Below are 115,343 nucleotides of genomic sequence, written 5' to 3' on the forward strand. Positions count from 1 at the left end.
GAGCATCTATAGCATTTTTAACTGGATTATCGTCTTCCATTTTATCATTACCACTAGGAATATTAGCAAGTATTTTAATATACGTCTCACATGGTTTTGGAAAAGCCCTCTTGTTCATGAGCGCTGGTGCTTCAATAACGGAATTGAACGAAAGAAATATAGAAAAGCTAGGTGGTTTATATCTATCTTCTCCTCTTCATTCTACATTAGCATTTATAGGAATTTTAAATCTTCTGGGACTGCCACCTACTATAGGCCTAGTTAGTGAGGCATTGTTAATATTTTCTGTTGGCACATTACTAAGTAAAATAGGCTTAACGGGATTTGTTGCAATAATAGCGTTTATCATGATAGCAATAGGTATTTCATCTGCTTATGCAGGTTACTTGTTTAAACTTGTTTATGCGGGTAAAAAGGAGATTAAAAGCATAGATAACGTGTTGGAGTACTCTATACCTATGGCATTGGTAGGTATATTTAGCATAGTGTTCTTCTTTATTCCTCAATATGTTACTCCCTCTTTATCATTTACGATACTATTCTCTAATGCCGTAATCTTGCCTATAATAGCATTTCTACCAGTTTTAGGTTCTTTAATAGCGCTAATTACTCCTAAATCTCTTAATCAAGATATAAGAGGTGCAATTGTAGTCTTAACAATAGGGGTCTCTGTGGTTTTATCAAGTTTACTTTTGATAAATAACCTAGGTCAACCATTATTTGGCCATCCTCAGTTTTCATACTCATTTGGTTATTTACAATTTAGCGCAAATCTGCTTCAGTCAATTTTAGCTCTCTTTGTCTCCTCTTTATCCTTCTTTATAGCTTTATACAGTATAGGATATATGAGAGAAGATAACGTTTTAAGGAGATATTGGGGATTCTTTGGACTATTTGTTTCATCAATGCTTTCTGTCGTTTTGGCTAATAATGCTTTATTGTTTATAGCTGGATGGGAAGGCACCAGTTTAGCATCATATGGATTAATTAGTTATTGGTTAGATGATAATGAAAGAAATGTAGTAGGAGACTTTGGAAGAAAGATATTTGGGATAGAAAACGTATCTAAGCCAACAACTAGCGGAATAAGAGCCTTAATATTTACCAGGATTGGCGATGTAGGTTTATTAGCAGTTTTAGGGTATTTAATTTCATTAGCGGGCTATAATTACATACTATATCCTATCGCTAATATCTCTTCGACGGTCTTTTCATCCTTACATGAGATCTCATCTTATCCATATGGTTGGCTTCTATTACTAATACTCTTTCTAGGCGGTTTAGCTAAAAGCGCTCAATTTCCGTTTACACAATGGCTTTTGACTGCTATGACTGGCCCTACTCCAGTTAGTGCATTAATACATGCAGCAACTATGGTCAATTTGGGTGCTATTCTTACATTTCTAACATATCCATTTATACAGATCAATTCCAATACATATTTATTCTTTGAAATAATGGTAGGTTTAACGTTATTTACTGCAATATACACTAGTATAAATGCATTAGCTTCGAATGAGCAAAAAGTAATTTTGGCCTATTCGACTGCTGATCAAATATCTCTTATGATGTTCTCATCCTCTTTAGGTGCTTTATTAGGTAATGTCACCTTAGGAATCATAATAGGGCTTATTCAGATGTTTGCTCATGGACTCTATAAAGCATCATTATTCATGAATGCAGGATCAGTAATACATTATACCGAAAGTAGGTACATAGCTTCAAAGCCATTGTTGTATAAGGAAATTCCTTATGTATTTGTGTTACAATTAATTGCCGCATTAAACTTAGCTAACTTACCACCACTTATCGGATTCTGGGCTCATAATTCTATAGGTAATTTAGTGAGCAACTTTTCCTCCTCTATTTTCTATACATATGTAATTCTAGAGTTTCTTGGATCAATATACATACTGAGGTATATATCAAGAACGTTCTTATGGAAAGGTGAATCAAATGAAACCCATGAAAAAGGACATCTAAGTGCCTTGATGATAATAACTCCGGGGATATTAGTTTTAGCCTCGATTATAATTGGCGCACTTTACTTTAACTTGGCCTCATTTTTCAATATAATAGCATATTCAGAAATAGATTATCTTAGTTTAGGTTTGTCAATATTAGGATGGATTATAGCGTTTGCTATCTATACTAGGTACTTGAATTTAAGATCAATAAAACCATTAATAGACTTCGCCTATTATGGATGGTATGTCAATCCTAGTTTCGATAAATTTGGATATTTATTCAAAGGTTTCTCTAATAGCTTATTTGCAGGATTTGAGAGAGGAGTTATTGATCTTGGATTAAATGAGAAATTGCCTAAATCTATAATAAATCTAGGTTCACGAATTTATAATGTGGTTGAAGATCACATTCTTGGAGACTACATAATGTTATACGCTTGGGGCGTATTTTTGTTCTTAATCATAGTTTTAATTGTATTTGGGGTGATAAGGTAATGAGTATAGATTATTATTTACCAATCTTAATACCATCAATCTTAATTTTATTTTCATCAATCTTAATTTTATTTATGGATAATGGTATTAGTACTAATAGATTTAAAAATTCAGTATTGCTTTCATCTATTTCAGTTGGTATTAGTCTAATAATTTTAATATACTTCTGGGCAGCAGGTTTCGTAAAATATACGTTGTTTTCCAACTCTTTACTTATAGACGTGCCGGGTTATTTCTTTTCAATTACAGCATTTAGTATCGGTATCCTTGCTATCCTATTAAGTAAAGATCATTTAGAGAGTTGGAGAAATCGTTCATCAATGTTATCATTAATGCTCCTAACTCTCCTAGGTTTGCTATACATGTCGTTTGCTGATAGCATAGTAATAATTCTTACAACATGGGCTATTTCATCTGCTGCTAGCTATGCAATAACAATGCTTAGAAAAGATTATATGTCAGTAGATGCGGGTGTCAAGTATCTTATTATGGGGCTTGTATCGAGTTCAATCATGATAATAGGTTTCGCATCGTATTTAATTTCTACAGATTCATTAGTATTTACTACATCTGTAATATATCCTAATCTCTTCTTCTTTGCTATTTCCTTTATTTCTATAGCCTTTTTATTTAAGATGGGCGCATTCCCATTTCAAGCGTGGTTACCAGACGTTTACACATATGCTGATAGAATATCAGTGGCTTTCATTTCAAGTGTTGGGAAATTAGTAGGGATTATTCCTCTATTTAGAGTTGTATATTTATCAGATCCAAACGTTGTAGAACTAACAATATTCATAATAGTTTCAATTGCAAGTATGATTGTCGGAAATATAACTGCTTTCTCTAGGAGGGACATTGCAGCAATACTCTCCTTTAGCTCAATAACACAGATTGGATATATTTTGATAGGTTTTGCTATGTTTACAATATCACCGGCTATAGCAATAGTAGGTATACTTGTACAATCTCTTGCATATGGAATAGCACAAGTAGGTCTTTTCGGTATTGTAAGTCATGTAGAAAAAATAACGGGAACCTCCGATATTTCAGCTTTAAGAGGTATATCATCCCAAGATAAACTTCTAGCGTTTGCAATAGTTATTTTAATACTAAGTCTACTTGGAATTCCACCGATATTTGGATTTTGGGGTAAATTATTCCTCTTTGAGAGCTCATTTACCTATCCTTGGCTAACCATAATAGCGGTTCTTAATAGTGCGATATCTGCTGGATATTATGTACCAATAGTAAGAGAAGTATTCAGAGAAGGAGAGTTTGCGCTTTCTAAAAGTTCTGAGAGGGATATAGCTATAGTCTCGGCAATTTTAAGTATATTATTAGGTATAGTTATCCCACTTATATTCCAGATTTTGGTGAGCCAGGTTGGTTAGAGTTGCATTGATAGGAATAGGTAATGTAGCTGCTGCGTTTGTTCAAGCCATTGAATTTGCCAAAACTGGTAAGGAAATATACGGAATACTTAACTTGCCAATAAAACCTAATAATATAGAAATCGTAGCAGCGTTTGACATAGATAAAAGGAAAGTTGGCAAAAGGTTAAGAGAAGCAATATTTACTAAGCCTAATGTGGTCGATAAGTATATTGATATAAAAAGTAATGATATTATCGTAATGAGAGGTCCTACTCTTGATGGAAAAGTAGGTATTTTATCAAGTATAATCGAGGAATCTGAAGAAAAACCAGTTGATGTTGTTAGTATTTTAAAGAGAGAGCATGTAGATGTTGTTATAAACTTATTACCAACTGGAGCTATTAAAGCGAGTGCTTTCTACGCAATGGCGTCGTTAGAAGCTGGTGTATCGTTTATAAACTCTACACCTTCTCCAGTGGCTAAAGAATTTGGAGATAAGTTCAGAGATAGAAATCTTCCAGTCTTTGGTGATGATTTGTTAAGTCAGATAGGGGGTACTATTACGCATGCAGGGATTATAGAATTTTTAAAAAGTAGGGGAGTTAAAGTTCTGAGATCTTATCAAATAGATATTGCAGGTTCGACTGAGGCTTTAGTAACGCTTGAGGATTGGCGGAAAGACCTAAAAAAAGGGATTAAGTCGACTTTCATCTCTTCATATACGAATGGAGCCGAAATAGTAGCGGGAACCTCTGATTATGTGGAGTTCTTAAAAGATAGAAGAGTTAGTTACATGGTAATTGAAGGTATGTATGGCATAGGGGTTCCTATAAGGATTGATATTTCATTAAAGACGTACGACTCGATTAATGCTGTAAGTCCTCTAATAGATTTAGTAAGACTTTCAAAACTTTTAATGGAAAAGGGAATAGGAGGAGCTATAAAAGAAGTATGCTATTACTATTTTAAAGATCCTCCAGAAAGAGCTAAAAGCATCATGGAAGCAAAGAAAGGTTTCGAGTTGCTTTTAAGTAATCTTTTATAAATCTTTTAGGAACATATATCTAAAAATGATGTTTGAACCCCGGACTGATTTGTGATGTACGCGTGTGAGGGCTGATTATATTTCTATGAATTCTGAATTTTCAAGAATCTTGTCATAGTCTAAGTTAACTTTTTCTTCTTGTTGTAATATTTCATTTAGCTCCACAGAAGTTCTAGCTTTTGTTGAGATTGCACAATATTCAGGAAGTTTTATTGAATATTCGTAAGTACCTATTTTCCTAGCTACTTCTACGATCTCCTCCTTATCAAATCCTATTAAAGGTCTAAATATCGGGAACTTTATTCCATACTCAGTTACGTACAAGTTAACCATAGTTTGTGAGGAAACTTGTGATAATGATTCACCAGTAGTTATTGACTTAGCTGAAACTCTTTCTGATAATCTTTCAGCTACTCTATACATTATTCGTTTAAGCATGACTACTCTATTTCCTCTGTCGATTTGTGATAGTTTGATTAATACATCTGTGCCTTTTACAATGAACACTTTGATTTTATGTCCACCACTCCACTTTTTAATGACGTTAAGTTCATTAACCACTAACTCCTTATGCACATTGCCTCCTAAGTTAAAGTTCAAAATTATCGGTATCGCACCTCTTTTCATCATCATCCACGTTGCTACCGGCGAATCAATACCACCTGAAAATAATACTACTGTTTTCCCTGCAATTCCTACTGGTAATCCTTTAGGTCCTTTAAAGTTTTCATGATAGAAGTAAGCTAAGTTATTTCTTATTTCTATGAATATCTCTATTTCTGGATTCTCTAAATCTACTCCTTTTGAAAAAGGAAATAATGCCTCACCTACTTTTCTCTGTACCTCTAAACTAGTAAAGTTGTGATAACCTACCCTTTTAGCTCTTACAGCGAAAATTTTCCCCCTTACTATATCACTGAAAATTTGTTTAGCTCTATCTATAATATCTTGTAAATTACTAAATTCTGTTACTATTACTGGTGAAAATGAGGCTATGCCAAAGATCTTGCTAAGTTTCTGCGCGAGATCATTAATATTATCGTTATTGATTTCCAAGAAAATTAATCCTTGAGATCTCCACAGTTTTCCCTCTCCTATTATATTTCTTATATTAGTAATTAATGTATACTCAAAATTTCTCCTAGATCTTGGAGACTTTAGAGCGATTTCACCTGAGGGTCTTATCATGATTAGCATTACTTCTCACCCTCATATAGTGCAGATATAATTGAACTGCGTGCCTGCAAAACTTCTCTCCACATTCGCATTCAGATTCTATAATTTTAAATCCGTCAATCCTTATTTTTACGTGATAACTTCCAGTTGCACATCTAGCATCTACGAATCCTTCTATAGAATTGCTATTAATGGAAATTATTCTTATCACAATGTAAAAGATAGAAGCTAAAAAAGAAAAATTTACCTTTTAACTTTCATGCCCAATAGGGAGTAGGTGTAGAGGACGTCGTTGTAGAGGTGGATCCACTCATAGATGTACTAGTTGAAGAAGATGAAATTTCGGGGGCAGTTAATATCCATGGTACAGGTTTGAAGAATGTTAAGTTTACAACTACACCGTTTCCGATTATTATAGGATCTTCAAACATATACCCTTTAGGTCCCCATGTCCACATTGTTACGTTCTGACTTGGTGTTAAGATTAAGGTTATGAATGGATTAGCTAGGCCAGTAACGGAGTTTATAGTTGAGTAACTAAAGGTTACGTTTCCATTTATTGCATATGCAAAGGCTAGTATTGGGACTTGACCATTAGGCGCAGCACCAGCATTAGCTGGGTTATAGAATACCACTGAGAAGTTGAAAACGGTTAAGTTTCCAGAAGGTGTAACTATTTTTGTATTAGGTTGTATCACTACTATCATGTTTCCTGCTACTGCTACTCCTCCTTGAGTTCCATTTATCTCGTAACTATATACATTCACTGGGGTTAGCCCATATGCAGGACCAACACTCACTTGAACTGGCTTAGGCGTAGATGCAATTGGAGTCTGTGCAGACTCGAAAATCCATATGACTGGCTTAAAGAATTGCACATTTACCATTATTCCATTTCCATATAACCAATGATCTAAGAATTTATAGCCTCCACCGATATATGCTGTGCCATTGTAAGTTCCGCCAAACCAAGTCCATGAAGTCCATGTATTTGGAGCCCATACTATTGTTATTGGAGCTTGAGCTTCAACTTTGCCATTGACTGTTGTAACAAGTGATATAGTTGGTGTTATTTGGTTATTTACTGCGAAGGCAAATGCGTACAATGGCGTAAGATTAGGTGTAGCTGGTGGTGAATAAATTGCCTCTAAACTAAATGTTACTAGTGAGAAGTTATAAACAGATAACATTGTTCCATTAGCTAATTCTGCATAAGTGTGTGGTTTCACTATAACCATTATATTACCTACTTGTAAAGTATATCCTTGGTTACTGCTAGCATTTACAGTCACTGTGGCTTCTCCATTAACCTTCATTATTGGTTCATTTAAGTTATAATATATAGTATCCGATAGAGCATTAACCTCAGTGGAATTCCATACTTCTTTAGTTATTTGCCAGCTGGCAGTTGTTGTGTTATATGTTAGATACGCAGTAATGTCTACGTGAATATCGTATATCATTGGGAAATTGGGTTGACCTTGGTTTACAAATCCAAAGAATACTGTATCATTAGCTATTACTTCCGCTGTGGCATTTGACGGAGATAGATAAACTTTCACTGTTGGTGGTATTGCAGTACCATTAGGTAATAGGTTTTGTGCATAGGTTAATGCGAAAACGAAGTACGAGTCCCAACTATTAAATACGCTTTCTATTTGAGACGTTCCATTATAGGTGCCTACTTTAAATACAGTAGGTAGTTGACCCATTAATATTAATTGTCCATTAGGGGCAAAGTTCTGAGCTATTACGGAGGCTGGGAATTCTGCACCTAGCGCATTTATTTGTGATAGAAATTCTTCAAGAACTTGGTTAGCCTGCATTGAGTGTTGTGATGGATAACCAGCAATTACGGTAGAAGGTGATACCTCATTACCTTTCCATAGTAGTTCAGTGATTTCTGGCACACCATGTATGTACTGTACAATTATCGTGTTGCTTGCATTGAAGACTTGTAGATAAACTGGGTCTGCAGTAGGTGCTACGAAATATTGTACTACATCAGTGATGTTAAAGGTATTTCCATTAATTTGGGTTACTGTAGGCAAAGCGGTAGTATAGAAGTACACAGTTTCGTATGTCCCAAAGAAGTTAGCAAGCCATGTATTATTAAATGTAGTTAAGTTATAAGTTCCTGCAAATGGTTCACCGATAATATTAGCGGTAAAATTGGAAGCTAAGAATGGAACCACGTCAGCAGGAGATTCTATTGCAATACCGTCATAGAATTGCATTACCACTGATAATGCTGCACCTGGTTTATATCCAGAAACGTTCAGTTTGCTTATTTGTTGTAGCATCTGTTCATATAATGTTTTATAATAAGTGTAGTTAGATTCTGCTTGTTGGTACAGTGTATAGTTACCCTTTGCTTCTGCTAGAAGTGCATTGTACATACCTTCTAGAACCTTATATTCGGAAGCTAACTGTGAGTATGTTTGATTCAATTTGGTATAATTACCTTGTAGTGCAGTATACTGCTCATTTAAAGATTGATAATTACTATTTACACTAATGTATTTAGAGTTTACTACGGAATACTCATAAAAACCTATTGCTGCTATTATAACTAAAATTATAGCTACAATAGCGAACCCTATCGTTTTCATATCCGCCATTTTAGATCGTGAAGTTAATTGAAGCATTTATAAAAAGTTTTTACCCAAATCTAGAATCTAGTTACATGAATCAAAAAACCGAAAGAGTAATTTCACCAAGTTTTTCTAATATTCATTTGCATTTTTGATTGATTTAGATAATATTATCAACCCTAAGGTTACTGATGTCAGTAGTGTCAATAGTGCAGAATTTGCTTGAATATTCCCTATACTAACTAAGGAGGGTATTAGGAATCCACTTAGTGACGCTAAATTCATACTAGGTCCTATCTTTCTAACTTCAATACCCATAAGTCTTACAATAATAGGCAGAAGAGAGTTAAACCCTAGTCCAAATACTGTGAAGGGAATAAATATCCATGTCTTTAGTGTGATAAATGCCAAGAAGCCAGTTATGCTTATTATTATTGAGCTTACTAATGAAATGACTCTAATATTCTTAATAGCTGGCAACGCTAAATAAGCTATGAATGAGATCGAATACGCAATTATCGTCTCTTTTATAGCTAATTCTTCTCCTAATAATGATGGGACTATTTGCAATATATATGCAGGTTCAAATCCTAATAGGAATATTAATAATGCCTCCCAAGAAAATGCAATCCTATTTTCTCTAGCATTTATTGGTAATCTTAAATTAGCATTAGAGTTTTTGCTGAATAAGAGAAATATGATTGAAAATGAACTCGCTATTAGAGTGTACTTTCCTATAGCGAATGTAATAAAAGCTGCTAATAGCCATCCTAATGCCCAACCTCCCATAGTCATCCCAATTATTATTTTACTTTTGCTTTGGGTTGCAATTTCTACAGCTGCTGACGTAGATAAGCCGAACAAAACCCCAGTTAGTATTCTTAAGAGCAATAACAGAATAGAGCTATTAGTAAAATATTCTATAATATCAATAACTCCCATGCTTCCCAATGAATAGTAGACCACTCTATTGATACTCATTCTGGTTACCAGAAGTGGATAAGTTAAAGGAGTTAGAGCTCTACCTATAAATGGCGCACCAATTAGCAAGAACTCTAGTAAAGTGGAGTATTTGAAGTATTGTAAGTAAAATACAAAGTTGACAAGATAGTAGGAGGATAGGGTGAAACTTAGAATTGGTAATATTGTAACGTTCTTCAGCGATATTTTTGTACCTAACATTTCAATCTAGATATATACTTTTCAATTTAAATTTAAAGTTATGTGCAAGTTATGTATAAATTGCTTAAACACTACTATGTTAATAATTATTTTATATTAACACGATATTATCATTATGAGATGCTTAAATTCTATCTAAAGCTAAAATCAATCTCCATTGATAATAATGTACGGACCCGGCGGGATTCGAACCCGCGACCACCGGCTCTCTTCCTTAAATAAGTTAGGAGGCCGGCGCTCCATCCTGGCTGAGCTACGGGTCCAATCAAGATATTAAATTATCATTTAACCATTAAAGTTTTTCCTCTTAGTTAATGACCCAAGGTCCCTTAAAGATTTTAAAATAATTTTCTAGAAACATGTTATTTAATACATTAGAAATTTTTTGCGATTTATATAAAATTAAAAAATCATTACTATATACAGCTTTACTAGATATGATGATTTCCTTATCGGCTTTTGTAACAGTTCTTGCGTTGATATTCTTTTTCTTTAGTATAGATATTATATTACCACTTTTGCTTAGTTGACTATCCAAGATGATCTCGCAATTTATTCTTAATTTTTCACAATATTCCGTAATCAAAAGTAATACGTCAGTTATCATATCACTATCTTTATATTTTCCTAGACCCAAATCTCTAAAGAAACCATCATCACATAAAAATATATCTTCACCATTTATCGCAGAAATCAATGTTAAAGCTAAATTATATCCATCTACTACTATTTCTTTCTCATTAACTATCTTATGTTTAATAATTCTGATTTCTTCATCAGAATGAACACAACGATATAATAAGAGTCTTTTCGCTTGGGACAAGTTATATCTTGCTGTTATAGCATCTAAGGCAATTTTTCTGGGATAACCTCTATTCAAAAAATACTTGTAATCTATGTAGGCTTCTTTTAAAGAATCTATTTCATCCATAATACTCTCTTACAAAACTTTTCTTAAGATTTCCAATACCTCTTCCTTGCTCTTTTTATTTTCCATCATGATATTAGCGAAAGTACCTCTTCCTCCTCCTCTTCCTCCTATCTTTCTTAGCTCTTCTACGATTTTGTCAACCTTTAGATTTTCTGCTGTAGCTATTTGAATCCTATTCCCAGATATTGATAATGCAATGGTACTTTGAGGAATAGTCAATCTTCTCATTATCTCTTTAATTTCCTCCTCGTCATCAACTCCTTCAACTATATATACTTTTATTCCATTTATCTCATAGGGCTTAAGATTACTTATTATGATGTTTTCGAACATTTTCCTATATTGTGCTAGTAATCTCTCATTTTCTTCCTTTTCATTAATTACCCTTTTTAATCTACTAGATAATTGACTTGGAGAAGCACCTATTATCTTTGATGCCTCATTTAGCATTCGCTCTGTTTCTCTAATGTAGTCTATTAGTGCTGATCCCGCTACGTACTCAAGTCTAATTACGCCATCTTGAATTTTTTCTACATTAGTTATTTTTACCGCACCTATCTCACTTGTATTACTTACATGAGTTCCGCCACAACTTTCTATGTCCCAGTCTTTTATTTCCAATAATCTAATTGTTGCAGAATTGGGAACCCCACCCTCATATATGGAGACTCCATATTTCATTTCAGCTTCCATTCTATTGATTTCTATGGCTCTAACTGGTCTTCTATCTGCTATTATCTTATTTGCATTGTCTTCTATTAGTTTAATTTCCTCCTCACTTAATGGCTTATGATGTGTAATATCTAACCTTCCTTTCTCCGGGGTTTTCTCTGCACCAGCTTGCCATACGTGATCTCCTAATACTTTCTTAGCTGAGGCGAGTATTATATGCGTAACTGTATGATGTCTCATTAAACGATATCTCCTTTCCCAATTAATCTCTCCTTTTACTACATCTCCAATATCTATCGTTGGTTGTTCCTTCAAGACGTGAACTACAACATCATTTACCTTTTGCGTGTCTATTACCTCATATTTTTTATTCCTTTTCTCATCTATGATGAAGCCAGTATCACCTAATTGACCTCCTCCTTCCGGATAGAATGCAGTTCTATCTAAGACCAAATAGTTTTTGTGTACGCCTATCACTCTTCCTTCAAATGATCTCATATACTGGTCTTTATAGTATAATTTTTCAGTGGGTTGTAGTTTCATAGCGTAATCTATTACGTCTTTAGGTAGTTTAGCCTTCTCAGTTTTATCCTTGATTCTCGAAGTCTGATGCCTTTTTGCAACTAATGCATAAAAGTTACGAGGTACCTCAATCTTAACGCCTCTTTTGTTAAGTTCGTCCTCTAATAGATCGGGAGGTATCCCATTAGAATCATATATCTGTACTAGATCTTCTACTGAGATCTCCTTCTTCTTTGACAAACTAGACGCAATAGATGGAATTTTATCTAATATAGTTTCAAATCTCTGTTGCTCTAATTCTACTGCATCCAAAATGTAATCTTTATTTTTTAAGACTTGTGGGAAATCTTCTTTCCAGAAATCTATCTGCTCCTTCAATAGTTCATACAATCTTACATCTGATTTAAGTAGCTTCAAGACTCTCAGAGCTCTTCTTATAACTAGCCTACCTAGATATCCCTCACCTGAATTAGAAGGTACCAGACCATCAGCAAGCATAAGCATAATTGTCTTAGTGTGATCAAGAACTTGAAACACTTTAGCAGCTCTATCTAATTCTTCGTCGACCCTTTTTAGTTCAATTCCAAGTTTCTCGCTAACCATTTTTCGATGCAATTTTATAGTTTCTGGATTATCTGGGTCAATTCTTCCAGCTAATCTGGATGCTATCTTTAATAGTTCCTCATCTACATAAGGTACACCTATTTTATCAAAGAATTTGTAAACCAGATTACCATATATCGCATGAAATGCTGAAGGTGTTTTTTGAGTTATCCAAGCTATTCTTTCTACACCATATCCAGTATCTACAATTTTCAATTTTAATGGAGTATAAGTACCATTTTCCTCAATTTTGTACTGCATGAATACTAAAGTAGCTAATTCTAATCCACCAACAGTAACTTCTAAACACGGTCCAGCATTTCCTCCTCCTTCCCACCATGACTCTTTAAAATTTAACTCTTCCTCTGGAATTCCTAATTCTTTTGTAAAGAATTCTGTAGCATAAGATGTAGTTTCATCCTTCCAGTATACGTATTTGTCTGGATAGTTGAAAGCGTGGTGTGCTGCCATTTCGAAAGTTGTTAAGTGCCTTCCAAATGTTATTCCTACATTATCTATATCCTCTAATCTTATAGAAGGCTGAGAAACCACTAATGGATTTGCAGGAGGGGGAACTAAACCACTGGTGACATGTGGTTGAAAATCAACAATACTCGCTATCGTTAAATATAGATCTTCTCTCCACCTAGCTAATACTGGTTTAGGTGGTATTACGGTATGTCCTCTTTTTTCAAAGAATGATAGAAATTTTTCTCTTGCCTCTTTTACGGTCAATGGTGAACTTTTTATATCTATATCAAAGAAATAATAGTCCGTACAAGGAATATCCGCACAATATTCTCTTTTTTCATCTTTAGTCCAAAATGGAGTCTTACACGATTTGCATATTTTTCGCTTAAAATCATTCTTTAAAAAGAAATTTAATCTATATTCCTCTTCTCCAGACTTCATGTGATAAAAGAAAAGTAGTTGAAGCTTAAAAAGTAAAGTCTTAACCAAATAGTGATGATAGTCCGCTTGCTATTTCTTCTTCGCTTGGTCCTTTCTTTTCTTCTTCCTTCTTCTCTTCTTTCTTTTCTTCTGCAGGTTTTGCTTGAGTAGCTTGTGGTTGCGCTGCTACAGCTACTGGCATTGCTGCTGCATTCTTTAATACTTCATCTATGTTTACCTCTTTTAGTGCCGCTACTACAGCTTTTAGTCTAACTTCATCCACGGTTATTCCAGCTGCTGTTAATACGTTCTTTAAACTATCTTCATTTATTTCTTTTTTAGCTGAATGTAATAGGAGACTTGCATATATGTACTCCATTCTTTTTCACACTCCACATTTTTGTCTTAAGTTAATAAATTTTTATCATCCAAATAGTGATGATAGTCCGCTTGCTATTTCTTCTTCGCTTGGTCCTTTCTTTTCTTCTTCCTTCTTCTCTTCTTTCTTTTCTTCTGCAGGTTTTGCTTGAGTAGCTTGTGGTTGCGCTGATGGTAGTTGTACTCCTAAATCTACTTTTCCACTAATAGCCGAAGCTATAGCATACGCTCTTGATACCGCCTTAGATATTACAAATTGTGCAGATTCCGGTGTAATATAGCCTATTTCAGATGCTATGGAGATAGCATTTCTGAATGACTTGCTAATTGTAAATCTTAGCACTTCTGGTTCAGGATAAGCTATTTCCACTGCAAGGCTAAACGCATTTCTATAAGCTTCTGCTACATTATTTCTATAACCCTCTAAATCAAGCTTTAGTTCTTCTGCAGGAATTACGAGATTTTCGTGATAAGCAGCTTTTATTTTTAATTTGACAAATACTGGCATTATTCCGAGTTTTTGCAGGATTGGCAATGCATCAGCAGGAATTACGTCCCCTGGTTTAGCTATTGTCGTATCTTTTACTACGTGAACTTTACCATCTTGCACTCTAGTTTGTACTTTTAATTTTCCGAATACGCTTAGTATAGGACCAGCTGGCATTCCAGTATCTCCAGCTGGAATTACAACTTCTTCTTCTGCCTTATCACCTGGCATTGCGTATCTTCTCAGTTTATAATTTTCGAAAAACATACTTATCGAGAATGGGTTATCTTTAGTGAATATGAAGACGTTAGGCCCCGTTAGATATTCTTTTAGCTTTTCTACATTTATCCCCGCGTTCTTAGCTGCTATTTCAAATAAAGTATTTTTAGTTACTTTTATCACTGCTCTTCCTCTCAATTTTTTCCTTATTTCGTGTAATTTGTCTGCAGGGAAACCTTCAAGGCTCCCAATTAATATTGTATTGTTATTTTTAATTAACTCAGTAAGCTCCTTTACTTCTTCTACTTTCCAGCTAGCAACTTTTCTGTGTTTTAGTACTAGTGCCAATTTTATTCACCCTAATTCTACTTTAACTACTTTACCCATAGTTGTTTTTACGTATATATTCCTTACTTTCTGTGCTAGTCCCTTAGTTTCTATTGTATTTAGTACTGAAAGTGCGTTCTCAGCTAAGTCTCCTATTTGCTGATCTTCAGTACCTATAAATACTTGTGTCTGTGGTTGATCTTTAGTTTTAACTATAGTCGACCTCTTAAATCTTAATATATATTCGGTTATATCTGCAGTATTTGGTAATGGAGTTGGGAACTTTCCTCTGGGTCCTAAAGCTGGACCTAAAATTCTACCTACTAATGACATTGAATCAGGGGCTATTAGGAACCAATCATTTTGACGTGCAAGTTTTTTAGTTGCTCTTTTGTTTCCCTGTAGCTTTTGAAGTTCCTCTTTAGTTAATATCACATTAGGTTCAGCTTTTTTGGCGTACTCTAATTGTTGGATAGTAGGTACAACTAACACTTTCTTTGATTTAGATGGTGGTTTAGGTAATACCACAATCTCCCTTAATTTCAATTCTCCCTTTTTCACGTCTACTTCCTTAAAAGTTATTATTAATTCTACGCTCTGCAAGAAATTTCTTTTAGGATTATTTTCCGGAGATAAGGCTAGTTTAAGTGAAGCTTCTAAGTTATTTCTGTCAACGATTGGCATTTTATTCCTTCACCTCATTCCATTCGTTCTCAAATTTGGCTAATAAATCATCATATTTACCTTCTTCCACTTCTTTTACCAAATCATGGGGATCTCTATTTTCCACAGTTAGTCCTATAGATTTAGCGGTACCTAATATACTCTTAACTGCTGCTTTCAGTGACTTTGCGGTTAATCCTGGTTTTTTCATTATCGCTACCTTAATCACTTGTTCTAGCGTGAGATTTCCTATTTTCTTATGCGCAGGATCTCCAGAAGGTTCATTTGCACCAGCTTCTTTTAGTAATAATGCAGTTGTAGTGGGTATGCCAACTTTTATTTCATATTTCTTAGTATTAGTATCAACTTCTATTGTTACTGGTACTGACATTCCTTTAAAGCTAGCAGTTGCTTCATTTAATTTCTTTACAACTTCACCAACATTCAATCCTAATTGTGAAAGTGTTGGGGCTAATGGCGGTCCTGGTTTTACATTACCTCCTTCTACCATTATCTTTATTGTTTTTGAGGGCATATTCTATTCACCTTTTTGACACCTTAATTTGATCCAGAGGAACTGTGACTTGTAATGGAAATGCAGATTCTAAAATATTTAACACTACCTCTCCTTTAGCCTCTTCTACTCTTACTACTTGTGCTTGTGTGCCCCTAAATGGGCCAGAAACCACTTCAACAATATCCCCCGGTTTTACTATGGGACCTACTGTCTTTCTCGATACGATTTTTAATATTTCATCTCTAGGTAGTAAACCTTGTGCCAATCCCCTAGCGTTTCTTATTCCAGAAATCAAAGTTTTAACAACATGCAAGCCTTCTGCTTCTAATATCACATACCCTTTCAAATTAGGTGGTACAATTATTGCATATACTCCCTTAATATTATTAGTCTTTATTCTCTCTTCTAACATTAGCGCTACGTTTATTTCTTGTCCTCCAATAACCTTGACAGCATAATAATTTCGCATATTTGGTTTTTCCACAAACTCACACCCCAATTAGTGTTAACGCAAGCTGAATTATGTAGGCTAATACACCTATTACGACAAGTACAAGTAAAGTAACTTTGAGATTAAGTGTAAAGAAATTCCTATCTGGTTTCCTGGCTACTGTAATTATCCTATTCCAATCCTCTCTGAGTCGTCTAAACCATCCTATTATCTTATTTGAGCTCACACTAATTTATATTTAGTTTAAGGTATTTAAGTTAACCGAATAGCCTTTTAATAAACCATTCCGCGTCAAATGGGATTAAGTCATCGTAACTTTGACCTACTCCCAAGTATCCTACTGGCTTATTAAGTTCATAAGCTAGAGATAGCACTACACCTCCTTTCACGTCAGCATCAACTTTGGTTAGTATCACCAGATCAAAGCCCACACTATTTTCAAAATACTTAGCCTGCTCTAATGCATCATTGCCACCTAAAGAATCAAGGACCAGTATTCTTATATTTGGTTTGGCAATTTTTAAAATTCGTTTCAATTCATTAATTAAATCAGCATCTGTATGCATTCTACCAGCAGTATCTATTAGAACTACATCTATATTTCTACTTTTAGCTGCTTGGATTGCATCAAAGGCTACTGATGCAGGATCAGCTCCGTACTTACCTCTAACCATAGGTATTTCTAAGTTTTTTGCGTGTATAGCTAGTTGTTCCTGAGCTGCTGCTCTAAAGGTGTCTGAAGCTGAGATTATAGAAGAAATCCCGTTCTTTTTTAGCATATACGCGAATTTTGCAATTGTAGTAGTTTTACCTACACCGTTTATTCCAAAGAATACTATTACGTAAGGTTTTGGTGATTTTTTGATCTCTTCTAATACGTCAATGGACCTATTTTTTGTTAATACTTCTTCTATAGATTTTTTTAAGGATTCCGTAACTATTTTTTCCAAATCTTCGCTTCTTCTAATTTTCTTACCTATCAGATTCGTTTTTAGGTCTTCAAGAATTTTTTCAGTGACTTCATACGAGACATCACTTTCCAGTAATTGGTATCTTAGCTCCTCTATTAGTTCTTCTACATCCTTTTCTTTAATCTCCTTATACTTAAAGATATCGAATATACTTCCACTACTTTTCTTTTCAGTGATCTCTTCATTCTCTTTTTTCATCTGTTCAGCTTGTTGTGGTGGTAAAGCATTGTTATTTTGCTGAGAGACACTAGTAGATGCTTCAGAAGGAGAAGGTTTTTGTTCGTTTAAAGGTTTTTCTTCTTGTTCGCCTTTTAGTTTATCTATAAAATTAGAAAAAGCTTTTTTTAACTTATCAAAACAAATTATTCACCTTGTTGTTCTCGTCTTGCAGCAGCTTGTTGTATTTGATTTAAGATATCAACAATTTGATTATATGCACTCGCAGCTTTTTGTAATTCATTATTTAGGCTTTGCGCTGCTTTATTCATTTCATCTTTTCTCTTATCCAATATTTTGATGGCAGTATCTAAATCGACTTCCGCATAGTATGATAACCCCAAATGTATAGTAACCTTGTCCCCTACAATTCCTCCTACTCTAGCTAAAAGATAGCCTTTCCTATCTATAAAAACTAACATTTCCTTACTCCCGCTTTTTATTGTCTCGATGGCTTGTTTTGCAGCATCTATCGAACTAATTGACTCTAATAATTCTAACTGTGTCTTCTGTAGGGAATCTATATATCTTTTCAAGTAGTCTGCTTGTGCTATTAAATCTTCTAACGTTATACCTCCTTGACCCTGACTCATGTGTATCACACTATAATCTTATCAATTTTACCTAATTCTCTTAATCTTCTATCAGGTATTTCATCTTCCTTTATTTCGCTAATTTGTTCTATTTTTATGTTATATCGTTTTATTTTGTTCTTACTGCCTAAATACGAATAAACATATTCTATAGCCTGTTTTTCATTCATAGCTCTAACTATCTTTACAAACTTCCTTCTTTCTGGATAGTGTGATTCTCCGAATAGCGCAGTTCCTTTAACAACGTAAATTTTTATCTCACTCATCTCACTCACCTAATGCTTTTTGAATTCTTAAAATCTCTGGACCCGTAGTAGACGATCCAACTAACGCTCCTTTATCGTTCGCTACTAAGCCACTCCTTATAAAAACACTGCCAAAATTTACAGTACCAATATCTATCTTAACTCCAAATAATTTTTCTAATTCTTTTAATTCATTCTCGCTAGTATCGACATGAACTAAGCCACCCTTATTTGTCACTACTCCTACAGAGCCTACTGTTACCATTTGAGCTATTTTTCCTCTTCTAACTTCCTCTACACCTAACGTCTCCTTTATTATCTTTTCTTCGATATCATTAAATTCAGGGTAAATAAGAGCTGCTTTATCATTAGCAAGTATGGTATTTCCCAGTGCTGTTACCTTCGAGTTTAGTACCTCAACTCTACAATCTTTAAGGTTATCCTTTAGGAACTTTACTTCATCATCGGTAGTGGACTTGGGTAGTAATATTCCATTGTCATTACCACTTATGAAAATACCTAGTAGAAAACTTCTAGAAACTTCAGCTTCTATAAGTTCAGTACCTAATATTTGTACTATATTTTCCTTAGTTACAGTATCTAATCCTTTAGGGATTATCGTATATCTATTATTGGTATAAATATAGACTCCAATATTATCTGTCCCAAAAACTGATAGCCTTTGTAGATTCATTTACTTTTAATAGCGAGTCTTACAAGATATATTTTTTCTCCTATCTTACTAACTACTACTCTAACCTTACCTACTATCTTGTCATCTCCATTTTTTGATATTGATCTAGTCAAAAGTGGGTCTATGACAACTTTTTCTGCATTAAAATGTCTTAATACAATTTTCCTGATAAATTTTATCGCCCTTTTACTTCTTCCCGTTCTTTTGCCAGTCTTAATTTTTCTTAAATTAATTACCATTTCAAAATTATCCTTCTCCTTCATTCATCACACCTTTAAATCATTTCTTCTCCAATTTCTTCTTAAGGGATTAAATCTAACTCTTCCATTAGTCTTTAATACTACCCATATGGGTATTGGCGAATTCGCTTTCAGAGCCTTACCTAATCTATACTTTTTCGCTACTGGCTTATTTCTACTCATTTCCATCCCCTTTCTTTTATTTGTATTCTGAAATCACGTCTATTTTGTTGCGAGATTTGCTCTAATATTTGCTTTAGTTCATCATCAGTTATTGGTACTTTAATTCTACCAGATTGTGCCAATGCGATTAATTGATTCTCTAAGGATTCTGCAAATTCTGGTTTAACTAATTTTATGTTAGTCAACCTTTGTCGGGCCTCAGGCGTTAATATTACCCTTAAGATTGACTCTTTTTGTGCTTCAAGCTCGGCTTTCCTTCTTTTTTCTTCTTCTAATCTTTTCTGTTCTTGTGCAGCTTTCCTTCTTAACAATTCTTCTAGTTCTTCATCATCATATGAATTTGGGGCGGACACATTTAACACCTCTTTATTCTAAATACACTTTCAAAGAAGTATTACTCTCAGCCAGCTCTTTAAATATTTCTAGTGCTAGTTTATCTAATAGTGATCTTCCTTTAGGGCTTAAAATTCTTCCCTTGTTTTTTATCTTCTGAACTAATCCGGCTTTTTCTAATTGCTGAAATATTAATCTGTTGGCATGACCAGGAGCCTTTACAAATTTTTCTGGCCTAGTTCCCCTTCTTTTTCTCCCTCCATAAATTATCCTAGTCTTTTCCACGCCTATGGTCGAGTTTACATATAATTTTCTAAGCAGCGAGGCAGCTCTTATGTACCACCAATCATCTACATTATCTGGAACTCTCTCTTTAAAACTGGCCGTTTTAGCTAATAATGCCCAATCTGGTGGGACAACAGTCTTTACATTCTCCTTTAAATACATTGCTAGTCTCTTTATCAAAACGTCTGGAGGTACCATTTCTGCTGTTATCATTATAAGACTCCATTAGAATCGTGGTATATAAGGTTTAAAATTTATCCTTTTTATTAACATATGATCTTGTATGGAATTTTACATAGCCGATTTCAGACAGATCAAAGAAGGTAAAATTACAGACGTGTACTTTGAGAGGACATTAAAAACATTAGAGCATCTAGGTATTAAGGATGCTAAAGTTAGAATGGAAATACACTCTTACGGATTACCTAAAGGATATGAATGGGCTGTTTTCACGGGTTTAGAAGAGGTCCTTCATTTACTAGAGGGAGTTCCAGTTAACGTATATGCCATGCCGGAAGGTACATTATTTAAGGAAATAGAACCAGTGATGATAATAGAAGGTAATTATTTGGATTTCGGTATTTATGAAACAGCATTCTTAGGTATACTAAGACATTATTCTAGTATATCAACTAAGGCTGCTAGACTTAAGAGTTTAGCAATGGACAAAACATTATTTTTCTTTGGTTTAAGATCTCTTCACCCAGCATTAGCCCCAATGGCAGATAGAGCAGCATACATAGGGGGTATGGACGGTGTTTCTGGTTCAATGAGTAAAGAGTATTTGGGGATTGAGCCTTCTGGTACCATGCCTCACGCTTTAATGCTTATTGTTGGTGATAATGTTAAGGCTTGGAAGGCTTTTGATGAAGCAATGGGACCAGAAGTTCTCAGAATAGCATTAGTTGACACATTCGAGGATGAGAGAACTGAGGCATTAAAGGCAGCAACTCTTCTAGGAAAGAAATTATACGGTGTGAGGCTAGACACCCCATCAAGTAGAAGAGGGAACTTTAGAAAAATTATCCAAGAAGTTAGATGGACACTAAAAATACATGGCTACGATCATGTTAAAATATTTGCAAGTGGAGGAATAGACGAGGATGACATAATTGCTCTTAAAGATGTAGTGGACGGATTTGGAGTTGGGACTAGCGTTGCCTTTCCTCCTAGTGTGGATTTCAGTGCAGACATTGTTGAAAAATATATTGATGGGAAATGGGTGCCTTTTACGAAGAGAGGAAAATGGCCTGGAGCTAAACAAGTATACAGATGTGGAAAGCTAAATGACACTATTACCTTATTTGATCGTGAACCTCCTTCTTCAGAATGTAAACCATTACTTCAAAAATATCTCGAAAATGGCAAGATTATAAAGCCATTACCTTCTCCAAAAGAGATAAGGGAATATGTAATAAAACAATTAACTGAACTATCCTCCTAACCGTTTATTATGACTTCTTTTTGATTTTCTATACTTCTATTGAATGCTATTTCGGTTATAGGTTCCATTCTTCTTATTGCGTTATATAGCCTTAAGTTAAATGCTCTTAACACGGCTAATAAGCTGGGCGACTTGACCTCTCTTAGCATCTCTTCCGATATTATTGCCTCAGTGATTAAAACCCTTCTTAAGGTTCTTAATTCTTCCATAACTTCGTTTATCAGAATAGTATCTTCTTTAGCTAGGACCTTTACTGCATGATCTATTACTGAAGAAGTTTGTTCTATATACATATTTATTCTATTCCACAGTTTCTTTATTTCCTCTAGATCTGAAGGATGTAAGGATAACAGATCTAATGCTATTTCACTTATTTCATCAGCAGCCTCCTCTATGGCTTTTATTAATATTCTATTTCCTACAATCTGTATCCTCTTAACTCCTATCATATACGCTAAGCTTCTGTTCATTTGAGCCAATAATAATTGCCTTAAGGCAAGATAATAGAGTCTATCTATTTCTTTTTCTAACTCTACTACTTCTTGTAGGAATGTTCTACTCGACTCTTTTATTCCAAGATCTAGATAATGAAGCATTTGTTTTATAGAATTAGATAACCTATTTATCAAGTTGTTCATCGTATATTTAGTTGGATCTAAGAAAGATTGAATTTGAATCGAATCTGTTGTTTGTGAAACAATTTCTAATCCAATTAGGTTTCTAATGGTATCTTTAACCTTTCTTAAAATATCTTCCGTAAAGATTCCATTCTTACTCTCTATATCTATTCTATCATAACCTAAAATGTAAAGTGAATATAGTACTCTGCTTACTAATTCTCCTTGAACTGTTTCATTTTGTACAATGACCTTCATCTCCTTTGATTTGCTTTCTGCCTTTAGGTTAGGCGGATATACTTTGAGACTTCCATCCTCATCAACTTCAAGATATACACTTTCTCCCGGGCTTAGTCCTACTTCTTTAACCCATTCTGCAGGTAAAGAAACCATTAGTGTGGATTTGCCAAATTTTTGAACTCTTCTAACTTCCATTGAATACTACCTCCACTTGTATCATACAGTTCAAAGTTTATAAAAGTAGTTTTATACTATACTATACTATTTTTACCTCGGGTATTTCTCCAAACATCTTAGTTAATACTGGGCTTCCATTAGTTGGTATCATCCTTACACCGTATGGTTTTCGTTTTGTATATTGAATATAGTATATCGATTTCAATATATTTTCAAATGTAAGTAAATCTGAATGTATTCCTACCATATCAATACCTGCTACGCAAACATAACTCATTAGTAACAGATCCTTTAAAGTCAAGCTTCCCTCCTTCACTCTTTCCTTTAGCAGATTGTCCTCAGCAACTGGCAACATAAGTTCTGAAAAACCTATTGGAGTTATCCTATTTCTCCATACTCCTTCAAATATTTCTCTGTTAATTTCTGCTATAGTCCATAAATTGGAAATGCTGAATATTTTATTACTTCTACTTTCTATGATCTCCCCTACACTATCTTCCATCCATGGGGATAAAGAGGCATCTATACCCAAGTATTTTATACCCAGTTTTCTCTCTAATTGCCTGCCTATCGCATCTGCTTTAGATAGGGCTTCATCTATTTTTTTCTCCTTGAATTCCTTGACATATAATAAAGATATTGCAAATGAGACATATAATGTGTTGGCTGAAGATGTCGGAAAATATGGGGTTGTTAAAAAATCTTGATTAAATAGTAATGCAAACCTCGATGCTTCTTCAGGTTCTAGGCTAATTAATAATTTTGACAATTCCCTTAAATTTTCAGTAGTTTTTACTAATACGTGAGCATATATTCTGTTGTCAGTTTTTAAAATATCTTTAATCTCTCCTATTCTTTTATCTTTTTCTTGAAGACTGACCAAACTAAAAATTATATCTTTGTTTTTAGATGGTAAAAACTCAATTAATTTACTTAGGCTTAAGTCCTTAGGAGTCGGTGGTAGGGAGAGTCTTTTACTCCAAATATAGTTTTCATTTAATTTACTTAGCTTATCGGTATTTTCATCAATTTTTAGATAGTCATTGACAAATATTGTTATAGCTCTTATCATCATTCTGATTACACGTTTATAATCTTTGCAGAAGTTTAAATCATTGATGAATAAGATTACTATTTTACTTGCAGATAACAGTATGGATAAGCTTTATCATGGTCTTGTAATAGCTTTAGGTGCTAAGGCACTAGGTTGGAGTGTGAAATTTTTTGTAACGTCACAAGCAGTAGTTCTCTTTACGAAATCAAAAAAGGGAAAGGCAAGGCTTGATTTACCCTTTTTTGCAAGATTTTTCGTTAAGATGCAAATGAGAAGGCTTAATATCCCTGACGTGGAGAAATTAATTTTTGAAGCTATTACTCAAGGTGTGGAATTTTACGTCGATGAGGCCGGTTTAAGGCTTGTAAATGCAAAAAGAGAAGATCTATTGGACAAAGTTAAATTGTCTGGCAGTATATCATTTTTATTGGAAGCTAGAGATTCTGATGTGGTGATTACACTTTGAAAATTATTAAGTCAGATGATATATGTCCAGTAATTCTAACTAATGTACTTAAAGAATGGACATCGTTGAAAAACGGTGAAGAGGAGGAATTAGTCATAATTACTAGTTGGGAAGCAGTTGGACAAGAATTAGAGAAATGGTGCAAGGAGACTAACAATATATTTCTTGGAGTATCAAAGAGAGACGATAAGTTTGAAGTAAGACTTAAGCTCATTAAAAATAAATAATAGTTCCTCATAACTAGAAATTCGGTAGATCTATATTGTGTCAAATCACCTAAACGTATTCTCAAATGAGCAAGAACTATTAGAGGGTATGTGGCCTACTCCTCTACTAAGACTAAGAATAGGAAATGACGTATGGGCAAAATTAGAATACTATAATCCTTTTAGTAGAAGCGTAAAAGATAGAACTGCGTGGTTTCTATTTAAACAAGCTTTATTGAATAATGCAAAGCATATAGTTGAGGCTACTTCTGGAAATACCGGGATAGCATTAGCGTCACTATCAGCAATCTATGGAGTGCAATTTACCATGTTCCTTCCAGTTGTATCACCAAAAGTATACAAGGTTTTTGTTAAGTTATTAGGTGGCAATCTTGTTGAAGCAGGAAATTCCACTAACGATATAATACCTTTAGTGAAGAGATTTGCTCAAATAAGCGGGGCACTAAATCTAGATCAGTTCAATAATCCCATAAATGTAATAGCCCATTACGAAACCACTGCAAAAGAAATAGACGAACAATTGAAATCAATAGGAAAGAAACCTGCACGTATAATAGCTACAATGGGCACAGGTGGTCACTTGGCTGGAATAGCTAAGTATTTTAAAGAGAAATACGGTAATGAAGTTGAAATAGTAGGAGTTCAACCAGCTGAAAATTCTAGAATACCCGGTATAAAAAGGCAGAATGGGTCTAATAGTTTGCTTAGAGATGTTAAAATAGATCGCGTGATCGACGTTACTTTAGAAGAGGCAGTAAATGGTGTAGTAAGTATTGCAAGATCATCTGGAATTTTAATAGGCATAAGTGCAGGTGCTACAGTATCAGCGTATAAGAAGATAGGAGATATATCTTCCACTACGGTACTCATATTTCCAGACGACGCTTTTAAATACGTTGATATACTAGAGCAAACTTTAAAAGAGATTTAGTAATAAGCAAATAACTGTGCCAGAAGTAATAGTTATAATGAACAAGAAAGGAGATATTTTGGATTTTTCTCCCAGAAGCCTAGATATATCAAAATTTTTATCAAAAGAACCTAATGAGATCTATGATGACGGAGAATTAATAAGGCTAAGAATAAATATAGCAAACGATGTTTAAAAGTTCATACAGCCAGTCAAGAATTATAAAGAAGGATGATGGACTATATGTTCAAAAATGCTATATGACAATCTTTGGAATAAAATGGTATTTTATCTCTACTTTCTTTTGGAATTACCCTTATGTCGCAGATCCGAAGGAAAGATTTACTAGAGAACTCGATTTCTTCTTAGATAAGTGGAAGGATATAGTAGTTGTACCTAAATTAATTGACATAGATGCTAAAGAGCTTTGTATAACTAGAGAATATATTGATGGAGACGAAATAGGTGAAGAGAATATAGAGATCGTTGCAAAAGGTTTAAGAGAGATTCATGACACGGGATATGTATTAGGAGATACTAAGATAAGTAATTTCGTGATAGTTAATAAAAGTAAGTTTGCAGTTATAGATGCTGAACAGTCTTTCAGATCCAATAATTCATATTATAAAGCTTGGGATTTAGTGGTATTATTTTTGTTTCTAAGTTATAAAATAACAAATCCAAATCATTTTCAAGAAGTCTCTAAAAGATTCCTAAATGAATATAATCCAGATAAAAACATTGTAAAAGAGTTTTTCAATATAAAGAACATAAGCCTAATGGGGTTATATCCTCCAACTCATATTTATATATTAAAAAACCTAATGAGTAATTTTTATTAAAATACTGCTTGTATCTTTTATAGTCTCTATGCTAGAGTCCAAAATTCTTGAACCACAAACTGGGCATCTATAATAATATCTTATTACCTTTCTTGTACCATCAGTACTTTCAGATTCTGCTATGAAGTCCATCTTTATTTTGCATTTTGGGCAAATTACTGCATTCATACATGTGTTTATAATCTTTTGAGGTAAAAAAGCTATTAATGATTGACAGATTTGGTAGACCACTAGAGGATCTTAGAATAACACTGACTCATGTATGTAATTTCCAATGTTTCTTCTGCCATATGGAAGGAGAGGAAGGGATGGAAAATGGATTGAATAAAGATGAGATACTACTTGTCGCTAAAGTTGCTAAAAAATTTGGTATAAATTCAGTGAAACTGACTGGTGGAGAACCTACATTGAGAAGAGATTTAGCTGAAATAATACAAGGACTGAAACAATTAGGGTATAAAGATGTGTCAATGACTACCAACGGATTTCTTTTGAAAGATCTAGCACCTAAACTAAAACTAGCTGGATTAGATAGGATAAACATTAGTCTTCATGCAGTCTCGAGAGAAACTTTCAAGAAAATAACGGGAGTAGATGCCTTTGACAAGGTAATTGAAGGTATAAAAGAAGCGATAGATGAAGGTTTAAGGCCAGTTAAATTAAATTTCGTAGTAAATAAACGAAACTTAGCCGAGGCTTTTAAATTTATTGAATTAGCGCAAGACTTAGGTGTTGATGAAATACATCTTATAGAACTCCATCCAGTGGGATTAGGCAAAACTGCCTTTAATGAACATGATGATTTAACTAAAATAGAAGAGTATATTTCAAAGATAGCAATTAAAAAGCAGATTAGAAAGAAGCACTTTAGGCCACGTTATATTCTATCTTCTGGTCTAGTTGTTGAAGTAGTCAAGCCTTATGCAAATCCCATATTCTGCGCTGGATGTAATAGGATTAGATTATCTGTTGATGGTAAACTGAAAACATGCTTATACAGAGAGGATAACATAATAGACATTTTAGATATCTTGAAAGCAAATTATCCTAAAGACGTTAAAGAAGAACTATTAGAAAGGGCTTTTATGATAGCAATAGCTATTAGAGAACCCAATTTCAAATATAAGATATGAATAAACTAAGAAAACTTCAAACAATCCTTGAAGATAAAAAAGAAGCTTGCGCTGTAATAATAGGCTCTCCAAATTTATTCTATTTTCTAGAATATAGTGGAGTTGGAGCTTTAATCTATTGTGACGCTCGTTTTACTTTGCTTGCTCCCGCTTTAGATATGTACAGAGCTAGTAATGTGAAGGATGTTGATGTGCTAATTTACTACCCATCTAAAATAGCTGAAAACGTAATAGAAGGGAATATGTTCAAGGCTATTGAAAAAGTTATCAATGAAAAGAGTAATATATTGTTGGATGTCAATTGGGTTGATGCAAATACATATAAAACTTTATCAGAAAAATACAAGATAAGTGATATTTCCAATGATATAATAAAATTAAGAGAAATTAAAGATGAAGATGAGATAGAAAAAATAAGAAAAGCTGGCGAAATTACTTCTACAGCGATGAAAATTGGTATGGAGAGATTAACTGAAGAAGTTAGTGAAAAACAAATTGCAGGTATTATAGATATGACTATGAAATCTGCCGGAGCCGAAGATTATGCCTTTCCCTCTATAGTTGCCTTTGGTGAGAATACCGCATATCCCCATCATATTCCTACAGATCGTGTATTAATGAATAATGATATTGCACTTTTTGATATAGGTGCGAAGTATAATGGTTATTGCTTTGACAGCACTAGAACTTTCGTTTTTAAGAACAATGAGGCAAAGAAAATTTATGAAATAGTTTTGCAAGCGCAATTAGAGGCCATAGATGCGGTTAGAGACGGAGTTACAGCATCAGAGATAGATAACATTGCTAGAAAGGTTATTGAAAAAGCTGGCTATGGCAAGTATTTTATGCATTCAACTGGTCATGGTGTTGGTGTAGAAATCCATGAAAGTCCAGCTATTTCTATGAATTCTAAGCAAGTACTAAAGGAAAATATGGTTATCACTGTAGAACCCGGAATATATCTTAAGGGCAGGTTTGGAATACGTATAGAAGATACGCTTATCGTAACTAAAGGTAAACCAATAGTGTTAGAGACAACTTATAAACTATTGTAGAAGTTTTTTAACAAAATAGTTATAATTGATTTCTTCACCAAACTATAAATGGTATGCAGAAGACAGAATTGGATAATCAAAATCTAGTGGAAGAGATAGCGAGAAGAATAAGAGAAATTTTAGAACTATTGGGAGAAAACCCAGAAAGAGAAGGACTAAGAGAAACTCCAGAAAGGGTAGCAAGAGCTTTGTTAGAAATGACTTCAGGGTTAAGAACACCACCCCCGAAAATTAAGGTTTTTAGCTTGGGCGCTGATGGAGGAGTATATGAAGAAAATCAAATAGTGTTAGTAAGAGATGTTAATTTTTCATCGCTTTGTGAGCATCATATGTTGCCAATAATTGGAAAAATTCATGTAGCATATATAGTTGGTAATGGCGGTAAGGTAGCGGGGTTTAGCAAAATCATCAGAATTGTGAATTATTATGCGTCACGTCTTCAGATTCAAGAAAGATTAGTGGAACAAATTGCCGATGCAATAATGAATAGTGAAATAAAACCTAAGGGCGTTATGGTAATTGGCAATGCTATACATATGTGCTCGTATGTTAGAGGCGTTAAGGATAAGGAAGCGAAGTTAGTTTCGGTTGCATATAGGGGATTATTTAAGAATAATAAGGCATTACAAAATCACGTCTTCAGATTACTAGATAATACAAATAAGGTAAACTTATTATAGAGTTTTTTAAAATAACTACTTGTTAATGAACAGTAAAGATAAAGTTGTATCTATTTTGAAGGAGAAAGGTCCAATACCGCAAACAGAACTAATAAAACTCGCTGGTTTGTCTAAAAGTAGATTATCTGAAGTTCTATCTGAATTAGAAAAAGAAGGTATAATAAGAAGAAGGAGAATTCTAGGTAAAAATTTAGAAGTAAGCTTATCACAAGAGAGATTTTTAAGATTAGGTATTATAAGAGCTGCGGAGTATCCCTTTATAATTCCCTTTATAAAAAATCTAGAAAGAAAGGGATATATAGTATCTGTCAAAATTTATGACAATGGCATAGATGTAACCAGAGATCTAGTTGAAGGCAAATTAGATTTAGGCTTGTCTCCAATTATTACGCAATTAACGTTTTCTGCAATATTTGGGAATATAAGAATTATTGCGGGCGGAGCTAAGGGAGGAGGTGGAATTGTAGGTAAAGCGTGCAATAGGATAGCATCAACTGTAATGTCAAGCATGGAAATATGGGCTTTTAATGAATTTAAGAACGTTGATATAGTTCCATCTTATAGCCCATATCAAATGATTGAATATCTCGAAAAAGGGACAGTAAACGGCATAGCTATTTGGGAACCATTTCTTACCTTTCTAGAAAGAAAAGGACATAGAGTTCATCGATTTGCGCCATTACATTGTTGCACATTGGCAGTTAAAGAGGGATTAGATTGGGAGAAGATTAAGAAAATATATGAAGAGTCCTTTAGTTGGTTTAAATCATCAATGGATAGATGGATTTCAGATTATTCAAATCTATTAGATGTAGATTATAACATTTTAAAAGAAGCTTCAAAAAATTACGAATTTGATCCTTATCTTGATTTAAGTGAATTTAGAAATACATTAAAAAAGTCAGGTATTTTCGTACCCATTTAGGAATCTAAGTAATAGTATAATTCCATTGGGTGTGGATAGCCTTGTAGGTTTCTTGCTTCCTCTCTCTTAAGATCTATGTAAGTATCTAGTAGTGATGAATTGAATACTGGCTTTAAGAATTCTTTATCACTCTCTAACTCATCTAGCGCTTCATCTAGTGATCTAGGTAATTCCTTAATTCCTAATTGTTTCCTTTTCTCTGGAGTTAGATGGTATATGTTTTCGTCCACTGGATCACCTGGATCTATTTTCTTATTTACACCATCTAATGCTGCCATTAACAACGCAGCAAAGGTCAAATAGGGATTAGAGGATGGATCTGGTGGTCTATACTCTACTCTTTTAGCCTTCTCCATACCCTTATAATATGCTGGTACTCTAACTACAGCACTCCTATTTGATTTACTCCAAGCAATATAAACTGGTGCTTCAAAGCCTGGTATTAATCTTCTATAGCTATTCACGCTGGGTGATACTATTGCTGACAATGCCCTAGCATGTGCTAGAAGACCTCCAATTACATACCTTCCGAACTGACTTATTTCGGCATATTCGTCATTTGGATCATACATTAAATTCTTCTTTCCATCTTTTGTCCACAAGCTAAGATGGGTGTGCATACCAGTTCCATTATCACCATATATAGGTTTTGGCATGAATGTAGCTACCATTCCATGTTTTGCAGCTATGTTCTTTGCTACATACTTTAATGTTTGAACTTTATCTGCAGTATCTACTAATGTGGAAAATCTGAAGTCTATTTCTCCTTGACCTGCAGTAGCTACTTCGTGATGAGTAGCCTCTATTATATAACCAAAGTATCTAACTAACGTATCAACGATCTCAACTCTTACGTCCATTAATTGATCAATAGGAGGTGCAGGATAATATCCCTCTTTGAACCTTATAACGAAGGTTCCACTATCACTCCATGGTGCTTCTCTAGCGTAAATCTTATATCCAGTTCCGGACTGTGGTGTACTAACATCCAATTTTACCTTATCAAATATGAAGAATTCTAATTCTGGACCATAGTAAGAGACATACCCTTGATCTGACTGAAACCTTTCAGCCTCTTCAGCAATAAATCTAGGATCTCTTTCGAATCTTCCTTTTCCTCCTCCCCAAAAAACTTTACATATTACTCTAGCTACGCCTGGAGACCAAGGAACTAGAGTCATGGTCTCTGGTACTGGTAATAGAACCATATCACTCTCATAGATGCTGGTAAATCCTCTTATACTACTGCCATCCAGTTTACCGAAACCAGTCTTTAGAGATTCCATGTCGAAATCGCTAGCTGGTATTGTTATGTGGTGTAGTCTGCCAGGGACGTCGGTGAATTGTAAATCCACCCATTTTATATTATTTTCTTTAAGGAATTTGAGTACTTCTTCTGCTGTACTTGGCATGTATGTGGCTACTCATATATAGTTTAAAAATATTGCTAGATATTATCATAGAAAGTTTTCACTTTCTTATGTAGGATTTCATGTGAGATTTCTCAAAATCTTTCACTTCACTTATAAAGCTTTTAAAAAACTTTATGAAGAGATCCATTATTCATAACGTAATGATGATCAGAAAACTTAGTGTCATTAATATCTTGAGTAACATATATAAGTTCTATTTCATTTTTTTTACATAAATCCGTATAAATAGCAATAAAATGATCCTTATCAGTTATGTTACTAAAAGCCTCGTCAACTAATATTAGATTTGGTTTAGCTAAGATGGCTGTTGCTAAAGATACTTTTTCCTTATTACCTAAGCTTAGATTACCTACTTTTTTATTCTCAAACGGAATTTTAAGAAGTTCAGTTATCTCTATTATATCTTTCTCATTTACCTTTTTACCTTTTAATTTAGCTCCCCATACTAAATGTTTCTTTAAATATAATGTAGGGATATAACTCTCCGGAGTTACTAGTACAATATTTCTTTTATTAATAGGAACAGTAGTAATGTCTTTCTCATTTAGCCTTATATAGCCCTCATCTGGTTTCAAAATACCTGCGATTATGTTGAGCAACGTGGTTTTCCCGCTACCATTTTTACCAGTGATTGCTATGATACCTTTATCAGAAAAATTAACGTCTAGAGAAAAAGATTGTAGTTTCTTTTTTACCTTAACCTCTATCATTGTAAGTATTTATTTATAGTACTCTCTAAAGTATCTTCATCAACAGCTCCAACCAAGGAATCCACTAATTGGCCATTAACGAAGATTAGTGTTGTTGGTATATTAAGCACGCTATATTTATCTGCTATCTTTTGATTTTCATCTACGTTAAGTCTTCCAAATACTGCTTTGCCCTTATATTTTTCCGCTACCTTCTTATATATAGGCTCATATAGATGGCATGGAGCGCACCACTCCGCCCAACAATCTACTAAAACCACCTTATTATTCTTAATAACTTCATCAAAATTTTCTTCAGTTAAGACTATAGTAACATCGTCTTTCTTTTTTCCGAATTCTTCAGCTTTTTTCTGTAGCCTTTCCGCAACTTCTTTTATTAGTGAGTCAATATCGCTCAAGCTTGTCTACCACATATACTTTTTTCAACCTCTTATAAAAAGCTACCTTAGAATTTACATAGTTAAGTAATTCATCTTCTATTCCAGCTCTCTTTTCCTTTACCTTAACTAAGGCAATTGGCTCTTGGCCTAAACTCCCCGCATCCTCTCCTATAACTTTTACATCCTCCACGATTGGATGTGTTTTCAATATTTCCTCTAAATCTCTCGGAAATATTGGATAACCTTTGAATTTTATCATTCTCTTTTTCACGCCTCTAAAATATAATAACCCTTTATCATCAATTCTCACTAGGTCTCCAGTCTTTAACCAGCCATCACTAAATGCTTTCATAGTTTCTTGTGGATCCTTATATCCTAGCATAATCCATGGAGCTTTAACCCAAAGTTCCCCCTCTTTACTCTCTTTTCCATCTTCTCCTACTATTTTAATCTCGACATTAGGCAACGGTTTCCCTATCGTAATTATACCGGCTAATTCTTTAGGCTGAAACGTTAAAATCAAACCTTCAGTAAAACCATATTGCTGTATGATATCTTTTCCATATTTACTCTTGAAGGTGCTTACGGTTAAGGGAGATAAAGGAGCCGCAGAGCTCACGCACAATTCCAAGCTATCTAATTTTCCTTTTCCTTCATTATTTAAGTAATCATATACTGTGGGAACTGTTGAGAGGTAGTTTATGTTATACTTGTTTATGGCATCGATGGCTTCTCCTACAGTAAACTTTCCCATTATATATAACGTTCCACCAGCCTCTAAGGTTACCCCTAGTATGCTATTTCCCAATACGTGTGCTATTGGAACTGTTAGTATGCTCCTAATTTCCTTAAGTCCAATTGCATGGTAAAGAGTAACTGAGTTAAGTTCAACTCTGTTAGCGCTGTGTAATACTTGCATAGTCCTTCCAGCAATACCAGCATAATAGTAAATTAACCCAACCTCTTCTTCTCTATAATCATATGGTTTAGTGAATACTTCTTTTCCCGATTTACCTATAATGGTCTTATATGACCTAAGGACTTCATTTTCCCTCTTATAGATCTCTTCATCTGTAATTATCAAATCCGGGTTTGAGTCTTCTAAGATAAATTTCAAATCTTCAGCTGAAGTTAACGGATCCACAGCCACTACTTTACCGCCTGCCCAATATATTGCTAAATAATTAATTATTGACTGAATGGAATTAAACATTATATGGACAACTGTATCACCGGGTGAAATATTAGAGGCGATATATGCAACTTGTGACGCTGTTTGTTCAAAAGTAAGTGAGGTATTTTTATCAATTAAAAATGTTCTTGATGGTCTCTCTTTATACCATTTATACAGTAATGTTGCTAGACTCATCGTTTCCTTTTTTATTATTCAATCTTATTAATCCTTATGATAAAGATTATTGGCCTTTCTCGCATTCATATAACGCTATTTGACCTTGAGGGAAAATATGGCAGGATTGATGGAGGAGTAGGCGTTGCCTTAAAATATCCTAGAATAGTGATTAGAACGGGAGATTGTTTCACACCAACAGTATCTTTACCATTTAAAGTTCCTCAAGTTTGTATAGAAGAAGATTACGAGCCTCATATAGGATTAGGACATACTACGCAATATCTGCTTGCAGTGGCTAAACTTGCATCAGAATATAATTTTAAGAGACTTAATTCATACGAATTGGCAAAGTTAGTAAAAAGAGGAGGTACTTCGGGAATCGGCGTTTACGCTTTCGAGTATGGCGGTTTTATAGTTGATGGGGGACATTCCACGAAAATAAAGAAAGAATTGTTACCATCAGATTTTTCCTCAGCTCCTCCTCCCCCTCTCATAACTAGATTAAATTTCCCTTGGTATATTTACGTTAATGTACCTAAAAACGGGAAAAGAATATTTGGAAGTGATGAGATTAATGCATTTAAAGAGGCTAAATTGGAAGGTTTAGATACTTTAGCGAGAGTTGTCTTAATGGAGTTAATTCCATCAGTTGCTGAAAACGATTTAGAAGGAGCGTTAAATGCTATCTCGCTTATACAAAATTTAGGTTTTAAGAAGATTGAGGTCTCATTGCAATCAGATGAGGTGAAAGCGATAATGGCAAAAATGAATAAGTTAGGATTCCCAGCCGGACTTTCCTCATTTGGTCCTACAATCTATACCTTTATTAGTTCTAGAAAAGAAGGCGAAGAGTTAATTTCAAGATTTGGTGGTTTTATAAGTGAACCAAATAATGAGGGTGCAAAGGTATTCTGGAGTACGATGAATTCGTAATGAGCGATTTGAAGGAAGTTTATGGTCAGTACTTAAATGAATTCTTAGAGGCGGTTAAGAAACCAAATCCTAGACTGTACGTTAGAGTAAATACTTTAAAAACAAGTGTAGAAAGAATATTAGAAAAATTCCCATATTTCAAGCGAGATTACGATTTTAACGAGGCAGTTTATGCTGAGGTTAAAGGTCCAAATGAAATTAGAATTTATGAAAACAAGGTTATAGTAGATAAAAAGACTGCTGAAAGCGTAATGTTAGGTGCTAACGTGTATAAGCCCGGTTTAAAGAGCATTGTAATTAATGATTCTAAGAATAAGATGGTTACGGTATATAGTGAAAATGGAATACCAATAGCTGAAGGTAAGTATTATGGAATTAATACAAGTTTAGTGGTTGAGGTTACCAATTCTATTTACTCCTCACCTAAATTAGCTGATTTAGAGGAGTTGAAAAATGGTGAAATATATGCTCAAGGTAAAGCGTCAATGTATGTTGCGCATCTATTAGATCCTCAGCCTAATGAGACTATTATAGATATGACAGCTTATCCTGGCGGGAAGCTTACTCATATTTACCAATTACAACCAAAGGCTAGAGTAATTGGTTTCGATCACACTGAAAAGAAAGTCGAGAAACTGAGAGAGATAGTAAGTAAAATGGGGATGAAGATAGAGGTATATAAGGCTGATTCTCGATATCTTTTTGAGGATTTTAACGTTAAAGACGTGGATAAGGTTATAATTGATCCTCCATGCTCAGCATTAGGCGTAAGACCTAAATTATATGATAAGAAAAGTAAACAAGATATACTTAATTTCCATAACTATCAGAGACAATTTTTAAATTCTGCATATAAAATTTTAAAGAAAAATGGTGTTGTAATTTATTCTACCTGCACTGTGACTACTTGGGAAAATGAAAAGATAGTTGAAGATCCAAGGTTTTCAGTAGAATATGAAGTTAGATTTCATCCCAATGTTCATGAAACTACTGGTTTTTTCATAGCTAAGCTAATAAAGAGAGGGTAAGAATTCTAATATATGCCCATAGAAGAATATTTGGGTAAAGTTCCAAAAATTTCTCAAAGGGCATACATACATCCTACTGCTTATGTTATAGGTGATGTGGAGATAGGAGATCTGACTAGTATATGGCATTACGTGGTAATTAGAGCGGATAATGACACTATAAGGATTGGCAGGGAATCTAATGTTCAAGAGAATACCACAATTCACACTGATTACGGTTATCCAGTAGAAATAGGAGATAAGGTAACTATTGGCCATAATGCAGTAATTCATGGGGCTAAGATCTCATCTCATGTTATTGTAGGAATGGGAGCTATATTACTTAATGGTTCTCAAATTGGTGAATACTCGATTATAGGAGCTGGGTCTGTAGTTACCCAAGGTACCGTAATTCCGCCTTACAGTATAGCTGTAGGTGTACCTGCAAAGGTCATCAGAAAACTAAAGGATGACGAAACTAAGTTAATAGATGAGAATGCTGAAGAATACTTAAAACACACTAGGAGGTTATTGAAGTTATGAATAAGGATTTAAAGGCTATAAGATGGTTTTTCGTTACGCAAATCCTTAAGGATCCTTTTAATCCTGCATACGCTACGTTTAAGGTTACTTCTAGATGTAATCTAAGATGTACCTTCTGCTCTCCCTCTTACTATTCTGGAGAATTAGGTGAAGCAAGTACTGAAAGGGTGAAGAAAATAATAGACAATTTGAGGAATTCTTCAATTGTAGTATTATCGTTTGAAGGTGGTGAACCAACCACCAGACCAGATATTTTGGAGCTTTTAGAATATGCTCATGATGGTTCTTTCTATATTATGTTAACAACTAATGGTTATAGACTTAAGGATGATAATTTCCTCTCTAAGTTAGGAGATAAGATAGATTTCTTGCATTATTCTATAGATGAATATCACTGGAATGTAAAAGAATTGGACAACTTGTGCAGATTTAGACAATATGGTCTTAAGGTTAATGTTCAAACTGTAGTGACTAGATACAATCTGCATAAACTAGAAGAAAAAGTGAGAAAAGTTAAAGAATGTGGGTATAAGATTCTCGCTATGCCTGCAGTAGATTACCCCAATTCTAAAGTTAAATTAGCTCCAGATCCGTACGAATTCTATAAAGTTCTATCTGATCTCAAACGAAAATATGGTTCAACATTAAATAATTCATGGGGCTTTATAAATGCAATAATAGGTAAAGTTCCAAAAAGAATAGTAAGCTACGCTATAACTATATATCCTAATGGCGATTTACCCTATCCAGACGATATAAATGGAGAGATAGTAGGTAATGTTGCTGAAGAGCCTTTAGAAAAAATCCTAGAATCTAGAAAAGTAAAGGAACTACAACAAAAAATGTTAGAGAATCAGGCTAAATTTGAATATCTACACTTGCAAACAGCATCTTTCAATAGTATAAGAGATTTAGCCTCATATGTCAGCGAGATGTTAAAGTGGCGTTTTACTGGAAGGGCATAATTACCTATTTAGCTGACATTACCTTGAGATATTCATTTCTTAAGTCCTCTAATACTAGGTGCGTATACATTTGTGTCGTTTTGATATCCTTATGACCTAATAACTTCTGCAGAGTTATTACGTTCATTCCTCTTTTTAGGGATAGTGTAGCAAATGTATGCCTCAGAATGTGTGGCCTTAGATCTATCCCTATTCTTTTCCCTAGCCTCTTTAACTTCCTATAAAGCGCATCATATGTCATGTTAAATAATTTATCATCCGGATTCCTCCCCTTGATGTACTTCTTTAGCATCTGTTTAGTTTCATCAGTGAAGAAGACCACTCTCTCCTCTCCATTCTTAGTATTTCTTACTCTAATCATATTATTATTTATGTCTACGTCTCTTACTAATACTGAAAGTAATTCATTTGCTCGTAGTCCAGTGTCGACTAGTAACCTTATGATTAACTTATCCTTTATTCTTTTGCATGCTTCAAGTATTTTCAGGACTTGAGTCTCGTCAAGAGCTTTTACTTCTCTTCTCTTTATTTTAGGTATGGGTGGTTTTACAGGGACGTTGATCCATTTAAGGAATCTTCTCACTGCTATTATATAATACCTAACTGTAACGCTCTTGGCTCTTCTTCTCTCTACTTCATCTCCTCGGATCTTACTTTCTCTATTGAGTAAACTTGAAATCCATTTATTTAGATCCTCACTAGTAACTTTGCGTGGATCCTTCCTTATGAAGTCTAAAAAGTCCTTTACTGCACTAGAATAAAGCTTTATAGTTCCACTACCAGCCCCTGCTATTATTAGAGCATTTATAAAAGCCTCATACAAATCTCCAGATTCCGGAGGGGATCCTAATTCCAATTTCACATATTATAATGTTCATCAGAATTCAGATAAGGATAGACTCTCGATATTATGGTATTACCAAATGTTAGTTCAATACTATGATTATGTAAGAATATTGATATTATAATTAATTCTGTAATAGATTAAACTACTCATATATACACACACTTTTTATTGAAAATATAATTCAGTTCATACATATTATATGTGGAATTTTACTCGTATTATACGACTTCTAATACTAAGAAGATCCTGTAGATTCAAAAGAGAATTAGGGTAAATTTCCAAGGATATACGCGGTTTGAGGAGAGCGGTTCTTCGTTTAGTCATTAAAGTATAAAATCGTTTCTGTATCTTTTGAATTTATTTTGGCTCTTTATCCCATATCAAATCTTATCTTTTAATCTCTATATAGAGATCATCAATACCTTAAATTCTTAATCTTGACGACAATATGAGTGATTTCACAAATTTATATTTTAAGTTCGAAATCTCTAATTTTTAATCTCTCTTGAGCTTTAAATATTATGGCTGTTTGGTATACTGGAACTGGAGATAAGGGAAAAACAAAATTACCGTCAGTTGGTGAAATATGGAAAGACGACGATATAATAAATGCTTTAGGAGATCTAGACGAATTAAACGCTACTTTAGGGGTTGTATCCTCGTTTTATCCTCAGCTTCGTGAAACTATCACTACTATTCAATCAGATGTTTTTACAATATCCTCAGAAGTAGCTGGTTTTGATCTAAGTTTTAATGAAGAGAGGATAAGGTGGCTAGAAGACCAAATTAAAGAATACTCTAAATCTTTACCAGAATTACGTAATTTCATACTACCTGGAGGTCATATCGCATCTTCCTTTCTTCATCTAGCAAGGACAGTTTGTAGAAGGAGTGAGAGGAGTATGGTTAAGATATTAAAAAAGTATAAGGCTAAAGAGACTCACATTAAATATCTTAATCGCCTATCTTCATTACTTTTCGTTCTAGCTTTATATGTTAACAAGCAGGAAAACTTTAAGGAAATTATATGGAAACGTTAATTCCAATTCCCTTTTTTATTGCTTCTTGATATGCGACATATGCAGTTATATTGTCTTCTGCTGAGATTCCTACAGTTTTAAATATAGAAGGTCTCTCAACCTCTAATCCCTTATCTATTATCTCCCCTATCTCCTTTATGACCTTATTTTTTAGTAATCCCTTCTGGCTAGGGATGATGTAATCACCAGATTCTTTAGATACGGCTTCTAAGGAATCTACCAGGTAACTCCTTATTTTAACTATTGTTTCGTCATCAATTTCTCTAGCGTCTGGAGTATGGGCTCCTATACTAGCCACATGGAATGTATCCTTTAAGTATCTTCCTAACACGACTGGAGTTGATGAAGATGTTGTTGAAAAAATTACGTCTGAATTTTTTAGCAACGTATCCAAATCTACAGCTTCTCCTCCCATACTTTTAGCCAGTTCAAAATGTGACTTTCTTGCTGAGACTAACAATTTCTGAATCTTAAAGTACTCAAGGGAAAGTTTTGCATGATAGTAAGCCTCCGTACCAGCTCCTATTATTCCTAAATTACCTATACTTCTAGTCTTCATCACAATTTCTGTCGAGAGAATACTTGCTGCCGCTGTCCTTATTGCGGTTAGGGTAGTACCATCCATTATAGCTAAAGGCTCACCAGTATCGGGTGACATTAAAATTACAATACCTTGAACAGAGGGAAGTCCTTTATCCTTATTCTTAGGTATAACGTTAACTATCTTAGTTACGAATGAGTAATCAGTTGATGAAGGCATTAGACCCCACCAATTTCCTTTAATAGTCATAACTAGACGTTGAGGTTGGAGTATCTTTTTCTGGTAATGGAGTTTGAAGGCTTCTTTCACAGCACTAACTGCAATCTCTGCCTTAAGCAATTCATTTAGGTCCTTTGACGATAACCCTATCATCAATTAGAAATGCCTGCGATTCCATATAAACTTTGATATTCATTTTGAGATTATTTTCAAATTTGTTGAAATTTGACGAGATTCAAATGCAGTAAATCTTAAAAACGTTTTTAAGGTTATGTGAGGCATAGTTTAATGAATGCCTAAGTCTACCGATCTATAACTTTTAAGGCAATATAATACATAAAACACTTTCTCTTATAATACCACTTAGCAAAAAGTTTATTTGCAACTACGTTTTGCATAATGTGATGTCAAGAAATTTAATAAAAGCAACTATAATTGGCTTAATATTTGTAGTGTTTCTTTTAATACTTTCCATTCCAACATCTTTCTCACAATCGTCTCAAACAATAGGCAATATAGTACTTGCACCAACGGGAACATTTGTCATACCTACTACTTCATCATCAGCTACTTTCACAGCATATGTCATAAATAATAATCCTACAACAGAAACAGTTACAGTTTACTTAAACGGTAATGCATATAGTACACTATCCATTCCACCTTATTCCTATACTCCGGTTTCTTTATCCCTACAATTAGGTAAAAACATCATAATCGTAGATGGCCAAACTTTGACAGTTATCGTAAACAAGGTAAATAGTTCAGTGAGTGGGAAGATCTTACTAAACGGTAGTATAGGCTCCATATATATTAAAGGTGCTCCTGGAAAATCTTATACGGTTAATTTATCTGTTATAAATATAAATAATTGGAATGCTTCTGCAGAATCATATATATCCTCTTCAATATTCTATACCAATATGTATCGTATATACAACTTTCCAGTAAACTTACAGACACCTATTCAAAATTCAACATTTCTATTATTTCAAGTTCCATTATATATTCCACAAGGTCTATATTACTTCTTCAACTACTTACTGTTTTATAATACCAGCAATTACCAGCAAGTTCTCGGATATATCCCATATTTCGTTTTCATTAATGTTAGCTATGGCCTAAATGGTAGTTTAGTTACTTCTAATACGTATACGCTAAATAACATAACGGTATCATTTGCAACTGTAGGTAATTACACTTACATCCTATCAAAGTATCCATTTAATTTGAATGACAAAGTAATAGTGGAGGTTCTACCGCAATCTCCTTCGTTAAAACCATTTACTACGATTTTGAAAAATTACAGCATTACTATATCAGCGTTTTCTCAAACGTTTAACGAGACATATTATGGTAGTAATAACGCATCGTTTGCCTATGGTAACTCTTGGATAGAAGTTAAAATACCCGTACAATATACTGGAACTCAGTATCAATTAAATATCACCTACGTTACTCCTACCGGTATCATAAGCACTGGGCTAACACCAACAGTAACTAGTACCACTACCACTTCAACGACTTCGTCTACTACAACTTCGTCTTCAACGACTTCCACCACGACGTCAACCACGTCTTCAACAACCAGCACTAGTACAACCACAACTACTACCTCTACCACGACCACATCAACTACTACCTCCACTACCACTTCAACGACTTCGTCTACTACAACTTCGTCTTCAACGACTTCCACCACGACGTCAACCACGTCTTCAACAACCAGCACTAGTACAACCACAACTACCACGCCATCTATCTCAACGCCTCTAATAATAGGCATAGTGATAATAATCTTAGTGATAGTAATAGTCGCAGTAGTACTTTTAAGAAGAAGATAAACTAGAATAGAAAAAGGATAGTTTAAGTATTTATTTTTTCGCTTTAAACTCTAGATTTTTGTTCCAACTTCTAATACTGTACCGTGTTTTATTGTTTCCTCTGGTGAGATTAGAGCGCCTAATTTATTAAATCTTGGCCTATTTAATGACTTTGATGGATAACTTGCAGTTATAACTGAAGCTCCTAATCTGGCCCGCTTTCCCACGATTGAATATGTTAAATAAGATTTCGATCCTACCTCAGCTAGAGGTTCGATTAATGAATGTGCAACCTCACAATAAGCTCCTATTTTTGAACCTTCTTCTATTGAAGAGTAATCTCTAACTAATGAATACGAGCCTATATATACATTTTTACCTATATATGCTGGTCCTTTAATTATAGCATAATCTTCAATCACTGCGTAATCTTCTATTATTACCCCTTTTCCTATTATCGCAGTTTTTGAAACTTCAGCTTTATCTGAAATTACGCTCTCCTTTCCCTTTAGTAACACTTCTAACGCAAATAATAAATCTTCTGGATAACCTATATCAACCCAGCTCTCTGACCAAATGAAGTAATGAAGTTTATTCTGGCTTGATAATAAGTCAATGTATTCTAGTAATGAACTAAAATCACCTTTTGGTATTATATAAGCTCCACCTAACGCTAATGTTGAACTTTCCTTAACTACTCTTAATCTTTCGTTAATTTTAACTAAACCATATGTTTGCATACCTTCGCTTATAGGTATTAATGGCACTACTGCAGGTCCGCCAGTCATTATATACGTATCCATAAGACTTTTGTAGAATTCCGGAGGTGCTACAATATCTCCAAACGCAAGAGCGAACAAATCATCGTCGATTTTTTCCATACCATCTTTTATTGCGCCATCTATTCCTTGCCTTCTTTGCCTTACCATCTCAAAAGATACGTCAATTTTTTCTAACTCTTCCTCTATTTGATTACTCTTCTCGTTAACGACTATCACAAATTCTTTAACTCCCGCCCTCTTTAAACCCTCAACGCTATACGCAATTATGGGTTTACCAACTATTGTAATAGCCTCTTTTTGAACTTTCTCAGTATAAGGTAGTAATCCTTCTCCTTTTCCCGCTGCTAATATTACCGCTTTCATTTTATTCCACCGTAACAGTTTTAGCTAGATTTCTAGGTTTATCTGGATCATATCCTCTCCTAACCGCTGCGTAGTAGGCTATTAGCTGTACGATTGGAGCTATAATGATTTCAGCAAGTCTTCCGTCAGATTTGATCACAATTTCATTATCTGAAAAATTAAGTCTCTCGTTAACATTAATGGAATATGTTGTAGCCCCTCTTGCCTTCATCTCTTGCAAATTCTTTTCTAGCTCATCTACTAGCTCTCCAGTGTTAATGAAAATTACTGGAAATCCCTTTTCAATTAACGCTATAGGACCGTGTTTGCTCTCTCCTGCAGGATAAGCTTCCGCGTGAATATAAGCTATTTCTTTTATTTTTAAAGCGCCCTCCATAGCTAATGGCACTCCTAACCCTCTTCCTAAATAATAAATGTTATTTTTATTTGCCAATTCCTCACCTATCTTCTTTGCAAATCCCTCTGTTTCAGTTATTACATTTCTAACTATTTCGTGAGCTTTCTCTAAATAATCTAAGCTCTCTCTCTCTACTACGGAATGTAAGAATTTAAGGGAAACCAATTCTGACGTAAAAGTCTTAGTTGCAGCTACGCCTATTTCTGGTCCTGCTCTCATATACAATTTATAGTCACTTTCTCTAGCTATATCACTTTCAATGACGTTAGTTAAGGCTATAATTTTAGCACCCTCTTCCTTAAATTTCCTAATGCCCATCTTCACGTCTAAAGTCTCCCCACTCTGACTAATTGCTAAAACTATGTCGCCTTTTTTTGCCCTCACGCTATGATACTCAGATGCAACTAATGGCATAACGGTGTATCCTCTTCTTGCCAATAGTAAAGAGAAATAAAGACCAGCATGATAACTGGTACCAGCAGCGGTAACTATTATCCTCTCAGCATTTCTTATCTCTTCAGCTATCTCCTTAACTCTATCAATATCGTTTAATAATCCAGAAATTGTGTCCTTTATAGCTATAGGGTTTTCGTGTATTTCCTTTAACATAAAATGAGGGTATCCTTCTTTAGATGCTGAGGAAGCATCCCAGTCAATTATCTTTATCCTGCTTATTACATCTACTGGATTTCCATTTTCGTCCTCTATATAAACATTATTCGGTGTAACATATCCAATTTCTCCATCAGCTATCACTATAACCTTTCTAGTATAAGGTAAGAAGGATGGTATATCACTGGCTATGAACGTCTTATCATCTCCTAATCCTATTACCAACGGATTATCTCTCTTGGCGAAGAAAATTCTCCTTTCACCTTTAATTATAGCTAACACTGCATAACTGCCTTGAATCGTTCTAATCGCACTCTTAAATGCTTGAAAAGACTCCATACCCCTTTTCATGTACTCCTCTATTAAATGAGGAATTACCTCAGTATCGGTCTCGCTCTTGAATTTATGGCCTAAAGTCTGTAATTCGTCCTTTAATTCCTTAAAGTTCCTTATTGTTCCATTATGGATTACCGCTATTGAATTTCCACAATCTGTATGGGGATGGGCATTGTAATCAGTTGGCGGACCATGTGTAGCCCATCTAGTATGTCCTAAAAAAGCGTAACCTGACATTTCCTTAATGTTTTTCTTTTTGATTACCTCCTCAACTGTACCCTTAGCTTTTCTAACCTCTAAAACAGTATCCGATAATGAGGCAACGCCAACACTATCATAACCTCTATACTCTAATCTATTAAGACATGATACTACTAACTCAGCTAGCCTTTTACTTTCTCTGGTAGATATGATCCCTATTATTCCGCACACAATAATCTGTACATAATTAGAAGTAAATTAGACTTTTCCCTATATTTCATAAAAACTTTTCATCTAGTTAGAATTGTTACACCTTCAGTGGTTAACGATGAGTTAACAATTTTAGCGTTATAACTTCTCAGAAGTACCTCAGCCTCAGTAGATTTTATACATACAATAGAACCTCCAGCGCCTCCCCCACTAATCTTACATCCCCTTATTCCCAGTTGCTTAGCTCTTGATACAATTTCATCAACTTCTGGTGAAGTTATCCCTAAGGAGAATAACAATCCGTGGTTAACGTACATCAAAAGACCAAGTTCATCATAATTTCGTTCAATTATTAGCGATTTAGCCCTATCAGTTACTTTGCCGATAACATCTAATATGTGATCGAAGATTTCCCTATTTGAATCCTTAAGCTTTCTTACGCGCCACAATATATCGGCAGTGCTCATGCTCCTTCTAATGTAACCAGAAGTTAACTCAATGTTGGTATCAATTTTTTCAAATCCTTTTCCACCAGCTGGAAAGTAAATTAAACCCCCATACGTTTCAGTATAAGTATCCATCCTACTCGCAATTCCTTGGACTCTTAATTCTATTTCATGAGATATCTTAGCGATCTCATCTTTACTTAATTCTATCCCCAAATATCTAGAATATGAAGCTACCGTGCCCACAATTACAGCAGCACTTGTACCCAATCCAACAGAGGGTTCCACTGTAGAATCTATCTCTATCTTTACATTTTTCTTTACCCCAAAATAATTCAACACTTCTAATATGTACTTCAGAACCTTTTTAGCTTCCTCGCTCTCAATTTTCATCTCGTTTAAATCCAATTTTACTCCTTTAATATTAAGAGAGGGGGAAATTATCATGGATTTGTCGCTTTCACTTACTCTTACTCTTAAACTTTCCGATATAGTCATAGCAATTGCGGGCTTATCATAAACTACCGCATGTTCACCAAATAAGGTAAGTTTTAGTGGGACATTAGCCTCTATTATCATATGGGGAATTTCAAGTTTAGGATAAAAAACCCTTCTTACTTCCGCCTTTTAGAATAGTAAAGCGGTAGATTTTGCTTTTCTCTCACTTCATCTTTTATTTCTTTAATCAGTTCTTCAACGCTCATGCTTCTCTGTTCATTTTTTGCCCTAATTTTCACTGTTAGAGAATTAGTTTTAACTTCTCTCTCCCCTATAATCGCAACATAAGGTATCCATTCAGTTCCTGCTCTTCTTATTTTATTTCCTAATCCGTCATCTAGATCATCAATATCGACCCTTATTCCTCCTTCACTTAATTTTTCAGCAACTTTAATTGAAAATTCAAGAAAATCCTTCTTTACTGGTAACAATCTAACTTGTATTGGGTTAAGCCAATCTGGCAAGGTAGGTGGTTGAGTTTTATTAATTGAGTCTAAAATCAGATGGTAAATTAATCTTCCAATATCAATATAAGTCCTATTCTTTTCTGTAACCCACCATATTCTAATCTTATTTTTACTATCATTAATTTCTTTAGGCAAGTTTAGATCTCTAACACCACCGAATATAACTAACGTTTTTGGATTCTCATTGATACATGGAAGGGTTCTTCCACCTTCAACGTACTGATGAACAATACTCATTTCACCCTCACTCACATTTTCGTTATTCTCAGTCTCGAAAGATGGTTGAAGCGTTCTCCTTAAATAACCTATTACAGCCCTTCTCATAAACGCACTTTCTGGAGAAGTGGGAAAACCAAACTTTTCACAATATTTTAATTCCTCACTTTTCTCTAATTCCTCAACTTTTCTAATTCTTCTTGACAATTCACTTAAAGGATGACCATAACAGTTTATGGAAAAAGCCTTGTACCATCCAAAAGGTGCTCTATAAACCTTTATCTTATCCTTTAACAAGTTCTCAATTTCCTCCAAGATTTTCACAGCAAGTTCCGGGCTAGCTAAATTTGAGGATAAGTGCGCATAAGGATAAATTACCACTGACTCCGCCTTCACTTTATTGTAAACATCTAGAATGTCATTTATTGACTTATTCACGATCTCTTCATCATCACCCTTTTCTACAGTTGTAAAACATACTAACGTATTCTTTAGTTCTATTGAAGTCAGTTTAGGCTCTTCTGGTTCCTTAATGGCTTTATCCTTTACGCTAAACGAAAAGTCTGATGCATGAATGAATAGTATTATCATTAAATTACGTCTAAAACGATAACTTATAAACTAATTTCTTGGCCATTCTCTGGTATAACTACTTCAACTCCCATTTCCTGCTTTATTAAATCAGCCAATGAACTTTCATTATCTGGCGATCCATGAACTAACACAACCTTTTCTAAGTTCTTAACGCTCTTAACTATTTCAAGAAGTTGTTTTCTTCCAGCATGGCTAGAAAAATCAAATATTTCCAGTCTTGCTTTAAGCAAAGGCGAATATTCATCAAATTTACCCATTTCCAATAATTTTCTTCCAGGAGTGTTTACAGCTTGATAACTAACTAGAAAAACTGCATTTTTGCTATTTTCTGACAATTTCTTAAAATAGTAGACTGCTGGTCCTCCTTTAAGCATACCAGCGCTTGCAACAATTACTCCTTTCTCCTTCCAAGCCCTATGTCTATCTTCCCATCCCTTAACGTAATTGAAATTATCGTAGGCCTTCTTCAGCAAATCCGGTCTATTCAAATATTCTCTAAAGTCTAACATCAATTCCGTTATTTCTCTGGACATTCCGTCGTAGTAAACTGGATAAGGAAAATCCCTTTCTGCTAGGACTGATAAAATCTCTTGACTTCTAGCTAGGCTAAATGCTGGAACTAGAACAGTACCTCCACCTTCAACAACCTCTAAAACTTTCTCATAGAATTCGTCTTCAACTTCCTTCCTAGTTGGATGATTAAATTTGCCATATGTGGATTCCATTACTAGAACATTAGCATCACTGACATTTTCAATTTCCGCAGGTTTCATTAATTTAGTCTCAGATAAATTAATATCTCCAGTAAAAGCAACAGTGCTCTTCTCTGAGGAAACTTTAATAATTGAACTTCCGGGTATGTGACCAGCATTATATAATGATATCTTCATTCCCTCAACCTCTATTTCTTCACCGTATCCAATTGCCACGAAATTATCCATGGTCTTTCTAACCTCAACCCACTCAAAAGGGACTTTAGCCCCGGATAATTTCAGAAAATCTTTAAGCATCACTTCAGTTATAATTCTAGTAACAACTGTACCATAGACCTTAGTGTTCAGAGAACCTATCTGATAAATTGGTAAAGCTCCAATGTGATCTAAATGTGCGTGAGATATTACAAATCCCTTAACCTTACTGGGCATTTCTTGTAACGGAAAATTGGGATTATCCTTTTCATCAAAGTTAACACCGTAATCTAATACAACGCTGGAATTACTGTTCCCAACCTCAATTGCAGATCTTCCTACTTCTCTGCCTCCACCTAATATTTTCAGAAAGTAATTCATTTATGAAATCTTCTAACCGCAAACTATTAAGTTTACTTCTTCCCTATAAAATCATGTAATGGCAAAAATAAAACCCTCAGATTTAAAGAAAATGGAAAGAATGGGAATAAAAACTGAACAAATTAATGCAATAAGAGTCATAATTGAGACCCCGGATAAAAACATAGTAATCGAATCACCGACAGTAGCAAAAACCAACGTAATGGGAAACGAGGCAATAGTAATATTTGGTGGGCAAGCTAAAGAGGAGGAAAAGCAGAAACAAATCGAAATAAAAGAGGAAGATGTCAGATTCGTATCAGAACAAACTGGAAAAAGTGAAAAGGAAGCCAGAGAAGCTTTAATCAAAGCCAATGGAGACATAGCAAAGGCAATTATGATTTTACAAGGAGAGACCTCAAACCCTTAATTAAATCCTCCTCGCTAGGCTTAGTTGACACAATTATATTTATACCCTCAACTTCACTTAACATAAGTGCTAAAGGATCTAATTTAACCGGCCTATGAAACACAACTATTGGCGGTCTTATCGGAGCGACTTTTAGAGCTATCATTGGTGATCTTCCACTGCTAACTCTAGTAAACACCACAACCCTATTAACCATCATACTCAAAACTTGATAAAACTCTAATCCACTTAGACTCAAAATTGCCTTAATGCTATCAGTCACAATATAACCGTAAATCTTCCTTTCAGTAACAAAAGAATTCACTATAACTCCGTCTACGGCTTTAACTAATTCATCAACGCCAATTGGTAATCCAAAATCCCTCATATCCACTATAAAGGGAAAATTAATCCCAAACATTTTTGCTAATTCCTTAACCACCTTATAACCCCTTCTCATGTCAATTGAAAGTAAGGCCGAAACATAACGCTTAATGAACTCACTTCCAGCTTGTCTTCTACCTCTTTCGTAATCTGCGATAACTGATTGCTTTATCCCCATTTCTCTAGATAACTCGCCTTGAGATACGTTAAACATTTCCCTCCATTTTCTTAAAGCTCCTGCTAATTCCTTACTCCACACAATATCCCCTGCTATTCTCTTAGCTACGGTCTCTATAACATAAGAATCTAGTAAATCCTCAGCCATCAGTGTTATAAACGTGTATTAAGATTAAAAATATAGAGTGGGTCCGTAGTCTAGCCAGGACTAGGATGCGACGTTCGGGTCGTCGTGATCCCGGGTTCAAATCCCGGCGGACCCACCTTTATTATATAACGTGTGTTGTAAATGAGTACTGAAAGAACTATATATAATATTACATTATGTTGTGTAATTTCTTTCTCTTTGTTTATTATCTCGAGGGATAACGTCAATTTAACCATTATGGGGGTTAAGGGGGTTGAAGTCCCCATCCGAAAGATTGAGGCATTACATGCTTCGTCTCTTATAATCGGACTATTTTTTCGTAACTTGTTAAAAGGCTGAAGATAAGGTCGAATCTTCCGTAAACACTTGGCTCCTTCTCTCCTGACCTTCATGATCTCATAGTGTGAAAAATTGTATGAGGATGAATAACCCCCTTATAGAAAAGTTTTTATTTATAGTTATAGATGTAATCTGGATTGATGAGGAGAACCTTCACTATTTGATAGCGGGAGGAAGTCAGAAAATGCACATAAAGCATTATACATTACTCAAATAACTAATAGCAAGGAAATTTTTAGTCTTGCTTGAAGATTAGAGGATATTTTCCTACTTCGTTTCTAACAATCTAACTTGTTGAAGTAGTTGAAGAAAATGCCACATATCAACATCTCTAATAATTTAATGGATTTTTGTATCTATAAATATGTAAAGTCAAATATTTCCTTATTTCAGATGAAAACTGAATTTGAATAAATAGTAGCATAATATAATCATCTTATTGCTAAAAATAATCTATCTTTAACTTAAACTTACGATATCTCATAAGTGTGAAAAATACCTCTATAAAGCAATATACTATAAACTAATTCCTAACGTTGTCATTTCTTTTTATAATCATCATAAACTTTATTTAGGCTTAATAAAAAATCATAAACTGGGCCGGTAGCTCAGCCTGGAAGAGTGCTCGGTTTGCACCCGAGAGGTCCCGGGTTCAAATCCCGGCCGGTCCATATTACTTAGTAAATCATTTTTGGCCAATTGATCTTGAAAGTGGGAAAAACTATCAAATTGATTATCACGCCAACATGGATGTATAAATTATTTATGGAAAATTCATAAATAATATCGTCAAATAGGTAAAATTTTAAAGAGATTGTCTATTCTGTGCATATACTCACTCAAATTTCATAGTTGCTGAGTTGCACACAAATTTTTACATAGTCCATTTTATACTAACATGATCACACTATGCTTTTTGATTTACTCTTGTAAGGTTTTGTATGATATTTCTAGTCTTTGGTATACTTATTTTGGTCTAAGTATCATAAAAAAGATTTATATATAAAATATAAAAACTTTATTTATGGAAAAAAGAAACAGTTTTTCACGGCTTGTGTCTATTCTACAACTCTCTATAGTATTCTCATGATGTATCTTTTATTATATGGATGTTGAAAATCAAATCGTTTTTGTAAAACTTTCAAATAAGGTTTATCTTATAACTTGAGCTGATAATCTTAATTAAAAACCACTAGTAAAAGTAAGAATTAGATTGTATCTTTAATAAATATTTAAAACTGATATAAAGAAGAAGGTTAGCAATATCTTAATCCACTATCCCCTATTTTACCTAATTCAAATCAGCAATTGGCAGCTAATTAGTAGCATGATCTTATATTTCCTTTAATATCTTTTTAAACAAACTAATAACGATGAAATTTACATAACTTGAAATCTCCTCTAGTGATATTTTATATTGTAATTTGTTAAAACAGAAGCCGTATACAAAGCTTTATAAAGTATTTTGAGATATGATTGAGGCAGAGGTAGTATGAATAAAAACCTAGGTTTAATCTTGGTCTCCGTGTTCATCCTCTCTAGTTTAGGTATAATACCAGGTTTAATAACAACACAAGCAGCAACATCCAGTAGTTCCTCAATGTACACACTGCCACCAGTTACATCACTTTTTAACACATCCATAGAAACTATTAATCTATTCTTCATCCCTACGTTTAATGCCTCAGTAGCAGCTAATATAAACGCTTTTGACTATGGAGCAGCTGTAAACTACACAGTAAATGATACTACTTTTAAAATAGTATTTCCAAATGGTACATCACTTCCTTTAAATCTTGAGAGCTTAGTTAAGAATTATGGGATTAATAAAGTATTCTACTATGACCCACATTATAACGCAATAGTTGTTGTACTAAACACGAGCGGGGGCATTAATAGTCCATATGCGGCACCAAAGGGTGGCAATTTGCAAGAGTTTGTTTATCAATATGAAGTAAGTACCGGGTTAAGCTCTAGTCAAGCGACCTATAAAATATATAATTATGCTAATGATAGCTTAGCAGTTAATCAAAATATGTTTGAATTGAGCTTACCTTTCTTGATACATGAAGTCGATCCTTACTATACATATTCAAACTTAAGTAAACTACCAGCTGGTACTCAGCTGATATTCTCTTATGGAGGATACACATACACAGTAACCGTATCTCCGCAGGTGAAATTAACTGGAACTTTAGTTAACCCATTATATTATTCAAATTCTAAAGCATTACCCGGTCCTACCTATGCTGTAGGAAGGAGTAATATCACAGTAGCAGTATTCGACCAGTATCTCTCTACAACGTCAGCACCATTTGACTTCAATTTAACTTATGCGTCTCAAACACCCGCTATAATTGATTGGTTCGTACTTTTGAATATTTCTAAATATTCTAGTGGAGCAAACGTTAGTGCCAATTTCCAATCACCAGTGTTTAGTATATATAACACAAGTAATAATAGTATAGTCTATAAGACTGCATCATTGCCTGTAGTATTGCAATTCAATGGAGCCTTAAACGTCACAGCTATTGAGAACAATGTGGAATTAACTGAACAACCCGGTAGTTATATATACACCTCACAGAACCTTAATGTAACGCCACCTGGTAATTACTACTTCTCTGGTAAGTTGCCCATAGTGTTTACTGGTTTTGTGTACAATAACGGGAGTGCTACATTAACTGCTAATATATTTAATGGGTCGATATTCTACTTCTTCCCCTCACCAGGGTCATATGGTAACTTCTCGTTCCTAATAACCCCAATAGTACCAATGAACCTAACAACTAACGTTATGTCTCCAAATACTGCCAAAGTAATTTATAATGGAAAGTCATTATTTGTAGGTTTTCCAGAAGTAGCAATCATGTTTAACATATCAGCGCGCTTCTTTACTCAGGAAACTTCTACCGGTCACATGAGTTATGTCTTATATGCTAACGTTACTGAAATACCATTGAACCTAACAAAACTACCCACGTTCCCATATGAGCCATATACAGGGCCACAATATACTTATCAGCAATTTAAGGGATATATATTGCAACATTTAAGTACAGAAGCCATAGAAACTATCTTTAACTTTGGTGAGTCCTCTACTACTATTACTGGAACTTCACTAACGTTCACAGTACTACAGCCATTATTATTTGTCGTAAACAAATTAGGGTATATATACATGGTGATAACACATGTATGGGGTCCATCTACTACGGTGTCTGTAACTGGTAAAGATGAACAAGGATTTCCTGTCTCTTTAGGTACTTTTAGAGCATATATAGCATTACCATCTTACTATAGCCTACCCACAACTCCAATAAGTGGATTAACATGTGATAATATGTATACATTGGCTCAAGTAAGCGATACAGGAGCAGTGTTAGAGACCTCAACTGCTAATTCACAATGGAATAACGCTACTTATACTGGTCCTTGGGATCTAATATCTATACCTTCTTACTTACAAGCTGGGTTACATATAGCAATTTACAACGGTACTAAGTTAGTTAAGAATGAGCTTGTAGGTATGTTACCCAATATTACAACGTCTACAACATTTACTGTCACCTTAAATGGTCAAACTGTTGCAATAACTTATACTAATGCGCCTATTGCAGTATATCCAGTAGCCTTCAAGTTTGAACCAGGCTTTAGTTATGGTGTTACTGTTAACACGTTATTCAACACTACTCCATATACTCCCGTAATCACAGTATACATGCCACTAAACTACATATTGAAGACTAAGATTGTAATGTGGTATGTAAGTCCAGACTTCGCATCCTATTATTACTATAATTTAACCGGGCAATATCACACTAGCAACGTGACGCTAACTTTTGCAAATGTAACACCTGCACTTATAATGCCTCAAATATTCTTCGTGAATAAGCTATACATGCCTTTCGGAATTTATGATCCATACTATGTATTCTTTAATGGCATAACTATAGGTCCACAGAGCGGAATATTAGAAGCTGTTGAGAACGGATTCAACATAGGTAACATTACCTCTATAACTGTTCAATTAAATGGAATGAATGAGAGCATTATATTATCCCCTGCTAATGTTACCAAGCTATTAATATCTACAACCCTAGGTGAAGTATCTCAATGTAGCCCACTATTTGAAGCAACTGTATTCAATATATCTGCACTAGCTTCATTGCTGGGATTACCTAACACCGCTGCGTTAAATGGAAGTTATCTATATATAACATATCATGATGCTATAAGTGGTGCATATGTAACTAACAAGACAGAGTTACTTGTAGGAGGATTCTACGTAATGCCACCAACAACTCCGGGCTCTGTAGAATGGATATTAACTGCGAAGTACATTAATGCAACCACTGGTATACCAGTTGAGATAAGTTATGCTGTAGTGCAGCAACCTAGCGTTAAGGTATTTGATATCAATGCAGCAAATGCAAGCATTACTTCTATACCCGTAACACAAGTGGAAATTGTAAGTAAATACGCTACTGTGCAAGTAATGTATAATCCAAGCAATGCGAGTACTATAGTATATATGAATGGCAAGTTTGTAACGTCTTATGGTGGTAACTTAATATCTTCCATACCAGAAACTGCAACAACTGGAGTTTACTATGGCCCAGTAGTTAACTTATACGTCGCAACTGGCACTTTAAGTAGTCCTAACGGTACAATGTATGTGGTGTTAGGCTCTCATAAGGTTGCTGTAGGTACTGCTAATCTATACACTTATGCAGGCTATCACTTTGGTCCATATACTGCATCACCAGTATCGTCTAACGTTACTTTCACTGTGCAAGATCCAGTAACTCATGCGACACTAACTGGCACTACGCAATTAGGCGCATTCAATAATACTCCAATAAGAATATCTCCATTGGGCGTATCAATTCCAGCTACTGCTCAAAATAAGGTCTTCTATTACTACTCTAAGCCGTTAGTGCTAAGTCCAACCAGTCAGTATATAGTGTTGTCAGTAACAAGTACAATAACTTATGCGTATCCGTTCTATATAGAGACTATATCATTCTTAGGTTATAATGTAACTACTGGCACTCCAGTTCCTGGAACACCAGCTTTCCAGACAGTCTATTCGCCATCATTAGGTCCTGGTGTAGTATTACAAGTTCCAGTACAAGCTTATCAGTTCATAAGCTTATCCACACCTAGCGAACCTCATACTGTTGTGATGGTAGCTGTGCCGTTTGCAGGAGGACCAGCAATATCACTATATCCAACCTTCCTAGTCTACTCTAATGTGACGGCAATCTCAAGTTAAAAGGTTTTTATTTTTTCTTCATACATATTTGAGGTGAAAGGTTATGAAAAAAACATTCGTTTTATCTACCCTCATATTAATCTCACTTGCAGCATTAGTAAGTACTGCAGTATATACATCTGGAAATGTAACTTTTTACAGTCCTAGCGTTAATGGTCAAATATACTATATAGGGAAATCCATAACTATTGATGCAGCGGTACCTCAGCAATTTGCTGGTGACGCTGCAACCATAAATTTCTTCTTCCCTAATTCTACTTTAGCAGCTACTATACCTACTACAGTTAACTCTACGGGAGGAATTTACGTTCCTAACGCCTATACCTTCCCTAACGTTATTGGAATATGGCAAATCACGGTTGAAATAGCCGGAGGTGTTGCTGTGGGAACGATAAGCGTTAATGTAACTACTACCAAAATAGCTCCAATAATTCTAACCTTACAGAACTTAGCAATGTATGAAAATACTTATCCGCAGTTCGTAGAATTTGCTAATGGTGTTATAACTGCTGTAGTTATGCAAAATGGTACGGTAAACTTAATGGGATATGTTTATAATTCGACAGTAGCTCCAATATCTGGTGCCAATGTAACTTTAGTTCTTAACATACCTACAATAGGAACTAAGACGTTCACTACTACAACTTCGAGCAATGGTTCGTTCTCATTAAGTTTCCAAGTACCTGCGCTTGCACAAAGTCTGTCATTGGTTTCCTCATATCTAATTAGTGGTACTTTAACCGTGACGTACGGTATACACACAGTAACTTATAACTTGTTCATTTCAGCTATACCAAACTATCTGAGTACGATTGTGGCATTAAACAATGAGATTAATGTGTTAAAGAGTGAGATTGCATCCCTAAATGCAACAATAGCTAATCTAAATAAGAGTTTAGGAAGTGCAAACGCGCAGATCTCTAATTTGCAAAGTGAGATATCGAGTTTAAGTAGTGAGATAAGTCAATTAAACAGTACTGTTAGTTCCTTAAGTTCTCAACTTAGCTCATTGTCTTCACAATATACTACTTTGAATAGTGAGGTTTCAAAATTAAATAGCAATATAAGTAGTTTGAGTGCAAGTCTTAACGCTTTAAGCGCTGAGGTTGCGAGCTTAAAGAGTTCAGTAGGTAGTTTAACCACAATAGCATATGGTGGTATAATAGCAGGAATAATAGGTATAATAGTTGCCATTGTTGCAATAGTTCTAGTAATGAGGAGAATAAGTTAAAAAGATTTTTTATTTTTTTAGCCTCCTAATTCCTAACTAATTTATTCCTAAGGTCTGTTGTTAGGCACTTTAATGGCCTATGTAGAAAGATATATGGAGGGAATTTAATGTAATAGTATAATCTTAGTAAATATAGATACTGCTTCCTTAGCAATGCTTTTTAAGGCTTTTTGTTGAAAATTTTTATTAAACTTAACGTAAGGTCAGATTTATTCAACGTAATATCTAATTCACTCGTTATTTGAGGACTCCTTATTTCTAAGCAATAATTCTTAACTAGTATTCAGCCATGTTAAAATCTGGAAAGTGACAATAGGGTATTTGTGACTTAAAATTGCTTAAGTCTTTCTTAAAATTTCGAAACAACATTTCTTGTTATGAGTTTCCTCTTCCTACTAGTTCTCTCTGTAGATTAGTCCAATTTTTAGTTATTACACGCTTTGCCTCTAATGATTAAACTAACTTGAACTGAGGATTCGTAGTAGCTAGAGAGATAAAAATCGATTTTGCTAAAAAATGTTTTTTAAAGACTTATAATACCTTATAGGCCTCCTCCGTTTAAACAATTATTTTTAGTTATTTGAATTTTAGATGCTAAATGTTACTGCTTCTAGCTAGATAAGTGAGATTTATAATAACTTAAAACTAATTATTATGCAGTGATTCCTAGCAAGTACAGAAAATTTGCAAAAGCCTTTTACTTCATTTCACATAAAGACATAAATAGGGCTAAAAGAGCGTTAGGGGAAAAAGATTATCCTCTATGCTTATTTTATGCACAACAGAGCGTAGAAAAGCATCTAAAGCTAGGCTTGAGGTTAAATTAGTGTATAAGAGAGAACATGATATAATTGCAGACGTTGCAAATAATTTGCAAGATCTGGGAAAAGAATTAGATATCGTATTAGAAGCCCTAGACTACTTAAGCAACGCATGGAATATAGCTAGATATCAATTTCTAAATGGAAATGAGGTAGTTGAACCTGAAGAATATATAAGTGAAGACATGTGCAAGGAAGGAATTAGATAACGCTGAAGAGGTGACTAAGATTGCAGAAAGTTATCTCAAAAAATATGGAATTATTTGAATTAGCAACAGAACTTATCTTAAAACAAGGTAAAGAAAGTGTATTGGCCATCATATTCTTTGGTAGTAGAGTAATTGGAAAATATAGAGAGAATTCAGATCTAGACGTGTTAATAGTTACAAATGAGCAAATTGATTTTAAGGAGACTAGATTGACTTTCCTTAGGCAAACTGGTATTAAATTAGATACAATAGTCATGAGTGAGAACACTTTTGAAGAAAACTTCACTTTAGGAAGCATAATGATGGGTATTAGCATAGCCTTTTGCATAACATACGACAAGATAAATGCTTACAATAAAATAGTAAGATGGAGCGATGAAATAGAGAAATATAATGCTAAGTTAGTTTTACCTTACGGTGAATTCGTTGTCGGGAAAATGTTGAAAAAGTGCATTCGTGAAGATAGCCGTATTATGAGTTTTGGGTCTCATTGAGCTTTATTTACTTTGTGTTTACATCTCAACCTCTTATAGAGCTATCGCATGGAAGGAAACTGCTACAACTTACCATCAACTGCGATAGGATTTCTTGAATGTACATAAATGTTAGAATACATTAATGCTACAACCAGATTATACTCTTGTAACTGTTATAGGTAACAATTATCTAATACCATTAATGTTAGCAGAGTCTGGAAGCACGATATTTATACAAGCTATAAGATCTTTGATTTGATCATTCGATATAGGAAGCACTCAGTACTACACAAATAGCGGGTATCATTAAAATTACCATTAGGTGAATCGTATAGTAATGTTAAAACATTGAATAATAAAATATATTCTTAAACAGTATTTGGATAGTATCTGCGATAAGCTATCTAAGTCAATTCTTTTTTAAGTGAAACGGTTTGACTATTCAAGTTTCCTTTGTAGATTGTAATTAGTTAAACTAAGCGAGACGAATAAAATTGATCTATCATTTTCAGTAGAGGAAGTCAGATTTAATTATTTAAATTAATTGCATCATATTATAAATATGGAACAGAATTTTAACGTCTCTTATAGTTCTAATCTCGTGGTCTCAGCTAATATTTACATGAATTATCCAATTGAAATTATTGCAGATCATGAGTTTGGTAACTTGCTAGTTGAGTTTAAGGATAGAAAACCAGTGAAAGATGCTGAAGGCGAGGCATTTGTAATCATAGGAGTAGATGAGCGAGGAAGGCTTTCTTATATTTCAATTATCCCTGATGATGAAGATCTAAAGAAGCTGATTAAGGAGATTAAGAATGCTTGAAATAACTGATTATCAAGTTATTGAATCTCAAGAGGGAGTTTACGAGATAAAGACTGAAAAAGAGAATCTTATAGTTAAGATTATCCCAGTAGTTGTGAAGATGTATAAAGAAGACGACAAATTAGGTATTGTAATTAACAACGTGATAGTTGCTACTACTGATAAACCGTCTTTTGGGCCTTTATGTAATCCTTCGATGCTAAGTTCTCGTTCTGCAAATATCATAGAAATAAAGGAGATCAGAAGGCCCTCAGGGAGGATTAAAATTCAAGATAAAGAAATAAATGTCCAAATCATGGTAACTAACATTTCAGTTTACGATGGTTATAGAGATAATTTTGGTTCGCTTTGTGTAGTTGTAAGTACGGTGACTGTATATTAAGCTTGTATTTACTAAGCATGCAGAAGATCAGAAACTTCTAAGAGGACAAACATTAGCAAATAAGTTTGGGATGGAAGTTTATGGGGGAAATTGATAGGAAAATAGAACAGTTTGCTAATAATCCAGATGGAAAGAAAAGGTCAGATTGTACTTATTCGTCTTGTGTGAAATTAGACATCAATGACTTATATTTAGTGATTATATTCACAATTGAAGGAGATGTTATTAAAGTAGTTATGTTATTTCCTACAAATAAGCGTAGTTCGATTGAAAAGTTTTGTTAACCTTTTGGAGTTAAGGGAGTGGAAGACCACATCAGTGACAGTAGTAAACACAAAATCATCCTTGAAAATAAATTGAACTTGTTAAAAAGTGTTTGCAAAATTTTAGTGTATTTAGATATAAATTTATCGTTAACATTCTCTAGCAGAATCAGGGAGAGGCACTGCATTATATCTCCTATGACAGTTGAACTAATTCACACTGCGAATTTGTAGTAATCTTGCCCATATACATGTCTAGAGTGTTTTTACTACTTCTTTCCCGTAAAGTTAAGGGTTAGAGCTTATATGTCGTATATTTCCAAGAGTTTTCTAAGCGTCTTAACTGATAATGGATAAAGCTTATATTTATAACTTGATTTATGAATTTTGAAGTAGTTGTAAAGGAGTGCTAGTTGGAGATTTTTCTTTCTTTACATAACGCTTTTGCTGCTGAACTAAGTCATAGTCTTTCTATAAGCTTTGCTACTATTCTCTTCTTCTGAGTTTTATTTAGCTATGTAGTGTCAAATACTCTATTTCACTTTTTATTTATATTTATAAGTTTTATTTATAAGAAAGTGATACTGTTCCAAAAATAAGGCTTGCTGTTCCATTTACGCTTTTATAAAGAGTATAATACGCTCTTTCAAATTAACGTAGAATGTATGCGGCCGCCGGGATTTGAACCCGGGATCACCGGCTTGGAAGGCCGGCGTCCTAATCCAGGCTAGACTACGGCCGCACTGCAAATATAGTGAACTTATAAGGTATTTATGTTTTTCCGTTTATTACTAGAAGTTGATCTATTACCTTTCGTCTATTTTATCGATAATATTTTGGTGCTAGGGAGAGTGAAATCCCCGGTAAATACCTATTTATATAAAAATAAAATGGCAAAGGAAGTTAGAATGAGGGCTTTTGGTAAAATTATTTAAGTTCAGTAAGCTTGTTTAGATAATCTAAAGAAAATAACTAAAATTGTAATATAGCCTAAGGTAACCCGTGTTTATTTTTTATATCAGAATACTTTTCATATTATAAGCTATCTATTCGTACGCTTTTCGATTTTTATACGAAATATATAAAAACTATTCATAGTTGTCCATATGGTTTGAATAATAGTTTCAACTATTTACAATCAATAGTTTAATCTGCGAACTTATAAGGAAAGCAAATTATAGTTACCTTATATAAATTAGAACTTTTCCTTACCATACTATTTCACATAAACAGTTATATAATATAATTCTTATAGTTATTTCGCGGTAAGCTTGCTCATATACAACAAATATCTACCAATCCCAAAGCAGTTTAATGATGAGTTTTGGACTATCGAGAAAATAGAACATATCAGATATCTTTCATTAACTGGAAAGCCATTCAAAATATTTAATGAAGACATTAACTCGTTGAGAATATTAGATAGGGTTAGATTTAAGCTTGATAAGCCAACTTCCATTTCTTTGACTCCAAAGGCTAATCTAGAACTAGAATTTTCTGGAATATATATGAAGTCTCCATTATATTTAGGAGATATGTCGTATGGTGCCTTAAGTGGTAATCCAAATATAGCAATAGCAACTGCTGCTGATCTGACTGAAACTTTAGCCGGTACTGGAGAAGGTGGATTGCATCCTGAAGTAGCTAAGCATAAGAGAATTTTCGTGCAATGGGCATCTGCGAGATTTGGCGTTGATATCAAAGTTTTAACTGCTGGTATGGGAGTAGTTATAAAGATTGGACAAGGTGCTAAGCCGGGTATTGGAGGTCATTTGCCAGGTAATAAGGTGACTGAACCAATTTCAATAACTAGAAGAATACCAATAGGTATTGATGCCATATCTCCTGCTCCTCATCACGACATTTACTCAATTGAGGATTTAGGGCAAAGAATAGAGGCTTTGAAGGAGGCTACTGGAAAACCAGTATTCGTTAAAGTTGCTGCTACCAATTACATTCCTTATATAGTTTCTGGGATCGCTAGGATGGGTGCAGATGGCGTTATAATAGACGGTCATGGAGCTGGAACTGGTGCGACTCCAGTTGTGGTTAGAGATAACGTTGGTATACCTATAGAGTTAGCAGTAGCCTCCGCTGATAAGATTTTGAGGAGAGAGGGATTGAGGGATAAGTTCACGATTATAGCTGCTGGTAGAGTTTCCTCGGCAACTGATGCAGCTAAATTAATTGCCTTAGGTGCGGATGTGGTTAGTGTCGGTACTGGCGCTTTAATAGCGATGGGCTGTGTAATGGTTCATAAGTGTCATGTTGGTTCATGTCCAACTGGGTTAACCGCTAAAATCGATGGAACTAGGGTTGTTGATGTGGAATTTGGGGTTAAAATGCTTATTAACTTCATTAATGGGTTCTCATTGGAGTTGGCTAATATTCTAGATAATTTGGGTTTGAATAGCGTTAAGGAGCTCAGAGGTAAGAGGGATTTACTTTACGCGCATGGACTAACTAAGGATACTTTAGAAATTTTGGGCATTGAGGGTAGTGAAGATGAACCTAATCCTAAAATGGGTGAGTTATGGAATAGAAGAATTATTGCTTACATGCATGAGTTAATGAATAAGGGTAACCCGGTAATAACTAGCATGGGCAGTACTGCTCCCCCAGATGTGGAAAAACCGGCTAGGATAGTAGATTGGCTTAGATCAGATGGAGCACAAGTTACTAGGCCTTCAATAGATCCTTATCGAGAGGATGTAGATACTTCCTTTTATCTTAAAGGCGGGGAAATATATCTTTCTCTTCCGATAATTTTCGATATATCTGAAGCTCCTTATGAGTTTAAGGAGGCCTTTAGTTGGAGTGCTTTAGCCTTATCCTCGGCAGTTTTCGATTATGAGACCATGGATAAATACGCTGAAGTCTTCATTAGTAATGATGGAAAGGGAATTGCGAGATGGAGTAAGAACGATGTTGATGAAAATTCCTATCTCTTAATTCCAGCTGATGAAAGTGTAATTGATGAAGTAGTGGGAATGGGTGTTCAAGGATTTATAATTGATGAAGACAGTGGGAACAGTGATTTAGAGTTAGTGGTTAGTCAACTCGATACTAGGTTAAAAGAAGTAGGTGTTAGAAATCATTATGATATTTTAGCCAAATCAAGTAGGCTTAGGCACTCTGCTGATGCCTTTAAATTAGTCTTATTAGGTGCTGATTCAGTTATAATGCCCTATTTCATTTTGGAGAAGGCGATAGGCGAGGGAAGTAAGGGTAATTTAAAAGAGAAGGCTTTCAGTCTCGTTGCTGGAATGAAAAAGGAAATAGCTTTACTTGCTGGAGCTGCTGGAGTTTACAGCGTTCAATCCACTTTGACCGGAAATAGGGAATTATTACGTTCAATTAATCTGAATTATGAGGTTAGGAGGATACTTAGAATTAAACCTGCGGGGTCATTATAATGGTAGAGTATTATCCTTCTGGTTGTGGAGTTCTCGGTATTTTAAGGAAAAAGAATGCTCCAAAAGTAAAGGGTAATTTAGTGGTAAGAGCTATAGATAGAGTGAGATATAGAGGAAGCGATAAAGGTGCTGGATTTGCTGTATTTAATTTGGAGAGGAGAAATTACTATGTAGTTAAAGCATTTTATGATGGGGATCCAGAGGAGTTAAAAGAGATTTTTCTTAGGCATGGAGTAAGAATTGAAAATGTAGAATTAATAGCTAAGCATTCAGATTTATGTGATTGTAATCTTATAGCGTTGGGAGATTTGAATCAGATTAAAAAAGCTATAAGGGATATAAATGAGACCATATGGAATAGTGAAGGAAGGAAAGGTAGAGTATATAGTGTTGGAAGTTCTCTTCACGTATATAAAGGAGTGGGGTATCCAAGGGACGTAGCTTCAAAATATAACGTTGAGGAGTTAGAAGGTGATTTATGGCTAGCTCATACAAGGCAACCTACTAATTCACCGGGATATTATCCGTTTTGGTCTCATCCGTTTTCGTCATTTAATGTTGCCATAGTACATAACGGTGATGTTAGTTCTTTTGGAGCTAATGTTGAATATTTAACTTCTAGGGGGTTAAGTAGCTTTGTAGGTACTGATAGTGAAGTTTTGGCTTTTTTATTTGAGGAATTAATTGAGGAAGGTCTAAGCATTGAAGAAGCTATTAAGATTTTAATTAACCCCTCAAGGAGATTTAATGCGCTATCTAGAGATGTTGATTATTTGTATAGGAATGCAAGGTTAGATGGACCATTTACTGCTGTTATTGGTTATGATGCTGGGGATGATTTGTATTTAATTGCAATTGCTGATAGGGCTAAATTTAGGCCTGCAATAATTGGTGAAGATGAATTCTATTACTATGTTGCTAGTGAGGAGAATGAGATAAGGGAAATAAGTCCTAAGGCTAGAGTATGGACTCTTAAGCCCGGTTCATATTTTATAGCATCTTTAAATAAGGGTGTTATATCCTATGGAAGAAGTAAAGAAGAGTTAATGACTTTCTCTCCACCGCCTATAATGTTTCCAGAAAGATATGATATCAATGCGTACAATATAGGGTATAAGGAATTAAACTATGAGATTCTCAAACTTGCTAAGGAAGGAAAGAGGGAGATAACAGTAGCTAATGTCCTAGGTCATAGGTATATCGGGATAAACTTACCTGCAATGGGAATAAATAATTTGAGAATTAATCTTTATGGAGTTGTTGGTAATGCAATGGCTAATTTAAATGAAGGTAATGAGTTTTACGTATATGGGAATGTAGCCGATGATTGTTGTGATACTATGCATGGCGGTAAAGTCGTAATATATGGCGATGCTAGAGATGTATTAGCGCAAACTTTTCAAAATGGTAGAATCTTCGTTAAAGGTAACGCAGGTAATAGAGTTGGTATCCAGATGAGGGAGTATAAGGATAAAAGACCTTACCTTATAATTGGGGGTATTGTGGATGATTATCTAGGTGAGTATATGGCGGGCGGAGTTATAGTAATCTTTGGTAAGGGATTTAATGGAGAACCGGTGGGCAATTTTGTGGGTACTGGTATGGTTGGAGGAAGAATATATATAAGAGGTAGGATTTCTACATCTAAACTAGGATTACAGCCACCTAAATATGAGGTAATAAGGCTTTTAAGAGCGTTGTATATTGATGGATTAATTTCTTCTGAAGAATACGAATCACTGAAGGACAGTGAATATATTGAGATAATGGATAAATTAAAAGGTGAAGCTAAAGAATACGCTAAGAAACTGTTTGAGGAGAAGATTGGGGTTCCCAAATATGAATACAGAGAGTTAACTGAGGACGAGTTTAAGGAGTTATTACCAGTTATAGAGGAATATTCAAGAGATATGAATGATAATTCCTATGTTGAACTTCTGAAAGAGAAGTTTACTATCGTAAGTGCTAGGAGATTATAGAGCTGATTTTATCAAAAATTTTTTGCTTGAAGTTTTCTTTATTAAAACTTAGTGCTCTTCTTTTCATTTCTCTCCTTAGTTCTATATTTTTATTTTCGATTAATTCCTTAAGAATATCCACTGCTTCTTCAATATTTGAATACGAGAATTCTGGAACTACTTCATAAGCTCCACTTTCTTTGGGTACAATAGGAATTGTCCCAGTAGCCATTGCCTCTATAACTGGTATTCCGAAGTGTTCTCCCACAGTGGGATGGAAATAGACTTTAGCCTTAGAAAGTATTTTCGATAATTCGTCCCTAGGTAAATTAGTGTAGATTTCTACATTAGCGTTTAATTTTCTCTTCATTTCATTTAACTTTTTTAGATAACTCTTTTCATTTAGAGATCCAACTATCACTCCTTTTATTCCACTCTTAGCTGATAAAAGTATGGCATTCTCTAGCGTTTTTCCTCTCTCTATTCTAGCTACTGTTATGAAGAAATCTTCTCTTTCATTTTCATTATATGCCTTCAGGAAATATTCTACATCAACAGGGGGATAAATAACATCTGGTTCACTAATTTGATAAACTTCAGCTATTGCTTTAGCTGAATAACGGGAATTCGCTATTATTTTTGCCCTCTTCGCTTCATCTTTTATTCTGTTAATTATAACACGAAACGGTAATAAGTAGAGTTTCCAAAATAATGACCTATTATATTTGCTAGGTAGATTAGATATTGCAGGTGCCCCTGAATATATTATGTGGGGAGCTATATCGGAAAGTGGAATAGGTATTCCAGAGGCGTTAAGATAGAGATCCGGTTTTATTTTTTTGGCTGTAAAATACGTTAATAATCTTTGGTACTTATCTAGTTTTGGTAAGTGAAAAGGCAAGGAATATATTGACGGGATTGTTCTGTCATAAGGTTTTGAGAAGCTTACTGCTATATAGTCTATATTTCTTTCGTTAAGCATTTCAAAAAAGGTTTTGTAAACGTTTCCTTCCCCACTATATCCTTTACTCATTCCCAGACCATGGGCTATTACTGCAACCTTTATTTTCTTCATGCCACATTTTACTTTTAGATGGTTCAGATTATAATACCAGTGGGTCCTAGCGATAAGGTAGATTGGGTTAAGAAAAGTGTGCTCTCTGCTCTATCACAGCCAGTTGATGACGTTATTATTTATGACAATAGTCAAAGAGATGATATTTCCAATCTCTTTCAAGAGATTAACGATAAGATAACTTATATTAAAGATAAGAGAATGAGAAAAGTAAATATGGCTAAGTTACGTAACAAAATGCTGTCATTAGCAACTGATAAATACGTTATTATGCTTGATAGCGATGTGATAATACCTAAAGATTATTCTATAAAAATTGTAAATAAGTTAGAGAGTGGGATAGCGTTTAGCTGGATGCATTATGCATATTCTGAAGATGAGATAGAAAAGCCTTTATCTTTGACTGAACTCAATCCCAATTTAGGCTGTGCTGGAGTAAATCTAGAGATAATTAAAAAGATTGGATACTTTGATGAAAGATATGAGAGAGATGAAGACATTTGGCTTTATGCTAAATTAAAGAAGAGTGGATATAAAGTAGAACCTGCTGAAGGGAGATGTTTACATCTTAATAAAGTGCATGCTAGACTTGACTTTTCTTCGTCTCTTTCTGAGGCTAGAAGAAATTTATGGAGAAGTAAATACGACGTAATGTTAATTTTTGATGGTCTTACAGACTTTACTTTTCTAACCGGTTACTCATATTATGGAAGTTATTACATATTGGCTATTCTTTCAGTTTTCCTTCATCCTCTAGCTCTTCTTTATGTACCCCTTATAGGCTATGGTATTTACTACTATAAGGGTTTCAGAAAATATTTATTGAATTTAGTGCCAGGCCTAGCCTTGGCGATTTCGTTTCCTTACGGATTAGGGTATAATATTATCCAAAAGTTCAAGTAGTTCTTTCCTTCTTTTCCTAAAAAGCTCTTTATGTTTTTCCTCATCATAAACTAATTTCCCGTTTACTATGACTTTCCGTACGTGCTCTCCAACCGCATTATACGCTATATTTGAGAGTATTCTATCCTTTTTTAACGGATATAAATTATCCTTCTCCAATAGTACTATATCAGCGACATATCCTTCTTCTATTCTTCCTCCTTTTATTCCAATTAATTTATATCCCTCTTCCGTTGATGCCTTAAATACGTGGTGTGCTTTTATTTCAACATCCCAATACGAATGCCTTTGGAGTAATACAGCATTTTTCATCTCTCTGAACATATCTAAAGAGTTATTACTTGCTGGCCCATCGGTACCTATAGTTACGTTTACTCCTTTTGTTAATAATTCTTTAAATGGAAAAAATCCTGCAGTAGCTAACTTCATATTAGATGTTGGACAATGGGTTGCATGTCTTACGTAATTTAGTTCCCAGCTAGCTACCCATCCTAAATGAACCATTTGCGAATTTTGTGCCATATTTAGTTCATTAAGCAACTCTACTGGAAATTTTCCATATTTTTTCTTTATCTCGTATATCTCTTTTCTTGTTTCAGATACATGGATATGAATCCAGGTGTTCATTTCCTCAGCTAATTGTTTAGCCAACTCCAACGTTCTTAACGAAGCAGAATATACGCTGTGAACGTTAACAACTGGCCTAAACAGTTCACTTTGTTTGAGTAGTCTTTGTTTCTTATCTATTTCATAGGGTTCAAAAAGGTCATCAAGAAACGTATAGCCAGCATAAGCTCTTATCCCATACTTCTCAGCTAGACTCTTCACTCCATCAGGGTTAAAGTACATATCTATAAATGCTGTGGTACCTTTTGATAACATCTCAATAATGGCTAGTTCTGAGGAAATATTCATCGCATCTAATGTAAATGTTTTCTCATATTCCCACATCTTTTGTAACCATTCATTTAGTTCTGCGTCATCATAATATCCACGTAAAGATATCATTGGAGTGTGTGTATGAGCATTAACCAAACCAGGGATTGCAACGTAATTGGAACAATCAATTTCGTCTCCTTCAGATTCTCTTCCTATCGTTTTTATGTAACCGTCTTCTTGTATAACTATATTGACGTTTTCCAGTACCTCATCATAATTTACAACAAACTTACAATTCTTTAATGTATATTCTTTATTTCGTATCTCCACTCGTACTCACTTATTTTTCTTAATTCTCCTTCAACTTTTAATTGTCTTTTAAATAGAGGAGCATATATTACGAAAGTTTCTGCTTCACCTCCCTCAAATGCGGGATTAAATCCATATTTTCTAGCACTTGTAATTATCTTCTCTACGTCTTCTTCGGTAATTTCCTTACCCAAGAGATTAAAAGGAAAGCCATACGCAGAAGCTGAGGTTATTATAAATTTGAATCCTTCTCTAACTAACCATCTCATGTACTCCTCTTGGTTTTTTCTCCAGAGTGGTGTGAACGTTTTTAATCCTAATTCCTCTGCTATTAGACTTATATTTAATCTTTGATAATCTGAAAGTAAGGCTCCACTTATAATTCCTTCAGCGCCTTCCTCTTTAGCCTCTAAAAGAACGTTTCTGAGGTCTTCTAACTCTTTCTCTTTTTCTCCACTAGTGTTAAAGGTGATCAGATTAAATCCCATTGCATCTGCTTGATAGCGTGTGTAAATCACGTTAGGATATTGGAACATCCATGAATCTTCTCTTTTAGGTATTAACGTTATCAGACATATAACCTCAAATCCTTTTAAAACTGCCCAATGTAGTGCATATGTACTATCTTTTCCCCCAGAAAATAAAGCACAAATCTTCATAGGTTGTAAAAGGTAAAAAAGGAGTTAACTTTAATATTTTACTCCTTAATACGCTATAGTACTTTACTTCTTTTTCTGCTCTCCGCCACTTTGTTGCTGTTGTCCGCCTTGCTCCTTCTTCTTCTTGGCCATTTTGTATCTGATAAAAAATCATTTGGAAATACCTAATAAGCGTTCCTAATGAAATTTTAGTCGAATGTTATCGAAAATCTTCTACGTAGCTTTTGTAAATCATTTTATCATTTATCTTTTTATTATACATTCCGTTGAGAAAGACAACGCAAATTTGTAGAAAGTTTTCATTTTTCTCTCTTAATAGAATTTGTTTTGCCAATGGAATTCTTCTTTGTTAATCCTTGATCTCTTTTTCAAGAAAGAATTTATGTTATATTAATAATTATTTTTGTCACTGTTTTTATTCTAATAGGTTTATAAATGAAGTCCGTTATCCTATTGACATTAATTAGGCTGTATAATGACGGGTCTATTTTCATGAGTTCATCAGTTCCTACTAAGTATACCGAAGAAGAAAGTCTAATCAAATCAAAAAGTCTATTAACTTTATCAATATTTTCTTCGAGAAACCTGGTAGAATAGCACCCCAATAATGGTTGAGGTTCTTCATCAATAGGCATCACAATATCATATGGCTTATTACATAGATATTCTACTAAATTTTTAGTTAAAAATGGGAAGTCGCACCCAGTTATGAATACTCTGTTCTTATTCACGTAATTTAAACCTTCTTTTACACCCTTAATTGGTCCTTTGTACTCTCCATTTTCTAGAACTAAAATTCCTTTACTAACTCTCCTAGGAGACCTAGATACTATGATAGGATAGTCAAACTGCTCAACTAACCTTTCCAGCATTGTTTTAGAGTTTACCTCAAAACAGCACTTATCTGATCCAAATCTACTTGATAATCCACCAGCTAGGATAATGACGTCATATGAAAAGCTGTAACTCAATTTCTTCCCCTTTTCTGTAAAGTACATTTCTTTTAAGTATACCAAAAGCGTTAGCTTTTGTTAACACGCTATATAGCCCGACTCCCCATCTGAGAGGAATTGCCTCATTTCCCTTAACTGTAAACAAGTACAAAGAATCCATTGTGTGATTAACGTAAATGTCCTCTGCTAAATAACTCTTTACGTACTTCTTTAAATTGACCTTTAATATGTTAGACAGAACTAAAAGGCCAAATTCATGAAATGACGTAACTGCAGATACCACTTGTCCTGGCAATATTATTATTGGCTTTCCATTTATTTTACCTACGCTGCCTCGTTTAATTACGTTTATTGATACCCCTTCAAATAGTATCTCACCTAGCTTATTTACTGCCTTTTTGACATAATCTTTTTCACCTACTGAGGATCCACCTATGGATATTATTATGTCAGAGAATTCTAGGGCTTTCTCAATTTTCCCCATCACATCATTTAAATCGTCTCTTGCCACTCCCAAATATCTTACATTACCGAATTTCTCTAAGATCTTCAATAATATTGGAGAAATAGAGTCTACTATTTTACCTTTTTCTGGGGTCTCAAAATTAGTTATTTCATCTCCATTTGCAAATATCGAGAAGTTTATGTCAGAGATTTTAACATTCAATATTCCTTGTTGAACTAGAAGACCTAAATGGTAAGGTGTAATCTCTTCACCTTTAGATATCAGCACTTGACCAGCTTTTACGTCTTCTCCTTCTTCCCTTACGTTTTTACCCTTTTTTACATCACCCTTAAATATTACATAGTCTCCCTCAATTTTAGAATTCTCTATTGGAACTACTGTATCTGCGTTTTTAGGTAAAGGTCCACCTGTTGTTATATAGTACGTTTCACCTTCCTTTAATTCTTCAATTTCTGGAGTATTGGGATATATTTTTCCTACTAACTTTAATTTTCCATATTTTAAATAGTCATCGTACCTAATTGCATATCCGTCCATTGCAGACAATGGTCTCTCTGGTATACTTATCTTAGCGATCACATCTTCTACTACTATTTTCCCTACTGCTTGAAAAATGTTGATAATCTTCTCTTTTTTATCAACGCTGAAACTAGTTCTGATGATCGTTTTTCTAGCTTCATCAATTGGGATAAGTGTCACAATTTAATATCTTAATATTCACACTAATATATGATATGGCGTGCATATTTCATGTTATAGGCAAAAAGGACGTTGGTAAGACTAGCGTAATAGAGAAGGTAGTTAAAGAGGTTAAGAAATACGGTTTAAAGGTTGCTGTAATTAAACATTCTCATCATAAATTGGACTTATCTGGAAAAGATACCGATAGATATAGAAATTCCGGGAGCGATTATATTATATTTCAAGAGGGCGAATACGAATCTGTATTATTCATGCCTAACGTCTCTTCTCTTTCTCTTATCAATGTACTACCAGCTGATGTTGTTATTATAGAAGGTTTTTCAAATATCGAGATAGGTAAGAAGTATGTCATTAATAGTGTGGACGAAATTGAAAATCTCAGCAAACAAATTTTGAACGATGTAAAAAATGAGTGCAAAAAAGAAATTAGAAATTTAAAGCTAAATGGGATAACTACAGCTATCACTTCTGATCACCCTTTGCTGCTAACACTTTATAACTTAATGACAATATTAGGACTTAGAGATGTCTCTTCGGATTAATGGTTCTGATATCATATCGCTTGATCCTAACGCATATGTGGTAGACGCTCTATATTTCATGAGAAGAAATAATGTAAGAAGATTAGTTGTGAGTAACGTTAATGGGATTATTGGCGTGTTTACAATTGAGAATGCTATTAAGCAGATTATGGAGAATAAGTTAGAAGTAAAGTTAGGTGAGCTGAAATTAAGAAAACCAGTATTTGTCGAAAATAACAACATAAAGGATATAGTAAGGGCTATGGTTAATGAGAATTCTGATTTCGTAATATATAATAAAAGAATCATCATAACCGAGAAGGACGTTGTGAGAAATTTCGATTGGAACTCAATTAAAGAAAATGTAAAAAACATAAGCAAGGAAGCAATAGTTGTTTTTCCTTATACAAAAATCTCTACCTGCATAGAAGCAATGCTTAAGAATAGTATAAGACACTTGCCAGTGGTTAGTGATATCCCTTTAGGTATAATCAGTGCAAGGGATATAGCTTATTCCTACGATACAATTACTATAAATACTAATGCGGAGAAAATTATGAACGTCAACTTAGTTAGTGTAGGCGAGGAGAGTGAATTAGTGGACATAGTTAGATTAATGAATGAAAGAAGTGTAGGTAGTGTGCTGATAAAGACTGGGTTAAAGAACAAAGTTAAGATCATCACTAACAGAGATTTAATAAAGTTGATTTTTAATTATATATCGTGATATTTGCTTGTCCTATAGATAAGACTAATATAAATGATAATTTGGAGTGCGAAAAAGGCCATAGATTTAACCTTATAGATGATGGGATCTATGATTTCTTACTAAAGGACGTTAAGACTGATAGGTTGTTAGAGAGAATCGTACCAATCTACGAGAACATATGGGCACCATTAGGGATTCTGATAACAAGTGGTAAGACGTACTCCTTTTTACTTAGCGAGATTGCCAATTTTATAGAGGGTGAAGTAATCATTGATGTAGGTACCGGTACTGGTAAGATTTTTGATTTTTTACGATGCAGTACTTGTGTAGGCATTGACGTATCTATAAGGTTTTTAAAATATTTGAAAAGAAAGAGAAGCAAAGTGGTAGCTGTAAGGGGAGATGCTAATAATCTTCCTCTTAAGTCTGGTATAGCGGATGGAGTTTCTTCCACTTTAGTGTTGCATATGTTGTCTAATCCGTCTTTTGCAATAAAGGAGATTAATAGAGTTCTTAAACCTAATGGTAGATGTAGCGTAATCGTTTTGGGTAATGTAAATTCAACAATGGCTAAGATATTATCGAGGTGGTGGAATGTTAGTTTGAGACATTATGACTATTACGTTAATTTATTTTTAGAAAATTCTTTAAAAGTTGTAGAAAGAAAGGAACTTGGTCCCTGGGAAATAATAAAGTGTGTTAAGATCTCATGAACAATGTCGCTGATAGTGCTAAGAAGCTTAATCCATTTATGAGCTCTAACACTTTTTCGATGATTCCAGCTATAACTGGTGTATAAGCTAGTATTAATACACCAGAAACTATGAAAATGAAGAATACTCCTAAAAGTGCAGTATAATAAAGCTCACCATCACCCGCTAATAATCTAAACAATTTTTCACTTCCCGTAACTCCAAATACTACTCTCTCTACTCCAAATACTATCCCTAACATGTAGAATAATATGGGACTTATGCCAAAAAATAATGCGGATTGGATTTCTTCACTATTTATTCCCGTTTTCACTATTAATACTATCGACGTAATTAATAATACTATTCCTAGTGTTATACTCACCAATCTTTTTCTTATTTGCTTATTGATATGGGCCATCCTAATACACCAATTAATTTTTCTCCCATTTCAATATCTACTAACTCACCTAAAAATATTCCCCCAATTGTACCTAAAAGTAATCCAGCAATCCCCCCAAGATAGTATCCCGCTAATGCACCTAAGGCTCCTCCGGCCATTTTACCTAAATAACTATCACTTATTTGATATATGGTAGCGAAATTATAATCGCCGTATTTGCCGTTCTTAGATAAATAATATGATAAATCTAAAATTGCTTCTTTTACTTCACCTAGATCCTTACCTTTGAACAATGTCACGTAATATTCTTCTCCTTTATTTTTTCTAAAATATATCGGAATGAATCCAGCTTGTCTTAATTCCTTAAATGACGTTCCTTGTCCTCCTCTTATCTTAAAAATAACTTTGTACACAACATGATATAATGCAAAATTTTTATTTTAATATTTTGCTTGTTCGTAGTTAGAACCTAAACTTTATTTTGATATATGAGGAAAGTTATAATGAAAATGGCGTCTGAAGCACAAAAGTTCTATGCAATAGCTAAGGCATATGGTTTTGAGATAGAAACAAAACTACATGATCATATATCAGCTGCTGTTGACGAGGCTATTGATAGGATAAAAGCAACGTTACAAAAGGAAGGGTTAAGTGGAAAGAAAATAAATGCTATGATAGAGGTTTTCGCTAAAGATGAGAGAGCTTCAAATTTAATTGAGAGTATAAAAACAAGAATTACCACATAGCTATTATGGTTGAGCTATCAGAACCATTAGAAAATTACTTAAAGGAGATTTACGAGCTAGAAGAGCTTAAAGGAAGTGCGAAGGTTTCAGAATTAATTTCTATTTTTAATATTTCTCCGGGAACAATAAGTAAGGCGTTAAATAAGCTAGAAAAATTAGGATTAATAGAAAGAACTAGGGATAGAAGGATAAAGCTAACTGAGGAAGGAAAAAGAATCGCTGAAAGGTTAATAAAATCTCATAGACTTAGTGAACGCTTGCTAACGGATATAATAGGGCTAGATTGGATAAGGGCGCATGAATTAGCGCATAGGCTTGAACATATTTGGCCTGATGATGTAATGGAGAAAATAGATAAAATACTTGGTTTTCCCACTACATGTCCCCATGGTCATCCCATAGAGAATAGAATAAAGATTAACGGTAAGAAATTATCCGAAATTAATCAAAGTGGTAGATATAAAGTTGCTATGATTATCAGGGAGGAACAATGGATTTTGAGAGAAGTATCACAGTTGGGTCTGAAGCCTGGAGTAATTATCGAAGTCATAGAGAATAATGGCAAAAGTATAAAAATTAAAATTGGAGAAAAAACGGAAGAAATAAGTAAAATTTTGGGTGATCAGGTGCTGGTAGTTGGATGAGCTAATGAAGAAGATTCTTATCCATATTTACAAATATGGCCCAGATAATCCTTGGTATATGAGCAGAAGGTTGTTAGGAGAGAGCGGATGGGCTCCAAAATATAATGAAAATGAAATTGAGGAGGCGTGTAAGAGGTTAGAACAATTGGGATATTTAGTAAGATTTCAAGGTTCTCTTAAACGATCTGTAACTTCCTCTGTAAAACCTTGGTTAAAAGTTAAAGCTAAGGAGTTAGACCACAAACCTAAAGGAATTTATTATGACTTAAGTAAGGAAGGGAGAAAAGTTGCCTCAATGTTGTATAAGGAATATAAAAGAGATAAAAAATAGATACCTACATGAAAGAAATTATTAAGAAAATACTTGAGTTTTCAGATCCTTATAGAGCTTTACAGGAGAAAGTTAGAATAAATGATAATACGATTAGTTTTAATGATGAAAGAGTTTATTTTAAAAAGCCGATTTTAATTGCGGTTGGTAAGGCATCAATACCCATGGCAGAATTCTTTAGACAGAGGATATCTCTAAAAGCAGAGATAGTCATCACACCTAAGGGCACTAGCAAAGGAGGCGATGTCATAGAAGCTGGACATCCCCTACCAGATGAGAACAGTATTAAAGCAGGCAAGAAAGTATTGGATTTATTACTTAATGAAGATTATGATCTGGTAATATTTGCAATATCTGGCGGTGCTTCAGCGCTTTTGGAATACTCCGATATACCCATTGAAGAATTAAAGATGATAAATAAACTCTTGGTTACCTCTGGAATAGGAATTGATAAGATAAATATAGTGAGAAAACACCTATCTAAAATAAAGGGAGGTAAGATAATAGAATATGTAAAGGATAGAGCACCGGTTATTTCCTTCATCGTTAGTGATGTGCCGGGCAATGATATAAGTAGCATTGGTAGTGGACTTACTAGTATTGATAAGTCTACGATAAATGATGCTCTAATGCTTCTAAGAAAGGTAGGTCTAGAGAATTATGCAAAATATTTAACTGAAACTCCTAAGAGTTTTTCTAGAACTATTATAAATTATTTAATATTAGATAATATGGAAGTCCTTAAGAAGCTTTCAAACTACCTAGGTAATTCATTGATCCTCACTTCGGAGGTAAGAGGAGAAGCTAAAGATGTAGGCGTTTTTATGGCTTCTATTTACAACTCTTCTGAGAACTACGGTATACCGCTAAAAAGGCCATATTATCTATTATTAGGAGGAGAACCAGAAGTTACGATAAAAGGAAAAACGGGAAAAGGTGGAAGAAACGGAGAAGTCTGCCTATCTTTTTTGAAGTATGTAAAAAAGAGTGGTAAATTTGAGTTATTGAGTTTCGCTACTGATGGAATTGATGGAAATTCTGACTATGCAGGTTGTGTAATAAGCTCAAACACTAATATAAATGAAGATGAAATAAATGATGCGCTAGAGACTCATAATAGTTATGGTTTACTTGAGAGATATGAGAGTACCATAAGAACTGGCTATACATATACTAATGTAAATAACATTTATGTATTAAATGCTCCTTGAGTTCTTATCTTCTTCTGTAGTGTTAATACTGCTCTCGCTATAGCCTCTGGTCTAATTGGACATCCTGGTACATATAAATCAACTGGTATCCCTACATCTGAAGGTAGTACAGTATTGTAAGAATTCCAGAATATTCCACCTTCAAGTATACAAGCTCCAAGTGCTATTACAAATTTGGGCTCTGGCATCTGGTCGTATACAATTCTTGCTGCTCTGGCCATCTTTCTAGTTAATGTTCCTTCTATTACAAGTATGTTAGACTGTCTTGCAGAGGAGAAGGGTAACATACCATATCTTTCTGCATCAAATCTAGCTGCTGCAAAAGCTCCAAATTCTGTACCACAACAAGAGGTAGTAAAGTGAGGAGGCCATAAGGAAAATGAAATTCCCCAATCAATTAGAGATTTTATGGGTTTTCTATTGATTAACCATTGTGCAGCCTTTTTAGCTACTTCATTTAAATTACCAACTAATAATGTTTGTTCTGTCATGACTATGACTTATTTGATCACACCTTTAAATAACTTTATTCAGAGATCACCTCAACTATCATCAAACTCAACTTTCCCTAGATCATCATCGATAAATATATTTGTTCCTAAATCTTTAAAGTTAAAAATATGACCGAAGTAATTAAGGTTGACCCTTTATATCCAGAATTAGATAAAATAAAGAGAGCTGCTAGTGTAATAAGAGCTGGTGGCACTGTAGTCTTTCCAACAGAAACTGTTTATGGGCTCGGTGCTAATGCTCTTAATCCAGAAGCTGTGAAGAAGATATTTATTGCTAAAAATAGACCTATGGATAATCCGTTAATAGTTCATATAGAAAGATTAGATCAACTTCAGGAAGTAGCTATGGAAATACCAGAGGAAATAATTAATATAGCAAAGATAGTATGGCCAGGTCCATTAACTTTCGTTTTAAAGAAAACCGATAAGGTTCCTAAGGAAACCACCGGCGGATTGGATACAGTAGCAGTAAGGATGCCTGCTCATCCAATAGCTTTAGCTTTAATAAGGGAAAGTGGAGTTCCTATAGCTGCTCCCAGTGCCAACTTAGCTACTAAACCTAGTCCTACTAGGGCGGAACATGTAATTGATGATCTTTATGGAAAAGTAGATATGATATTAGATGGCGGAGAAACTTTTTTTGGTGTTGAGTCGACAGTTATAAACGTAACCGTAAATCCACCAGTACTATTACGTCCTGGCCCATTTAGTGTAGAGGAGTTAGAGAAAATATTTGGAAAGATTGTTGTTCCAGAACAAGCTAAAGGAACTGGAGAATTTAGTGTAGCTCTAGCACCAGGGATGAAATATAAACATTACGCACCGTCTAAAAAATTATTAGTTGTAGAAAATAGGGGCATATTGAGGGATGTGATTAAAGAATTAATAGAAATAGGATACAGAGTTGCCCTTCTCTGTGCTAAGGAAGTATGTAAAGAATTTCAAGCGGAAAAGGTCGAAATTATAGAGTTAGGAAGTGAACGTAATTTATACGAGATTTCTAAAAACTTATTTGATAGTTTCAGAAAATTAGATAAGCTAGATGTAGACATAGGTGTTATTCATAGTTTTAGCGAGAGGGGCATAGGGTTGGCTATAATGAACAGAACTAGGAAGGCATCTGGTTTCTCCTCTATTTATAATAAAGAGGATGTGTGGAAATATGTTAGTGATAAGGTTAAGTAAGGTGACATCTACACAAGATTTCGCAGAAGCCATCAGTAATATGTTATACGAGGATTTTTTAGTAATAGCTGAGGAGCAAACTAAGGCAAGAGGAAGATTAGGAAGAAGCTGGTATTCCCCAAAGGGTGGATTGTGGTTTACGTATGTTAAAAAGAATTTTAGAACGGAAGAGATTCAAATGTCTGGTCTGAAGGTGGCTATTGCAATACTTAATGTCTTAAAAAAATTTGTAAGTCCTAAGATAAGATGGCCAAACGATATAGTAGTAAATGATAAGAAAATTGCTGGTATCTTAATTGAGGCAAGGACTTATGATAACCCTGACGTTGCAGATCTTTTTATTGGAGTGGGAATAGACGTTAACGTAAAGAATTTTCCTAATGACATTGATGCTACTTCATTATACTTAGAATTAGGAAGGGAAGTATCAATTGATATAAGTGATGTTACGAATAAGATAGACGAGGCTCTAAAATTAAGCGATAAAGAGGCAGTTGATATTGTAAACCAATTCCTCTCTATAAAGGAGAGAAATGTAATGCTTAAAGGCGAGAATTGGGAAAAGACGTGTAAGGCCTTGTTCGTGGATTATATGGGCAGGTTAGTCACTGAATGTGGAATTTATGAGGTTGAGGAAGTTCATAAGGTTGATGTTTTAGACTAAGGAAAGTCCCCTTACCCTAAGCTTACCACTAACTACCTTACCATAAGCTTCAATATCCTTTGAGCTACTTACTACATTTTTGAGTAATTCTTTAAGGTTTCCCGTAACAATCACTTCTCTTAAGCCCTTTTTCTCCTCTTTTTTATTTATCCAACTTACACTCGCAACCAAGCTGAAATTTCCAGAACTTAAATCTGCAGTATCGATACCTTGTACTTGATCTATTACAACGCTATTATCTTCTACCTCATGCTCGCTATTTCTATGTTTCACAACGATATTTGAGAAATCTATAAGGGGTAATGTAAAATATGATGGAATTAAAGAATCTATAGTTCTAGAAGCTGAACTAGTGTTATCTATTGAGGCTTTTATGGACCAATATGTATTGCTTAGAAAAGTTTTTACTATTCCATTTTCAATTACATTGTTAATCTTAGAAGGATTACCTTCATCATCAAAAGATCTACTAAAGGGTAATGCTGAATCTAAAGGGTTATCAATTATTTCTAAATCTTCATTTATAAGCTCTCCCAACTTAAATGGGGTTATTCTCTTAAAATAGCTCTTAGCGGAAAACAATGAAGGGAAGAGTGATGAGAATATGGAGTCCAACGCTTTTTGCGTAAAAGTTACGTCATATCCTTTCACGTCTACCTTTTCTCTTTTTCTTAATATTTTAGCCTTTTCAATTATTGTCTCCTTTAGTTTATCAAGTTTGATATCATGATTTCTTGAGAGGTTATATTCATAAATTTCTGGAGAGTTATTGTCGCTATTAGCTAGAATTTGTATTAGAAATAATCCTCGTTTTTCACCTACGTCAACTCCTTCGGTATTAATTATTGAGATTTCGTAATCTATTATTGATACCGATATTGAAGTTAGATTTAATTTATCCTCTAAGTCATTCATTTCTGAAACTACTTCCTTTACCTTATCCTCAGCGTTTTCTAACTTATATAATCCATTAAGTTTCCTAATTGGCTTTCGTGATGGTAAGACATTAGCCTTATCTGAATCCCCTAATTTAGCCACTTTTAATGCGTCTTCTAGAATCTTATCATCAAGTTTCTTAGAGTAAAGGTAACCCATTCTGTTATTACTATCGATTACCCTGATCCCATAGCCATTTTCCTCTATTTTTATTGGGATATAATATTTATCTTTAGTTATAGTATATTCTTTGAGTTTAATCGAGAATATTTCAGCAGAGATTCCTAATTCCTTAGCTCTTGAAATTATTTTTTCATACATATCCTCCCACCTTGAGTCTCTTAACCCTTACATATGGACCCCCATCACTAACGTGTACTTCTTGCCCCCCTTTACCACAATACCCATTAGACATACCAAAGTCTTTAGAGACCAATTCAACCATTCCCAATGCTTCTATAGTATATCCTGATATGCCGACATTTCTTAAAGGCTCTTTTATTTGACCATTTTCTATTCTATAACCTTCTTGTATCGCAAATTGGAAAGTACCATCTGCACTGGTTTCACCACCTACGGGAGATACTAAATAATATCCTTCCTTTATTCCCTCAAATATTTCATCTAAACTGGAATTTCCGGGTAACATATAGGTATTCCTCATTCTAATTAAAGGTACGTTTCTGTAATTCTGCGCTCTAGAGTTTCCGGTTGGTGGTTGACCAAGATATGCAGAATAGTATCTATCAGTCATGAATTCCTTTACAACACCTTTTTCTAAAATTTTTACCTCTCTTCCCTCAACTCCTTCATCATCATAATAGATTAAGGTAGATTGAGGATAGTTTCCAATAGGAAGATCAGAAATATTTAAGAAGTCTTCTCCTATTTTCTTTCCCCTTAACTGATATAGTAAACCATTTACAGCAGTGTCGGCTTCAGCAAGATGACCTACTGCTTCATGAGTAAAGACCCCAACTACTTCCGGGGCTAGCACTACCGGATATTCCCCACCTTTTGGCACCACTCCTTTTAATTGATTTTCTAATCTATGTCGAAGTTTTTCTAAGATCTGATTGATATCAAATGTTTCTAACACATAACCAAAATGAGTAGTGATAATCTCGGAAACTTCAGCTGTGATATCGCCTTCCCTTGCTATTATGAAGATGGATAGACTCGATAAATTGCCATCAATTGTTATTTCCCTATCTTCTGTACTATAATATTCCTTGTGAAACTTCTCTTCAGAATATTTTAGGGTAAATGACCTTATACTGGGATGTAAACTTTTAATTTGCGTTGCTATCTTATCTAAATCTGAACTCTCTTCTTCTATGCTCTTACTTATATCCTTACCTATTTTTACACTATCGTGCTTAGATGGTAAGTAGACTATATTAACTCTTTCATCACCGTAAGTGTTATTCACAACGTCTTCAATTTCTCCCTCATCGATCTTGTTGGTCACTTTAAATCCTAAATTCCTATTAGTTATTACCCTAATTGAATAACCTTCATCTATACCATATCTACTTACATATTTTCTATCCTCAGTGATGGTGATACTACTAGTTTTAACTCTTTCAAATCTAATATCAGCAAAGCTTGCTCCTAGGTTTTCTGCTCTTCTTAGATATCTAAACATACTGTTTACTTTAATACTCTTTTCAAGTATATAATATCAATGAATGTTGAGAAAATAAGCATATCTTTGCCTAAAGATCTTTATAAAGAATTAGAAGAGTTTATAGCACGTAAAAGTATCCAAGATAGGTCTAAGATATTTCAAGTAGCTTTAAGAAATTATTTGGATGAAAACAGAGAAAGCAATGAGATTGTTTATGGAATTATAAACTTAGTATATGATAATGAAGAGGCTTCTGAGTCCTTAACTAAAATTCAACATGAGTATAGTAATTACATTATTTCTACTCTTCATTTGCATGTTAATGATAGAATATGCATAGAGGCTATAGCTGTAAAGGGAGAGAAAAACAAGTTGGTAGAATTAAATAATAAACTGGGGCAAACTAAAGGAATTCTTAAAGCTAGGTTCTTAATATCTTTCCCTTATGAAAAAAGTTAGTATATCAGAAGATGTTAAAAGTTTAGGTGTTTTTGTTGCAATAGCTGAAGTAAGCAATGTAATAGTGAAGGAAACAGATCCCCTTATAGAGGATATGGTTAAAAAGATTGAAGAGAAATACAGATTACAAGACCCTGAATTATTGAAGAATGATCCAGTTGTCAAGGCTTATAGAGATTTTTATTGGAGAATAGGGATTGATCCTACGAAAATTAGACCAAGTGGTGAAGCTCTTAGAAGAAGGATAGCTAGAGGGAATAAATTTCCTAGGATAAATACAGTTGTAGATATAGGAAATATTTCGAGTGTTGAAACACTAGTTCCGATAGGGATTTATAATAGGGATAAGGTTATCGGTAACTTATATCTGACTCTCTCAAAAGGTGGAGAGGATTTCTTAGGTTTGGGTAAGAAAATTGAAAAACTAAATAGAGGCGTACCAATATTAGTTGATGATGAAGGTAAAGTTCTTCATATCTATCCTCACAGAGACTCAATCTTAACTAGTATAAGCCTTGATACTAAGAATGTAATAGTAATTGGCGCAGGTGTGCCCAAAGTTGACGAGAGCTTAGTTAAGTATGCAGTGGATCTTGTAGTAGATTTATTAGAGAAAATATGTAATGGTAAGAGAGATTATGAAACTCAGGTGATTAAATGAAGCTATTGTTAATTGGGTATGGGAATGTGGGGAAGGCATTTAGAAAATTATTTCACGAAAAGAAAGAGAGATATCCAATATTACAAAATGTGGAAATTGTTGGGATAGTGACTAGGCAAGGGTTAATGTTAGGGGATAAGGAGAATTTTACTGTAGATAAACAAGTGTCCGTACTAGACGCAATAGATTACGTAAAACCAGATGTAATCGTTGACATGTCTTCACCTAATTATAAGGACGGTGAACCGTCTGTAAGTGCGTATATGAGGGCTTTATCAAATGGAATCCACGTTATAACTGTAAATAAAGCGCCTCTTGCATTAAAATTTAGGGAGATATTTGATGTTGCTGAAAAAGTAGGTGCAAAAATTGGATTTCAAGGTACAGTAATGAGCGGTACACCCTCAGTAAATCTCTTTAGAATCCAACCAGTAGTAGAAGTATCTAGAATTAGGGGGATACTTAATGGTACTACAAACTATATATTGACCAGACTTTACGAGGGATTAAGTTTTAATGAGGCCATTAAAGAAGCTAAAGAGAAGGGGTATGCAGAAGAAGATCCTACATTAGATCTTAATGGTTTTGATGCAGCAGCTAAATTGACAATTCTGACAAATTTCGTAATGAATAGAAATGTGAAAATAGGCGACTTTAAGTTTAAAGGAATAACAGAAATTACAAGCGAAGAGATAAGGAGAGCTAAGAGTGAAGGTAAGAAAATAAAGCTAATAGCTTACGCTGATAACTATACTATACAAGTTTCTCCTCAAGTTTTAAGTCCTCAAGATCCATTATACTACATAGATGGAGTTGAAAATGCATTAGAAATTCAAAATGAAATACAACGAATCATAATTAGAGGTCCTGGAGCCGGACCGATAAATGCCGCATACGGTGCACTATCTGATTTAGTACTATTATTGGAAGGATGTTTATAACAGATTTTTTTATTCTCATAATACTTACTATATGTTGATGAGTATAGAGCAGAAAGTAAAAGCTTATCTGAAGTTGGGTAAACTCGGAGTTGTAAGCTTACTTGATTTAGCGGCTATTGCTGGTGCTTTCTTAGCTTATAGGCATGGGATGTCTCTTTTACCTATACTTCCAATGTTAATTGGTGGCACTTTGGCATCAATGGGAGCAATGATAATTAACAGTGGGATAGAAATTGATAAAGATAAGTTAATGTCACGAACATTAAAGAGACCCACTGTTGTAGGTTACGTTGGTAAGAAAGAAGCAATATTAGTCGGTTCCTTATTAGCAGTTATAGGCACAATAATAGGCTTTATAGATAATACATTGACAGCTTTCTTTATAGCATTAGGTGTTATAATATATGTATTTGTGTACACAATCCTATTGAAACCTAGGACATGGTTAAATATAGTAATAGGAGGATTTGCGGGAAGTGCTGCAGCTTGGGCTGGATATACCTCCTTGACAAATTCTTTAACCTTAGAAGGATTTCTTTTAGGTCTTCTAATATTTATGTGGACTCCTGGTCATTTCTGGTCTCTGGCATTAAAGTACAGGGAAGATTACATGAATGCTCACTATCCTATGCTACCAGCAGTTGTTGGAATAACTGCATCAGCAAGGGCAATAGCTATTTCTAATGCATTAATGATTCCCATAGTACTTCTGATGGCGATGTATATCAGTCTAATAGCCTTAATAGCATCCGCAGTTATAAGCGCAGTTTTGATGTTCTTATCCTATAGATTAATAATTAATCCAACTAAAGAAGAAGCAATGAGATCATTTATATTTTCCAATATTTATCTAATGTTAATTCTCTTGATAATTATAATAGTTAAATTAATATGAAATATCTATTACCATATCTGCTATCTTTTTAGAGGATATTACTATTCTAATATCTATATCTCCACATTTTCTCCTTATCACTAACTTATCCTCGTTCAGATAGGAAACTTTTAGTCCAGAACAATTTGAAACTCCAGACAGTTTATAATAGTAATATGGATTTCTTATTCGATTTAATGCTTTATTAAAAACATAATTAAATAACTCGTGTGGATCATGAGAGGTCATATTTATGGGAATCTTAAATTTTATTTCAATGTAATCCTCACTATAACTTATCGTCATGTTTCTTCTAGTTAATAAGAACGACATTGGCAGTGGTATTATTGCAGGAATTAATAGAAAATAATCAGCATATTTTGGAATTACGTTGACAAATAAATAATATGTTGTTCCTAAGGTGATTGGTAAGCCCAGTAATATATATTTTATTACCTCTTTTAAATCTCCGTATTTCCTGCTCATTATAAAGGAGATGATGCTAGTTCCAACTATGGGTGGTATTGCTGATAATAATGAAATAATTATGTCCTTCTTGGTCACATATATTATTCCTGCTAATTAGCTTAAAAAGATAAATACAAGGTTACTGCATGTATCTTGAGGTTGCTATAGATGGAGACTATCATTGTAAAAGAGGAAGCACCAATAGGGTGGATAATATTAAATAGACCAGATAAGCTAAATGCAATAAATCTAAAGATGATAGATGAAATCTGGAATATACTACGGCAAATGGAGAACAATGAAAAAATTAAGGTTATCATATTTACGGGAAATGGAAAAGCATTCTCTGCTGGTGCAGACATCTCACAGTTCAAGGAATTAGATCCAGTAAAAGCCTGGGACTTTGCGACAAAGGGAAGGAAACTAACAGATTACATAGAAAATTATCCAAAGCCTACCGTGGCAATGATTAATGGTTACGCTTTAGGTGGAGGTTTAGAAATCGCGTTGAGTTGTGATATTAGAATTGCATCTCGTAATGCAGAATTAGGGTTTCCAGAGATTAATTTAGGGATTTATCCAGGATTTGGTGGGACTCAAAGGCTAGTGAGATTAGTGGGAAAGGGAAGGGCTTTGGAACTTATAATGTTGGGAGATAGGATAAAAGCAGACGATGCAGAAAAGATTGGTCTTGTAAATAGGGTTGTAGAGCCTTTATCGTTGGAAAAGGAAACTAAAGATTTAGCATTTAAATTAGCTGATAAACCACAAGTTGCTTTGAGGTTAATAAAAACTGTAGTTAACCACGGAATGGATGTACCAATATCAGTCGGCTTAACTATGGAAAGTTTAGGCTGGAGTATTGCATTCGCTACAGAAGATGAGAAGAAAAGAGTAGAGGAATTTCTTTCAAAGAGATCTAAATAAATACTGGTTCAAATCTTTCTTTAAATGCATGCCTAGATAGTTTACCTTTAATGGGTAATTTATGTCCACAGAATTTACATCTCATGTCCTCAGTTAAATGCCATTCTAGAATATCAAAACTATATCTCCTTATTACTAGATTACCACAATTTGGGCAATACGTATTCTCGTAAGGATGTCCGGGGACATTTCCTATATAAACGAACTTGAAGCCTACTTCTTTAGCCATCTTGTAATGTCTTTCTAGAGTTTCTACTGGTGTCCATGGTAAATTATTTAATTTATAATCAGGATGGAATCTCAGAAAGTGGATTGGCGTATCCGGGCCTAGATAATCATATAGTTTAACTAAAAGTTGTTTAGCAGATTCCAAGTCATCTCCAATTTGCGGTATTATTAGATCAGTAATTTCCACATGAACTCCTCTCTTTAGTAAATCTCTAGCTGTTTCAATTATGGGTTCAGCGCTCGTAGCACCAGTATATCTTTTTAAAAACTTTTGTTCACCATTGCCTTTAAAATCAATTGTTACTGCATCTAAGAAATCCTTGGTATAATCTACTAATTCTGCAGTCCAATAACCATTAGTAACCATAGTATTGAATAACCCGTATTTTTTAGCAAGTATACCCACATCGTGCGCAAATTCTGCAAATATCGCAGGCTCATTATAGGTGTACGTCATTCCGTCTACATCGTATCCCATTGCTAATTCTATAATTTCCTCTGGTGATAACTCCACCCCCTCAGCTTTTCTTCTTTGACTTATATCGTAATTTTGGCAGTACATGCACATCCAATTACATCCATATGTGGAGAATGAGAATACCTTTGAACCCGGATTAAAATGAACTAATGGTTTCTTTTCGATCGGGTCAATATGTGCTGCAGCGATCTTCCCATATACGTCAAGGTACAATTTTCCATTACGAACTGATCTTACACCACAAAATCCAATCTGCCCTTCTCCAATTAGGCATCTTCTGGCACAAGCTACGCAACGTATTCTACTATCTTCTCTTCTATATAGCACTGCTTCTCTTGACATACGTTATACTATTTCTTTTCAGAGGTAAAAAATATTTAGTATCAGATTGGTTATAAGGTAAGTGTTGAACAGAGTTTTAATGTTTTACCATAGAGGTATCTTTAATGAAAACTTAAAGAGAGTTTTAAGGGAAAATAATATAAATGTAATAGATATAAGATTGGGAAAATATGTAGAAATAGATATAATTGATGATCCTAAAAAGGTGATCTTATTGATTGGTGAGCCATTGTTTATTGTAACTGAGATTGGTGGAAAGTTTAAGCAATTGTTTTACGATATGAGATTTTGGGAATGTCATGAGATTTTAGAGGAGAAATGGAGAAAAGCTGAAAATGAAACTGAGAAAAACTATTTACAAGCTATAATATTAATTTGCGCATCAATGATTAAGTACTTGAAGGGTGAAGTAGAGGTTTCTAATATGTTAATGGATAAGGCGTTATCTCTTATATCCAATTTTCCTCAAGAACTCCTTCCTCTCCTTTATATCAGACTCGGACTCGACTCCTAATGGGGTATATCCGTCTACTACTCCAATTATACCTCTTCCTTGGTCAGTTTCTGCTACTAAAACTTGTAGAGGGTTTGCAGTTGCTGCGAATATCCTAACGACTTCTTCTACGTTCTTTATTCTATTTAACACATTTATTGGATAACCATTCTTTAAGTAAATTACAAAAATATGTCCAGCTCCTATCTTTTTCGCATTCTCAATGGCAATTTTAATTAATTCTTGATCATTTCCATCATATCTTACAAGCCTTTTACCACTTGCTTCATTAAATGCTATGCCAAACTTGAGATGTGGACTACTAGATGATAAAGTTTCATATAGATCTTCTACAGTTTTAATGAAATGAGATTGGCCGATAATTACATTTGTTCCTTCAGGTATATCTATCCTTACGACATCTATTTTTACGCTCATCAATTATATAAAAGGGGGTTAAAATAAATATGTTTTTCATCAGTGAAGGACCACTACATCACATTCATCAGTTGTACTCCCGTAGTCCTCATCCACTATTTAAATACGCATAGCTAATTATAACCTCTTCGTTTTGATTCAGATTAACATCGTACGTTAAATGCAACTGTGTTACTAATATTTTGTATTGGCCCATGGGTAAATTAAACATGGCAACTCCTTGTGCATTGGTAAAGTTATATGTATAGAATGAGTAAGTAGTACCATTATATTTATACACCCAAATTACGGCATTAGCGAGTGGAGATTTTCCCCCAAACGGTCCATAATTCATTATTACATTTACTTTTAGTGTATATAATCCATTATTTTGGGAACCACCAAGTGTTATTGTATTAATTTCTGTTTTGTATTTATGTCCTTCATAGACTCCTATTGCCATAATTATGATGACTATAACTGCTAGTGCCAATAGTATTTGTTTGTTCATCAAAAGCACTGCATTAATCTAATATAAAAGTTCAATCCTAATCTGTTATGTGGTAAATAAGTTATACGAGGCTTTTATGTATGTAATAAAGTACGAGTTGAAACAATCAATTAGACGGTACGTAATATTAGGGGCATTTGATGGTATATTATTAGGTTTGTCAATTCTGTTAGCTGGTGTAATTTCACACATAAGTCTGGATAGCATATCTATTTCGATATATAGTGGAATTGTTGCTACGGCTATTTCATCTACATGGAATGCATTAGTAGTAGAATTAGGTGAAAAGAAAACTGAGCTAGAAAGGATGGAGAAACAAGTATTAAAAAGTTTAAGAGGTACGATATATGATTATAGTGGCAAAATAGCTTCAGTATTGGCAGCAATTGCTCATGGTCTTTCGCCTTTCTTAGGATTGACTGTGCTATATATGTATGAGTATTCTCATAGTACTTTTCTCTCATTATGCGTGGGATTAGCATCCTTAGGTATTTTAGGCTTACTTTATGGAGAGGGAATAAAAAATAAAATATATACTATGATTCAACTAATAGTAGCAGGCATAGTCACGGCTTTTATCACGCTTTTAATTATAAGGTAGTTATTTAGGTTTTGTATGGGTTACTTCTAGCTAGATAATTCAAGTTATAGATTTGGTTGATGTTGTTTTTAACATAAACATTATTATATTACGTAAATCTTATAATAGTCATATTTTTAAGCTATTTAAACAGAATGAGCATATGGAAGTATTGAAAAGAGTTGATAAGCAAGAGGAATTAAAAAAAGAGGTTATGGAATTAGCTAAACAGATAGAACAAGATGATTTAAAAGTTGTAACTTTCATGGAATACACTACTCCTCCTGAAAAAATTAAACCAAAAGTAATAAAATTTGAGAAAGTATTGCCGTTATTGGAGAAGATAGCTGAATTAGGAAAGATTGAAAAAGGCGTTGCTAAGATTATGTTCTATTCTCCTTCTACGGCTAGAAATAGGGGTCTGACACCAACGATGATGGCAGGGTTTCAACTACTTAAGCCAGGAGCATCCACTAAACCACATTCACATAATATGGCCTCAATTTATTTCGTGTTTAAAGGGAAGGGATATTCAGTGATAGGTAATGAGAGAATAGAGTGGAAAGCTGGTGACGTTTTTGTAGTACCTGCAAATGACATTCACTATCATGTTAATACTGGCGATGAGGATTCTATATTGTTTGACGTTACTGACTCTGGGTTAATTGAAAGTTTAGGTATACTGGAATTTAGAGAATAACAAGTAACAACTAAAATAAAAGGAAGATGGAAAAATCTCATTGCTAATGATATATTTATCTCTTTTTATCCTCTTTATTTTTGTTTTCCCATACAGCTTTATAAACTCTTATTAACATTTCATCTCTCCATTTCGATAAATCTTGAAAACTTCTGTTCTTTATAAATTCATATTCTTTCATTTGTTCTATAACTTTTTTGACAGCAGTATATGGAAACTTATCCCATTTAGCCAAAGTGTGCATCCATTCGTTAACGCCATAACCAAACCCTCTGTTAAAGAAATACTCAATTCCTCCTTCACCACCGCCTAGATGATATGTTAAAAATGGGCCCATAAACGCCCATCTTAGGCCTATGGCTGCAGTCATAACTTTGTCTATATCTTCGACAGTAGCTACACCCTCGTCAACTAAATTTATCGCTTCTCTAAATAGTGCAAAAGCTAGCCTATTTCCAATAAATCCAGGAATTTCCTTCTTTAAAACTACAGTAACTCTATCTATTTTTTCCATGAATTCTTTAGTTGTCTCTATTGTTTCTTTAGATGTCTTCTCACCTGGTACTATTTCAACTAGGGGTAATAAATGCGGAGGATTCCAAGGATGAGCTACTACTCCTCGTTCTGGATGTTTTATCATTGCTTTTTGTATTTCACTCATTAACAAACCAGAAGTACTACTGGCGATTACAATGTTTTCTGATAGTTTGCTATCGATATAACTAAATACTTTTTTCTTAGCGTTATAATCTTCAATTATAGCCTCTATCACGAAGTCAGTTTCACTTATAGCCTCATCTATTTTAGTAGTAGTAGTAAGGTTCTTCAGATATTCTTCTGGTTCCTTGTCAACAATTCCGAGCGTTTTTAAATTGTTCAAATAGTTAGATACTTTAACTAAACCCTTTTCTAACGTTTCATGTTTCTCTGTATATAAATTTACTCTATAACCTTTAGATAGTAATAGAGTAGTCCATCCAACTCCAATGACTCCAGCTCCTATTACGGTAACTGTATTAATTCTTTTCATATATATAAGTATGCTTAAGAAGTATAAGTAAATTTCTGTTAGTGAAATAAAGTTAAAAATGCAGAATACCTCCATTATTACCATGTTCGTTCAAAAAATTAAGAACTACTTAGATTCAATTAATGGTGTTCTTCAAGAAAGATTTGAGAATAGAGAAAAACTATTGCTAATGGCTAGAGAGTTGATAAGGTTTTGCGGAGAGACTATTTCACTATCGCATAAAGGTAGACGTGAAGAGGCATTAAAAAAGTATGAACTAGCTATATCTAAAGCTTTTGAAATAGAGAAAATCATCAGCAATTTTCCTGAATTGTTATATGGTGATGTAGGAGTTGCTTTTCAAGAACTTGCTGAAGCTTCAGTTGTAGTTTCGTTGTATTTTAATGTTGATTTGAAATTACCTAATGAATTAGGTATCCCAGACATATACTATATAACTGGAATTGCTGACGCAATTGGTGAAATGAGAAGAAGGGTATTAGAATTACTTAAGAAGAATGAGGTTGAAGAGGCAGAAAAAACATATCAAATAATGGAAGAATTATATGAACTATTATGGGAGTTCGAATACCCTAAATCTCTCGTACCAGGTTTAAGACAGAAAATAGACAGTTTAAGAAGAATTTTAGAGGAAACAAATCATGACATATTTTTGGCTAAGCTCGGTAGGTCTTAATAATGTAATCTACCAGTTTCTCTGCAACGTTAATACCAGTTGCTAATAGAAATCCCTTAAATTCTGGTACATCGTTTAATTCATTTATAACGTACCCTTTAGTAGGATGCTCTAATACATCTATGGATACGAATTCACCCTTAACCACTTTAGCGGATTTTATTGCCAATTCCCTTATAGTGTCATCTACTTGAATAGGTGTTGGATTTCCTCCTAATGCTACGTTCGCTCTCCACTCATTTGGCGGAATATTCCTCGCATAACAACCTAACAAATTATCTCCAATAACTATACACCTAATATCTCTCTCCTTATATTTGATGTATTCTTGAACTATGTGAACTTTTAATGCCGAGTTGTTTAACATCTCTCTATGCTCTATAATTGTCTTCCCCTCATATACGTCCCTTATAAGGGATACCATTCGTCCCCAACTTCCTATAGGAGGTTTGTCTATTAACGGGAATCCCATTTGCTCATAGGCTTTCATTACTGCATCGGGAGAAGCAGCTATTATAGAATCCGGTATAGGAACTCCATTCCTAAATAGTTTTGAATATGTCAATATTTTATCTCCACAAGTACTAATAGCTTCTGTGGAATTTATTGTATGCACACCAGAGGCTTCTAATACAGCAGAGGAATAAAGTGCTCTATACATGCTAACTGGTCTAATTATGCCAACATCGTATTTACCGAGCGCTTTATTAAAGGGTATTGGTTCTTGACCTACGTTAATAACATCGTAATCAATTTGCCTATCATTTAATGCTTTTATCAATAACTTTTCTTCTTGTCTTATTATATCTACTATTAAGGCCACTTTCAACTATATCCCGCCTCCATATTCTGATATTTCATAGAACGTCAATGAATTATATTCTAGAAATGCACTGCTCACTTCACTACCAAGCCTGCCATTTAGTATTATCGGAATATTGTAATCAACGGCTGTTCTTCTAATATTATAATCAACTTTCTTCAGATAACCGTCAGTTACCACGAGCTCAACTCTTTTAGCTCTTACCAGCTCTTCAGCCTTCATCTTATCTATAACCTCTATTCCTTGTAATGGAAGTTCTGAAAGAGTATAAACTGTTAAACCATACTCAATTAAATTCTTTGCGGTAGTTCTCAAGTAGTTAACGTTCTTTTCCCCATATACTAGTGCAATTCCTCCCCTATTTGGCATTCTATTAGGTAACGAAGAAAGCCAGCTCTTTAGAAGTGCATCATGAAAAGTGACTCCAAATGAGGCAGCCTCACCAGTGCTTTTCATCTCTGGTCCTAGGAAGGGATAGGCTCCTCTTAGTTGAGACCAGGAGAATTGTGCACTTTTTACTGCCCAATATCTAGATGGAGGTTCGTAATAGTCTTCTGAGAAATCTAGTCCGTTAAATATTGCTTTCGTAGCTTCATTTATTAAATTTATACCCTTAGCCTTACTGCTGAAAGGCATTGATCTACTAGCTCTGAGGTTTAATTCAATTATATATGGTGTATTATCTTTAACTACAAATTGTACATTAAATGGTCCTCTGATTTTTAGTTCTCTAGCTAAGCTTACTACATATTCTCTCATTTTATTTACGTTACTTTCAGATAGTTTTCTGTAAGGAATTGACATAGTGGCATCTCCACTATGAACCCCAGCTTCTTCAACATGCTCTAACGTTACTCCCAATACCCTAATCCCATCAGAAACCCCGTCAATTTCCGCTTCTATTGCGTCTTCTATGTACTTTGAAATTACCACTGGGTATTTAGGAGAAACTTCTGTAGCTTTTCTTATATATTCATATAATTCCTCTTCAGTATATGCAATTTTCATTGACGATCCGCTTAAAACGTAACTTGGCCTCACTAAAACTGGGAAACCTACTTCATTAACAAACTTCTTAATTTCATTTAAAGATGTTGCTGAAATCCAATTAGGCTGTGGAATACCTAACTTATCTAGTAATTTAGAGAATTTTTCCCTGTTCTCTGCTGTGTCAACACTACTCCCCGAAGTGCCTAGTAGCCTCACGCCACTTTCTTCTAACTCTTTAGCTACAGTATTACCTATTTGCCCACCAGAAAACGTAGCCACATACCTAAAGTTTTCTTTCTTTATTAAGTCTAGGATCCTCTCCACATTAATCTCATCAAAGTAGAGTTTTCTTGCAACATCCCAGTCAGTAGATACAGTTTCTGGATTATAATTAAGCACAGCAACTTCATCAAAATACTTTGATGCAGCTTCCATTAGAGATACTACGCTCCAATCGAACTCAACTGACACCCCTATTCTGAAACCACCTGCACCTACTATAAGCAACTTATTACCTTGTGAGAATTCAATATCATCTTCTGTGCCATTATATGTTAGGTACATATAGTTAGTAACTGCTGGCCATTCTCCGGCTAACGTATCTATCAACTTCACTACTGGTGTTACGTTCCATTCTTCTCTGAGTTTCCTTATATAATCTGTAGAAACTCCTAATGCTTTAGCAAGCTGGTCATCACTAAATCCTAATTTCTTAGCAGACCTTAATACTGATTTATCTATTTGTTTTGTTTTTCTAATTTCTTCATAAAAGTTAACAATATCCTTTATTTTATTTAAGAAAAATTTGCTAACTCCAGTGGCCTCGTATACTTCATCTATTGTTGCACCTTCTTTGAAAGCCTTTGCCGCATATAAGAACCAATAAGGCCTTCTTTCTTTCAAATACTTTATAGCTTCCTCTTTTGTCATTTTGGCCTCGTATATTTTTCCACCTACAACACCTGGTTCTCCAAGATCTAACATTCTTACAGCTTTCTGTAAGCTTTCTTCAAATGATCTTCCAATACTCATGACCTCGCCAACGCTCATCATTTCAGTTCCTAATGACTGATCCACATTCTCGAATTTGCTTAGATCCCATCTAGGTATTTTGATTACTATATAATCTAAACTTGGTTCGAAACACGCACATGTTCTTCCAGATACTTTATTTATAACCTCATGAAGTTCGTATCCTAACGCCAGCTTAGCAGATACGTAAGCTAATGGATAGCCAGTGGCTTTACTAGCTAATGCACTTGATCTTGACATTCTTGGATTAGTTTCTATTATATAGTATTCATAAGCTTTGGGATTTAGAGCAAATTGTACGTTACATTCACCTACTAAATCAATAGACTTTGCTACTTCTATCGCATAGCTTCTCATATTTTGATATTCTAGATTGTCCAGAGTTTGACATGGTGCAACAACTGTGGATTCACCGGTATGAACTCCCATAGGATCTAAATTCTCTATGCACGCAATTACTGCAGAATTGCCTTTTTTATCTCTCATTACCTCATATTCCAATTCTACCCAATGATATAAGTATTTTTCAATTAAAACCTCTCCTATGTAACTTTGTGATATTGCTCTTCTAATATTCTTCTTAAGATCTTCTTCTGTCCAGGCTACCATTGAACCTCTTCCACCTAAATTAAAGCTTACCCTCACCATAACGGGATATCCCACAATTCTCGCGTTCTTTATAGCTTCTTCTTCACTTCTAGCCGATAAGCTAGGTGGTACGGGTAATTTTCTCTCTATCATCGTTTCTCTAAACTTCTCTCTGCTTAATGCCTTCTCTATACCCTCTATTGGTGTCCCTAAAACCTTTATATCATATTTTTGTAATATACCTTTTTTATACAAATCTACACCAACATTTAGAGCACTTTGCCCTCCAAATCCTATCATTATTCCGTCTGGCCTTTCTCTTTCTATAACTTTCTCCACAGACCACCAAACTACGGGCAACATGTACAATTTATCAGCAAATTTTTTACTTGTCTGAACTGTTGCAACGTTGGAATTAACTAATATTGTTTCAATACCCTCTTCTTTTAACGCCTTTAATGCTTGACTACCGCTATAATCGAATTCTGCTGCTTCAGCTATCTTTATTGGCCCAGATCCAACTACTAGAACTTTCTTTAAGGTCTCCTTCATTTTCCGCTCACCATAACCTTAAATCTGTCAAATACCCAAGTTGTATCCCAAGGTCCCGGTCTAGCCTCCGGGTGAAATTGAGTTGTAATAATTGGTAATTTTTCATGAATTAGACCCTCTATTGTCCCGTCATCTGGGTTATAGAACCAAACCTTAGTATTAGGTGGAATATCATTTTTCGATATAATGCCATAGCCGTGATTATGAGTGGAAATATAACATTTATTTGAATTGATTTCTATAACTGGTTTATTTATTGCTCTATGTCCAAATTTCATCTTCTTAATCTTTCCTCCTAAAGATAGTGTTGCAATTTGATGTCCTAGACAAATTCCTAGTATTGGAAGCTTATACTCGGCTAACTCAGAGAACGCTTTTATCTGATTTTCCAATAAATTGGGGTTTCCAGGGCCATTACTGAATACAATTCCTTTAGGATTGAACTGAATTACTTGATTAGCGCTATAATTACAAGGCACTCTAACTATAGAAAATCCTCTCTGATATAGTCCATACAAAATACCATGTTTTATTCCACAGTCAACTACAACTATTATAGGGCCATTATTTGGATGAAATATTGGAGATTTCGGAGAAGTGAATTGTGTAAAGTCTATTTCATCGTATTTCTTTTCCAAATATTTTCTTGGGTTATCTATTTCTGATCCAGAGGCTATAATTCCCATCATAGTTCCATATGTTCTGATTTTTTTCACTAACATTCTGGTGTCTACATCAAATACGCCCGGGATACCTTCTGATTTTAACCATTCGTGTAGAGTCATAGAGGAATTCCATTTAATAGGGTAAGTGTGTTCAGCCACTACTAGGCCTTCCACTTGAATTCTCTCTGATTCGAAGTTTGTTAGTATTCCTTGCTGATATTTCTTTTCTGGAATTCCGTAGTTTCCTACCAATGGATGTGTAATAATTAATATCTGTCCTTTATATGAAGGATCCGTTAAGCTTTCTACGTAGCCGTTCATTGCAGTAGTGAACACTATTTCTCCTGCTCTAATCCCTTTGGCTCCGAAGCCGTATCCTTCAACTAATGTTCCATCTTCTAGATATAAATAACCTTTCTCATTCCATGATTCCATCTTCAATCACCTGTAATTCTCCTATCTTTGAAAGAATTCTTAACTTGTACTCCTCTATTTTCTTTATATCCTCCTCGAGTTTTATTTCTTTAATTTTTATCAAGTTAGTTATTAAATCAAAATTAGGAGACCCTATTACTGCCTTCATATTAATTGATTCTTCTATTTTTAAAGTTGACTTATAAGATCCTTCCCTTACTTTCTTGGCTATTTCGAAGTAGGCTGACCGATAAGGTATCCTTTTATTTATGGAAAGTATTTCAGCATCATCAGTTGCTAGGCTTGACTCATCAATTTTTACATTATTTACTTTTATTTGACTAATCAAAGAATTTAAAACCTTAAGAGAAGATTTAACGTAATCAACTAGTAGCCAATAGTATTTATTCATTTCTTGTAAATCTAGATTATATCCAATGGGAATTCCTTTATATATAGAAAGTAATGATACTAGTATGCCTATCGATTCTCCTGCCTTTGCCCTTAATATTTCCATTGTAACTGGATTTCTTTTTTGGGGCATCAAACTACTTGTGCTTACATGTGAGTCTGGTAATGTGACTAATTTATTTGAAGAAAAGAAAACTAAATCCTCAGCTATTCTACTTAACGCTGTCATTAATACCGTCAATTCTGAAATGGCTGAAATTAAATCTGCTCTTGATGCTGTAGCTGACATGGTATTATATATTATATCGTCAAAACCTAGTAACTCCGCTTCCTTTATTCTATCAATTTTCACGTTTGAGCCTACTATTGCACCAGAACCTAAGGGAGATCTATTAACTTGCTTTAAGGCTGAAAATAGAAGTTCCCATCGAGACTCTAACTCTTCTTCAATATAAGTTAAATAATGGGCAAAGGTAGTAGGCTGGGCTAATTGTAAATGTGTATATGAGGGAAAAATAGTTGATATATGTTCTTTTGCCTTATTTAGAAGAGTTTTCCTTAGGTTATTAATTTCTACTAGAATTTCTATCATTTCATTTCTAAGTTTTAATCTCAAAGCCGTGGCCACATGATCGTTCCTACTTCTGCCTAATCCGATCCATCCAGCATCTTCACCTACTTTTTTCAGGAGAAAATCTTCTAATGCCTCATGAATATCCTCATATCCTTGACCTATTTCTTTAAATTCGTTTAGTGAAGAAAGTAATCTTTTGGCAATCTCCTTGGTAATGTATCCGCCCAGATAAAGGCTGATAATATGCGCCTTCATCGTCATTTTTACTTCTTCTAGTATTGCATTATCGGTATCAATAGAGGAAGTGTAGTTAATTACCTCATCCTTGTTAGTGCCCCAGCTTCTGTACAGCATTTAGGCTATCCCCTTACTCTTCTTGCCATTAATGAGTGCATTCCCCAAATTTCTATAAATCCTCTAGCCATCTCGTCAGTTGGATACCAACCTTTATTATAACTCGCAATTTTTTCAGAATATGGCGAGTAATCTGATTTTCTGCCTAATATTCTAAATGCGCCGTTATTTACTTCTACTTTAACCTCTCCCGACACCCATTTATTCATTTCATCAGCTATTTTATGTAAGGTTTCTCGTAGTGGTTCAAGCCATAATCCTTGGTATACCAGATCAGACCATAACTGGTCTACGTATTTTTTGAATCTTAATTCAATAGGAGTATAGATCATTTTTTCTAGATCAATATGTGAGTAAATTAAGCCTAAGGCAGCAGGCACTTCATACACCTCTCTTGATTTAAACCCTACAACTCTGTTCTCTATGTGTTCAACTCTACCAAATCCATGACTTCCTAACTTCAAATTAAGTAGGGCTACTAGTTTGTCCAATTCCATTTTTTCTCCATTAACTGCTACTGGTATCCCCTTATCGAATTCTATTGAAATTACCTCTTTATCGCTAGAAGTCTGCTTTGTCCACTCAAATGCGTCTTCTGGTACTTCAGCTGTCGGATCAGAGATTATATCTCCTTCTATACTTCGTCCCCATAGATTTTCATCTATACTATATTTATTGCTTTCAATTTTTATTGGAATTCCTTTCTCTTTTGCATATTTTATTTCATCTTCTCTTGTCATATTCCATATTCGGGCTGGTGCAATTATCCTAGCCTCTGGATATAAGGCTTTAACTGTTAAATCAAATCTAACTTGATCGTTCCCTTTGGATGTAGATCCGTGCGCTATTGCATCAGCCTTCTCTTGCCTAGCTACTTCAACTACTTTTTCAGCTATTAAAGGTCTTGCTAATGCTGTTGATAACGGGTATACTCCCTCATATAATCCATTCAATTTTATTGCGTACGAAATATAATTATTTGCGAATTCAGCCACAGCATCTATAGTGTAATGCCTAAAAGCGCCAGCTACGTAAGCTCTTTCTTCTATTTTTTTGAAATCATCTTTTTGACCAACATTTACAGTAACTGTTATAACGTCAGCCTTAAAGGTTTCCTTTAGCCACCTTATGGATACTGTAGTATCTAATCCTCCTGAATAAGCAAGGACTATTTTCATCTCACAAAAAGGGGTAAAGAGCTAGCTTAAAAACAATTTATATCATGAAAATAAGGCAGTCTCTAGATATAGAATGTTAAAGGTTTCCTTTAGCGCTTGCTCTTTATATAGAATTCAATAGCTTGCTTTATAAACTCGGTTCTACTATTCAGTCCAAGTTTTCTAGTATACATGTCTACATCTTTCAATATGTCTTCCCTTAATCTGACACTTACTACTTTTCGCATATATAATACAATCTCATCCATTTTTAAAAACCTAAGTGATACCGTGTTACAAGAATGAAGCGGATAAAGCAAAGGAATTATACAAAAAACTATTAACTTGCAGAAGTAAATATTACGGCTCTATTTTGTTGTATCTCTTGCTTTATCTTTTCAAGTTTTTGCATCATCATGTTTATATTTTCATTTAAAATTTCTTTATGATATTTTCTAATATGTTCCTCACTATCCTCTTTTGCAACAATTATGTTACATATTGAGCATTCATACGATCCATCATTTGACTTCCTAACTATTGGTTTTACTCCTTCTGAAATAGCCTTAAGTATGGGTACGAGCTTTTTAGCTTTCCCTTCACTTCCACTTTTCTCGATAATTCTTTGAGCATAACCACGAAGTTGATGTTTTGATATATTGTATTTATAGGCTACTGTAGCTGGTCCTTCTCCTTTTACTAGGTATTCCTCTAACGCTTCCAATAAATAGTCGCTTCCACCTAATATCTTTAAAGCTACATAATTTACTAAAGATTTTATATCTGTTTGTTTCATATAGAGGTCACTGGAACCCTCTATATTCTTTAGAGTTTAAAAGGTATACACATAATTCTATAATCTGAGAATTTCGTTCTTATAACTTCTGATAATGATCCCATTTCCATCATATACTCTACCAAGTTCATATACAGTTACGTATTTTTCTAGTTTTGTTTTTACTTCTTTCATTAGTTCTTCTGAAACAAATAAGACAATACCTATGCCCATATTGAAAACTTTATACATCTCTTCATGTGGAACTCCTGCTTTTTCGATAACTTTAAAAATCTCTTGTGGTTCTGGCATATTTAAAACAAGCTTATAACTAGTAAGCCTTTTAAGCTTTGTAAAGGCCCCTCCGGTTATGTGTGCAGCTCCTTTTATCATGTCCATTACTTCTAAAACCGGCTTGACATAAATTTTAGTTGGTTTTAATAACTCAGTTTTATAATCATCAAAGGAAATTTTTCCTTCATCTATTAATTTTCTGACTAACGAGTAGCCATTTGAATGTATACCATTGCTTTCTAGACCCAAAATAATATCTCCGGGCCTTATATCGGATCCTGTTTTTAATTTGTCTACAATTCCTATCGCTGTGCATGATAAATCAAATCCCTTAATTACATCTGGCATTATTGCGGTTTCTCCCCCAATAATCTCCACATCTGCCTCTTTCGCACCTTCTACTAAACCGTTAACTATCTCATTTACTATATTATCCATTGGCCTCTCTAATGCAATATAATCTACTAAGGCGAGGGGTTTAGCGCCAACGCATATAAGATCATTTACGTTCATAGCTACACAGTCTATGCCTACTGGCTTTACTAACCCACTTCTCAATGCGAGTAATGTTTTAGTACCTACTCCGTCAGTGTGCATTGCAAGATTAAGGTTACCTACTTTTATCACTCCAGAATAATGACCAGCTCCAATTACAGTATGTTTGTAAGTACTCGATATAATTCGTGAGATCTCCTCATGATAGCCATGCAATTTATCTAAATCAACTCCCGCTTTCCTGTATTCTCCGCTCACCAAAGACCACCATTAGGAGACCAATCAGCAGAAACTCCAAGAATACCTTTTCTTTGCCTATTCATATAGGAATATCTTACAATCTCAGCTTTTTCTATTTGATAATTGATATTCTTTCCAATGTCAGATCTGTATACCAGTTTAGTATCAGCAGAAACGTAATTAATACACTTATCTACTTTTTCAGAAGCCTCTTCCAGTTCTCCAATTGCAACTATCTCTAAAGCTCTTGAACCTTTAGTTATTAGTTGCATTCCTTCCATAGATATAGAGCCGAAGAATACAATACATCCATTTTCTCTCATTTTATCTAGATCTATTGATATTCTGTGTCCGGAAGCCATTTGTCTTGAAATTGGATATCCTAATGGTGCAACAGCCTTGACCACTGATGCTCTCTCATTTACCTCTATCTTACCCTTATTGAGGTGTCCGGTTGCCGTCAACTCGATTATCTCTCCAAAATCTGAGTTAATTCTTGGGATAATAGCTGAGGCTTCTGGATCGCCGAATCTTGAGTAATATTCAATTACTGTAGGTCCCCAAAGTTCAGTTAGCATCATTTGACCTGCTATTACTCCTACATAACTTTCTCTAACTTCTTTGTATATTGCTTCTATTGTGGCTTTAACTATATCATAAGTAATATTATACTCTTCCTCATTTATAAATGGTAGCAGATTATGTGGACCAGAAATCGATCCCATTCCGCCCGTTTCTGGACCTATTCCATCTTGGTATGCATTTTTATAATCTTGAGCTAATGGTAAAGGAATTGTAGTTTTTCCATCGGAGAGTACATGTAATGTATATTCTGGCCCGTCTACCTTTTCTTCAATTATAATTTTTGGCTCTCCTTCCTTATTGTATAGATTACCTATATCCTTAACGCTTTTCATTAGGGCTTCTCTTTTATCCTGGGTTAAATAGGCCTCTAGATCAGCTACAACTTTTACTCCTTTTCCTCCAGCTTGTCCTGCAGGTTTTATTGCAACAGAACCACCATATTCTAATATGAACTTTGCAGCCTCCTCTATAGTATAGAACGTTCTATATCTTAATCTCCCTGGAATACTATATTTCCACATCAACTCTCTTGCCCAAGCTTTTGATTCCTCTATCTTTGCGCATTTTCTACTAGCTCCAAATACGGGTATTCCTTCTTTTCTAAACACATCTGCAACTCCATGGAATAACGGTTCCTCTGGGCCTATAACTCCTAAATCTGGATTTACTTTTCTTATTATATTTTCAATAGTATCAGATGAGTTAATATCACCTACAAAATATTCTCCATTGCTTCTCTTAACTATCGAATTGATTCCAGGGTTAATATATGACGACATTGCATAAATCCTATAATTATTTGGCGATTTTTCCAAGGCGTAAGCTAGTGCATTTTCTCTAGCTCCATCTCCAATTAGTAATACTTTCATCTTTCTATCACCATGGATACTTTTTAGTCATGCAACCTAAACAGAGATTAGTATGACCTACAACTTTAAATAAACCTTCGAGACTTAACCAATTTATTGAGTCTGCTCCTAGGACTCTTGCAATAGTTTTGTCGTCAAGATTTGCTGATATTAACTCTTTTTCATCTGGTACTTCCACTCCATATGGGCACTGAGATATTAGTTTAGGACTTCCTATTAGGACATGAACCTCCTTAGCACCTAACTTTCTTAAATTAAATATAGTGTTTTTAAGTGTAGTTCCAGTAACCATCGAATCATCTATCAGAACTATCCTTTTTCCCTTAACTGCGCTCTTTATGGGGTTTAATTTAAGTTGGACTCCAATTATTTTCAAGAACGCATCAGAAGCTAACATTGTCCTTATTGGACTTCCAGTTCTAGTAAATCCTAGATCTAATGGGAGATTTAATTTCCTAGAATAACCAATTGCAAATGGCAATGCAGTTTCCGGGACCCCTATAACGGAATCCGCTTCTATTGGGTATTCTATCGCTAATTCTTCCCCTATTTTTACTCTTAGGTCATAAATCTCCCTCTCATTTACTATACTATCTATTCTAGCTTGATATACATACTCTATGGTACAATATGCCTTTTTAGGCGTTTTAACTTGTCTAGACTCTAAATGGTACTTATCAATAATCACTAGTTCCCCTGGCTTAATTTCCCTCTTGAGTTCTGCTCCTATAACGTACATTGCTGTAGGTTCCGAGGAGATAATTGCCAAATCAAAACCAAACCCGCCTAGGCTTAATGGTTTAAGGCCTAATTCATCTCTATAGGCAATTAATTGCCCGTCTTTGCTAAGAGCGATGAACGTTATTGGTTCTTTTATGGACTCTTCTATTGTTTTTTCTGGGTCCTTCATTAGTTGTTTAAAAATACTAATATCTTTCACTGGGCCATCAACTACTACTGCGCTGTTATCAAATAACAAAGGATAGCTGTGTCTAATTCCTGCATAACCTATTCCTGCCCATCCTCTCATTTCTCTGATTTCTAAATCCTCTGGCGCTACGTTTTCCGATTTAATTGAGATATTGCGATCCTTACTTAAGATGGCTATTCCACTTCTGGAATAACCCCTATGTTGTAATCCTATTAATCCATAATATAGGAATTTAGATACATTCCACACTTCGTCAAATGCTAATATACCTAATATACCAGCCATTTATATCACTTCCCAAAATTCTTTTCTAACTCTTTTATATCATATTTAAATTTAAGTGGATAAATTCCTGAAAAACATGCAGTACATAAGTCTTTTCTACCTATTGCTTGAACCATCTCCTCAACCGTTAAATATTCAATCGAATCTGCGTCTAATTCCTTACCTATTTCCTTTTCTGACTTGTTGTAGGCTATCAATTCTTCTCTTTTTGGAAAGTCTATTCCCATGAAGCAAGCGTATTTAATCATCGGAGACCCTATACGTACATGGATCTCCTTAGCGCCACTGCTACGCAGCATCTTAATAATTCTCTTCATTGTATTTCCTCTAACTATTGAGTCATCTATTAAAATGACACGCTTATTCATAATTACCTCGGATACTACTCCAAACTTTTCTTCTAATACTTCAGTTCTCTTATCTTGAGTTGGCATTATAAATGACCTTACTGAAGATATCGTTCTCACCAGAGCCTCCTCTAATGGTACTCCGCTTTTTCTGGAAAAACCAAGAGCTATGGGTCTAGAGGAGTCTGGAACTGGGACTACAATATCTCCCTTTGCTGGGTGTTTTTCGGCTAAAACTTCACCTAATCTTATCCTAGCTAAATAAACCGAATAGCCATCAATGTTTGAATCTGGCCTCGCAAAGTATATGTATTCAAAAGAACAAGTTGCATAATTCCTAGTTCTTTCGTAAATCATCTCATCATACATTATTTTTCCATCATGTATTATCATTAGTTCCCCAGGCGAAATATGTTTCAGTACTCTTCCTCCTAATTGTTTAATTGCAGAGTCTTCAGATGATACTATTAATGAATCATTTAAAGACCCTACTGTAAGTGGGTGTAAACCCTTGGGATCTCTAAAAGCTACAATTTTACCATCCTTTAATAGTATTACTACTGAGTATCCACCATCTACAATTTCCATGAATTCTTTAACTATATTCAAAAGAGGATAGTGAGTTATGCGCTGTTTAAAGAAGTCATATATAAACTCAGTATCGGTTTTAAATGAACCAAATTTGTAATAATTACTGATGGTTCCATTAAATGCTACTACTATTTCAGAATCGCCTAATGGTTGAGCTTCCTCTACTGAACTAGCTCCAGTTGTTGAATACCTCACATGACCTATTCCGTTATTTACTAGCTTGTTGAAATTTTCCTTGAATACCTCATCAACCAGTCCAAGGCCTTTTATAGCTACTATCCTCTCATTTTCTGCGTATGCAACGCCAGCAGATTCTTGTCCCCTATGCTGAAGAAGCCTAATTCCTTCTATTATTAGTTGTATACTTGCCCTTTTAGGGCTAGATAAAGCGAAAACTCCACACTTATCATGTGCCTTATCCATTATTCGTCACCTCTTCTAAGAAATTAAAATAATTTTTAACTAAATTATCCAAATTATATATGGTATCATCAATTTTTAATAAACTAGAATTCCTATTCACTTTTCCTATTATTGAAGCCACAACACCTCTGCTTTTAGCTCTATCAATTATCCATTCTGGTTCATTTGTTAAAACTATGAAACGTCCGCCATTCTCTGAAAATAGCGTTTCTAATGTATTGTCACTATCGCTTAATATACTCTTACTATCTATCTCTATCCCATAACCGTGCACTATTACGTTAAATAGCGTAGCTATTAATCCACCCCTATTAACATCTTTTGCGAATGTGATCTTTTCTTCATTAATTGCATCTATTACTAATTCTGATGATAATAGGTCTTCTTGTAGTCTTGCCTTAGGAACTTCAGCTGAGATATTAAACATCTTAGAAAACAAAGATCCACCCAATTCCCCATGTGTGTATCCTAATAGCACTATATCTAGACCATCTTCTATGTTGTTCTTTAATAATTTACCTTGGATTAAACCTGCCATTACAATCAAAGGCGTGGGTTTAATCGGATTTCCTCTGCTATTTTCATTGTAAAACGATACTTTACCACCTACAATAGGGATGTTAAAGAACCTAGTTGCTTCTCCTATACCTCTTATTGCTTCTACGAAAGTATAATATACTTCAGGTTTCTTTGGATCTCCAAATTGTAGATGATCTACTGCTACTATTCCCTTAGCTCCTACTGACGCTAAATTTCTATAGGCCTCTGCTACTATTCCCTTTCCACATTCATAAGCATCCTCATAACATAGATCAGGGTTTGCATCACCCTTTACAGCAAGTAGCTTACCATTAGGTAACGCTATTACAGCACTATCAGCGTGACCGGGCTTTATAACAGTGGACGTGTTTACTTCATAATCAAACTGAGAGTAAACCCATTCTTTACTTACTAAATCTGGGTGAGAAAGTACAACTGATATTGCATCCTTCAAGGGCGGTAATTGAACGGTAGTTTTCTCGTTGCTCTTTTTTATTCTTCTTATTGGCCATATAAACCTTAGAGGGTTTAATAGCAAATCAGATGGAAGAGCTACCAAATCCTTATTATGATATCTAAACCTAATTATAGGATCTTTGGTTATTTCTCCTATTACACTACAAGGATATTCATACTGTTTAAATGCTTCACATACTTCCTCTACGTTTTTCTCGTCTACAGCATATAACATTCTTTCTTGTGTTTCAGAGATAATAATATCTGAAGGATCCATATCTTTTACACGTAATGGTATTTTTTCAATGTCTACTATTGCTCCAAACCCGTTAGCTATCTCAGTTACGGCTACTGCAAGACCACCGCCACCTAAGTCCTTAATAGCTTCAACCTTATCTGCTATATCTAATGTTACATCGAGGATAATTTTTCCCGCAAAGGGATCAGCAATCTGAACTGCACCTATCTCATTTTCTCCACTCAGCTTTCGTGAAGCAAAAGAAGCACCACCTAATCCATCTATTCCAGTAAGGCCAGCTAATACTAGTTTTAATCCTGGTCTATTTACTATACTTGGTTTTATTCTATCCTTTTTGACTACTCCAATTGCCGCGACATCGACTATTGGGTTGTCGTTATACGTATCATCGAAAGACAATTCTCCTCCAACTACTGGGACACCAATACTATTACCATAGGCTGCGATTCCTGCGATTATATTCTTAAGTAACCATACATTTTTTCTTATCTTAAGATTGCCCACTCTAATCATATCTAATAAGGCTATTGGTTTAGCCCCTTTACTGATAATATCTCTAATTATGCCTCCTACACCAGTTGCTGCACCATTAAAGGGATCAACTGCTGATGGATGATTATGACTTTCCACTTTCACTACAATTGCCCATCCATTACCTATATCCACTGCTCCAGCGTCTTGCCAATCAGTAATGCCCATTATAACATTAGGACTCTCCATAGAGAAACTTTTTAAAAATATTTTTGACGATTTATAGGAACAGTGCTCTGACCATACAGCATCTATGACTCTCCATTCAGCTTCGTCAGGTTCTCTGTTTAATCTCTTCCTTATCTCATCCATTTCAACTTGTAAAAGATTTATACCCATTTGCTTAACCTCCTTAGGAGAAGTAGACCATCAGTGGACCCATCTATTGAGGTTAACTTGAAAGAAGCTCTTTCTGGATGTGGCATCATCCCTATTACGTTTCCTTCATCGTTTGCAATGGAAGCAATGTTTAATAAAGAGCCATTGGGATTAACATTCTCATTGATGTTTCCGTTTTCATCGCTATATTGAAGAACCATGTGTGTCTTTGCGTATTCTATATCATCTACATAATATCTACCTTCTGCATGCGCAATTGGCATTTTAATTACTTTATTTTCTAGATCTTTAGTCAGTATAGTATCAGCTCTGATTACTTTTAAGTATACCCACTTAGAGATGAATCTTAGTTTTAAATTTGGAAGTAGCGCTCCTTTTAAAAGACCGCTCTCAACCAATATTTGAAAACCATTACATATTCCTATAACCGGTTTACCCTCTTCAGCCATTTCTTTTACTCTTTTCATGGTTTCCGTGCTCGCTGCAATGCTTCCAGCTCTTAGGTAGTCTCCGAAGCTAAATCCTCCAGGTAAAATCACTCCCTTATATTTATCTGGATCAAAATCCTTGTATTTTACAATTATAGCTGGTACGCCAGCTTCTACTAATGCCTTATATACGTCAGTCTCACAAGTAGTTCCCGGAAACTTGATGATTGCTATCATTCTCTCTTCACCCTTATTAGGATCTTATGGACTATGGGATTGAATAAACGTCCTTCAATTGCAATTTTTTCGATTAACTTTTTTGCCTCATCCTCACTATTAGCTTCAATTTTGAACTGTACGTATTTCCCTACTCTTGTTTCGATTACGTTTTTTGTATACTTCTCGATTACATATCTTTGTAATGTCTCTCCTTCTGGGTCTCTAACTGAATCCTTGTTTATCACTATTAGCTCCACATCGTATAACATCGTTGTAAACCTCAAGAGATAATTCTCTTAAGGAATTCCTCATATGACGCTTTTACTATACTTATATCTTGGCCTTTTCTATACAGATCTTTATCATATATCCTACCAGAGTTATCTCTAATTCTCATGCTATCTAACGATATCTCGTCTCCTATTACCAATTTATTACCTAAACGACCAAATTCTAATTTAAAATCATATAGTATTAACCCTTTGCTTTTAATGAAACTTGATAATATTTGATTTACTTTAATCATTATATCTTCTATCTGTTCAGCTTCTTTTCTATTTAATAATTTGAGATACTCCATATGGTAATAATTAAGTAAAGGATCATGGCGTTGATCGTCTTTTAAGAAAAACTCAACTATTGGTGGTTCGAAAATCTCACCTTCATTTATTGGCAGTCGCTTAACTATGCTACCAGTTGCTATATTTCTCAATACAACCTCTACTGGTATCATTTTCAATTTTTTAACTATCATCGTTCTCTCGTCCATCATCCCTACATAATGTGTATCGATGCCTTTACTTTCCAACAGTCTGAAGAAGAATGCTGAGGTTTGAGCATTTAAAACACCTTTACCTTCTAATACATCTTTCTTTTGGCCATCGCCTGCTGTTATATCATCCTTAAACCTTAGTAATACGTGATCTTTATCAAACTCATAAACTATCTTAGTTTTTCCCTCAGAAATTTTGTTGAGCTCCATTACGACTATTTTACATAGCCGATATAAAAAGTTAGCTTAGAATAGGAAATAGTTTTACTTAATTATGTAAATGAAAATCCTTATAACTGTTTGAATATGCTTAACCCCATGAGCACACAAATTACCATAGACGAATTTGCTAAGTTAGATCTTAGAGTAGGAATAGTAAAGCAAGCTGAGAGAATTGAAGGAACACGATTGTTAAAGCTGATTGTAGATTTAGGTTCAGAACAGAGGCAGATAATTGCTGGATTAGGAGAGTATTACACTCCAGAGGAGCTAGTAAACAAAAGGATTATAGTAATAGCAAATTTAAAGCCTAGACTAATTAGGGGTTTTGAGAGTCAAGGTATGTTACTTGCAGCTGGATGTAAGGAAGACGAAGCAAAAGGCATAAAGCCCAGAGTACTAACTATAGATGGAGAAGTTCCTCCAGGAACAAAAGTATGCTAAATCCGTTTGAAAGATTAAAAATTCCACCAAAAGTTAATGAGACAATTAAAAGTATGCTGAATAGATTACCCAAAATAGCTGGTTCTTCAGTTAAAGATAGAGAAATAAGGAGACTAAATGAATATTATGAAAGAGTTAAAAAATACTATACTTTTGTAGAGCAATTTCCTAGAATTGAGGAATTGCATCCTTTTTACTTAGAATCAATTAAGATCATAACGGACGTTGATAAACTAAAGATATGCTTATCAATTACTAGGAAGGCTAGCATGATATCTATGAGAATTTTAAAGAAATATGTTAACCAGATAAGGAAGAGTCCAGAGGAGGTTGCCAACAAACTAATGAGACAAGCTTTTGGAAGAGTAAGTTCAATACTTAGGAATTCTAGTGAGTGCATAGATAGTGTAATAAATATAGCTACTGAATTGAAAAAGATTAGAACGATAGATCCTACATTGCCCACTATTATTGTTGCAGGTCCTCCTAACGTAGGAAAATCCACATTAGTTACGAAAATCTCTACTGCTAAGCCTGAAATTGCTAATTACCCTTTTACTACAAAGGAAATCCACGTAGGTCACGTTATTTTAGACCTATTACGTATTCAAGTTATTGATACTCCAGGAATTTTAGATAGGCCAGAAAATGAGAGAAATAAAATAGAACGGAAAGCCATTAATGCAATAAGAAATCTTAATGGAATAGTCCTATTCATGTTTGATACCTCAATTTCTTCTGTTCTGTCTATAGAAAGTCAGATCGAGTTATTTAAAGAAGTTAAGTCTATGAATAAGATTATTATTCCCGTTATTAACAAAATTGATGAAAGATATGAGGAATACTATAAGAGGATTGTTAATTTTCTTCAAAGTGAAGGAGTTACTAAATGGTATGAGATAAGTGCAGAAAAGGGAACAGGATTAGATAAGCTAAAGGAAGAACTTTTTAGTCTAATATTGAGGGGTAATATAAATGATATATCGCGTAATTGAGATTTTTACGTCGATACAGGGGGAAGGCGAGGTTATAGGCACACCTTCAAACTTCATTAGACTTGCAACTTGTAATCTAAGATGTGTTTGGTGTGATACGAAATATTCATGGGAAATTGGTAATCAAATGAGCATTGAAGAAATCTTATCTAAGATAGATAAAAAGATAAAGACTACCACGATAACTGGAGGAGAACCTTTACTTCAAAATTTGGTACCACTTGCTAAGGAACTTAAAAGAATAGGGCATAGGATTGTAGTGGAAACCAATGGTACTATTAAACCATCAGAGGAATTAAGAAAAATTATTGATGTTTTTTCGGTTTCTCCTAAGCTTAGTAATTCAGGACATAGGTTGAAATATGATTTCACCGACGATTGGGCCACGTACTATAAGTTCGTTATAGTTTATCCTAATAAGGATATTGATGAAGTCGTGAAATTCGTTGAGTCTCAAAAGATTGATCCTAAAAAGGTAATATTGCAACCTGATGGAAATAGAAAGGACTATTTAAATGCGTTAAATGAGATAATACAAGTAGTATTAGATAGGGGTCTTCAATTTAGGGTCCTTCCCCAATTCCATAGGATTCTTGGAATTAGATGAGAGAATTTCTTCTAGTAATTTCATTTTTTGTTTCCCCTTAATTAACACTTCATTTGCTACGTTAACCAAAGTTGTTAGTTTATCTTGCTCAACTTTTTCTGTATTGGAATTCCTTAAAAGATGGACCATTCTTATTCCAGTTCTTAGTTCTACTAATACTCCCTTTTCATTTGTTGTCAAAATTCCGCTATGTTTAAATCCTGCATTGCGGGCTATCTTTAATATTTCCCAAGCAGAGTCTATATTCTTAGCATATGCGTGAACTATCGGACCTTGTACTATTAACCATAATCTTCTAACCTGATCTTTATCTAGTACGTCTTCTATGTCTCGTACTGTTATGCCCAAATGGTTTTTAAATACAATTGTAGAGTTTTTTCTATCCCAAGGCATTTCGGAGTCTACTATTGTTATTCTTCCACTACAACTACTTTGAGTGTATACATCGTTCCTATATTTATAGAATGCTAGTAGGAAGTCCATAATATCTGGATCAAGATAACCTATTTCCTTGTCATGATATATTCTGTGAAGAGCCTTTTCTCTTAGTTCTTCCCACATTAGTATAAATTTAACCTACCTATTCAATAAAAAGTTATGACACTTAATGCCGTTATAGAAAGATATTTGTTAAGCGAGGAGTCCATCATTAAGATAAGAGAGGGGGAAATTAAGGCTGAGGACTTCTTATTAAATGATAACGAGATAAGTGTTGGTATAAGGGTTATTATTGTTGGAAGAAATGGTAGAAGAAGATTAACAGATTTAGGATTATTACAAATTATTGCTAAGTGTGGTTATTTAGAGTTCGTAAAAGACTATCTTGATATGTCACTTACTTTGAAAGATATATACAAAAAGTATAACATTTACACAGAACTTGAATTCATTGCGTATCATTATGAAGAATGTAATAAATATGTCAAAGACGAAGATGTGAAGTACACGTTATTGAAAGTTAAAGACAAAATCTTAAACAGAAAAGGAAAATAATTACGTATTTAGTACGTTTTGAACATTAATCATTTTGTATATCATGCATTGAAGTATATTAGCTTGAAGCCACAAGTATATTTATCGTATAATGAGTCAAAAGGAACGTAAACAGGTTAAAAAATTTTTCAAATTCCTTTTTTTCACATCGAGAGGAGGGACAACTAGGTTAAGAATAGTACGTTTATTAGAGGAAAATCCCTTAAATCCTAACCAGATAGCGTCAACATTAAAACTTGATTATAAAACTGTTATGCACCACTTAGAAGTTTTAATGGAAAACAACATAGTATATAAAGAGGCAGATGGATATGGTTTACCTTATAAGCTTACAACTTTTTACAAGCAATATAAAGATATCCTGGACGAACTAGAAAAAGAGATTAAGCAAAAACCTCTAAAATAGCTTAACATTCTCCTTTTAAACCTTTCTAGTTAATAAATACCTTGTGAAGAAGAGAGGAAAGACTTTAGCTGAACTATTGATAGATGTGAGAATTCTACGAAATAAAGTACAACATGTAATAGTCAGAATGCGCAATAGACTGGAAACGTACAATGACGTAGTTATAAGAGATATTTCCTCCTTCCCTCATCTATCTAAGATGGTTGCTCAAGAATCAGAAGTACTAGAGGGAGTTTTGGAGCGCTTGCTAACATTAGAGGTTATGCTTGAAATATTAGAAATAAAGATTGAAACTATAATCTATATAGGCAATATAGTTACTAGTGCAGTATCTGTTGTTGAAGCCATAAAGTTACTTAAAGAGAATTTCAACTTTATGCCAGAAATTTCAGTTTCTCTTGATGAGATTTACAATAATTTCTATATAAATGTCGATTTGCCAAAAGAAATAAAGATCAATGCAAAGGAAGAAGCTAGAAATATATTAGCTGATGCAGAGAAAATAGCTGAGAAAAGAAGAGATCAAGTTTATAATCAAGGTATCAGTAGTACTATATAGATTGGGTTGAGTAAACCAATAACAAGGAAAATTCAATTAACTGGAGGCTCCACATATATAGTCTCCTTACCAAAAGAGTGGATAAAGGCATTATCTCTTTCTGCAGGAGACGAAGTTGAGATTTTTCAAGACATAGATATGAAGTTGGTCATAGTTCCAAAATCCCTAAATTCACCAGATCAGAAAGAAGTCAAGAAGATAATACATTGCGATAATGTCACTCCAGACTCTATTATCAGAGAATTTATAGCTTATTATATAGCTGGATACTCTTCTGTAGTGATAACGTGTCCTAGGATGTCTAGTTCTACAAGAGCATATATTAAAGATGCAGTTAGAAGAAGACTTCTGGGTGCAGAAGTAGTAGAGGAAGATGTAAATTCAATTTCTATCCAATTTCTGGTTGACGAGAAGGAGTTATCAATTAAAAAAGCGATTTCTAGAGCCTTTACAATCTCATATAATATGCTTAGAGACTCATTAGAAGCTATAAACAAATCTGATATTGAACTAGCCAAAGAAATAGTTGGGAGAGATGATGAAGTAGATAGATTCTTCTTTTACATTGCAAGACAGTTGACTATTTCAGTAAAAGCCATAAATGTCTTAGACGCTGAGGGCTATAATCTTACGCAATCTGTTGATATATATTCAGTAGCTAAGACTATCGAGCGAGTAGGCGATCACGCTAATAGAATAGCTAGCTTAGCCGAGGATGTAAGCAAGTTTAGTAATAAAGAGGACTTAGTAAAAAATGGACTTTTAATTTTAGAAAATTATAAGTCAGCTATAAACGCGTTTCTAAATGAGAAGAAGGATGTAGCTCATAATTTAATTGCAGATATTGAAATATTCAAAAAATTAATGGAGCTACAAGAGGTAGCTATTAAAAGTAATGACAATCCGAAAATCATAACTTCTACCTCTATGGTAATCGAATCTTTAAGAAGAATTGCGAGATACTCTTCCGATATAGCTGAAGCAACAATAGATATGTTAGCTAAATCGAATAAGTGATGAATTTTAAGTAATTAGGAAAGATCAAATTCTTATATATATTTAAAAGTTCCTCTACTGTCTTAGCCTTTCTTACCTTATTTACCGTATTCTTCAATACGCTTTTATCTTCAAATGTATAAACACCGCATCTGTATAATGAAGAAACGCAATCATTATTCATTACAGAAACTACTATATAACCACTGCTAAATAGTGAGTCAGCAGTTTCTAAATCCTTATATGAAAAAAGGCAAATTCCAGGATGCGTATGCACTGTTGCTATTCCCTTTGGAAACGGTATTGAAACTTTTCTTTCATCTCCCTCAAGTATTATATAAGATCCGTCCGTGAGTATTATATTCATGAACTCAACTTCTGAATTGATTGTCCTTATGGCATAATTTAGCATAACTTGTCGCAAAAATTCGATATACGATTTCAAAATTTCATCGTAAATTGCAAAATATTGATTAATAGACTTTCCTTTCTTCACTAACTCATCTTCAATTTCATAATTGTTATCTACATAAATATAATTAAAATCTGTAGTTGGAATTATTCCATATTCCTCATGTATGTTTTCCGCTACTATACTTAATTCATAAAGCCTAGTTATCTTCTCACTAAGTTCATTTTTACCTAAGAACTCCTCCTTTACACTCCATCACCTTATCGTTGATAGTTTTATTTATACTTTTTAACGAATTTACTGGATCTTCAGAATTATAAATGCTTCTTCCTATGATTTCGTAATCGGCCCCTGCACATATTGCATCTCCATAGCCCGCACCCTGTACACCTATACCGGGGGAAATTATTATGATGTCGTTAAATTCTTTTCTGAACTCTCTTATTAATTCTAACTTAGTTCCGCCCACAACTATTCCATATGGTCTTATTTCCTTGATAGTGCTCTTGATATAATCTGTAAATGATATATTCCATCCTTCATGAGACATTACTGCAACTAAATATAAGTTTTTATAATTCATTTTAAGATATTCACTTAATTCATCTAATGATCCTTTAATACCAATAAAAGCGTGTGCTATGAAAGAGTCTGCAAAAGGTAGCTTTTCTACAATTGATTTCATCACATATCCAATATCAGCTAACTTAAAATCCACAATTATTTCATTTACATCCAAATCAGTTAAGAGTTCTTTAATCTTATTTACTCCTAAATCTAGGACTAATGGCAAACCAATTTTTATTCCATGTAGTTCATTTCCCATGTTCCTAAGAACATGATGCGGAAGAGGTTTATCCATTGCTAAGATTATTTTTTTCTCACGATTATTATTTCTCAACGTTCTTCACCAGGTAGTCAACAATTGCCTTCTTTTCATTCTCCTTAAGTTTATCACTTTTTAGCAATTGATCTAAAATTTCTGAGATTCTAAATAAAGAGTGCAACTTAATTCCTAATTTCTCTAACCTTTGCGATGCTCCTTCTTGCCTGTCTATAATAACTAATGCATCTGAAACTATACCACCTCCGTTTACAATTTCTAGAGTTGCTTTTTCTATTGAAGTTCCAGTAGTTGCCACATCATCTATTAATAGTACTCTTTTCCCTTTTACATTCACTTCTAACGTGCGATTAGTTCCATGTCCTTTCTTCTCTATCCTTATATATCCCATTGGCTCTCTAAGATTACAAGCTATAAAGGAAGCTAAAGGAACTCCTCCAGTTGCTATCCCCACTATTATATCGTGAGGCAATTCTTTTACCTTATTTATAGCCATGTTAACTATATCGTAAAATTCAGGGTAGTTAGGAAGTGGTCTTAGATCAAGATAGTAAGGACTAACTTTACCAGACGTTAATACAAAATTCCCTAATAATAACAACTTCCTTTCGAGTAAAATTTCTGCAAAATTCATACGTAGAGAGAGTCGGAAAAAGAATTTAAATATACTTCTCCTATAAGCAGTAATAAGGGCTTTGTGAAATTAAAACACGTTATTTCGGCATTGGATCTAACGAGAGATGACTACTTTAGAATTTTCGAACTTGCAGATAAGTTCTCCACATCAAAGGGTAAGTTAAGTTACTTGTCGAATAAGGTAATTTCATTAGCCTTCTTTGAGCCCAGCACTAGAACCGCCCAAAGTTTCCATACTGCCGCGATAAAATTAGGCGCAAATGTAATAGGATTTAGTTCAGAAGAGTCTACGTCAGTAGCTAAAGGTGAAAATCTAGCTGACACTATAAGAATGTTAAATAATTACTCAAACTGTATCGTAATGAGACATAAGTATGATGGTTCAGCTCTATTTGCAAGTGAGATAAGCGAGGTTCCTATCATTAATGCAGGCGATGGTAAGCACGAGCATCCTACTCAAGCACTGATAGATTTATATACAGTTTACAAGATCTTTAATGAAATTGATGGAAGAACCTTTGCTTTATTGGGAGATTTAAAATACGCGAGGACAGTAAACAGTTTGTTAAGAGCGTTAACTAGATTTAAACCTAAGAAAGTATTTCTGATTTCTCCACCTCAACTAAAAGTTAGGAGGGAGATATTGGATAGTCTGAATTATCCGGTAATAGAAACGCAAAATCCCTATGAAGTTATACAAGATATAGATGTACTTTACGTTACGCGAATCCAAAAAGAGAGATTCGTTGATGAAGTAGAGTATGAAAAGGTAAAAGAGAGTTATGTTGTTGACAATAAATTGGTAAGTATGATGAAGAAAGACTCTATTATTTTACATCCATTACCTAGAGTTA

General features: G+C 34.4%; 126 protein-coding genes and 4 tRNA genes (2 of these 130 only partly in view). 59 read left to right on the plus strand and 71 right to left on the minus strand.

Features of this window, described 5'->3' with window-relative positions; genetic code table 11:
• The 3 genes in view from V6M85_RS11435 to V6M85_RS11445 are tightly spaced (each overlapping or abutting the next) and all read left to right on the plus strand, a layout consistent with a single transcriptional unit that may run on beyond the window.
• Positions 1–2,462: the 3' portion of a proton-conducting transporter membrane subunit gene (locus tag V6M85_RS11435; RefSeq protein ID WP_338600167.1), read on the plus strand. It extends 925 nt beyond the left edge of the window; only the last 2,462 of its 3,387 coding nucleotides appear in the window; its start codon lies off the left edge, out of view; the stop codon is at positions 2,460–2,462.
• Entirely contained in the window at positions 2,462–3,856 is a 1,395-nt protein-coding gene (nuoN, locus tag V6M85_RS11440) for an NADH-quinone oxidoreductase subunit NuoN (protein ID WP_338600170.1), read from the plus strand. Before V6M85_RS11435 ends, nuoN begins: the two co-directional genes overlap by 1 nt.
• Positions 3,849–4,883 carry an inositol-3-phosphate synthase gene (locus V6M85_RS11445; protein WP_338600173.1) on the plus strand — a complete coding sequence of 345 codons (1,035 nt, stop codon included), beginning with the start codon at positions 3,849–3,851 and terminating at the stop codon, positions 4,881–4,883. The genes nuoN and V6M85_RS11445 overlap by 8 nt, the downstream gene beginning before the upstream one ends.
• 75 nt (positions 4,884–4,958) lie before the next feature.
• On the opposite strand, the gene thiI is transcribed toward V6M85_RS11445, so the two are convergent.
• From thiI to V6M85_RS11550, 21 genes are all read right to left on the minus strand, one after another.
• The gene (gene thiI, locus V6M85_RS11450) at positions 4,959–6,080 is read right to left on the minus strand and encodes a tRNA uracil 4-sulfurtransferase ThiI (protein WP_338600176.1); all 1,122 of its coding nucleotides are present in this window, start codon (positions 6,078–6,080) and stop codon (positions 4,959–4,961) included.
• On the minus strand, positions 6,052–6,270 hold the full coding sequence (locus tag V6M85_RS11455; RefSeq protein WP_338600179.1) for a hypothetical protein: 219 nt from the start codon (positions 6,268–6,270) through the stop codon (positions 6,052–6,054). The genes thiI and V6M85_RS11455 overlap by 29 nt, the downstream gene beginning before the upstream one ends.
• A 46-nt stretch (positions 6,271–6,316) precedes the next feature.
• Positions 6,317–8,680 carry a hypothetical protein gene (locus V6M85_RS11460; RefSeq protein WP_338600182.1) on the minus strand — a complete coding sequence of 788 codons (2,364 nt, stop codon included), beginning with the start codon at positions 8,678–8,680 and terminating at the stop codon, positions 6,317–6,319.
• A 105-nt stretch (positions 8,681–8,785) separates the two neighbouring features.
• Positions 8,786–9,835, minus strand: coding sequence for a transporter (locus tag V6M85_RS11465; protein WP_338600185.1), 1,050 nt, complete (start codon positions 9,833–9,835; stop codon positions 8,786–8,788).
• A gap of 171 nt (positions 9,836–10,006) precedes the next feature.
• Positions 10,007–10,098 (minus strand) — tRNA-Arg (locus tag V6M85_RS11470).
• Positions 10,099–10,142: 44 nt separating this feature from the next.
• A complete protein-coding gene (locus tag V6M85_RS11475) occupies positions 10,143–10,766 on the minus strand; it encodes a DUF434 domain-containing protein (RefSeq protein WP_338600188.1) in 624 nt (207 codons plus the stop codon).
• A gap of 9 nt (positions 10,767–10,775) precedes the next feature.
• On the minus strand, positions 10,776–13,475 hold the full coding sequence (gene alaS / locus V6M85_RS11480; RefSeq protein WP_338600191.1) for an alanine--tRNA ligase: 2,700 nt from the start codon (positions 13,473–13,475) through the stop codon (positions 10,776–10,778).
• Positions 13,476–13,515: 40 nt separating this feature from the next.
• Positions 13,516–13,833, minus strand: a complete 318-nt coding sequence (gene rpl12p / locus V6M85_RS11485) for a 50S ribosomal protein P1 (RefSeq protein WP_338600193.1) — start codon at positions 13,831–13,833, stop codon at positions 13,516–13,518.
• Between the two features lie 45 nt (positions 13,834–13,878).
• Positions 13,879–14,892 carry a 50S ribosomal protein L10 gene (locus V6M85_RS11490; RefSeq protein WP_338604777.1) on the minus strand — a complete coding sequence of 338 codons (1,014 nt, stop codon included), beginning with the start codon at positions 14,890–14,892 and terminating at the stop codon, positions 13,879–13,881.
• Positions 14,893–15,549: a 50S ribosomal protein L1 gene (locus V6M85_RS11495; protein ID WP_338600196.1), complete on the minus strand. Its 657-nt coding sequence runs from the start codon at positions 15,547–15,549 to the stop codon at positions 14,893–14,895.
• Position 15,550: 1 nt separating this feature from the next.
• Positions 15,551–16,063 (minus strand): 50S ribosomal protein L11, encoded by a 513-nt coding sequence (locus V6M85_RS11500; RefSeq protein WP_338600199.1) that lies wholly within the window; start codon positions 16,061–16,063, stop codon positions 15,551–15,553.
• Between the two features lie 7 nt (positions 16,064–16,070).
• A complete protein-coding gene (locus V6M85_RS11505) occupies positions 16,071–16,529 on the minus strand; it encodes a transcription elongation factor Spt5 (protein WP_338600201.1) in 459 nt (152 codons plus the stop codon).
• A gap of 4 nt (positions 16,530–16,533) precedes the next feature.
• Positions 16,534–16,722, minus strand: a complete 189-nt coding sequence (locus tag V6M85_RS11510) for a protein translocase SEC61 complex subunit gamma (protein WP_338600204.1) — start codon at positions 16,720–16,722, stop codon at positions 16,534–16,536.
• Between the two features lie 31 nt (positions 16,723–16,753).
• Positions 16,754–17,833: a signal recognition particle-docking protein FtsY gene (ftsY, locus tag V6M85_RS11515; RefSeq protein WP_422398142.1), complete on the minus strand. Its 1,080-nt coding sequence runs from the start codon at positions 17,831–17,833 to the stop codon at positions 16,754–16,756.
• Positions 17,830–18,276, minus strand: coding sequence for a prefoldin subunit alpha (gene pfdA, locus V6M85_RS11520; protein WP_338600210.1), 447 nt, complete (start codon positions 18,274–18,276; stop codon positions 17,830–17,832). The genes ftsY and pfdA overlap by 4 nt, the downstream gene beginning before the upstream one ends.
• Before the next feature lie 5 nt (positions 18,277–18,281).
• Positions 18,282–18,542, minus strand: a complete 261-nt coding sequence (rpl18a, locus tag V6M85_RS11525) for a 50S ribosomal protein L18Ae (RefSeq protein ID WP_338600213.1) — start codon at positions 18,540–18,542, stop codon at positions 18,282–18,284.
• Position 18,543: 1 nt separating this feature from the next.
• Positions 18,544–19,215, minus strand: a complete 672-nt coding sequence (locus V6M85_RS11530) for a translation initiation factor IF-6 (RefSeq protein ID WP_338600216.1) — start codon at positions 19,213–19,215, stop codon at positions 18,544–18,546.
• Positions 19,212–19,478 (minus strand): 50S ribosomal protein L31e, encoded by a 267-nt coding sequence (locus V6M85_RS11535; protein WP_338600219.1) that lies wholly within the window; start codon positions 19,476–19,478, stop codon positions 19,212–19,214. Before V6M85_RS11535 ends, V6M85_RS11530 begins: the two co-directional genes overlap by 4 nt.
• A 3-nt stretch (positions 19,479–19,481) precedes the next feature.
• Positions 19,482–19,637 (minus strand): 50S ribosomal protein L39e, encoded by a 156-nt coding sequence (locus V6M85_RS11540; protein WP_338600222.1) that lies wholly within the window; start codon positions 19,635–19,637, stop codon positions 19,482–19,484.
• Positions 19,634–19,990, minus strand: coding sequence for a DNA-binding protein (locus V6M85_RS11545; RefSeq protein ID WP_338600224.1), 357 nt, complete (start codon positions 19,988–19,990; stop codon positions 19,634–19,636). The genes V6M85_RS11540 and V6M85_RS11545 overlap by 4 nt, the downstream gene beginning before the upstream one ends.
• A 13-nt stretch (positions 19,991–20,003) precedes the next feature.
• On the minus strand, positions 20,004–20,468 hold the full coding sequence (locus V6M85_RS11550) for a 30S ribosomal protein S19e (RefSeq protein WP_338600227.1): 465 nt from the start codon (positions 20,466–20,468) through the stop codon (positions 20,004–20,006).
• 70 nt (positions 20,469–20,538) lie between these two features.
• Here V6M85_RS11550 and V6M85_RS11555 point away from each other — a divergent pair, with 70 nt between their 5' ends.
• Positions 20,539–21,699, plus strand: a complete 1,161-nt coding sequence (locus tag V6M85_RS11555) for a nicotinate phosphoribosyltransferase (protein WP_338600229.1) — start codon at positions 20,539–20,541, stop codon at positions 21,697–21,699.
• On the opposite strand, the gene V6M85_RS11560 is transcribed toward V6M85_RS11555, so the two are convergent.
• Positions 21,696–22,751, minus strand: a complete 1,056-nt coding sequence (locus V6M85_RS11560) for a phosphate uptake regulator PhoU (protein ID WP_338600232.1) — start codon at positions 22,749–22,751, stop codon at positions 21,696–21,698. The two genes, V6M85_RS11555 and V6M85_RS11560, sit on opposite strands and share 4 nt — an antisense overlap.
• Before the next feature lie 61 nt (positions 22,752–22,812).
• Positions 22,813–23,808: a DUF711 family protein gene (locus V6M85_RS11565; protein ID WP_338600234.1), complete on the minus strand. Its 996-nt coding sequence runs from the start codon at positions 23,806–23,808 to the stop codon at positions 22,813–22,815.
• Positions 23,809–23,851: 43 nt separating this feature from the next.
• Between V6M85_RS11565 and V6M85_RS11570 the strand changes: the two genes are divergently transcribed.
• From V6M85_RS11570 to V6M85_RS11590, 5 genes are read left to right on the plus strand one after another with little or no spacing between them, the layout of a single operon-like run.
• Positions 23,852–24,253: a DsrE/DsrF/DrsH-like family protein gene (locus tag V6M85_RS11570; RefSeq protein ID WP_338600236.1), complete on the plus strand. Its 402-nt coding sequence runs from the start codon at positions 23,852–23,854 to the stop codon at positions 24,251–24,253.
• On the plus strand, positions 24,250–24,480 hold the full coding sequence (locus tag V6M85_RS11575) for a sulfurtransferase TusA family protein (RefSeq protein ID WP_338600238.1): 231 nt from the start codon (positions 24,250–24,252) through the stop codon (positions 24,478–24,480). Before V6M85_RS11570 ends, V6M85_RS11575 begins: the two co-directional genes overlap by 4 nt.
• Before the next feature lie 37 nt (positions 24,481–24,517).
• On the plus strand, positions 24,518–25,411 hold the full coding sequence (locus V6M85_RS11580) for a cysteine synthase family protein (RefSeq protein ID WP_338600240.1): 894 nt from the start codon (positions 24,518–24,520) through the stop codon (positions 25,409–25,411).
• 16 nt (positions 25,412–25,427) lie between these two features.
• Positions 25,428–25,586: a hypothetical protein gene (locus tag V6M85_RS11585; protein ID WP_338600242.1), complete on the plus strand. Its 159-nt coding sequence runs from the start codon at positions 25,428–25,430 to the stop codon at positions 25,584–25,586.
• Positions 25,579–26,232 (plus strand): serine/threonine protein kinase, encoded by a 654-nt coding sequence (locus tag V6M85_RS11590; protein ID WP_338600244.1) that lies wholly within the window; start codon positions 25,579–25,581, stop codon positions 26,230–26,232. The genes V6M85_RS11585 and V6M85_RS11590 overlap by 8 nt, the downstream gene beginning before the upstream one ends.
• On the opposite strand, the gene V6M85_RS11595 is transcribed toward V6M85_RS11590, so the two are convergent.
• Entirely contained in the window at positions 26,212–26,400 is a 189-nt protein-coding gene (locus V6M85_RS11595) for a hypothetical protein (protein ID WP_338600250.1), read from the minus strand. The genes V6M85_RS11590 and V6M85_RS11595 overlap by 21 nt on opposite strands.
• A 38-nt stretch (positions 26,401–26,438) precedes the next feature.
• On the opposite strand from V6M85_RS11595, the gene moaA reads away from it, so the two are divergent.
• The 4 genes from moaA to V6M85_RS11615 are packed head-to-tail and all read left to right on the plus strand — an operon-like array spanning position 26,439 to position 30,025.
• On the plus strand, positions 26,439–27,365 hold the full coding sequence (gene moaA, locus V6M85_RS11600) for a GTP 3',8-cyclase MoaA (protein ID WP_338600253.1): 927 nt from the start codon (positions 26,439–26,441) through the stop codon (positions 27,363–27,365).
• On the plus strand, positions 27,362–28,420 hold the full coding sequence (locus V6M85_RS11605) for an aminopeptidase P family protein (RefSeq protein WP_338600256.1): 1,059 nt from the start codon (positions 27,362–27,364) through the stop codon (positions 28,418–28,420). The genes moaA and V6M85_RS11605 overlap by 4 nt, the downstream gene beginning before the upstream one ends.
• A 53-nt stretch (positions 28,421–28,473) precedes the next feature.
• On the plus strand, positions 28,474–29,100 hold the full coding sequence (gene folE / locus V6M85_RS11610) for a GTP cyclohydrolase I (RefSeq protein WP_338600259.1): 627 nt from the start codon (positions 28,474–28,476) through the stop codon (positions 29,098–29,100).
• A gap of 25 nt (positions 29,101–29,125) precedes the next feature.
• Positions 29,126–30,025, plus strand: a complete 900-nt coding sequence (locus V6M85_RS11615) for a MarR family transcriptional regulator (RefSeq protein WP_338600261.1) — start codon at positions 29,126–29,128, stop codon at positions 30,023–30,025.
• Here V6M85_RS11615 and glnA read toward each other — a convergent pair.
• The 4 genes from glnA to V6M85_RS11635 all read right to left on the minus strand — a co-directional run bounded on the left by glnA (position 30,022) and on the right by V6M85_RS11635 (position 33,935).
• Entirely contained in the window at positions 30,022–31,437 is a 1,416-nt protein-coding gene (gene glnA / locus V6M85_RS11620) for a type I glutamate--ammonia ligase (protein WP_338600264.1), read from the minus strand. The genes V6M85_RS11615 and glnA overlap by 4 nt on opposite strands.
• 122 nt (positions 31,438–31,559) lie before the next feature.
• Positions 31,560–32,168 carry an ATP-binding cassette domain-containing protein gene (locus V6M85_RS11625; protein ID WP_338600267.1) on the minus strand — a complete coding sequence of 203 codons (609 nt, stop codon included), beginning with the start codon at positions 32,166–32,168 and terminating at the stop codon, positions 31,560–31,562.
• Positions 32,165–32,566, minus strand: a complete 402-nt coding sequence (trxA, locus tag V6M85_RS11630; protein WP_338600270.1) for a thioredoxin — start codon at positions 32,564–32,566, stop codon at positions 32,165–32,167. Before trxA ends, V6M85_RS11625 begins: the two co-directional genes overlap by 4 nt.
• Positions 32,553–33,935 (minus strand): class I adenylate-forming enzyme family protein, encoded by a 1,383-nt coding sequence (locus V6M85_RS11635; protein ID WP_338604779.1) that lies wholly within the window; start codon positions 33,933–33,935, stop codon positions 32,553–32,555. Before V6M85_RS11635 ends, trxA begins: the two co-directional genes overlap by 14 nt.
• A gap of 18 nt (positions 33,936–33,953) precedes the next feature.
• On the opposite strand from V6M85_RS11635, the gene V6M85_RS11640 reads away from it, so the two are divergent.
• Genes V6M85_RS11640 through V6M85_RS11655 form a run of 4 tightly spaced genes read left to right on the plus strand, consistent with a single transcriptional unit; the run spans position 33,954 to position 37,347 of the window.
• Positions 33,954–34,832 (plus strand): beta-ribofuranosylaminobenzene 5'-phosphate synthase family protein, encoded by an 879-nt coding sequence (locus V6M85_RS11640; RefSeq protein ID WP_338600273.1) that lies wholly within the window; start codon positions 33,954–33,956, stop codon positions 34,830–34,832.
• An 8-nt stretch (positions 34,833–34,840) separates the two neighbouring features.
• Positions 34,841–35,860, plus strand: coding sequence for an RsmB/NOP family class I SAM-dependent RNA methyltransferase (locus V6M85_RS11645; protein WP_338604782.1), 1,020 nt, complete (start codon positions 34,841–34,843; stop codon positions 35,858–35,860).
• A gap of 12 nt (positions 35,861–35,872) precedes the next feature.
• Positions 35,873–36,382, plus strand: a complete 510-nt coding sequence (locus tag V6M85_RS11650) for a DapH/DapD/GlmU-related protein (protein ID WP_338600276.1) — start codon at positions 35,873–35,875, stop codon at positions 36,380–36,382.
• Positions 36,379–37,347, plus strand: coding sequence for a radical SAM protein (locus V6M85_RS11655; protein WP_338600278.1), 969 nt, complete (start codon positions 36,379–36,381; stop codon positions 37,345–37,347). Before V6M85_RS11650 ends, V6M85_RS11655 begins: the two co-directional genes overlap by 4 nt.
• A 4-nt stretch (positions 37,348–37,351) precedes the next feature.
• Here the strand turns inward: V6M85_RS11655 and xerA are convergent, their stop codons facing one another.
• Positions 37,352–38,209 carry a site-specific tyrosine recombinase/integron integrase gene (gene xerA / locus V6M85_RS11660; protein ID WP_338600282.1) on the minus strand — a complete coding sequence of 286 codons (858 nt, stop codon included), beginning with the start codon at positions 38,207–38,209 and terminating at the stop codon, positions 37,352–37,354.
• A 506-nt stretch (positions 38,210–38,715) separates the two neighbouring features.
• Here xerA and V6M85_RS11665 point away from each other — a divergent pair.
• Complete coding sequence (locus tag V6M85_RS11665) at positions 38,716–39,234, plus strand: cob(I)yrinic acid a,c-diamide adenosyltransferase (RefSeq protein WP_338600284.1); 519 nt, start codon at positions 38,716–38,718, stop codon at positions 39,232–39,234.
• Here the strand turns inward: V6M85_RS11665 and V6M85_RS11670 are convergent.
• Positions 39,218–40,147, minus strand: coding sequence for an ornithine cyclodeaminase family protein (locus tag V6M85_RS11670; RefSeq protein ID WP_338600287.1), 930 nt, complete (start codon positions 40,145–40,147; stop codon positions 39,218–39,220). The genes V6M85_RS11665 and V6M85_RS11670 overlap by 17 nt on opposite strands.
• Positions 40,148–40,398: 251 nt before the next feature.
• Here V6M85_RS11670 and V6M85_RS11675 point away from each other — a divergent pair, with 251 nt between their 5' ends.
• Entirely contained in the window at positions 40,399–41,838 is a 1,440-nt protein-coding gene (locus tag V6M85_RS11675) for a hypothetical protein (protein ID WP_338600289.1), read from the plus strand.
• A gap of 50 nt (positions 41,839–41,888) precedes the next feature.
• Here V6M85_RS11675 and V6M85_RS11680 read toward each other — a convergent pair whose 3' ends face one another.
• From V6M85_RS11680 to V6M85_RS11700, 5 genes are read right to left on the minus strand one after another with little or no spacing between them, the layout of a single operon-like run.
• Positions 41,889–42,962, minus strand: a complete 1,074-nt coding sequence (locus tag V6M85_RS11680) for an NDP-sugar synthase (protein ID WP_338600291.1) — start codon at positions 42,960–42,962, stop codon at positions 41,889–41,891.
• A 1-nt stretch (position 42,963) separates the two neighbouring features.
• The gene (gene glmS / locus V6M85_RS11685; protein ID WP_338600293.1) at positions 42,964–44,739 is read right to left on the minus strand and encodes a glutamine--fructose-6-phosphate transaminase (isomerizing); all 1,776 of its coding nucleotides are present in this window, start codon (positions 44,737–44,739) and stop codon (positions 42,964–42,966) included.
• Between the two features lie 59 nt (positions 44,740–44,798).
• Positions 44,799–45,743, minus strand: coding sequence for a mevalonate kinase (gene mvk, locus V6M85_RS11690; RefSeq protein WP_338600295.1), 945 nt, complete (start codon positions 45,741–45,743; stop codon positions 44,799–44,801).
• Positions 45,744–45,778: 35 nt separating this feature from the next.
• The gene (locus tag V6M85_RS11695) at positions 45,779–46,936 is read right to left on the minus strand and encodes a threonyl-tRNA synthetase editing domain-containing protein (RefSeq protein WP_338600297.1); all 1,158 of its coding nucleotides are present in this window, start codon (positions 46,934–46,936) and stop codon (positions 45,779–45,781) included.
• 23 nt (positions 46,937–46,959) lie between these two features.
• On the minus strand, positions 46,960–48,228 hold the full coding sequence (locus tag V6M85_RS11700) for an MBL fold metallo-hydrolase (protein WP_338600300.1): 1,269 nt from the start codon (positions 48,226–48,228) through the stop codon (positions 46,960–46,962).
• Positions 48,229–48,286: 58 nt separating this feature from the next.
• Here V6M85_RS11700 and V6M85_RS11705 point away from each other — a divergent pair, with 58 nt between their 5' ends.
• Positions 48,287–48,637, plus strand: a complete 351-nt coding sequence (locus tag V6M85_RS11705) for a nascent polypeptide-associated complex protein (protein ID WP_338600302.1) — start codon at positions 48,287–48,289, stop codon at positions 48,635–48,637.
• Here the strand turns inward: V6M85_RS11705 and V6M85_RS11710 are convergent.
• Positions 48,603–49,325: a helix-turn-helix domain-containing protein gene (locus tag V6M85_RS11710; protein WP_422398065.1), complete on the minus strand. Its 723-nt coding sequence runs from the start codon at positions 49,323–49,325 to the stop codon at positions 48,603–48,605. The genes V6M85_RS11705 and V6M85_RS11710 overlap by 35 nt on opposite strands.
• Before the next feature lie 39 nt (positions 49,326–49,364).
• Here V6M85_RS11710 and V6M85_RS11715 point away from each other — a divergent pair.
• From V6M85_RS11715 to V6M85_RS11760, 10 genes are all read left to right on the plus strand, one after another.
• Positions 49,365–49,440 (plus strand) — tRNA-Pro (locus V6M85_RS11715).
• Positions 49,441–50,261: 821 nt separating this feature from the next.
• Positions 50,262–50,335: transfer RNA gene (locus tag V6M85_RS11720), tRNA-Ala, on the plus strand.
• 821 nt (positions 50,336–51,156) lie between these two features.
• Complete coding sequence (locus V6M85_RS11725) at positions 51,157–54,942, plus strand: glycosylated S-layer protein, SlaA (protein WP_338600304.1); 3,786 nt, start codon at positions 51,157–51,159, stop codon at positions 54,940–54,942.
• Between the two features lie 43 nt (positions 54,943–54,985).
• Entirely contained in the window at positions 54,986–56,173 is a 1,188-nt protein-coding gene (locus V6M85_RS11730) for a glycosylated S-layer protein, SlaB (RefSeq protein WP_338600306.1), read from the plus strand.
• A gap of 659 nt (positions 56,174–56,832) precedes the next feature.
• Positions 56,833–57,000 carry a HEPN domain-containing protein gene (locus V6M85_RS11735; RefSeq protein WP_338600308.1) on the plus strand — a complete coding sequence of 56 codons (168 nt, stop codon included), beginning with the start codon at positions 56,833–56,835 and terminating at the stop codon, positions 56,998–57,000.
• A complete protein-coding gene (locus V6M85_RS11740) occupies positions 57,000–57,203 on the plus strand; it encodes a hypothetical protein (RefSeq protein WP_338600310.1) in 204 nt (67 codons plus the stop codon). Before V6M85_RS11735 ends, V6M85_RS11740 begins: the two co-directional genes overlap by 1 nt.
• A 20-nt stretch (positions 57,204–57,223) precedes the next feature.
• Complete coding sequence (locus tag V6M85_RS11745; RefSeq protein ID WP_338600312.1) at positions 57,224–57,697, plus strand: nucleotidyltransferase domain-containing protein; 474 nt, start codon at positions 57,224–57,226, stop codon at positions 57,695–57,697.
• 544 nt (positions 57,698–58,241) lie between these two features.
• A complete protein-coding gene (locus tag V6M85_RS11750) occupies positions 58,242–58,505 on the plus strand; it encodes a hypothetical protein (protein ID WP_338600314.1) in 264 nt (87 codons plus the stop codon).
• Positions 58,498–58,887: a hypothetical protein gene (locus V6M85_RS11755; protein WP_338600316.1), complete on the plus strand. Its 390-nt coding sequence runs from the start codon at positions 58,498–58,500 to the stop codon at positions 58,885–58,887. Before V6M85_RS11750 ends, V6M85_RS11755 begins: the two co-directional genes overlap by 8 nt.
• 80 nt (positions 58,888–58,967) lie before the next feature.
• On the plus strand, positions 58,968–59,171 hold the full coding sequence (locus V6M85_RS11760; RefSeq protein WP_338600318.1) for a hypothetical protein: 204 nt from the start codon (positions 58,968–58,970) through the stop codon (positions 59,169–59,171).
• 645 nt (positions 59,172–59,816) lie between these two features.
• Here V6M85_RS11760 and V6M85_RS11765 read toward each other — a convergent pair.
• Positions 59,817–59,892 (minus strand) — tRNA-Gly (locus V6M85_RS11765).
• Positions 59,893–60,421: 529 nt separating this feature from the next.
• On the opposite strand from V6M85_RS11765, the gene V6M85_RS11770 reads away from it, so the two are divergent.
• Together V6M85_RS11770 and V6M85_RS11775 are read left to right on the plus strand one after the other, a co-directional pair.
• Positions 60,422–62,566 carry an FMN-binding glutamate synthase family protein gene (locus V6M85_RS11770; protein ID WP_338600321.1) on the plus strand — a complete coding sequence of 715 codons (2,145 nt, stop codon included), beginning with the start codon at positions 60,422–60,424 and terminating at the stop codon, positions 62,564–62,566.
• Positions 62,566–64,545, plus strand: coding sequence for a glutamate synthase (locus tag V6M85_RS11775; RefSeq protein ID WP_338600324.1), 1,980 nt, complete (start codon positions 62,566–62,568; stop codon positions 64,543–64,545). The genes V6M85_RS11770 and V6M85_RS11775 overlap by 1 nt, the downstream gene beginning before the upstream one ends.
• Here the strand turns inward: V6M85_RS11775 and V6M85_RS11780 are convergent.
• Positions 64,532–65,599 carry a glycosyltransferase family 4 protein gene (locus V6M85_RS11780; RefSeq protein WP_338600327.1) on the minus strand — a complete coding sequence of 356 codons (1,068 nt, stop codon included), beginning with the start codon at positions 65,597–65,599 and terminating at the stop codon, positions 64,532–64,534. The genes V6M85_RS11775 and V6M85_RS11780 overlap by 14 nt on opposite strands.
• Before the next feature lie 18 nt (positions 65,600–65,617).
• On the opposite strand from V6M85_RS11780, the gene V6M85_RS11785 reads away from it, so the two are divergent.
• Complete coding sequence (locus tag V6M85_RS11785) at positions 65,618–66,502, plus strand: glycosyltransferase family A protein (RefSeq protein WP_338600330.1); 885 nt, start codon at positions 65,618–65,620, stop codon at positions 66,500–66,502.
• Here V6M85_RS11785 and V6M85_RS11790 read toward each other — a convergent pair.
• The 4 genes from V6M85_RS11790 to V6M85_RS11805 form a co-directional block, all read right to left on the minus strand.
• Complete coding sequence (locus V6M85_RS11790) at positions 66,470–67,711, minus strand: amidohydrolase (RefSeq protein WP_338600333.1); 1,242 nt, start codon at positions 67,709–67,711, stop codon at positions 66,470–66,472. The two genes, V6M85_RS11785 and V6M85_RS11790, sit on opposite strands and share 33 nt — an antisense overlap.
• A complete protein-coding gene (locus tag V6M85_RS11795) occupies positions 67,681–68,349 on the minus strand; it encodes a diphthine--ammonia ligase (protein WP_338600336.1) in 669 nt (222 codons plus the stop codon). The genes V6M85_RS11790 and V6M85_RS11795 overlap by 31 nt, the downstream gene beginning before the upstream one ends.
• Before the next feature lie 380 nt (positions 68,350–68,729).
• Positions 68,730–69,320: a molybdenum cofactor guanylyltransferase gene (locus V6M85_RS11800; RefSeq protein ID WP_338600339.1), complete on the minus strand. Its 591-nt coding sequence runs from the start codon at positions 69,318–69,320 to the stop codon at positions 68,730–68,732.
• Positions 69,298–70,467, minus strand: a complete 1,170-nt coding sequence (locus V6M85_RS11805; RefSeq protein WP_338600342.1) for a molybdopterin molybdotransferase MoeA — start codon at positions 70,465–70,467, stop codon at positions 69,298–69,300. The genes V6M85_RS11800 and V6M85_RS11805 overlap by 23 nt, the downstream gene beginning before the upstream one ends.
• A 35-nt stretch (positions 70,468–70,502) precedes the next feature.
• On the opposite strand from V6M85_RS11805, the gene mobB reads away from it, so the two are divergent.
• The 3 genes from mobB to V6M85_RS11820 are packed head-to-tail and all read left to right on the plus strand — an operon-like array spanning position 70,503 to position 72,413.
• Positions 70,503–71,012, plus strand: a complete 510-nt coding sequence (gene mobB, locus V6M85_RS11810) for a molybdopterin-guanine dinucleotide biosynthesis protein B (protein WP_338600345.1) — start codon at positions 70,503–70,505, stop codon at positions 71,010–71,012.
• The gene (locus V6M85_RS11815; RefSeq protein WP_338600348.1) at positions 70,996–71,718 is read left to right on the plus strand and encodes a CBS domain-containing protein; all 723 of its coding nucleotides are present in this window, start codon (positions 70,996–70,998) and stop codon (positions 71,716–71,718) included. Before mobB ends, V6M85_RS11815 begins: the two co-directional genes overlap by 17 nt.
• Positions 71,715–72,413 (plus strand): class I SAM-dependent methyltransferase, encoded by a 699-nt coding sequence (locus tag V6M85_RS11820; protein ID WP_338600351.1) that lies wholly within the window; start codon positions 71,715–71,717, stop codon positions 72,411–72,413. Before V6M85_RS11815 ends, V6M85_RS11820 begins: the two co-directional genes overlap by 4 nt.
• Here V6M85_RS11820 and V6M85_RS11825 read toward each other — a convergent pair.
• Positions 72,400–72,813 (minus strand): hypothetical protein, encoded by a 414-nt coding sequence (locus tag V6M85_RS11825; protein WP_338600354.1) that lies wholly within the window; start codon positions 72,811–72,813, stop codon positions 72,400–72,402. The genes V6M85_RS11820 and V6M85_RS11825 overlap by 14 nt on opposite strands.
• Positions 72,789–73,208, minus strand: a complete 420-nt coding sequence (locus V6M85_RS11830; RefSeq protein WP_338600357.1) for a hypothetical protein — start codon at positions 73,206–73,208, stop codon at positions 72,789–72,791. Before V6M85_RS11830 ends, V6M85_RS11825 begins: the two co-directional genes overlap by 25 nt.
• 96 nt (positions 73,209–73,304) lie before the next feature.
• Here V6M85_RS11830 and V6M85_RS11835 point away from each other — a divergent pair, with 96 nt between their 5' ends.
• From V6M85_RS11835 to V6M85_RS11850, 4 genes are read left to right on the plus strand one after another with little or no spacing between them, the layout of a single operon-like run.
• Entirely contained in the window at positions 73,305–73,541 is a 237-nt protein-coding gene (locus V6M85_RS11835; RefSeq protein WP_338600360.1) for a hypothetical protein, read from the plus strand.
• A gap of 5 nt (positions 73,542–73,546) precedes the next feature.
• Positions 73,547–74,185: a metal-dependent transcriptional regulator gene (locus V6M85_RS11840; RefSeq protein WP_338600363.1), complete on the plus strand. Its 639-nt coding sequence runs from the start codon at positions 73,547–73,549 to the stop codon at positions 74,183–74,185.
• A complete protein-coding gene (locus V6M85_RS11845; protein WP_338600366.1) occupies positions 74,178–74,516 on the plus strand; it encodes a hypothetical protein in 339 nt (112 codons plus the stop codon). The genes V6M85_RS11840 and V6M85_RS11845 overlap by 8 nt, the downstream gene beginning before the upstream one ends.
• Before the next feature lie 8 nt (positions 74,517–74,524).
• Positions 74,525–75,727, plus strand: a complete 1,203-nt coding sequence (locus V6M85_RS11850; RefSeq protein WP_338600369.1) for a glycerate 2-kinase — start codon at positions 74,525–74,527, stop codon at positions 75,725–75,727.
• Here V6M85_RS11850 and V6M85_RS11855 read toward each other — a convergent pair.
• Positions 75,706–76,218 carry an NADH-quinone oxidoreductase subunit B gene (locus tag V6M85_RS11855; protein WP_338600372.1) on the minus strand — a complete coding sequence of 171 codons (513 nt, stop codon included), beginning with the start codon at positions 76,216–76,218 and terminating at the stop codon, positions 75,706–75,708. The two genes, V6M85_RS11850 and V6M85_RS11855, sit on opposite strands and share 22 nt — an antisense overlap.
• Positions 76,219–76,347: 129 nt before the next feature.
• Between V6M85_RS11855 and V6M85_RS11860 the strand changes: the two genes are divergently transcribed.
• Positions 76,348–77,424 (plus strand): L-threonylcarbamoyladenylate synthase, encoded by a 1,077-nt coding sequence (locus V6M85_RS11860; protein ID WP_338600375.1) that lies wholly within the window; start codon positions 76,348–76,350, stop codon positions 77,422–77,424.
• Positions 77,402–78,088 (plus strand): biotin--[acetyl-CoA-carboxylase] ligase, encoded by a 687-nt coding sequence (locus V6M85_RS11865; protein WP_338600378.1) that lies wholly within the window; start codon positions 77,402–77,404, stop codon positions 78,086–78,088. The genes V6M85_RS11860 and V6M85_RS11865 overlap by 23 nt, the downstream gene beginning before the upstream one ends.
• Here the strand turns inward: V6M85_RS11865 and V6M85_RS11870 are convergent.
• Positions 78,080–79,345 (minus strand): TldD/PmbA family protein, encoded by a 1,266-nt coding sequence (locus V6M85_RS11870; protein ID WP_338600381.1) that lies wholly within the window; start codon positions 79,343–79,345, stop codon positions 78,080–78,082. The genes V6M85_RS11865 and V6M85_RS11870 overlap by 9 nt on opposite strands.
• The gene (gene tldD, locus V6M85_RS11875) at positions 79,338–80,672 is read right to left on the minus strand and encodes a zinc metalloprotease TldD (protein ID WP_338600384.1); all 1,335 of its coding nucleotides are present in this window, start codon (positions 80,670–80,672) and stop codon (positions 79,338–79,340) included. The genes V6M85_RS11870 and tldD overlap by 8 nt, the downstream gene beginning before the upstream one ends.
• A 39-nt stretch (positions 80,673–80,711) precedes the next feature.
• Between tldD and V6M85_RS11880 the strand changes: the two genes are divergently transcribed.
• Genes V6M85_RS11880 through cyoE form a run of 4 tightly spaced genes read left to right on the plus strand, consistent with a single transcriptional unit; the run spans position 80,712 to position 83,610 of the window.
• Positions 80,712–81,113 (plus strand): CopG family ribbon-helix-helix protein, encoded by a 402-nt coding sequence (locus tag V6M85_RS11880; protein WP_338600387.1) that lies wholly within the window; start codon positions 80,712–80,714, stop codon positions 81,111–81,113.
• Complete coding sequence (locus V6M85_RS11885) at positions 81,100–81,774, plus strand: B3/4 domain-containing protein (protein ID WP_338600390.1); 675 nt, start codon at positions 81,100–81,102, stop codon at positions 81,772–81,774. The genes V6M85_RS11880 and V6M85_RS11885 overlap by 14 nt, the downstream gene beginning before the upstream one ends.
• Positions 81,771–82,715: a homoserine dehydrogenase gene (locus V6M85_RS11890; RefSeq protein WP_338600393.1), complete on the plus strand. Its 945-nt coding sequence runs from the start codon at positions 81,771–81,773 to the stop codon at positions 82,713–82,715. Before V6M85_RS11885 ends, V6M85_RS11890 begins: the two co-directional genes overlap by 4 nt.
• Positions 82,716–82,752: 37 nt before the next feature.
• Positions 82,753–83,610 (plus strand): heme o synthase, encoded by an 858-nt coding sequence (gene cyoE / locus V6M85_RS11895; RefSeq protein WP_338600396.1) that lies wholly within the window; start codon positions 82,753–82,755, stop codon positions 83,608–83,610.
• Here cyoE and V6M85_RS11900 read toward each other — a convergent pair.
• The gene (locus V6M85_RS11900) at positions 83,602–84,153 is read right to left on the minus strand and encodes a hypothetical protein (protein ID WP_338600399.1); all 552 of its coding nucleotides are present in this window, start codon (positions 84,151–84,153) and stop codon (positions 83,602–83,604) included. The genes cyoE and V6M85_RS11900 overlap by 9 nt on opposite strands.
• Positions 84,154–84,225: 72 nt before the next feature.
• Here V6M85_RS11900 and V6M85_RS11905 point away from each other — a divergent pair, with 72 nt between their 5' ends.
• The gene (locus V6M85_RS11905; protein WP_338600402.1) at positions 84,226–84,984 is read left to right on the plus strand and encodes an enoyl-CoA hydratase/isomerase family protein; all 759 of its coding nucleotides are present in this window, start codon (positions 84,226–84,228) and stop codon (positions 84,982–84,984) included.
• Here the strand turns inward: V6M85_RS11905 and amrS are convergent.
• On the minus strand, positions 84,977–86,032 hold the full coding sequence (amrS, locus tag V6M85_RS11910) for an AmmeMemoRadiSam system radical SAM enzyme (protein ID WP_338600404.1): 1,056 nt from the start codon (positions 86,030–86,032) through the stop codon (positions 84,977–84,979). The genes V6M85_RS11905 and amrS overlap by 8 nt on opposite strands.
• Positions 86,033–86,093: 61 nt before the next feature.
• Here amrS and V6M85_RS11915 point away from each other — a divergent pair, with 61 nt between their 5' ends.
• Positions 86,094–86,546 (plus strand): DUF309 domain-containing protein, encoded by a 453-nt coding sequence (locus tag V6M85_RS11915; protein WP_338600407.1) that lies wholly within the window; start codon positions 86,094–86,096, stop codon positions 86,544–86,546.
• On the opposite strand, the gene V6M85_RS11920 is transcribed toward V6M85_RS11915, so the two are convergent.
• Positions 86,475–86,963, minus strand: a complete 489-nt coding sequence (locus V6M85_RS11920) for an adenosine-specific kinase (RefSeq protein ID WP_338600410.1) — start codon at positions 86,961–86,963, stop codon at positions 86,475–86,477. The genes V6M85_RS11915 and V6M85_RS11920 overlap by 72 nt on opposite strands.
• An 88-nt stretch (positions 86,964–87,051) precedes the next feature.
• A complete protein-coding gene (locus V6M85_RS11925) occupies positions 87,052–87,453 on the minus strand; it encodes a hypothetical protein (RefSeq protein ID WP_338600413.1) in 402 nt (133 codons plus the stop codon).
• 49 nt (positions 87,454–87,502) lie between these two features.
• Between V6M85_RS11925 and V6M85_RS11930 the strand changes: the two genes are divergently transcribed.
• Complete coding sequence (locus V6M85_RS11930; RefSeq protein ID WP_338600416.1) at positions 87,503–88,054, plus strand: hypothetical protein; 552 nt, start codon at positions 87,503–87,505, stop codon at positions 88,052–88,054.
• Between the two features lie 142 nt (positions 88,055–88,196).
• A complete protein-coding gene (locus V6M85_RS11935; RefSeq protein ID WP_338600419.1) occupies positions 88,197–88,733 on the plus strand; it encodes a cupin domain-containing protein in 537 nt (178 codons plus the stop codon).
• 55 nt (positions 88,734–88,788) lie between these two features.
• Here the strand turns inward: V6M85_RS11935 and V6M85_RS11940 are convergent, their stop codons facing one another.
• Positions 88,789–89,775 (minus strand): 3-hydroxyacyl-CoA dehydrogenase family protein, encoded by a 987-nt coding sequence (locus V6M85_RS11940; protein WP_338604786.1) that lies wholly within the window; start codon positions 89,773–89,775, stop codon positions 88,789–88,791.
• 70 nt (positions 89,776–89,845) lie between these two features.
• On the opposite strand from V6M85_RS11940, the gene V6M85_RS11945 reads away from it, so the two are divergent.
• Positions 89,846–90,439 carry a haloacid dehalogenase gene (locus V6M85_RS11945; protein ID WP_338600422.1) on the plus strand — a complete coding sequence of 198 codons (594 nt, stop codon included), beginning with the start codon at positions 89,846–89,848 and terminating at the stop codon, positions 90,437–90,439.
• Here the strand turns inward: V6M85_RS11945 and lysX are convergent.
• The 15 genes from lysX to purC form a co-directional block, all read right to left on the minus strand.
• A complete protein-coding gene (gene lysX, locus V6M85_RS11950) occupies positions 90,420–91,268 on the minus strand; it encodes a lysine biosynthesis protein LysX (RefSeq protein WP_338600425.1) in 849 nt (282 codons plus the stop codon). The genes V6M85_RS11945 and lysX overlap by 20 nt on opposite strands.
• Positions 91,269–94,424 carry a carbamoyl-phosphate synthase (glutamine-hydrolyzing) large subunit gene (gene carB, locus V6M85_RS11955; RefSeq protein WP_338600428.1) on the minus strand — a complete coding sequence of 1,052 codons (3,156 nt, stop codon included), beginning with the start codon at positions 94,422–94,424 and terminating at the stop codon, positions 91,269–91,271.
• A complete protein-coding gene (gene carA / locus V6M85_RS11960) occupies positions 94,421–95,524 on the minus strand; it encodes a glutamine-hydrolyzing carbamoyl-phosphate synthase small subunit (protein WP_338600431.1) in 1,104 nt (367 codons plus the stop codon). The genes carB and carA overlap by 4 nt, the downstream gene beginning before the upstream one ends.
• Entirely contained in the window at positions 95,508–96,842 is a 1,335-nt protein-coding gene (gene argH, locus V6M85_RS11965) for an argininosuccinate lyase (RefSeq protein ID WP_338600434.1), read from the minus strand. Before argH ends, carA begins: the two co-directional genes overlap by 17 nt.
• A 5-nt stretch (positions 96,843–96,847) precedes the next feature.
• A complete protein-coding gene (locus V6M85_RS11970) occupies positions 96,848–98,020 on the minus strand; it encodes an argininosuccinate synthase (RefSeq protein ID WP_338600437.1) in 1,173 nt (390 codons plus the stop codon).
• An 89-nt stretch (positions 98,021–98,109) separates the two neighbouring features.
• Positions 98,110–98,247, minus strand: coding sequence for a ribbon-helix-helix domain-containing protein (locus tag V6M85_RS11975; protein ID WP_338600440.1), 138 nt, complete (start codon positions 98,245–98,247; stop codon positions 98,110–98,112).
• A 92-nt stretch (positions 98,248–98,339) separates the two neighbouring features.
• A complete protein-coding gene (locus tag V6M85_RS11980) occupies positions 98,340–98,795 on the minus strand; it encodes a hypothetical protein (RefSeq protein ID WP_338600443.1) in 456 nt (151 codons plus the stop codon).
• A gap of 57 nt (positions 98,796–98,852) precedes the next feature.
• Complete coding sequence (gene purM, locus V6M85_RS11985) at positions 98,853–99,824, minus strand: phosphoribosylformylglycinamidine cyclo-ligase (protein ID WP_338600446.1); 972 nt, start codon at positions 99,822–99,824, stop codon at positions 98,853–98,855.
• Positions 99,818–101,257 (minus strand): phosphoribosylamine--glycine ligase, encoded by a 1,440-nt coding sequence (purD, locus tag V6M85_RS11990; RefSeq protein ID WP_338600449.1) that lies wholly within the window; start codon positions 101,255–101,257, stop codon positions 99,818–99,820. Before purD ends, purM begins: the two co-directional genes overlap by 7 nt.
• Positions 101,258–101,264: 7 nt before the next feature.
• Complete coding sequence (locus tag V6M85_RS11995) at positions 101,265–102,473, minus strand: amidophosphoribosyltransferase (protein WP_338600452.1); 1,209 nt, start codon at positions 102,471–102,473, stop codon at positions 101,265–101,267.
• A 5-nt stretch (positions 102,474–102,478) separates the two neighbouring features.
• Positions 102,479–103,834, minus strand: coding sequence for an amidophosphoribosyltransferase (gene purF, locus V6M85_RS12000; protein ID WP_338600455.1), 1,356 nt, complete (start codon positions 103,832–103,834; stop codon positions 102,479–102,481).
• Positions 103,827–105,959: a phosphoribosylformylglycinamidine synthase subunit PurL gene (gene purL / locus V6M85_RS12005; protein WP_338600458.1), complete on the minus strand. Its 2,133-nt coding sequence runs from the start codon at positions 105,957–105,959 to the stop codon at positions 103,827–103,829. The genes purF and purL overlap by 8 nt, the downstream gene beginning before the upstream one ends.
• On the minus strand, positions 105,950–106,624 hold the full coding sequence (purQ, locus tag V6M85_RS12010) for a phosphoribosylformylglycinamidine synthase I (RefSeq protein WP_338600461.1): 675 nt from the start codon (positions 106,622–106,624) through the stop codon (positions 105,950–105,952). Before purQ ends, purL begins: the two co-directional genes overlap by 10 nt.
• Positions 106,621–106,875, minus strand: coding sequence for a phosphoribosylformylglycinamidine synthase subunit PurS (purS, locus tag V6M85_RS12015; RefSeq protein ID WP_338600464.1), 255 nt, complete (start codon positions 106,873–106,875; stop codon positions 106,621–106,623). The genes purQ and purS overlap by 4 nt, the downstream gene beginning before the upstream one ends.
• A gap of 11 nt (positions 106,876–106,886) precedes the next feature.
• Positions 106,887–107,588 (minus strand): phosphoribosylaminoimidazolesuccinocarboxamide synthase, encoded by a 702-nt coding sequence (gene purC / locus V6M85_RS12020; RefSeq protein WP_338600467.1) that lies wholly within the window; start codon positions 107,586–107,588, stop codon positions 106,887–106,889.
• Positions 107,589–107,684: 96 nt separating this feature from the next.
• Here purC and metG point away from each other — a divergent pair, with 96 nt between their 5' ends.
• The 3 genes from metG to V6M85_RS12035 are packed head-to-tail and all read left to right on the plus strand — an operon-like array spanning position 107,685 to position 109,643.
• Complete coding sequence (metG, locus tag V6M85_RS12025; protein WP_338600470.1) at positions 107,685–108,041, plus strand: methionine--tRNA ligase subunit beta; 357 nt, start codon at positions 107,685–107,687, stop codon at positions 108,039–108,041.
• Positions 108,035–109,036, plus strand: a complete 1,002-nt coding sequence (locus V6M85_RS12030) for an NOG1 family protein (protein ID WP_338600473.1) — start codon at positions 108,035–108,037, stop codon at positions 109,034–109,036. The genes metG and V6M85_RS12030 overlap by 7 nt, the downstream gene beginning before the upstream one ends.
• Complete coding sequence (locus V6M85_RS12035; RefSeq protein WP_338600476.1) at positions 109,017–109,643, plus strand: 7-carboxy-7-deazaguanine synthase QueE; 627 nt, start codon at positions 109,017–109,019, stop codon at positions 109,641–109,643. Before V6M85_RS12030 ends, V6M85_RS12035 begins: the two co-directional genes overlap by 20 nt.
• Here V6M85_RS12035 and V6M85_RS12040 read toward each other — a convergent pair.
• A complete protein-coding gene (locus V6M85_RS12040; RefSeq protein ID WP_338604788.1) occupies positions 109,581–110,210 on the minus strand; it encodes a tRNA(Phe) 7-((3-amino-3-carboxypropyl)-4-demethylwyosine(37)-N(4))-methyltransferase in 630 nt (209 codons plus the stop codon). The genes V6M85_RS12035 and V6M85_RS12040 overlap by 63 nt on opposite strands.
• A 30-nt stretch (positions 110,211–110,240) precedes the next feature.
• Here V6M85_RS12040 and V6M85_RS12045 point away from each other — a divergent pair, with 30 nt between their 5' ends.
• From V6M85_RS12045 to V6M85_RS12060, 4 genes are all read left to right on the plus strand, one after another.
• Complete coding sequence (locus tag V6M85_RS12045) at positions 110,241–110,636, plus strand: hypothetical protein (protein ID WP_338600479.1); 396 nt, start codon at positions 110,241–110,243, stop codon at positions 110,634–110,636.
• Between the two features lie 91 nt (positions 110,637–110,727).
• The gene (locus tag V6M85_RS12050) at positions 110,728–111,042 is read left to right on the plus strand and encodes a winged helix-turn-helix domain-containing protein (RefSeq protein WP_338600482.1); all 315 of its coding nucleotides are present in this window, start codon (positions 110,728–110,730) and stop codon (positions 111,040–111,042) included.
• Positions 111,043–111,085: 43 nt separating this feature from the next.
• Positions 111,086–111,601 carry a cell division protein CdvB3 gene (cdvB3, locus tag V6M85_RS12055; RefSeq protein ID WP_338600485.1) on the plus strand — a complete coding sequence of 172 codons (516 nt, stop codon included), beginning with the start codon at positions 111,086–111,088 and terminating at the stop codon, positions 111,599–111,601.
• Between the two features lie 6 nt (positions 111,602–111,607).
• A complete protein-coding gene (locus V6M85_RS12060; protein WP_338600488.1) occupies positions 111,608–112,618 on the plus strand; it encodes a PhoU domain-containing protein in 1,011 nt (336 codons plus the stop codon).
• On the opposite strand, the gene V6M85_RS12065 is transcribed toward V6M85_RS12060, so the two are convergent.
• The 3 genes from V6M85_RS12065 to pyrE all read right to left on the minus strand — a co-directional run bounded on the left by V6M85_RS12065 (position 112,602) and on the right by pyrE (position 114,487).
• On the minus strand, positions 112,602–113,009 hold the full coding sequence (locus tag V6M85_RS12065; protein WP_338604791.1) for a hypothetical protein: 408 nt from the start codon (positions 113,007–113,009) through the stop codon (positions 112,602–112,604). The two genes, V6M85_RS12060 and V6M85_RS12065, sit on opposite strands and share 17 nt — an antisense overlap.
• 226 nt (positions 113,010–113,235) lie before the next feature.
• Positions 113,236–113,910, minus strand: coding sequence for an orotidine 5'-phosphate decarboxylase / HUMPS family protein (locus V6M85_RS12070; RefSeq protein WP_338600491.1), 675 nt, complete (start codon positions 113,908–113,910; stop codon positions 113,236–113,238).
• Complete coding sequence (gene pyrE, locus V6M85_RS12075; protein WP_338600494.1) at positions 113,900–114,487, minus strand: orotate phosphoribosyltransferase; 588 nt, start codon at positions 114,485–114,487, stop codon at positions 113,900–113,902. The genes V6M85_RS12070 and pyrE overlap by 11 nt, the downstream gene beginning before the upstream one ends.
• Before the next feature lie 63 nt (positions 114,488–114,550).
• Here pyrE and pyrB point away from each other — a divergent pair, with 63 nt between their 5' ends.
• A protein-coding gene (pyrB, locus tag V6M85_RS12080) for an aspartate carbamoyltransferase (RefSeq protein ID WP_338600497.1) crosses the window boundary here: on the plus strand, positions 114,551–115,343 show its 5' portion. Its footprint extends 110 nt past the window's final position; the window shows 793 of its 903 coding nt (coding positions 1–793); it begins with the start codon at positions 114,551–114,553; the stop codon falls past the right edge of the window.

Origin of the sequence: Sulfolobus tengchongensis (assembly GCF_036967215.1) — an archaeon.
Lineage (GTDB): Archaea > Thermoproteota > Thermoprotei_A > Sulfolobales > Sulfolobaceae > Saccharolobus > Saccharolobus tengchongensis_A.

Bases quoted from the DNA above. Each gene is read 5' to 3' on its own strand.
- thiI (WP_338600176.1), bottom strand. From the start codon at position 6,080: ATGCTAATCATGATAAGACCCTCAGGTGAAATCGCTCTAAAGTCTCCA.
- V6M85_RS11885 (WP_338600390.1), top strand. From the start codon at position 81,100: ATGAAAAAAGTTAGTATATCAGAAGATGTTAAAAGTTTAGGTGTTTTT.
- V6M85_RS11795 (WP_338600336.1), bottom strand. From the start codon at position 68,349: ATGAAGATTTGTGCTTTATTTTCTGGGGGAAAAGATAGTACATATGCA.
- rpl18a (WP_338600213.1), bottom strand. From the start codon at position 18,542: ATGAGTGAGATAAAAATTTACGTTGTTAAAGGAACTGCGCTATTCGGA.
- V6M85_RS12035 (WP_338600476.1), top strand. From the start codon at position 109,017: ATGATATATCGCGTAATTGAGATTTTTACGTCGATACAGGGGGAAGGC.
- mobB (WP_338600345.1), top strand. From the start codon at position 70,503: ATGGCGTGCATATTTCATGTTATAGGCAAAAAGGACGTTGGTAAGACT.
- V6M85_RS11540 (WP_338600222.1), bottom strand. From the start codon at position 19,637: ATGAGTAGAAATAAGCCAGTAGCGAAAAAGTATAGATTAGGTAAGGCT.
- V6M85_RS11835 (WP_338600360.1), top strand. From the start codon at position 73,305: ATGGCGTCTGAAGCACAAAAGTTCTATGCAATAGCTAAGGCATATGGT.
- V6M85_RS11755 (WP_338600316.1), top strand. From the start codon at position 58,498: ATGCTTGAAATAACTGATTATCAAGTTATTGAATCTCAAGAGGGAGTT.
- V6M85_RS11750 (WP_338600314.1), top strand. From the start codon at position 58,242: ATGGAACAGAATTTTAACGTCTCTTATAGTTCTAATCTCGTGGTCTCA.
- V6M85_RS11475 (WP_338600188.1), bottom strand. From the start codon at position 10,766: ATGGATGAAATAGATTCTTTAAAAGAAGCCTACATAGATTACAAGTAT.
- metG (WP_338600470.1), top strand. From the start codon at position 107,685: ATGCTTAACCCCATGAGCACACAAATTACCATAGACGAATTTGCTAAG.
- V6M85_RS11970 (WP_338600437.1), bottom strand. From the start codon at position 98,020: ATGAAAATAGTCCTTGCTTATTCAGGAGGATTAGATACTACAGTATCC.
- V6M85_RS11815 (WP_338600348.1), top strand. From the start codon at position 70,996: ATGTCTCTTCGGATTAATGGTTCTGATATCATATCGCTTGATCCTAAC.
- tldD (WP_338600384.1), bottom strand. From the start codon at position 80,672: ATGTTTAGATATCTAAGAAGAGCAGAAAACCTAGGAGCAAGCTTTGCT.
- V6M85_RS11825 (WP_338600354.1), bottom strand. From the start codon at position 72,813: ATGGCCCATATCAATAAGCAAATAAGAAAAAGATTGGTGAGTATAACA.
- purD (WP_338600449.1), bottom strand. From the start codon at position 101,257: ATGAAAGTATTACTAATTGGAGATGGAGCTAGAGAAAATGCACTAGCT.
- V6M85_RS11905 (WP_338600402.1), top strand. From the start codon at position 84,226: ATGGAGACTATCATTGTAAAAGAGGAAGCACCAATAGGGTGGATAATA.
- V6M85_RS11975 (WP_338600440.1), bottom strand. From the start codon at position 98,247: ATGCGAAAAGTAGTAAGTGTCAGATTAAGGGAAGACATATTGAAAGAT.
- V6M85_RS11625 (WP_338600267.1), bottom strand. From the start codon at position 32,168: ATGATAGAGGTTAAGGTAAAAAAGAAACTACAATCTTTTTCTCTAGAC.
- cyoE (WP_338600396.1), top strand. From the start codon at position 82,753: ATGAGTATAGAGCAGAAAGTAAAAGCTTATCTGAAGTTGGGTAAACTC.
- V6M85_RS12030 (WP_338600473.1), top strand. From the start codon at position 108,035: ATGCTAAATCCGTTTGAAAGATTAAAAATTCCACCAAAAGTTAATGAG.
- V6M85_RS11705 (WP_338600302.1), top strand. From the start codon at position 48,287: ATGGCAAAAATAAAACCCTCAGATTTAAAGAAAATGGAAAGAATGGGA.
- V6M85_RS11655 (WP_338600278.1), top strand. From the start codon at position 36,379: ATGAATAAGGATTTAAAGGCTATAAGATGGTTTTTCGTTACGCAAATC.
- V6M85_RS11850 (WP_338600369.1), top strand. From the start codon at position 74,525: ATGAAAGAAATTATTAAGAAAATACTTGAGTTTTCAGATCCTTATAGA.
- V6M85_RS11535 (WP_338600219.1), bottom strand. From the start codon at position 19,478: ATGAAGGAGAAGGATAATTTTGAAATGGTAATTAATTTAAGAAAAATT.
- V6M85_RS11980 (WP_338600443.1), bottom strand. From the start codon at position 98,795: ATGAAACAAACAGATATAAAATCTTTAGTAAATTATGTAGCTTTAAAG.
- V6M85_RS11460 (WP_338600182.1), bottom strand. From the start codon at position 8,680: ATGGCGGATATGAAAACGATAGGGTTCGCTATTGTAGCTATAATTTTA.
- V6M85_RS11495 (WP_338600196.1), bottom strand. From the start codon at position 15,549: ATGCCAATCGTTGACAGAAATAACTTAGAAGCTTCACTTAAACTAGCC.
- purC (WP_338600467.1), bottom strand. From the start codon at position 107,588: ATGGAGCTCAACAAAATTTCTGAGGGAAAAACTAAGATAGTTTATGAG.
- purL (WP_338600458.1), bottom strand. From the start codon at position 105,959: ATGGGTATAAATCTTTTACAAGTTGAAATGGATGAGATAAGGAAGAGA.
- V6M85_RS11670 (WP_338600287.1), bottom strand. From the start codon at position 40,147: ATGATAGGGTTATCGTCAAAGGACCTAAATGAATTGCTTAAGGCAGAG.
- V6M85_RS11920 (WP_338600410.1), bottom strand. From the start codon at position 86,963: ATGAGCGTAAAAATAGATGTCGTAAGGATAGATATACCTGAAGGAACA.
- V6M85_RS11550 (WP_338600227.1), bottom strand. From the start codon at position 20,468: ATGATAACAGCAGAAATGGTACCTCCAGACGTTTTGATAAAGAGACTA.
- V6M85_RS11760 (WP_338600318.1), top strand. From the start codon at position 58,968: ATGGGGGAAATTGATAGGAAAATAGAACAGTTTGCTAATAATCCAGAT.
- nuoN (WP_338600170.1), top strand. From the start codon at position 2,462: ATGAGTATAGATTATTATTTACCAATCTTAATACCATCAATCTTAATT.
- glnA (WP_338600264.1), bottom strand. From the start codon at position 31,437: ATGCCAAGTACAGCAGAAGAAGTACTCAAATTCCTTAAAGAAAATAAT.
- V6M85_RS11590 (WP_338600244.1), top strand. From the start codon at position 25,579: ATGTTTAAAAGTTCATACAGCCAGTCAAGAATTATAAAGAAGGATGAT.
- argH (WP_338600434.1), bottom strand. From the start codon at position 96,842: ATGCTGTACAGAAGCTGGGGCACTAACAAGGATGAGGTAATTAACTAC.
- amrS (WP_338600404.1), bottom strand. From the start codon at position 86,032: ATGTCAAGAGAAGCAGTGCTATATAGAAGAGAAGATAGTAGAATACGT.
- V6M85_RS11865 (WP_338600378.1), top strand. From the start codon at position 77,402: ATGTTAGTGATAAGGTTAAGTAAGGTGACATCTACACAAGATTTCGCA.
- V6M85_RS12050 (WP_338600482.1), top strand. From the start codon at position 110,728: ATGAGTCAAAAGGAACGTAAACAGGTTAAAAAATTTTTCAAATTCCTT.
- V6M85_RS11680 (WP_338600291.1), bottom strand. From the start codon at position 42,962: ATGAAAGCGGTAATATTAGCAGCGGGAAAAGGAGAAGGATTACTACCT.
- V6M85_RS12065 (WP_338604791.1), bottom strand. From the start codon at position 113,009: ATGCTAAATTATGCCATAAGGACAATCAATTCAGAAGTTGAGTTCATG.
- V6M85_RS11880 (WP_338600387.1), top strand. From the start codon at position 80,712: ATGAATGTTGAGAAAATAAGCATATCTTTGCCTAAAGATCTTTATAAA.
- pfdA (WP_338600210.1), bottom strand. From the start codon at position 18,276: ATGAGTCAGGGTCAAGGAGGTATAACGTTAGAAGATTTAATAGCACAA.
- V6M85_RS11650 (WP_338600276.1), top strand. From the start codon at position 35,873: ATGCCCATAGAAGAATATTTGGGTAAAGTTCCAAAAATTTCTCAAAGG.
- V6M85_RS11695 (WP_338600297.1), bottom strand. From the start codon at position 46,936: ATGATAATACTATTCATTCATGCATCAGACTTTTCGTTTAGCGTAAAG.
- mvk (WP_338600295.1), bottom strand. From the start codon at position 45,743: ATGATAATAGAGGCTAATGTCCCACTAAAACTTACCTTATTTGGTGAA.
- V6M85_RS11775 (WP_338600324.1), top strand. From the start codon at position 62,566: ATGGTAGAGTATTATCCTTCTGGTTGTGGAGTTCTCGGTATTTTAAGG.
- V6M85_RS11785 (WP_338600330.1), top strand. From the start codon at position 65,618: ATGGTTCAGATTATAATACCAGTGGGTCCTAGCGATAAGGTAGATTGG.
- V6M85_RS11615 (WP_338600261.1), top strand. From the start codon at position 29,126: ATGAACAGTAAAGATAAAGTTGTATCTATTTTGAAGGAGAAAGGTCCA.
- moaA (WP_338600253.1), top strand. From the start codon at position 26,439: ATGATTGACAGATTTGGTAGACCACTAGAGGATCTTAGAATAACACTG.
- V6M85_RS11925 (WP_338600413.1), bottom strand. From the start codon at position 87,453: ATGAACAAACAAATACTATTGGCACTAGCAGTTATAGTCATCATAATT.
- purQ (WP_338600461.1), bottom strand. From the start codon at position 106,624: ATGATAGCAATCATCAAGTTTCCGGGAACTACTTGTGAGACTGACGTA.
- V6M85_RS11555 (WP_338600229.1), top strand. From the start codon at position 20,539: ATGGAATTTTACATAGCCGATTTCAGACAGATCAAAGAAGGTAAAATT.
- V6M85_RS11565 (WP_338600234.1), bottom strand. From the start codon at position 23,808: ATGATGATAAGAGCTATAACAATATTTGTCAATGACTATCTAAAAATT.
- V6M85_RS11595 (WP_338600250.1), bottom strand. From the start codon at position 26,400: ATGAATGCAGTAATTTGCCCAAAATGCAAAATAAAGATGGACTTCATA.
- V6M85_RS11700 (WP_338600300.1), bottom strand. From the start codon at position 48,228: ATGAATTACTTTCTGAAAATATTAGGTGGAGGCAGAGAAGTAGGAAGA.
- V6M85_RS11465 (WP_338600185.1), bottom strand. From the start codon at position 9,835: ATGTTAGGTACAAAAATATCGCTGAAGAACGTTACAATATTACCAATT.
- V6M85_RS11665 (WP_338600284.1), top strand. From the start codon at position 38,716: ATGGCTGTTTGGTATACTGGAACTGGAGATAAGGGAAAAACAAAATTA.
- V6M85_RS11995 (WP_338600452.1), bottom strand. From the start codon at position 102,473: ATGGCTGGTATATTAGGTATATTAGCATTTGACGAAGTGTGGAATGTA.
- V6M85_RS11725 (WP_338600304.1), top strand. From the start codon at position 51,157: ATGAATAAAAACCTAGGTTTAATCTTGGTCTCCGTGTTCATCCTCTCT.
- V6M85_RS11935 (WP_338600419.1), top strand. From the start codon at position 88,197: ATGGAAGTATTGAAAAGAGTTGATAAGCAAGAGGAATTAAAAAAAGAG.
- rpl12p (WP_338600193.1), bottom strand. From the start codon at position 13,833: ATGGAGTACATATATGCAAGTCTCCTATTACATTCAGCTAAAAAAGAA.
- V6M85_RS11605 (WP_338600256.1), top strand. From the start codon at position 27,362: ATGAATAAACTAAGAAAACTTCAAACAATCCTTGAAGATAAAAAAGAA.
- folE (WP_338600259.1), top strand. From the start codon at position 28,474: ATGCAGAAGACAGAATTGGATAATCAAAATCTAGTGGAAGAGATAGCG.
- V6M85_RS11780 (WP_338600327.1), bottom strand. From the start codon at position 65,599: ATGAAGAAAATAAAGGTTGCAGTAATAGCCCATGGTCTGGGAATGAGT.
- carA (WP_338600431.1), bottom strand. From the start codon at position 95,524: ATGGAATCATGGAATGAGAAAGGTTATTTATATCTAGAAGATGGAACA.
- purF (WP_338600455.1), bottom strand. From the start codon at position 103,834: ATGGATAAGGCACATGATAAGTGTGGAGTTTTCGCTTTATCTAGCCCT.
- carB (WP_338600428.1), bottom strand. From the start codon at position 94,424: ATGAAGGAGACCTTAAAGAAAGTTCTAGTAGTTGGATCTGGGCCAATA.
- alaS (WP_338600191.1), bottom strand. From the start codon at position 13,475: ATGAAGTCTGGAGAAGAGGAATATAGATTAAATTTCTTTTTAAAGAAT.
- V6M85_RS12045 (WP_338600479.1), top strand. From the start codon at position 110,241: ATGACACTTAATGCCGTTATAGAAAGATATTTGTTAAGCGAGGAGTCC.
- V6M85_RS11890 (WP_338600393.1), top strand. From the start codon at position 81,771: ATGAAGCTATTGTTAATTGGGTATGGGAATGTGGGGAAGGCATTTAGA.
- V6M85_RS11855 (WP_338600372.1), bottom strand. From the start codon at position 76,218: ATGACAGAACAAACATTATTAGTTGGTAATTTAAATGAAGTAGCTAAA.
- V6M85_RS11500 (WP_338600199.1), bottom strand. From the start codon at position 16,063: ATGCCCTCAAAAACAATAAAGATAATGGTAGAAGGAGGTAATGTAAAA.
- V6M85_RS11945 (WP_338600422.1), top strand. From the start codon at position 89,846: ATGTTCGTTCAAAAAATTAAGAACTACTTAGATTCAATTAATGGTGTT.
- pyrE (WP_338600494.1), bottom strand. From the start codon at position 114,487: ATGAATTTTGCAGAAATTTTACTCGAAAGGAAGTTGTTATTATTAGGG.
- V6M85_RS11570 (WP_338600236.1), top strand. From the start codon at position 23,852: ATGAATAAGATTACTATTTTACTTGCAGATAACAGTATGGATAAGCTT.
- V6M85_RS11870 (WP_338600381.1), bottom strand. From the start codon at position 79,345: ATGTATGAAAAAATAATTTCAAGAGCTAAGGAATTAGGAATCTCTGCT.
- V6M85_RS11640 (WP_338600273.1), top strand. From the start codon at position 33,954: ATGATAAAGATTATTGGCCTTTCTCGCATTCATATAACGCTATTTGAC.
- V6M85_RS11710 (WP_422398065.1), bottom strand. From the start codon at position 49,325: ATGGCTGAGGATTTACTAGATTCTTATGTTATAGAGACCGTAGCTAAG.
- V6M85_RS11840 (WP_338600363.1), top strand. From the start codon at position 73,547: ATGGTTGAGCTATCAGAACCATTAGAAAATTACTTAAAGGAGATTTAC.
- V6M85_RS11530 (WP_338600216.1), bottom strand. From the start codon at position 19,215: ATGAATCTACAAAGGCTATCAGTTTTTGGGACAGATAATATTGGAGTC.
- V6M85_RS11675 (WP_338600289.1), top strand. From the start codon at position 40,399: ATGTCAAGAAATTTAATAAAAGCAACTATAATTGGCTTAATATTTGTA.
- purS (WP_338600464.1), bottom strand. From the start codon at position 106,875: ATGTTATACGATGTGGAGCTAATAGTGATAAACAAGGATTCAGTTAGA.
- V6M85_RS11860 (WP_338600375.1), top strand. From the start codon at position 76,348: ATGACCGAAGTAATTAAGGTTGACCCTTTATATCCAGAATTAGATAAA.
- V6M85_RS11730 (WP_338600306.1), top strand. From the start codon at position 54,986: ATGAAAAAAACATTCGTTTTATCTACCCTCATATTAATCTCACTTGCA.
- V6M85_RS11560 (WP_338600232.1), bottom strand. From the start codon at position 22,751: ATGGAAGTTAGAAGAGTTCAAAAATTTGGCAAATCCACACTAATGGTT.